Source organism: Streptomyces sp. NPDC058373 (assembly GCF_042723275.1).
Taxonomy (GTDB): Bacteria; Actinomycetota; Actinomycetes; order Streptomycetales; family Streptomycetaceae; genus Streptomyces.
Window position 1 is genome coordinate 111,653 of the sequence record NZ_JBHXJE010000003.1, and the last position, 112,275, is coordinate 223,927.

A 112,275-nucleotide genomic window follows, 5' to 3' on the forward strand; every position below is an offset into this window, starting at 1 on the left:
TCATCGGTGGCGGCCACCGCCTCCAGCTCGACTGGCCGGACCTCGCGACCTTCCCCGACTACGGACTGGTCCGCAAGCGCGACGACTTCGACGAGCAGCTGGCCCGCCAAGCCCAGAAGGCAGGCGCCCGCCTCCACGAGCGGTGCAACGTCGGCGCCCCGATCACCGACCCGCGCACCGGCCGCATCACCGGCGTCGAGGCCAAGCTCGGCGAGGAGAAGACCCCGGTCACCTTCCACGCCCCGCTGGTCGTCGCCGCCGACGGCAACTCCACCCGCCTCTCCCTCGCCATGGGCCTGCACCGGCGCGAGGACCGCCCGATGGGCGTGGCGGTGCGCACGTACTTCACCTCGCCCCGCCACGAGGACGACTACCTGGAGTCCTGGCTGGAGCTGTGGGACAAGCGCGGCCCCGGCCCGGACCGGCTGCTGCCCGGGTACGGCTGGGTCTTCGGCATGGGCGACGGCACCTCCAACGTCGGCCTCGGCGTCCTCAACACCTCCGCCTCCTTCAAGGAGCTGGACTGGCGCGAGGTGCTGAAGGCGTGGACCGCCTCCATGCCCGAGGAGTGGGGCTACACCGAGGAGAACATGACGGGCCCGATCCGCGGCGCCGCCCTCCCGATGGCCTTCAACCGCCAGCCGCACTACACCAAGGGCCTGCTCCTGGTCGGCGACGCGGGCGGCCTCGTCAACCCGTTCAACGGCGAGGGCATCGCCTACGCGATGGAATCCGGGCAGATCGCGGCCGACGTCATCGTGCAGGCGCACGCCCGCTCCACCCCGGCCCAGCGCGAGCGCGCCCTGCTCGGCTACCCGAAGGTCCTCAAGGAGACCTACGGCGGCTACTACTCGATGGGCCGCGCCTTCGTGAAGCTCATCGGCAACCCGAAGGTCATGAAGCTGGCCACCGAACGCGGCCTGACCCACCCGGTGCTGATGCGCTTCACCCTGAAGATGCTCGCCAACCTCACCGACCCGACGGGCGGCGACGCGATGGACCGCGTCATCAACGGCCTGGCGAAGGTGGCCCCGAAGGCCTGACCGGGCCGACGGGCCCCCGACGGCCGGCGTACGACAGGCGGAAGGCCCGCCTCCCCCGAGGGAGGCGGGCCTTCGCGCGTATGGGGACGGGGGTACTGCTCAGCTCACAGGACGCGGACCGCGCCGTCGGCCGGGTAGCCGGAGAGGTCCTGGACGACGACGCCCTTGCCGGGGTTGGCGGCGTCGAGGTACTGGCCGTTCCCGATGTACACACCGGTGTGGAACGCCGAGCCCTGGCCACCCCAGTAGAGGATGTCGCCGACCTGGAGGTTGGAGGTGCCGACCTGGGTGCCGGCGGTCGACTGCTCCTGCGAGGTGCGCGGGAGGTCCACGCCGACCTGCTTGAAGGCGGCCTGCACGAGGCCGGAGCAGTCCCAGGAGTTGGGGCCGGTGCCGCCCATGACGTAGGCGTCGCCGACCTGCGCCTGGAGGAAGCTGACGACCGAGGCGACGGAGCCGCTGGCCGGGGCCGGGACGTCCTGGCTCGGGGCGGCGGACTCGCCGGAGCCGGAGGACGAGGTGGCCGCGGCGGTCTGCACGCCCGACAGGTCGGTGCGCTCGGCGCTGCGGGCGGCGCGCTCGGCGGCGGCGCGCTCGGCGGCCTTCTTCTTGGCGGCGGCCTCGGCCTTCTTCTCGGCCGCCTTCTGCGCCTTCTTGGCGTCCTTGACGGCCTTCTCGGCCGCGGTCTGCTGCTCGGCGCGGTACTGGTACGCGTCGGCGGCCTGCTGGGTCGCCTCGGCGGACTGGGCCACCTTCGAGGTGAGGGTGGCGGTCAGCGTGGGCATTTCGATGGTCTCGGTGACCGGTTCGGCGGCCGTGGCGGCGTTGGCGCTGCCGGCGACCGCGATGGTGCTGAGGACGCCACCGGCGACTCCGGCTCGCAGCGCCATGGTCGACGTGCTGCGGCGGCGGGGCTTCCGGTGGCTGCGTATGGGAGCGGAGTGGGACATGGGACAACCGCTATCAGGGCCGTCCGGTTACCCACAAGAAACGTGGGGTGCGCCACAGCTGTCCGTTTTGCCCGCCGAACGGGCGGCGCACGCCCCCTTATTGACGCCACAACGGGCAAAACGGGCCGCCGTGATCATGCGTGTGATCACGGGTTTTCCGCGTTACGCCCGAATTGCCCACGGCATACCACCGCAGCGGCCGGATGGCCAAGCCCCGGATTCGCACCCTCCGGTGGACGTGGCACAGGTCACGGAACGGTCACTGCGTCAGCTGCGTCCCGTGCGCTCGTGAACGTGTGCACGCACGCTCGTCCGGAGGGCTTCTGGATCCCCTGTGGAGGGGCGGTGGCGAGGAGTCCGCTTTTCGCCGGTCCGTCCCGAGTCGGGGAGGGCGAGGGGGCGGGACGGCCGGAGGGGGTGATTCCGCTTAGGTCGGACGCCGATAGATGGCCTGTCCCTATATCAAGCGTCGCTGTCCATCGCAAAGTTGCTCAGAGAAGACGATCTTGCTAGCGGAACCCCCTCCTACCTGCCCTGATGATCGAAGATGTCACCTCTGGTGATCACTCGGGTGCTTCACGTGTGAAGATCACCGCTCATCCGACTTCATGATCCTTCGTCAGGTGGTGGAGATCACAAAGACGTTGGTGACCCCCGTGTCGCAGATCACAGGACCGCAGGCATAGGATGCGGGGCAGTTGGGCTTGTGAACTGCCTCACATGTTCGCGATCTTCGTGAGCACGTCAGGCGGATCAGGCGGGATCGCCGAGGGGCCCACGTCGCCGAATGCAGTCAGTGCCGACTGAGAGGAGCGAGGAGCGGTGAACGCGTATGCGCCCATCCTCGTACTGGGAGCCCTGGGGGCGGCCTTCGCGGTCTTCTCCGTGGTCATGGCCACCCTGATCGGACCGAAGCGGTACAACCGGGCCAAGCTCGAAGCCTACGAATGCGGTATCGAGCCGACCCCGACTCCGGCCGGCGGTGGGCGATTTCCCATCAAGTACTACCTGACGGCGATGCTCTTCATCGTCTTCGACATCGAGATCGTCTTCCTTTACCCCTGGGCCGTGAGCTTCGACGCCCTGGGGCTTTTCGGGCTCGTCGAGATGCTCCTCTTCGTGCTCACCGTCTTCGTCGCCTACGCCTACGTCTGGCGCCGCGGCGGCCTGGAATGGGACTGAACCGCACGCCCACGAGGGACCACGAGGGATAGAGGGGTCTGAGAGCCACCCATGGGACTCGAAGAGAAACTGCCGAGCGGCTTCCTGCTCACCACCGTCGAACAGGCCGCGGGCTGGGTACGCAAGTCGTCCATGTTCCCCGCCACGTTCGGCCTCGCCTGCTGCGCCATCGAGATGATGACGACCGGCGCCGGCCGCTACGACCTGGCCCGGTTCGGCATGGAGGTCTTCCGCGGCTCGCCCCGCCAGGCGGATCTGATGATCGTCGCCGGGCGGGTCAGCCAGAAGATGGCGCCCGTGCTGCGCCAGGTCTACGACCAGATGCCCAACCCCAAGTGGGTCATCTCCATGGGCGTCTGCGCGTCCTCGGGCGGCATGTTCAACAACTACGCGATCGTCCAGGGCGTCGACCACATCGTCCCCGTCGACATCTACCTGCCGGGCTGCCCGCCGCGCCCCGAGATGCTGGTCGACGCGATCGTCAAGCTCCACCAGAAGGTGCAGGGCTCCAAGCTCGGCGTCAACAAGGAGGAGGCGGCCCGCGAGGCGGAGGAAGCCGCTCTCAAGGCGCTGCCCACCATCGAGATGAAGGGGCTGCTGCGGTGAGCGACAACCACCAGGACCCCGAGGCGCCGCGCGAGGACTCCGCGCTCCCGGCCGCTCGGAGCGAGGGCGAGGCCATCGCCTTCCGCCGGGGCATGTTCGGCGCCCAGGACACCGGCGACACCAGCGGTTACGGCGGCCTCGTCCGCACCGTCTCGCTGCCCGGCCCGGCCACCCGGCCCTACGGCGGCCCGCGTTCGCGCGAGGGGTACGGCGTCTTCGACGAGATCGCCGACGAACTCGAAGGCGCCCTCGACGAGCAGGGGCTGCTCCCGGAGAACGCCATCGACCGCACCGTGGTCGACCGGGGCGAACTCACCTTCCACATCGAGCGCGAGCACCTGCTGCGCGTCGCCCGCACCCTGCGGGACGACCCGGCGCTCCGCTTCGAACTGTGCACCGGGGTGAGCGCCGTGCACTACCCGCAGGACAAGGGACGCGAGCTGCACGCCGTCTACCACCTGCGCTCGATCACCCACAACCGGCTGATCCGGCTGGAGGTCTCGGCCCCCGACGCCGACCCGCACGTCCCCTCGCTGGTCTCCGTCTACCCGACCAACGACTGGCACGAGCGCGAGGCCTACGACTTCTTCGGCCTCATCTTCGACGGCCACCCGGCGCTGACCCGGCTGATGATGCCCGACGACTGGCAGGGCCACCCGCAGCGCAAGGACTACCCACTCGGCGGCATCGCCGTCGAGTACAAGGGCGCCCAGATCCCGGCACCCGACCAGCGGAGGTCGTACAGCTGATGAGCACTTCCCACCCCCGGCAGGAGGCCGGGCACGCAGGCGCCGCCGAGGACGAGGCGGCCGCCTACTCGGCCGGACGAGAGACCACCGAGGGCACCGTCTACACGGTGACCGGCGGCGACTGGGACGAGGTCGCCGAGGCGGCCGCCAAATCCGACGACGAGCGCATCATCGTCAACATGGGTCCCCAGCACCCGTCCACCCACGGCGTGCTGCGGCTGATCCTGGAGATCGACGGCGAGACCGTCACCGAGGCCCGCTGCGGAATCGGTTACCTGCACACCGGCATCGAGAAGAACCTCGAATACCGGAACTGGACGCAGGGCACCACCTTCGTCACCCGCATGGACTACCTGACCCCCTTCTACAACGAGGCCGCCTACTGCCTCGGCGTGGAGAAGCTCCTCGGCATCGAGGACCAGGTACCCGACCGCGCCTCGGTGATCCGCGTCCTGCTGATGGAGCTCAACCGGCTCTCCTCGCACCTGGTGGCCATCGCCACCGGCGGCATGGAGCTGGGCGCCACCACGATCATGATCTACGGCTTCCGCGACCGCGAGGTGGTCCTGGACGTCTTCGAGCTGATCACCGGCCTGCGCATGAACCACGCGTTCATCCGCCCCGGCGGCCTCGCCCAGGACCTCCCGGCCGGCTCCCTCGACCAGGTCCGCGAGGCGGTGAAGACGCTCCGCAAGAACATCGACGAGTACGACAAACTCGCCACCGGCAACCCGCTGTTCCAGGGCCGCATGAAGGGCATCGGTCATCTGGACCTGGCCGGCTGCATGGCCCTCGGCATCACCGGGCCCGTGCTGCGCTCCACCGGGCTCCCGCACGACCTGCGCAAGTCCGACCCGTACTGCGGCTACGAGACGTACGACTTCGAGGTGCCGACCGCCGACACCTGCGACTCCTACGGGCGGTTCCTCATCCGGCTCGCCGAGATGCGCGAGTCGTTGAAGATCGTCGAGCAGTGCGTCGACCGGCTCCGCGAGCCCGGCGAGGTCATGGTCTCCGACAAGAAGATCGCCTGGCCCGCGCAGCTCGCGCTCGGCCCGGACGGCCTCGGCAACTCCCTCGATCACATCAAGAAGATCATGGGCACCTCGATGGAGTCCCTGATCCACCACTTCAAGCTGGTCACCGAGGGGTTCCGGGTCCCGCCCGGCCAGGCGTACGCCGCCGTCGAGTCCCCCAAGGGCGAGCTGGGCGCGCACGTCGTCTCCGACGGCACCACCCGCCCCTACCGGGTCCACTTCCGCGACCCGTCCTTCACCAACCTGCAGGCCGTGGCGGCCATGTGCGAAGGCGGCCAGGTCGCCGACGTCATCGTCGCCGTCGCGTCCATCGACCCCGTGATGGGAGGCGTCGACCGGTGACCGCCACACCGCCCAGCCCCTCGGTGGCCCTGGGTATGCCCCAGCTCCCCGCCCCCGCGTACCCGGCCGAGACCCACGCCCGGCTCAAGGCCGACGCCGAGGCGATCATCGCCCGCTACCCGGACTCCCGCTCCGCGCTGCTGCCGATGCTCCACCTCGTGCAGTCCGAGGAGGGGTACGTCACCCGGACCGGCATGGCCTTCTGCGCCGAACTCCTCGGCCTCACCACCGCCGAGGTCACCGCCGTCGCCACCTTCTACACCATGTACCGGCGCAAGCCCTCGGGCGACTACCAGGTCGGCGTCTGCACCAACACGCTCTGCGCCGTCATGGGCGGCGACGCCATCTTCGACGAGCTGAAGCAGCACCTCGGCGTCGGCAACGACGAGACCACCGAGGACGGCAAGATCACCCTGGAGCACATCGAGTGCAACGCGGCGTGCGACTACGCGCCCGTGGTGATGGTCAACTGGGAGTTCTTCGACAACCAGACGCCCGACTCCGCCAAGCGCCTCGTCGACGACCTCCGCGAGGGCCGCACCGCCGAGCCCACCCGGGGCGCGCCGCTGTGCACGTACAAGGAGACCGCGCGCATCCTCGCGGGCTTCCCCGACGAGCGGCCCGGCGCGGTCGAGGCGACCGGCGGCGCCGGACCCGCCTCCCTGATCGGCCTCAAGCTGGCCAAGGGTGAACTGCCGCAGCGGCGCGTCGTCCACCCGCGCGGCCAGGACGGTGCCGCGGCCCCCGACGCCACCGGCCACACCCCCTCGCCCGCCGAACACCTCAGCTCGCACGACGCGCCGCAGCAGACCGCGCCCGCCGACCCCGAGAACCCGGCCGGTCCGGTCACCGGCGGCGGCGACGGCTCCGAGGAGGGGAAGTGATGACCGTGGCCGCCGAGATGAACCAGACCAGCCCCGACAAGCTGCTCGCGCCCGTCCTGTCGGCCTTCTGGGACCAGCCCGAATCCTGGACCCTGGAGACCTATCGCCGCCACGACGGCTACGAGGGCCTGCGAAAAGCCCTCGCGATGAGCCCCGACGACCTCATCGCCTACGTCAAGGACGCCGGGCTGCGCGGCCGCGGCGGCGCCGGCTTCCCCACCGGGATGAAGTGGCAGTTCATCCCGCAGGGCGACGGCAAGCCGCACTACCTCGTCGTCAACGCCGACGAGTCCGAGCCCGGCACCTGCAAGGACATCCCGCTCCTCTTCGCCAACCCGCACTCCCTCATCGAGGGCATCGTGATCGCCTGCTACGCGATCCGCTCCAGCCACGCCTTCATCTACCTGCGCGGCGAGGTCGTCCCCGTCCTGCGCCGCCTGCACGAGGCGGTGCGCGAGGCGTACGAGGCGGGCTACCTCGGCAAGGACGTCCTCGGCAGCGGCCTCGACCTCGAACTCACGGTGCACGCGGGCGCCGGCGCCTACATCTGCGGCGAGGAGACCGCCCTCCTCGACTCACTCGAAGGGCGCCGCGGACAGCCCCGCCTGCGGCCCCCCTTCCCCGCCGTCGCCGGCCTCTACGCCTGCCCCACGGTGGTGAACAACGTCGAGTCGATCGCCTCGGTTCCCGCCATCCTCCAGCAGGGCAAGGAGTGGTTCCGCTCGATGGGCAGCGAGAAGTCCCCGGGCTTCACGCTCTACTCGCTCAGCGGCCACGTCGCCGGACCCGGCCAGTACGAGGCACCGCTCGGCATCACCCTGCGCCAGCTCCTCGACATGAGCGGCGGCATGCGCCCCGGCCACCGCCTCAAGTTCTGGACGCCCGGCGGCTCCTCCACCCCGATGTTCACCGACGAGCACCTCGACGTCCCCCTCGACTACGAGGGCGTCGGCGCCGCCGGCTCCATGCTCGGCACCAAGGCGCTCCAGTGCTTCGACGAGACCACCTGCGTGGTCCGCGCCGTCACCCGCTGGACCGAGTTCTACGCCCACGAGTCCTGCGGCAAGTGCACCCCCTGCCGCGAGGGCACGTACTGGCTCGTCCAGTTGCTCCGCGACATCGAGGCGGGCAAGGGGCGCATGAGCGACCTCGACAAGCTCAACGACATCGCCGACAACATCAACGGCAAGTCGTTCTGCGCGCTCGGCGACGGCGCGGCGTCCCCCATCTTCTCCTCGCTCAAGTACTTCCGCGACGAGTACGAACAGCACATCACCGGCAAGGGCTGCCCCTTCGACCCCGCGAAGTCGACGCTCTGGGCGGACCAGCACCTGGAGGCCAAGGCATGACCGTGACGTCCGGCGCCGCACCCGGCACCCCGGCCGGGGTGCCGCCCGAGGACCTGGTGACGCTCACCATCGACGGAGTCGAGATCTCCGTGCCCAAGGGCACTCTGGTGATCCGCGCCGCCGAACTCCTCGGCATCGAGATCCCGCGCTTCTGCGACCACCCGCTCCTCGACCCCGCCGGCGCCTGCCGCCAGTGCATCGTCGAGGTGGAGGGCCAGCGCAAGCCCATGGCCTCCTGCACCATCACCTGCACCGAGGGGATGGAGGTCCGCACCCAGCTCACCTCCCCGGTCGCCGAGAAGGCCCAGCGCGGCGTGATGGAGCTGCTCCTCATCAACCACCCGCTGGACTGCCCCGTCTGCGACAAGGGCGGCGAATGCCCGCTCCAGAACCAGGCGATGCAGGTCGGCGACCCCGACTCCCGCTTCGAGGGCAGGAAGCGGACCTACGAGAAGCCCGTCCCGATCTCCACCCAGGTCCTCCTGGACCGGGAGCGGTGCGTGCTCTGCGCCCGCTGCACCCGCTTCTCCCACCAGATCGCGGGCGACCCGATGATCGAGCTGATCGAGCGCGGCGCGCTCCAGCAGGTCGGCACCGGCGACGGCGACCCCTTCGAGTCGTACTTCTCGGGCAACACCATCCAGATCTGCCCGGTCGGCGCCCTCACCTCCGCCGCCTACCGCTTCCGCTCGCGCCCCTTCGACCTGGTCTCCTCGCCCAGCGTCTGCGAGCACTGCGCCGGGGGCTGCGCCACCCGCACAGACCACCGCCGCGGCAAGGTCATGCGGCGGCTCGCCGCCGACGACCCCGAGGTCAACGAGGAGTGGATGTGCGACAAGGGGCGGTTCGGCTTCCGGTACGCCCAGTCGCCCGAGCGCCTCACCCAGCCCCTGGTCCGCTCCGAGGCCGGCGTCCTGGAACCGGCCAGCTGGCCGGAGGCGCTGGAGACGGCCGCGCGGGGGCTCGCCGCCGCCCGCGGCCGCGCCGGAGTCCTCACCGGCGGGCGCCTGACCGTCGAGGACGCCTACGCCTACAGCAAGTTCGCCCGGGTCGCGCTCGACACCAACGACATCGACTTCCGGGCCCGCCCGCACAGCGGTGAGGAGGCCGACTTCCTCGCCTCCCAGATCGCCGGACGCGGCCGCGACCTCGACGGCGGCGGCCTCACCTACGCCGACCTGGAGAAGGCCCCCGCCGTCCTGCTCGCCGGGATCGAGGCCGAGGAGGAGGCGCCCGGCGTCTTCCTGCGGCTCCGCAAGGCGTGGCGGGGCCACGGCCAGCGCACCTTCGCCCTGGCCACCCACACCACCCGCGGCCTCACCAAGGCGGGCGGCACCCTGCTCCCCGCCGCCCCCGGCACCGAGACCGAGTGGCTCAAGGCGCTCGGCACCGGCTTCGGCCTGGAGGGCGTCGGCCAGGAGGCGGGCGAGGCGCTGCGCGCCGAGGGCGCCGTCATCGTCGTCGGCGAACGCCTCGCCGCCGTCGAGGGCGGCCTGACCGCCGCCGTCCGGGCCGCCGCCGCGCTCGGCGCGCGCCTGGTGTGGATCCCGCGCCGCGCCGGTGAGCGCGGCGCCGTCGAGGCCGGGGCGCTCCCCTCGCTGCTGCCCGGCGGCCGCCCGGCCACCGACCCGCGCGCCCGCGACGAGGTCGCCGCCGCCTGGGGCGTGGCCGAACTGCCGCACCGGTACGGCCGCGACACCGGCCAGATCGTCGAGGCCGCCGCCTCCGGCGAGCTGACCGCGCTGCTGGTCGGCGGCGTCGAGGTGGCCGACCTGCCCGACCCGGCCCGGGCCCGGCAGGCCCTGGAGCGGGCTCAGTTCGTGGTCTCCCTCGAACAGCGTCCCTCCGAGGTGACCGAGCGGGCCGACGTGGTGCTTCCGGTCGCCGCGGTCGCCGAGAAGTCCGGCACCTTCCTCAACTGGGAGGGCCGCGCCCGGATGTTCGAGGCGGCGCTCAAGCCCGAGCAGATGACCCGCCGCCTCGCCCCCGGCGACCTGCGCGTCCTGCACATGCTGGCCGACGCGGTCGCCGAGGCCGACAGCGAGGGCCGCGGCGAGCTGGCCCTGCCCGACATCCGCGCCGCCCGCCGCGAACTGGACCGGCTCGGCGGCTGGGACGCCCGCCCGTCCCGCCCCGCCGTCCCGCCGGAGGCCCCGGCCGGGGCCGCGCTGCCGAGGCCCGCCGCCGGTGAGGCCGTCCTCGCCGGGCACCGGATGCTGCTCGACCAAGGCATGCTCCAGCGCGGCGACGAGGCGCTGGCCGGGACACGGCACGCCGCCCCGGCCCGGCTCTCCGCCGCGACCGCCGCCGAGATCGGCGCCGCCGACGGCACCGGCCTCACGGTGACGGGCCCGGCGGGCAGCCTCGAACTGCCGCTGCTCGTCACCGACATGCCCGACCGGGTGGTCTGGCTGCCGCTGAACTCCACCGGTACCGGGGTGGCCTCGGACACCGGGGCCGTCCCCGGCCAGCTGGTGCGCATCGCCCCGGCCGCCGCGGCCCCGGCGGAAGTGGAGGAGTCGTGAGTCCGTCCGTCGTCCCGGCGCGGGAGCTGGAAGCCCGCGACCGGGGGGCGCCCCCCGCCGGAGGCCCGCGCCCCCTGCCGGGGAACCCTGAGCGCACCGGAGGTGCCGCCGTGCCCGCAACCCCCGTCCACCGCGCCCGCCCGGCGCGCGCCGAAGCGGCCCGGGAGGTGGCGGCGTGACCCCGATCCTCCTGGCGGCCGAGGACCTCTCGATGTTCGGCCGCGACCCGTGGTGGCTGGTCGTCGTCAAGGCGGTCTTCTGCTTCGCCTTCCTCCTGCTGACGGTGCTCTTCGCGATCGTCTGGGAGCGCAAGGTCGTCGCCTGGATGCAGCGCCGCGTCGGCCCCAACCGGGCCGGGCCCTGGGGCATGCTCCAGTCGCTGGCCGACGGCGCCAAGCTGATGCTGAAGGAAGACGTCGTCGTCAAGCGCGCCGACAAGGCCGTGTACGTGCTGGCGCCGATCGTCGCCGCGATCCCCGCCTTCATGGCGTTCGCGGTGATCCCCTTCGGCCCCGCCGACAACCAGGTCTCGATCTTCGGCCAGCGCACCACGATGCAGCTGACCGACCTCCCGATCGCGCTCCTCTACATCCTCGCGGTCGCCTCGATCGGCATCTACGGCATCGTGCTGGCCGGCTGGTCCTCCGGCTCGACCTACCCGCTCCTGGGCAGCCTGCGCTCCTGCGCCCAGATGATCTCGTACGAGATCGCCATGGGCGCCGCCTTCGCCTCGGTCTTCCTCTACTCCGGTTCGATGTCGACCTCGACCATCGTGGAGTCGCAGGCGGACCGGTGGTACATCGTGCTGCTGCCGGTCTCCTTCCTCATCTACATCGTGACGATGGTCGGCGAGGTCAACCGCGCCCCCTTCGACATGCCGGAGTCCGAGGGTGACCTGGTCGGCGGCTTCAACACCGAGTACTCGTCGATCAAGTTCGCGATGTTCATGCTCGCCGAGTACATCAACATGGTGACCGTCTCGGCGGTGGCGGTGACGCTCTTCCTCGGCGGCTGGCGGGCCCCCTTCCCGGTGACCGCCTTCTGGGAGGGGGCCAACCAGGGCTGGTGGCCCATGCTCTGGTTCACCCTCAAGCTCCAGTTGCTGCTCTTCCTCTTCATCTGGCTGCGCGGCACCCTGCCCCGGGTCCGCTACGACCAGCTGATGAAGCTCGGCTGGAAGGTGCTCATCCCGGTCTCCGTGGTGTGGCTGATGCTGGTCGCCACCGTGCGGACGCTGCGGAACGAGAACATGCCGTTCGCCGACATCGCCCTGTACGTCTTCGGCGGGCTGATCTTCCTGCTGCTCCTCTCGTTCGTCATCGACTTCTACCGCGACCGCCGCGACAAGGAGCGCGAACAGGAGACCGAGGAGCCCGCGTTCGACCCGATGGCCGGGGGCTACCCGGTGCCGCCGCTGCCCGGCCAGGCCCTGCCACCGGTGCCCAGGCGGCCCGCGCGCGGCGAGCGGGAGCTCGTTGTCAGTGGCGCACCGGACACTGTGAGTGACCGTGGTGACACGGAAGGAAAGGAGGCGTCCGATGACTGAGGGAGCCAATCAGTCGGACCAGGGGTTCCAGAACCCCGTCGCGGGCTTCGGCGTGACCTTCAAGGCCATGTTCAAGAAGCGGCTGACCGAGCAGTATCCGGAGCAGCCCAAGACGACGGCGCCCCGCTTCCACGGCCGCCACCAGCTCAACCGCCACCCGGACGGGCTGGAGAAGTGCGTCGGCTGCGAGCTGTGCGCCTGGGCCTGTCCGGCCGACGCCATCTACGTCGAAGGCGCGGACAACACCGAGGAGGAGCGCTACTCGCCCGGCGAGCGGTACGGCCGCGTCTACCAGATCAACTACGCCCGCTGCATCCTCTGCGGCCTGTGCATCGAAGCCTGCCCGACCCGGGCGCTGACGATGACCAACGAGTTCGAACTGGCCGACTCCACCCGGGAGAGCCTGATCTACACCAAGGACCAGCTCCTCGCCGGGCTGACCGAGGGCATGGTCGACTCCCCGCACTCCATCTTCCCGGGCACCGACGAGCAGGACTACTACCGGGGCCTGGTCACCGAGGCCGCCCCCGGCACCGTCCGCCAGGTGGCCGTCTCCAAGGGCGAGCCGGCGGTGGTCGACAGCGAGCCGGTCGCCCCGGCCGAGGGCGCCCCGCCCGCGCCGGCCCCGGCCGCCTCGCCCGCCGCCTCCGCCGGATCGGCCGCCCAGGCCCCGAAGGAGGGACAGGGATGAGCCTGCTCGCCGCCTCCGTCACCTCCACCGGCGAGGCCGTCCAGTTCTGGATCCTCGGCACGGTCGCCGTGGTCGGCGCCCTGGCGACGGTCCTGATGAAGAAGGCCGTGCACAGCGCGCTCTGCCTGGCCGCCACCATGATCGTGCTGGCCGTCTTCTACCTGGCCAACGGTGCGTACTTCCTCGGCATCGTGCAGATCGTCGTCTACACCGGCGCGATCATGATGCTCTTCCTCTTCGTGGTCATGCTGGTCGGCGTCACCGCCGCCGACTCGCTGAAGGAGACCCTGAAGGGCCAGCGCTGGCTGGCCGCCCTCGCCGCCCTCGGCTTCGGCATCCTGCTGATCTCCGGGATCGGCCAGGTGGGCATCAGCCAGTTCAACGGCCTGGCCGCCGCCAACGCCGGAGGCAACGTCCAGGGCCTCGCCGCCCTGATCTTCACCAAGTACGTCTTCGCCTTCGAGATCACCGGCGCCCTGCTGATCACCGCCACGGTCGGCGCGATGCTCCTCACCCACCGCGAGCGCACCGAGCGCGCCTCCACCCAGCGCGAGCTGGCCGAGAAGCGCGTCCGGGAGAACACTCACGTACCGCCGCTGCCCGCCCCCGGGGTCTACGCCCGGCACAACGCCGTGGACATCCCCGGCCTGCTCCCCGACGGCACCCCGTCCGAGCTGACCGTCAACCAGACGCTGCGCGAGCGCGGCCAGATCCGGGACGTCTCCCAGGAGGCCCTCGACGACCTCAAGGCGCTGGAGCAGCGCTCCACCGAGCGTCTGGGCCGTGACCGGGAGGAGGAGAACGCCCAGTGAACCCCGTCAACTACCTCTATCTCGCGGCGCTGCTGTTCACCATCGGCGCCACCGGCGTCGTCATCCGCAAGAACGCCATCGTCGTCTTCATGTGCGTCGAGCTGATGCTCAACGCCTGCAATCTTTCGCTCGTCGCCTTCTCCCGCATGCACGGCAATCTGGACGGCCAGATCCTCGCCTTCTTCACGATGGTCGTCGCCGCCGCGGAGGTCGTGGTCGGGCTCGCGATCATCGTGTCGCTGTTCCGTACCCGCCATTCGGCCTCGGTCGACGACGCCAGCCTGATGAAGCTGTAAGGGGTCGCTGAATCGTGGAGAACCTGATTGCGCTGCTCGTCGCGGCGCCCCTGCTCGGAGCCGCGGTGCTCCTGCTCGGCGGTCGGCGCCTCGACCGCGCGGGCCACCTGCTCGGCACCCTGATGGCGGCGGCCTCGTTCGCCTTCGCGGTGGTGCTCTTCACCGACATGCTGGGCCGCTCCGGGGACGACCGGGCGCTGCACCAGCACCTGTTCAGCTGGATCCCGGTGGGCGGCTTCCAGGCCGACATCGCCTTCCAGCTCGACCAGTTGTCGATGACGTTCGTCCTGCTCATCACCGGCGTCGGCACCCTGATCCACCTCTACTCCATCGGCTACATGGAGCACGACGAACGCCGTCGCCGCTTCTTCGCCTATCTCAACCTCTTCCTCGCGGCGATGCTCCTGCTGGTCCTCGCCGACAACTACCTCCTGCTGTACGTCGGCTGGGAGGGCGTGGGCGTCGCCTCGTACCTGCTGATCGGCTTCTGGCAGCACAAGCCGAGCGCGGCGACGGCGGCGAAGAAGGCCTTCCTCGTCAACCGCGTCGGCGACGTGGGCCTCTCCATCGCGATCATGCTGATGTTCACCACCTTCGGCACCTTCGCGTTCGGCCCGGTCCTCGCCGCCACCGGCGAGACCAGCGAGGGCAAGCTCACCGCCATCGCGCTGATGCTGCTGCTGGCGGCCTGCGGCAAGTCGGCCCAGGTGCCGCTCCAGTCCTGGCTGGGCGACGCGATGGAGGGCCCGACCCCGGTCTCCGCCCTCATCCACGCGGCGACCATGGTCACCGCCGGCGTCTACCTCATCACCCGCTCCGGCGCGATCTTCAACGCCGCCCCCGACGCCCAGACCGTGGTCGTCGTGGTCGGCGCGGTGACACTCCTCTTCGGTGCGATCGTCGGTTGCGCCAAGGACGACATCAAGAAGGCGCTCGCCGGATCGACCATGTCGCAGATCGGCTACATGATCCTCGCGGCCGGGCTCGGCCCGATCGGGTACGCCTTCGCGATCATGCACCTGGTGACGCACGGCTTCTTCAAGGCCGGGCTGTTCCTCGGCGCCGGTTCGGTCATGCACGGCATGAACGACGAGGTCGACATGAGGAAGTACGGCGGTCTCCGCAAGTACATGCCGGTCACCTTCGTCACCTTCGGCCTCGGGTACCTCGCCATCATCGGCTTCCCCGGCCTCTCCGGCTTCTGGTCCAAGGACAAGATCATCGAGGCGGCCTTCGCCAAGGGCGGCGCCGAGGGCTGGATCCTCGGCGCGGTCACCCTGCTGGGCGCCGCCCTCACCGCGTACTACATGACGCGCGTGATGCTGATGACCTTCTTCGGCGAGAAGCGCTGGCAGCCGGATGCCGAAGGGAACGAGCCGCACCCGCACGAGTCCCCGAAGTCCATGACGATCCCGATGATCGTGCTCGCCTTCGGTTCGGTCTTCGCGGGCGGACTCTTCAGTCTCAACGAATCCTTCGTCAACTGGCTGAAGCCCGTCACCGCCTTCGAGCACGGCCACTCGCCGCTCAGCGCCGCCGTCGTCACCACGGCCACCGTGGTCGTCCTGCTCGTCGGCGTCGGCCTGGCCTGGCTCCAGTACGGCCGCAAGGCGGTGCCGGTGGTGGCCCCGCGCGGCTCGCTGCTCACCCGGGCGGCCCGCCGCGACCTCGGCCAGGACGACTTCAACCACGTCGTGCTGGTCCGCGGCGGCGAGCACCTGACCCGCTCCCTGGTCTACGTCGACCACACCCTGGTCGACGGCGTGGTCAACGGCACGGCCGCCTCGGTCGGCGGCCTCTCCGGCCGGCTGCGCAAACTCCAGACGGGTTACGCCCGTACGTACGCGGTCTCCATGTTCGGGGGTACGGCGGTCCTCATCGCCGCGACCCTGCTGATGAGGGCGGTCTGATACCGATGTCGTTTCCCCTGCTGACAGCGACGGCCGCGCTCCCGGCGATCGGCGCGATCGTGACGGCCGCCGTCCCGGCGGCCCGCAGCCGCCCCGGCGGCGACGGCCCGCGGGGCTCCGGCACGGCCAAGGTCGTGGCGCTGCTCTTCTCCGTGGCCACCTTCGTCCTCGCCATGACGGTCCTGGTCCGCTTCGAGCCGGGCGGCGCCCGCTACCAGCTCACCGAGGCCTACGACTGGATCCCCGCCTTCGGCGTCCGCTACGAACTGGGCGTCGACGGCATCGGGGTGGCGCTGATCGCGCTGACCGCCCTGCTCATCCCGTTCGTCATCCTGGCGGGCTGGCACGACGCGGACAGCCTGGAGAACAGCTCCAAGCGGTGGCGCCCCACCCAGGGCTTCTTCGCGCTGATCCTCATGGTCGAGGCGATGGTGATCCTCTCCTTCGAGGCCACCGACGTCTTCCTCTTCTACCTCTTCTTCGAGGCCATGCTCATCCCGATGTACTTCCTCATCGGCGGCTTCGGGGACCGGGCGAGCGGCACCGACGAGGCACAGGCCGCCACCCAGCGGTCGTACGCGGCCGTCAAGTTCCTCCTCTACAACCTCGCCGGCGGCCTGATCATGCTGGCCGCCGTCATCGGGCTGTACACGGTGGCGGGCAGCTTCTCGCTCAGCGAGATCGCCCAGGCCCGGGCCGACGGCACGCTGGAGATGGCCACCTCCACCGAGCGGTGGCTCTTCCTCGGCTTCTTCTTCGCCTTCGCGATCAAGGCCCCGCTCTGGCCGCTGCACACCTGGCTGCCCAACGCCATGGGTGAGGCCACCGCCCCCGTCGCGGTCCTCATCACGGCCGTCGTCGACAAGGTCGGCACCTTCGCGATGCTCCGCTTCTGCCTCGGCCTCTTCCCCGAGGCCAGCAAGTGGGCGACACCGGTGGTCCTGGTCCTCGCCCTGGTCTCGATCATCTACGGCGCGCTGCTCGCCGTCGGCCAGCGCGACATCAAGCGGCTGGTGGCGTACGCCTCGATCTCGCACTTCGGCTTCATCATCCTCGGCATCTTCGCCATGACCAGCCAGGGCCAGTCCGGCGCCACCCTCTACATGGTCAACCACGGCCTGTCGACGGCGGTGCTGATGCTGGTCGCGGGCTTCCTGATCTCCCGCCGGGGCTCGCGCCTCATCGCCGACTACGGCGGGGTCCAGAAGGTCGCCCCGGTCCTCGCCGGGACCTTCCTGGTCGGCTCGCTGGCGACGCTCTCCCTGCCCGGACTCGCCCCGTTCGTCAGCGAGTTCCTGGTCCTGGTCGGCACCTTCGCCCGCTATCCGGTGATCGGCATCATCGCCACCGTCGGCATCGTGCTCGGCGCGCTCTACACCCTCGTGCTCTACCAGCGCACCATGACCGGCCCGGTCAAGCCGGTCATCTCGAAGATGCCTGACCTCAAGGTGCGGGAACTGGCCGTCATCGCCCCGCTGATCGCGCTCCTGCTCTTCCTCGGCGTCTACCCGAAGCCGCTGACGGAGCTGGTCGACCCGGCGGTGAACCACACCCTCTCCGACGTACAGCAGAAGGACCCGAAGCCCGACGTGGAGGCGGCCAAGTGAACGCAAACGCCGTCCACACCCTGTGGACAAGCGCGGCGGCCGACCCGATCTCCAAGATCCCGTCGCCGACCATCGAGTACGCCCAGCTCGCCCCCGTGATGATCGTCATCGGCGCGGCCGTCATCGGCATCGTCGTGGAGGCGTTCGTCCCGCGCCGTGCCCGCTACCACGTCCAGCTCTGGCTGACCGTGGCGGCGCTCGGCGCGGCCTTCGCCTCCGTCGTCGCCCTCGCGGTCGGCGGGTACGGCACCACCAAGCAGACCAGTATCGCCATGGGCGCCCTCGCCGTGGACGGGCCCGCCCTCTTCCTCCAGGGCGTCATCCTGCTCTCCGGCGTGCTGGCCGCCTTCACCTTCGCCGAGCGCCGCCTGGACCGGGCGCACGGCAAGCGCGTCGACTCCTTCGTGGCGCAGGCCGGTGCCGTCCCCGGCAGCGAGGCCGAACAGGCCGCCGTCAAGGCCGGGTTCGCCACCACCGAGATCTTCCCGCTGATGCTCTTCGCGGTCGGCGGCATGATCGTCTTCCCCGCCGCCAACGACCTGCTGACGCTCTTCATCGCGCTGGAGGTCTTCTCCCTCCCGCTCTACCTGATGTGCGCCCTGGCCCGCCGCAGGCGGCTCATGTCGCAGGAGTCGGCGGTCAAGTACTTCCTGCTCGGCGCCTTCTCCTCCGCCTTCCTCCTCTTCGGCATCGCCCTGCTCTACGGCTACGCGGGCTCCGTCTCGTACGCCGTGATCGCCGACGTGGTCGACGGCACCCTGATCACCTCGGACCCGGTCCTCGCCGAGACGATGGGCAACGACGCGCTGCTCCTCATCGGCATGGCCCTGGTCCTGATGGGCCTGCTCTTCAAGGTCGGCGCTGTCCCCTTCCACATGTGGACGCCCGACGTCTACCAGGGCGCCCCCACCCCGGTCACCGGCTTCATGGCCGCCGCCACCAAGGTCGCCGCCTTCGGCGCCCTGCTGCGGCTGCTCTACGTGGTGCTGCCCGGCATGCGCTGGGACTGGCGGCCGGTGATGTGGGGCGTGGCCATCGCCACCATGGTGGTCGGCGCGATCGTCGCCGTCACCCAGACCGACGTGAAGCGGCTGCTGGCCTACTCCTCGGTGGCGCACGCGGGCTTCATCCTCGCCGGTGTGATCGCCGCCAGCCCGGCCGGGATCTCCTCCGTCCTCTTCTACCTCGCCGCCTACTCCTTCGTGACCATCGGCGCCTTCGCCGTCGTCACCCTGGTGCGGGACGCCGGGGGAGAGGCCACCCACCTCTCCAAGTGGGCGGGGCTCGGACGGCGCTCCCCGCTGGTCGCCGCGGTCTTCGCGGTCTTCCTGCTGGCCTTCGCCGGGATCCCGCTGACCAGTGGCTTCTCCGGCAAGTTCGCGGTCTTCTCGGCGGCCGCCGAGGGTGGGGCCGGGGCGCTGGTCATCATCGGTGTCCTCTCCTCCGCCGTCGCCGCCTTCTTCTACGTCCGGGTGATCGTCCTGATGTTCTTCAGCGAGCCGCGCGCCGACGGGCCGACCGTCACCGTGCCCTCGCCGCTGACCATGAGTGTGATCGGCGTCGGCGTCGTGGTCACGGTGGTGCTGGGGGTGGCTCCGCAGTACTTCCTGGACCTGGCCGGGCAGGCGGGGGTCTTCGTCCGCTGACCCTGGGGGCGGGTGTCCGCGCCCGCCCGGACCGGGCCGCACCGCCCGGCTCCCGCGTCGCCGCCGCCCGAAGCGGCGGAACAGGCCCGCGCGCCCTTGTGGACAACTCCGTCACCCTTCCACCCACCCCGCGTTTCCGCAGTTCACCGACGGTGTGACCGAGGGACCTGTGGACAACTTCGTGGGCTGTCCCTCCGGCCCCCTACGCTGGAGGCAGCCTCAGAGACCACACGTGGTTCAGGGCGCCGCAGGGAGCGGATGGGCACGCGAGCGAGGGGCACGGGGCACGGAGCGATGAACGGAACGAGCGGCATGGCGAGCGGCACGACGGACAGCGGCACACCCGCGGAGACGGCCACCCCGGCCGGGGGCGGCACCCCCGCACACGGCGGGCCCGAGGGCTTCCCGGACGACCTCTTCGAAGGCAGCCCCTTCGAGGAGGACCCGTTCGGCGACGCCCCCTTCCCCGACGAGGAGTTCCCCGAGGACGGCCTCCGCGAGGAGCTCTCCGGCGCCTTCCCCGAGGGCGGTGGCGAGGCCCCGGGCCACGACCGCCGGGACGCGCTCGCCACCCTGCGCTCCGTCTTCGGGTACGACGCGTTCCGCGGTGACCAGGAAGCCGTCATCGACCACCTGGTGGCGGGCGGCGACGCCGTCGTCCTCATGCCCACCGGCGGCGGCAAGTCCCTCTGCTACCAGATCCCGGCCATGGTGCGCCCCGGCACCGGCGTCGTCGTCTCCCCGCTGATCGCCCTCATGCAGGACCAGGTCGACGCCTTGCGCGCGGCCGGGGTCCGGGCCGGGTTCATCAACTCCACCCAGGACTTCGAGGAGCGCCGTCTCACCGAGGCCGAGTTCCTCTCCGGCGAGCTGGACCTGCTCTACCTCGCCCCCGAGCGGCTGCGCGTCGACGCCACCCTCGACCTGCTCTCCCGCGGCAAGGTCTCGCTCTTCGCCATCGACGAGGCGCACTGCGTCGCCCAGTGGGGCCACGACTTCCGCCCGGACTACCTCACGCTCTCCGTCCTCGGCGAGCGCTGGCCGGACGTCCCCCGGGTCGCCCTCACCGCCACCGCCACCGGCGCCACCCACCAGGAGATCACCCGCCGGCTCCACCTGCCGGACGCCAAGCACTTCGTCGCCAGCTTCGACCGGCCCAACATCCAGTACCGGATCGTCCCGAAGAACGACCCGAAGAAGCAGCTCCTCACCTTCCTCAAGGAGGAGCACCCCGGCGACGCGGGCATCGTCTACTGCCTCTCGCGCAACTCCGTGGAGCGCACCGCCGACTTCCTCCGCGACCACGGCGTCCAGGCCGTGCCGTACCACGCGGGGCTCGACGCCCGGACCCGCGCCACCAACCAGTCCCGGTTCCTGCGCGAGGACGGCCTGGTCGTCGTCGCCACCATCGCCTTCGGCATGGGCATCGACAAGCCCGACGTCCGCTTCGTCGCCCACCTCGACCTGCCGAAGTCCGTCGAGGGGTACTACCAGGAGACCGGCCGCGCGGGCCGCGACGGCCGCCCCTCCACGGCCTGGATGGCGTACGGCCTCCAGGACGTGGTGCAGCAGCGCAAGCTCATCCAGAGCGGTGAGGGCGACGAGGCGTTCCGGCGCCGCGCCCAGTCGCACCTGGACGCGATGCTCGCCCTCTGCGAGACCGCCCAGTGCCGCCGCGCCCAGCTCCTGCGCTACTTCGGCCAGGAACCGACCGGCGAGAAGTGCGGCAACTGCGACACCTGCCTGGTCCCGCCGGAGACCTGGGACGGCACGGTCGCCGCGCAGAAGGCCCTCTCCGCCGTGGTCCGCCTCAAGCGCGAGCGGAACCAGAAGTTCGGCACCGGCCAGATCATCGACATCCTGCTGGGCCGCAAGACCGCGAAGGTCATCCAGTTCGACCACGACCAGCTCTCCGTCTTCGGTGTCGGCCAGGAGCTGACCGAGGGCGAGTGGCGCGGGGCCGTGCGCCAGCTGCTGGCGCAGGGGCTGCTCGCGGTCGAGGGTGAGTACGGCACGCTGGCCCTGACCGACGAGGCGGGCGAGGTGCTCGGTGGCCGCCGCGAGGTCCACTTCCGCAAGGAGCCGAAGAAGGCGCCCGCCGCCCGCTCCGGCAAGTCCGGCTCGGCCGCCGGCTCGGGCAAGCGCGGCAAGGCCGTCGTCGACCTCCCCGAAGAATCCCTCCCGGTCTTCGAGGCCCTCCGCGCCTGGCGCGCCGCCCAGGCCAAGGAGCAGGGCGTCCCCGCGTACGTGATCTTCCACGACGCGACCCTCCGCGAGATCACCGCCGCCCGCCCCACCACCCTCGACGCCCTCGGCCAGATCGGCGGCGTGGGCGACAAGAAGCTCCAGAACTACGGCCCCGGAGTCCTGGCCACCCTGGCCGAACAGGGCATCGGGGAAGGCTGAGGGCTCTCCCGGCCCGCCAGGCATCTTGTACGCGCGGCCGGGCTGCGGAAGCTCAGCGCACATCGCAGCCCGGCCGGCGCTTGAGACAAGCGCTCAGACAGAGGGCACGATCGTGCCCCTCACCTCGCCGAGCCCCACCGGAACCCCCTCAGCCCCGGGCGCCCAAGCCCGAAGCACGACCTCGTCCCCGTCCTCCAGGAAAGCCCGCTTCCCCCCGGCCAGCTCCAGCGGCCGCTCCCCGTTCCAGGTCAGCTCCAGCAGCGAGCCCCGCTCGCCCTCCTCGGCCCCGCTGACGGTTCCCGACCCGTAGAGGTCACCGGTCCGCAGCGACGCCCCGTTCACCGTGGTCTGCGCCAGCATCTGCGCGGCGGTCCAGTACATGGTCGTGAACGGCGGCTCGGAGACGACCTCGCCGTTGATCTCCACGCTGATCCGCAGGTCGTACCCGCCGGGCTCGGCTGAGGAGTCGTCCAGGTACGGCAGCAGCGCCTCGTCGCGGGCGGGCGGCACGACCCGCGCCGTCTCCAGGGCCTCCAGCGGCGTCACCCACGCCGACACCGAGGTGGCGAAGGACTTCCCGAGGAAGGGGCCGAGCGGCACGTACTCCCAGGCCTGGATGTCGCGTGCGGACCAGTCGTTGAGCAGGCAGAGCCCGAAGACGTGGTCGCGGTACGACCCCAGCGGCACCGGGCTCCCCTGCGCGGAGGGGACGCCGACGACGAAGCCGACCTCCGCCTCGATGTCCAGCTTCACCGAAGGCCCGAACACCGGCGCCGGGTCGGCGGGCGCCTTGCGCTGCCCGCTCGGGCGCACCACCTCCGTGCCGGAGACGACCACGGTCCCCGAACGGCCGTGGTAACCGATGGGCAGGTGCTTCCAGTTGGGGGTGAGCGGGGTGGGGGAGTCGGGGCGGAAGATGCGGCCGACGTTGGAGGCGTGGTGTTCGCTGGCGTAGAAGTCGACGTAGTCGGCGACCTCGAAGGGCAGGTGCAGGCCGACCTCGGTGAGCGGGTGGGCGTGGCGCTCCACGGCGGGGCGGAGCGCCGGGTCGGTGACCCAGGTGGTGAGTGCCGCGCGCACCGCGGACCAGGTTTCGCGGCCCGCGGCCAGCAAGGGGTTCAGTACCGGCTGGGCCAGCAGCTCCGCGTGGGGGGAGTCCAGCTCCGCGGCCAGCGCGCCCGCGTCCAGGACGTGGTCGCCGAGGCGGACTCCGATGCGTCGCGGGGCCCCGCCGGCCGGGGAGAAGACACCGTACGGAAGGTTGTGCGGTCCGAAGGGGTGGCCTTCGGGGAGGTCGAGCTCGGGCATCTGGGTGCGGCCTCGCTTTCCGTGCGATCGGTGGTGAGCGCACGGGCGCACGTCCCGGGTCGGGCGCTGCGCGCCTGCCGTGCGCTGGGCCACACGTTACGTCCGCGGTCCGGCAGGTGGGGAGGGCCGGGCTCGGCCAAGCCTGCTGGCCCGCCTGGGGCCGGCGAGCCTCAGACGCCGGCCGGGCTGGGTTTGGCTGAGGTCCGGTCTACGTGTGCCGGTTCGTGCTGGCCAAGCGCCGGCCGGGCTGGGTGTGGGCTGGGATCCGGCTGTCCGGTGCCGGTCCACGATGGCCTCAAGTGCCGGCCGACCCTCAGCCCGGCCGACCCCCAGCCTGGCCGACCCCAGTCCGGCACACCCCCAGTCCGGCACATCCCCAGTCCGGCACATCCCCAGTCCGGCACACCCCCAGTCCGGCACACCCTCAGCCCGGCACACCCTCAGCCCGGCCGGCGCTTGAGGCCATCTTTGACCGGCGGCGGGCTGCCGAAGCCCGGCCAAACCTCAGCCCGGCCGGCGCTTGAGGCCACCTGGTACCGGCGGCGGGCTGCCGAAGCCCGGCCAAACCCCAGCCCAGCCGGCGCCTGAGGCACGCCCACTCCCCCCGAACGGGGTGACCCACAACCCAGCCCCGCGCAGCGGCACCCAACCCCCAGCCCCGCCAGGGAAATCCGGGCATGCCGGGGTGGCGCATGCCAGGGGCTTATCTCCGTATCGTGGGGATCATGGCCCTCCCCTCCGCACACCCGTCCCCCGCGCCCGCCCCGGCCCCGACGGCACCTCCCCCTCTCCGCCCCCAGGCGGGGTGCGTCCCCCGCCAGGCGATCCCCCCGGAGCGAGGCCGTCCGGAGGGCGAGCGGCGGACGTACGCCCTGGTCGCCACCGACCTGGACGGGACGCTGCTGCGTGCCGGGGACCAGGTCTCGGCGCGTACGCGCGCCGCGCTGGAGCTGGCGCGGGGCGCCGGGGCCCGGCACATCGTGGTGACGGGCCGGCCCGTGCCGGGGGTGCGGGGGCTGCTGGCCCAGCTCGGGTACGACGGGATCGCGGTGTGCGGCCAGGGCGCCCAGGTCTACGACGCGGCGAGCGGCCGCATGCTCAGTGCCCTGACCCTGGACCGGGAGACCGCCGCCACCGCGCTCGGCAAGATCGAGGCGGAGACGGGCGCCGTCTTCGCCGCCGTGGACCAGGACGGCACCGACGGCCACACGCTGATCGAGCCCGGTTACCGCATGGCCCACCCGACGCTCCCCGCCCGCTCGGTGCCGCACCGCGACGCCCTGTGGGAGCGGCCGATCGCCAAGGTCCTGGTCCGCCACCCGGAGCTGACCGACGACGAACTGGCCGCCGCCGCCCGCTCGGTGGTGGACGGCCTGGCCACGGTCACGATGGCGGGTCCCGGCACGGTCGAGCTCCAGCCGCTCGGCGTCACCAAGGCGACCGGCCTCGCCCGGGCCGCCGCCCAGCTGGGCCTAGGCCCCGCCGACACCCTCGCCTTCGGTGACATGCCGAACGACGTCCCGATGCTCCAGTGGGCCGCCCACGGCGTCGCCATGGCCAACTCCCACACCGAACTCCTCGCCGTCGCCGACGAGATCACCGCCAGCAACGAGGAGGACGGCGTGGCGGAGCTCCTGGAACGCGTCTACGGCTGAGCGTCGGGCCCGGCCGGGACCGGGCTCAGTCCAGCACGCCGCTCTCCGGTACCGCCACCTCGCAGGCGTCGCAGAGGGTGAGCCAGAGGCGGCGGGTGCGGCGGAGCCGGGCAGGGGCCGCGCACCGTTCGCAGAGGCTCTCGCTCCGGGCCGTGGTGGCGTCGAGTATCTCGTGCAGCCGGGCGTGCTCCTCGCTGGTCCAGCTCCGCTCGCCGGGCCGCCAGGGCCGCGGGAAGGCCTGGAAGGAGAGCCGCCCGTACTTCTGCTTCACCACGAGGAGTTCGTACGCGGGGAACTCGGCGGATATCCGGCGGTGGCAGCCGAGTACCAGGCGCCGCCAGCCCGGGCCTATCGCGAACCGCTGGCCCGGCGTGCGCAGTCGGGGCCTGAGCACGTCGAGCGCCGAGGCCGGGGGCGGGGCGGGCGGACCGGTCGCCTCGTCAGGACCGGGCGGCTGGTGTCCCAGTACCGTCATCCCTGCCTCCTCCGGGCATCGCGCCGCCGTCACACCCGGACGGCATGTGCGGGACATCACTCGATGACAGTGTGCACGGTGCTTGACGCGGCCGGAGGACCGGGGCTCGATCCGGACCCCGGACGGCCGGGAACGGGCGGTATGGTCCCCATCCGGGCGGCCTTCGGGCACCCCGGGCCCACGGCGCCGCCGTCCCGGGTCTCGCGCCCCGGCGGGGAAGCCGCCTGTTCACGCCGTACCGGAGCGAGCCGTGCGGCCCCCTCCGCCTGAGAGGAGCCCCGGTGTCCGAGCGAGGGGAATCAGCCGTTCCCAGCGGGAACCGGCCGCCCGGCCCCTGCCCGCCCGCCGTCTGGATCGGCGGCCCGCCCGGCGCGGGCAAGAGCACCCTGGCCCGGGCGCTGGCCCACCGCCGGGGCCTGCGGCTCTACCAGAGCGACACCCTGACCTGGGAACACCGCGACCGCGCCCTCGCCGCGGGCCACCGGGCCGCCACCCGCTGGGAAGCGCTCAGCCCGGGCGAGCGCTGGTCGGGACCGCCCGCCGGACTCCTCGCCATGTCCCTGCACCAAGAACGGGGCGCGATGATCGCCGACGACGTACGGGCACTGGGGCGCGGCCCGCTGACCGTCGTGGAGGGGACGCCGGTCACCCCGGACACCGTGCCGGACCCGGCCCGCGCGGTCTGGTTGATGCCCTCCCCGGAGCTGCAGCGCCGACGGCTCGCCGAGCGGGGGCTGCCCGCGGGCGTCCACGAGCTGTACACGCTGCTCCTCGCCGACCTGGACGCCCGCATCACGGCCCACGGCGTCGCCGACCGCGTCATCACGGTGACGCCCGAGGCCACTCCGGCCGCGACCCTGGCCACCGCCGAAGCCCTCCTCGCCGGACCTCTGGCCGAAGGCCCGGCCGCCCGTACCCCGCTTGAGCGCCAGGCCCGGCGCCGCGCCGCCAACGAGGCCGTGGCCGCCCAGTACCGCGCTTACCTCGCCCGCCCCTGGACCACCGGCGACCCGGCGACCGTGCCCGTCACCTTCACCTGCGAATGCGCCGACCCGGCCTGCACCGCCGGGGTCACGGCCCCCCTCGGCACCTTCCCGCCCGCCGACGGGGCCCCGCTGCGACGCCACTGACCGCGCCCGCCCGGGCCGTCCGGCCGCTACCCGGCCGTACGCGGAATCCGGCGTTCCCAGGTCCGGTGGAAGATGACCTCGCCCCCCTCCGAGCAGGTCAGCTCGTTGGTGGTGAGGAAGTCCCCGGCGTCGCAGGTGATCTCCGACCGGGTGCGGACCTCGGTGTCCCAGGCCAGCTCGGGCCGCCGCAGCCGGACCGTCCAGGAGGAGCGGGTGGCGGCGCTGAGCGGGTCGTTGTCGGTGATCGTGTACTGCTCCAGGGCGTCCTCGTGGAATTCGAGGCCGTCGGGGTAGATCCGGGTGCCGCCGTACCGGGGGTCGACGTCCAGGCGCCAGGTCCCGGCGGCCACGTCGTGGACCACGAGCCGTTCGGGCCGCTGGCCGGCGGGGTCCTCGGGCTCCGGGTAGACCACGGCGAGCGATTCGGCCTGCTCCGGCTCGGCGAAGGCGATGGTGGCGTCCAGCGCCCGGTCCCCGGCGCCGCGCACCGGCAGTTCGAGGCCGCTGCCCGCCGGGTCGAGGGTGAACCCCTCCTCGGAGCCGGGCTGCGGCCAGATCCACGGCCAGTACGCCGAGGAGACGGCGAGCCGGATGCGGTGGCCGGGCGGGAAGGCGTGGCCGATGCCGTTCAGCTCGAAGGTGATGTCCTCGGTGTCGCCGGGCTTCCAGGGGGCGACCTTGTCCCGGCCGTACCGGGAGGAGAGGTTGAGGACGCCCCGGGTGACCAGGGTCGAGGAGCCGTCCGGCGCGACGTCGCAGAGCCGGGCGACGACCTGGCCGCGCGCGGTCGGGCTGGTGAGGCGGAGCCGGACCCGGGGGCGGCCGAGGATTTGGAGCCGCTCGTCGACGGCGAACTCGAAGGCGACCGAGTTGGCGTCCTCCTCGCGCTGGTCGGGCGGCAGGTCGGCGTCGTTGCCGAACGGGAAGAAGCGCCCGGCGGCGAGTCCGGTGTGCTGCGGCGAGCGGACCTGGAGCGGGTCGCCCTGGAAGGCGTACTCGACCGGGGTGACGAACGGGGAGGGCCAGGCGGGGTCGCCGACCCAGTGGCCCTCCAGCTCCGGGTAGACGGTGGCGGGCGGGTGGGACTCGCTGATCCAGGAGCGGAGCTTCGGCTCGTTCATGACGCCGCTGTCCTCGCCCTTGAGGTGCTGGTCCCACCAGCGCAGCGTCTCCTGGAGGAAGCCGATGGCGGGCCCGGGCGGCAGACCCCGGTCCGGGTACTGGTGCGACCAGGGGCCGATGAGGCCGCGTACCTGGTCGTCGGGGAGGTGGCGGACCAGCCGCAGCACGGTGTCCCGGTACGGGTCGTGCCAGCCGCCGACCGCCAGCACCTTCGCCTTGATCGCCGAGTAGTCCTCGCTGACGCTGCCGTGCCGCCAGTAGGCGTCGCGGGTCTGGTGGTCGAGCCAGGTGTGGATGAACGGGTCGACCGCCTCCAGCCGCTTCAGCCACATCTCGCGCCAGTCGGTTCCGACGAACTCGGGGTCCGGCGGGCGGGAGACGAAGGCCAGCATGGTGGAGGCCCAGGCGTGCATGTCGACGGCGAGGACGGAGCCGCCCATGTAGTGCACGTCGTTGTCGTACCGGTCGTCGGCCGAGCAGACGGTGACGATCGCCTTGAGCGGCTCGGGGGCGAGCGCGGCGATCTGGAGCGAGTTGAAGCCGCCCCAGGAGATGCCGAACATGCCGACCTTGCCGTTGCACCAGGGCTGCTCGGCGAGCCAGTGCACGACCGCGACGCCGTCGGCCAGCTCGGTGGCGTCGTACTCGTCGCCGGGCAGCCCCTCGCTGTTGCCGTGGCCGCGCACGTCGACGCGGACGGAGGCGTAGCCGTGGCCCGCGTACCAGGGGTGGCGCTGCTGGTCGCGCGGGGCGGTCCAGTCGCTGAGCCGGTACGGCAGGTACTCCAGGAGCGCGGGGACCGGCTCGTCGGTGACCGGCCGCCAGATCCGGGCGTACAGGTGGGTGACCTCCAAGCCGTCGGCTCCGGGACGGCCGGTCGGCAGCGGGATGCGGACGTCCTCGCGGATCGTCCGGTACGGCTGGCCGGTGGCGATGTGCAGCGACATGGCGGGGGACCTCGCAGTGGGGGTGTTCGCGTGGGGGGCGCGGGTCAGCGGACGGGGTGCATGGTGCGGCGCAGCCACGGGGCGGCGGCGATCACGGCGAGACCGGCGACGACGGCGATGGCGCCGTTGACGCCGAAGTAGGCGGCGTTGGAGACCTGGCCGTAGAGCCGCACCACCTGGGACTGGATGCCGTTGGCGGCGGCCAGCGAGAGGAACCAGAGCGCCATGGTCTGGCTGGAGAAGGCGGCGGGCGCCAGCTTGGTGGTGGCCGACATGCCGGAGGTCTCCAGCAGGATGTCGCCGAGCCCGAGCAGCAGGTACGAGCCGACGATCCACCAGGCGGCCATGCGGTAGGTGTCGTCGGCGTGGCCGGAGGTCGGCACCACCATCAGCAGGAAGGAGAGACCGCCGAGGATCACACCGAAGGCGATCTTGTTGGAGGCGTGCGGCTGGCGCGTCCCCATCCGCGCCCAGACGGCGGCGACCACCGGGGCCAGCAGCACCTCGAAGGCGCCGAGCGCGGAGGCGTACCAGCTCGCCGGGAAGGTGAAGCCGAGGATCTCGGTGCGGGCGTTGGTGGACGCCAGCAGGATCATCGTGGAGTACGCCTGGAAGAGGATGAAGTTGAAGACCACCGAGGCGAGGAAGAGCACGATGTACGGGCGGAGCCGGCCGCGTTCCTCGGCGGTGACCCGGGGGCTCTTGAACATCACCCAGAAGTAGGCGACCGGTGCCACCACGGAGATCAGGGTGAGCGCGTCCACGAACCCGCTGAGGGTGAGCCATCCGGCGAGGCTCAGCAGCGCGGCGACCACGGCGACCGCGACCAGGCCGCCGACGATGTAGCGGACGGCGCGGCGCATCGCGGTCGGGGGCAGCGCGTACTCGGCGGCGTGCTTGCGGCCCGCGAGGCGGTTTCGGCCCAGCACGTACTGGACGAGGCCGAGCGTCATGCCGACGGCGGCCGCCGAGAAGCCCCAGTGCCAGCCCTGGTGCTCGCCGAGCCAGCCGGTGATGAGCGGGCCGAGGAAGGCGCCGATGTTGATGCCCATGTAGTAGAGGGCGAAACCGGCGTCGCGGCGCTCGTCGTCCGTCCGGTAGAGCTTGCCGACCATGGTGGCGACGTTCGGCTTGAGCAGGCCGGTGCCGGCGCTGATCAGGCCGAGTCCGGTCCAGGTCATGGCGTCGGTGGGGACGGCCATGGAGTAGTGGCCGGCCGCGATGAGGATGCCGCCCCAGAGCACGGCCCGGTAGGAGCCCAGCATGCGGTCGGCGAGCCAGCCGCCCGCGACCGAGACGAGGTAGACCATCGTGCCGTAGGCGGCGGAGACCGAGGCGGCGGTGCCCGGGTCCATGCCCATGCCGCCGCCCGCGACCGTGTCGGCGAAGAACAGGACGAGGATCGCCTGCATGCCGAGGAAGGAGAACCGCTCCCAGACCTCCAGCCCGGAGAGGGTCGCGAGCCCCCTCGGCTGGCCGAAGAAGGCCGTGTCGTCCTGCGGCGGCGGCGCCTCCTCGGGTGTCGGCTTGTCGTCGGCCACGGCCGGGGGCCGCTTGTCAGGTTCGTCTGCTGTGTTGCTGCTGGGCACGTCGCCTGCTTCCGCTCGTACGGGCAGCCAGGGCCGGGCGGTGCGGCCTGGGCTGCGTGCCAGGGTGGCAAACGGGGTGAAGGGCGGAGGGAAGGGGGTCGTGGGCGGACCGTGTGGCCGGTGCGGTAGCGCGGGGCCATTTGTGAACATACCGGTCACCGCTCCTCGGCGCCCGGGGGGCGGCGCGGGCGCGTCCCGGCCGGTCCGTGGACGAGGCGTGAGGGGTGATTCGACGGGCAGGCGCTCACGGTGATCGAAAGCGGACCGGATACGCTGACGTGAGCGCCGACGGCGACACATCGACAAACACTGGTGTTCGATCGACAATCGCCAGCGGCGCCGGGAGGACCGGTGCCACCGGCGGACCGGACCGACCGGGCGATCCGGGCACCATCAGCAGACAGGAGACCCCCTCGTGACCGTCGTCGGGCCGTTCGGGCTGAGCGTGCGGGACCAGGCACTCGAAGCCGATGTCCAGGCGGGAATGACGGCTGTCGAGGCCGGTCTCCTGGAGGCCACCAAGAGCGAGGTCCCCTTCATCACGGACGCCGCGCAGCACCTGGTGAAGGCGGGCGGCAAGCGCTTCCGCCCCCTGCTGGTGATGCTCGCCGCGCAGTTCGGGGACCCGGACGCCCCGGGCATCGTCCCCTCCGGCGTGGTGGTGGAGCTGACCCACCTGGCCACCCTGTACCACGACGACGTCATGGACGAGGCCGAGGTGCGCCGCGGGGTGGCCAGCGCCAACGTCCGCTGGGACAACTCGGTGGCCGTCCTCACCGGCGACTTCCTCTTCGCCCGCGCCTCCCACATCCTGGCCGACCTCGGCCCCGAGGCCGTCCGCGTCCAGGCCGAGGCCTTCGAACGGCTCGTCACCGGCCAGATCATGGAGACCGCGGGCCCGCGCGACGGCCGCGACCCGGTCGACCACTACCTCGACGTCATCGGCGGCAAGACCGGCTCGCTGATCGCCGTCGCCGGGCGGTTCGGCGCGATGATGTCCGGCGCCGACGAGCGCGTCGTCGACATCCTCACCCAGTACGGCGAGCGCCTCGGCGTCGCCTTCCAGCTCGCCGACGACGTCCTCGACATCGCCAGCGACAGCCACGAGTCGGGCAAGACCCCCGGCACCGACCTCCGCGAGGGCATCCCCACCCTCCCGGTCCTGCTGCTGCGCGACCGGGCCCGCCGCGAGTCCCGCCCCGAGGACCTCGCCCTGGTCGCCCTCCTCGACTCCGACCTCACCGACGACGCCCGACACGCCGAGGCGCTCGCCGCGATGCGCGCCCACCCGGCGCTGGAGCAGGCCCGCCGCGAGACCGTCCGGTACGCCGAGGAGGCCCGCGCCGCCCTCACCCCGCTCCGCGAGTGCCCGGCCAAGGCGGCCCTGATCGAACTGTGCGACGCGGTGGTGCACCGCGCGGGGTGACGCCCCGTCGGCGCGCGCGCCGTGGGTACGCTCCCGGGCGCACCGCCCGCCCGCCGGGGTGCGCCCCCTACGGGTCGGCCCCCAGGGCCCCCCTCCACCGTCATCCTCCAGCGGTACACCGGGTTGAGCCCCGGGGCTGACGCTTGTCGCGCCCCCTTTTGGTCAGATGGTGGAAGACCGCTCCTTGCCCCGACCGGGTGAGCGCGCCAGGCGCCGCAGGGCGCGAGCGGACCCGAGTACCACCGCGACCACGGAGGAAGCGCCATGGCACCGAACGATTCCGCTACGAGCACCCCGGCACCCGACGCCAAGCGCCGGCCCGGCCGGCTCGCCGCCCGGTACGGCGTCCCGGTCGCCGTCATCGGCGTGGCCGCCGCCACCATCGGCCTGGTCCCCGCCCTCGCCAGCTCCGGTGACCCGGAGCTGCCCGAGGTCACCGCCCAGGAGCTGGTCGAGAAGATCGCCGCCTCGGAGACCGACCAGCTCTCCGGCACCGTCAAGGTCTCCGTCGACCTGGGCCTGCCGTCCTTCGGCGGCCTCGACCTCTCCTCCCTCGCCGACAACCTCGGCGGCGAGGGCAAGGGCGGCTCCACCGCCACCCCCGAGGAGAAGCTGACCTCACTCGCTTCCGGCACCCACACCCTGCGCGTCGCCGCCGACGGCCCCGACCGCCAGAAGCTCACCTTCGTGGACGCCGGCGACGAGTACAGCGTCATCCGCGACGGCGACCAGCTCTGGGCCTACGACGGCTCCACCGGCGAGGCCCTGCACTCGAAGGGCGAGGGCAAGGGCAAGGGCGACCGCCCGGCCGACGACCACGTCTCCGGCATGTCCCCGAAGGAGCTCGCCACCCAGGCACTGGACGCGGCCGACGAGACCACCCGCGTCACCGTCGACGGCACCACCACCGTCGCGGGCCGCGACGCCTACCAGCTCGCCCTCACCCCCAAGGACTCCGGCTCCACCGTCAAGGCCGTCCGCATCGCCGTGGACGCCGAGACCGGCACCCCGCTGAAGTTCACCGTCGCCCCGGCCGACGGCGGCAAGGCCATCGTCGACGCGGGCTTCTCCAAGGTCGACTTCACCCGCCCGGCCACCGGCACCTTCGCCCCGCCGAAGGACGCCAAGATCACCGAGTCCGACGACCTCGCCCCCGGCAAGACCGCCCCCGGCAAGGACGGCGAGCACGGCAAGGCACCCGAGGACGCCGAGGCCGCGCTCAACTCCCTCCCCGGCCCCTTCGCCGACCTCGCCTCCGCCGACGGCACCGAGGTCCACGGCAAGGGCTGGGCCTCGGTCGCCGAACTCACCTTCCCGAAGGGTGAGGGCCTCCCCGGCCAGGGCGCCGACTCCGGCTCCGGCGACACCGGCGGCCTCTCCCTCGACTCCCTCGGCAAGCAGGTCAAGGGCGACTTCGGCACCGGCACCCTCTTCTCGACCCGCGTCGTCAACGCCCTCGTCACGGAGGACGGCCGCGCGTTCGTGGGGGCGGTGACGCCGGAGAGGCTGGTGGAGGTGGCGGGGAAGTAGGGCCTTCTCTCCTGACACCGGGCCCCCGGGTCCGCCCGCGAGAGCGGCGCGGCCCGGGGGCCCTCGCATGTCCCGCCGAGGGATGGGGGAGGGGGCGAACCAGATCCTCTGCGACGTGTCGACCGGTGCGCAGGCGCGGAGGACGGGCCGGAGTGGGATCCGCCGGTCCGAGGAGCTCACCCTTCCGGGGCGGCCGGGGCGGACCTCGCCTCTGCCCGGGCCGACCTCTCCAGCAGGAAGGCCTGTTCGGGGTCGGTTGCCGCCAACGCCATCGCCCCCCCGTTATGCGGCCGCCGCCTCCCCATACCGTCCCAGCCGCTCCAGCAGCTCCCCCCGGGCCGCCGCCCAAGGGTGGTGGCGGCGCAGGGAGGGCTCGTCGGCGAGGGTGTCGAGGAGGGCGAGGCCTGCGGCGGGGCCGTCGCGCAGGGCGACGGCGATGGCGCGGTTGAGGGTGACGGCGATCGGGCGGACGACGACGGCCCCGCCGTACTGCGAGCCGGGGCAGCGCGCGGCCCAGTCCAGGGCGGCGTCGAGGTCGGGTACGTCGATGACGAAGAAGCCGCCGAGCAGCTCGCGGCCCTCCGCGAACGGCCCGTCGGCCACGGTGCGGCGGCCGTCGCGGCCGACCTGGACGGTGGTGGCCGTGACCAGGTCGGTCAGCGATTCGCCGGAGACGTGGACCCCGGCCTCCCGGGCCTCCTTCTCGTACGCCATCCACTCGCTGGGGTGGCACTCCTCGGCGCTGCCGTCCTCGGCGGCCGAGGCGGCGTGGATGAGCATCAGGTACTTCATGGCGGTACTCCTCGAGGCAGGGCTGGTCCGGCGCGGACGGCAGGTGCCGTGCGGCTCCGGGACGGTGCGAGGTGCGCCGTCACCCAGGCGACGAACGGCACGGGCACGGATCGACAGGGGCCGCGGTTCTTTCGGAGGGGCTGGTAGACGTACGTGGCCGGGCCGGAAGCCCTACTGCACGCAGAACTCGTTCCCCTCCGGGTCCCGCATGACCACCCACGTGCCGCCCGGCTCCGCCACCTCCCGCACCACGGTCGCGCCGAGCCCGGTCAGGCGTTCCATCTCGGCGTCGCGGCGGCCCTCGCCCGGATGCAGGTCCAGGTGGAGGCGGTTCTTGCCGGACTTGGGCTCGGGGACGCGCTGGAAGAGGATGCGGCGGCCCGAGCCTATGCCCGTCTGCTCGTCCACCGGGTCGTCGGGGTGGCGTACGGCGATCAGGTCGCGCCAGGCGCGGCGGCCCTGGAACTCCACGGCGGCCTCCTCGGGCGCGGCGCCGAGGTCGAGGACACGTTCGATCAGGGCGTCGTTGTCCTCGATCGCGTAACCGAGCGCCTCGGACCAGAAGAGGGCCTGGGCGTGCGGGTCGTGGGCGTCGATGACGAGTTTCCAGTGCACAGGAGTGGTCGCGGAAGTCATGGGCTCATTCAAGCGTCGGGGGGCGTGGTGGGGCGGGTGAACGCGGCGAACGGGCGGCTTGCCCGGGCGCGGCGCGTGCGCGGGGGTGCGGCCGATCGGTGCGGGTGAGCCCGGGGTACCGGTCCGGCAACCGTCGTGGAGGGTCCGGGCGGAGGTCGGGGGCGACGGTGTCGGTGGCGAGCGCGGGTGCGGGCGGGGCGGCGGGGCAACGCCGGTGGGGGTGGCCGATGACCGTGGTCGCCAACCTCTGCCTGGGCGTGATCGGGATCTTCCCCTTCTTCCTCCTCACGCTGTTCCTCTCCAACCTCGGCCTCACCGGCGGTGAACCGGCCGCCGACGGAGCCCTGCTCCGCTGGGCGCTGGTCGTCACCCCGCTCACCGTCGGCTTCTGCGCCCTCTGGTACGCGGTCAACCGAGGGCTCCGCCATCTCCCCGCCCCGGCGCACACCCGGCGCCACTGGGGGCTCGCGGTGCTGCTGACCAGCGCCCCCGCGCTCTCCCTGCCGGTGGGGGCGCTGGTCAGAGGCTCCTTCTGAGGCCTCAGCCCAGCCCGTTCACCCGGTCACCTGGCCACCCGGCCGCCCGCCAGCTCCAGCCGCTGCCCGGCGAACCGCTCACGGAACCGCCGGTCGTGCGAGACCACGACGACCGCGCCCGCGTACGCCTCCAGCGCCTCCTCCAACTCCTCGACCAGGGTGAGCGAGAGATGGTTGGCCGGTTCGTCCAGGACGAGCAGGTCGGCGGGGCGGGAGACCAGCCGGGCCAGCGAGAGCCGCCGCCGCTGGCCCGCCGAGAGCGAGGGCACCGGCACGGCCAGGTCCTCCTCGCGGAAGAGGCCCAGCGCCAGCAGCTCGGCCGCGTACTCGTCCGGGTGGCCCGGGCGTCCCGCCGCGTACGCCGTGAGCAGCGGCACCGCCGCCGGGCCGACGGCCAGTTCCTGCGCCAGGTGGGCGATGCGGGCGCCCGGGGCGCGGGCGACCGTCCCCGCGTCAGGGGTGAGGACGCCGGACAGCACCCGGAGCAGGGTGGTCTTGCCCGCGCCGTTCGGGCCGGTCACCAGCAGGCGGCCACCCCGGTCGACCTGGAGCGCGTCGACGCGCAGGCGGTCGGCGACGCGTACGCCGCTGAGGGTCAGCAGGGGTGCGGCCGGAGGCCCCGCTGACTCCGGCCGCTCGGCCGTCTCGGTGTGCGCGGTGAGGGTGGCGCGGAAGCGGAGCGGCTCGGGCGGGGGCGGGACCGGGGCGGCCTGGAGCCGGGCGAGGCGTTCGCGGGCGGCCCTGACCTGCCCGGACAGCTTGTTCTCCGAGGAGCGGCGGTGCTTGCCGAACCCCTCGCCCGGGTCGCGGCCGGTGGTGGCGAGGCGGTGGCCGGCCGCGGCGACCAGCTCCTCGGTCCGGGCGACCTCGGCCACGTACTCCTCGTACTCCTGGGCCCGGCGACGACGGGCGGCCGCCTTGGCGCGGCGGTAGCCCGGCCAGCCGTCGCCGTAGCGGGTGACGGCGCGGGTGTCGCGGTCGACCTCCAGGATCGTGGTCGCCACCCGCTCCAGGAAGGCGCGGTCATGGGTGACGGTGACGAGGGTGCCGCGGTGGGCGCGGAGGCGGTCGGCGAGCCAGTCGGTTGCGCGGTCGTCCAGGTGGTTGGTGGGCTCGTCCAGGAGCAGCAGCTCCGGCACGGCCGCCAGCACGCAGGCCAACGCCAGCCGCGACTGCTCACCGCCGGAGAGCGAGCCGAGGACGCGGTCGCGGCCGAGGTGGCCGAGGCCCAGGTGGTGCAGGGCGGCGTCCACGCGGGAGTCGGCCTGGTAGCCGTCGCGGGCCTCGAAGGCGGCGAGCAGTTCGCCGTACTCCTCCAGCTCGCGCTCCCCGGCCTCGCCGAGCCGCTCTCCGGCCTCCTGGAGCCGGGACTCCAGCTCCCGCAGGTCGGCGAGGGCGTCGTCCACGGCGTCCTGGACGGTGAGGTGCGGCGGCAGGTCGAGGGTCTGGCGGAGGTGGCCGGTGCCGCCCGGCGAGACGACGGTGACCTCGCCGGAGTCGGGCCGCTCGGCCCCGGCGATCAGCTTGAGCAGCGTCGACTTGCCCGAGCCGTTCTCCCCGATGACTCCGGCGCGCTCACCGGGGCGGACGGTCAGCGAGACCTGGTCGAGGACGGCCCGCTCGCCGTACGCCTTGGAGACGTCTTTCAGGGCGAGCTGGGCGGTGCGGGCGGGGGCGTGCGGGAAAGGGGTGCGCGAAGGCATGGATATCCCTGGGATGCGTACGGACCGTGGGCGCGGAAGAGCGCGTTCCGGCGTGCCCGGGCAGACCGACGGCCGTCCTCGCCGCACAGGGCGGCGTCGGGCGATCGGCTCAGCTCAAGGGCGCGGAACGCGCTCGCGCTCAGCGGAAGTAGTAGTACGAGTACGTACGCATGCGGTCAGGCTAACCGGACGGGCGCGGCGGCGGCCAGCCGATTACGCGGGAGCGGCGCCCGGCCGGTCAGGAGCGGGGGGCGGGGTCCTCGGGGGCGGTCGCGGCCACGGTCTCGGGGCCGGGGGCGGCCTCGACGGATGCGGCTGCCTCGTCCGGCGCGGGCTTCGGGAGCTGGGCCGCCAGCTCGGCGGCGCGGGCCCGGTTGCGGTGGGCGGTGCGGAAGGCGTCCCAGGTCAGCAGGGCCAGGGCCAGCCACACCAGGCCGAAGCCGGCCCAGCGCTCCGGGGGCATCTCCTCCTTGAAGTAGAGGATGCCCAGGACGAACTGGAAGACCGGTGCCAGGTACTGGAGCAGCCCCAGCGTGGAGAGCGGGACCCGGATCGCCGCCGCGCCGAAGCAGACCAGCGGCACCGCCGTCACCACACCGGTCAGCGCCAGCAGCACCGCGTGCCCGCCGCCCTCGGTGCCGAAGGTCGCCTCGCCGCGCGAACCGAGCCAGAGCAGGAAGCCGAGCGCCGGCAGGAACTGGATCGCGGTCTCGGCCGCAAGCGACTCGACCCCGCCGAGATTCACCTTCTTCTTGACCAGGCCGTACGTCGCGAAGGAGAAGGCCAGCACGAGGGAGATCCAGGGCGGCTGCCCGTAGCCGAAGGCGAGGACCAGCACCGCGGCGAGGCCGGTGCCGACCGCCGCCCACTGGACGGGGCGCAGTCGCTCCTTGAGCAGCAGCACACCCATGGCGATGGTCACCAGCGGATTGATGAAGTAGCCGAGCGACGCCTCGACCACGTGGTTGTTGTTGACGGACCAGATGTACAGGCCCCAGTTGACGGTGATGACCGCCGCGGCGACCGTCACCAGCCCGAGCCGGGCAGGCCGGCGTATCAGCTCCGCCGCCCAGCTCCACCGGCGCAGCACCAGCAGCGCCACCCCGACCACGGCCAGCGACCAGACCATGCGGTGGGCCAGGATCTCGCCCGCCCCGGCGGGCTTCAGCAGCGGCCAGAAGAGCGGCACCAGGCCCCACATGCTGTACGCGGCGATGCCGTTGAGCAGCCCGGCCCGGCCGGAAAGGGCGCCGGTGCCGTCCTCGGGGACGGACGGTGCGGGTGTGGTGGACGACGACGGCTTCACGGGCCCCTCCAGCGGCGACGCGGCCGACTGTCCAGCACGGCCCTGAGCCGAAGATAACGCCGCCCGGCCCGGGCTGTCATGTCCGTATCGCGATACGGTCCTGACACCCTGGGCCGGGGATGCGGGGAGGTGCGGGCGCTACCCGTCAGCTCTTGAGACCGGCCACCGCCCGGGCGACGGTGTCCGCGATCGGGGTGGTCGGGCGGCCGATGAGGCGGGCCAGGTCGCCGGGGGTGGCGGCGAGCAGGCCGCGGCTGATGGCGCGGTCCACGTCGACCAGGATCGCCGCCAGCTCCTCGGGCAGGCCCGCGCCGGTGAGGATCGCCAGGTGGGTCTCGGGCGGGACTTCGCGGTGGACGACCTCGCTCCCGGCGGCCTCCGAGACCAGCGCCGCGTACTCCGGGAAGGTCCAGGCGACGTCACCGCTCAGCTCGTACGCGGTGTTCAGGTGGCCCTCGCCGGTCAGCGCGGCGGCCGCGGCGGCGGCGTAGTCGGCGCGCGGGGCGGAGGCGATCCGGGCGTCGGGCCGGGCGCTGCCGGTGACGGCGCCGTGCTCCAGCACGGTGGGGAGCTGCTCGGTGTACACCTCGGAGTACCAGCCGTTGCGCAGCAGCGTGTACGGCAGGCCGGACTCCAGGATCAGCTTCTCGGTGGCGTGGTGCTCGCGCGCCAGCTCGAAGTCGGCGTCCGGACCGCCGAGCACGCTGGTGTACGCGAGCTGGGCGACTGCGGCGCGGGTCGCGGCCTGGACCACGGCGGTGTGCTGCGGGACGCGGCGGCCGATCTCGCTGCCGGAGATCAGCAGGACCCGGTCCCCGGCGCGGAAGACCGGCTCCAGCGTCTCGGGCCGATCGTAGTCGGCGAGCCGCACCTCGACGCCGAGAGCGGCGAGCGGTGCCGCCTTCCGCTCGTCACGGGCGAGGGCCGCGATCTCCCCGGCCGGTACGCCGGTCCGCAGCAGCTCGTCGACGACGAGGCGGCCCAGCGATCCGGTTGCTCCGGTCACGACGATGCTCATGGTGCTCCTTGGGGGTGAGGTGAGGGGGGCGGTGGGGCTCGCGGCGCGGGGAGACTCCCCCTGCCGCGTTGCCTCCTCACTCACCCTAGGAGGGGTACTTTCGATTTGTAAGTACCCACTTTGGAGTAAGGTGCTGGGGTCGAATAAAGCTCCCCTGCCGAGCGCTGCCGCGAGCGGGGACTTGGAGAAGCCCAACCCCCTGGAGGTGGCGTGGTGCAGCCGGAGCAGCAGGCGGTACGGGGCCGGGCGCCCGCGCCGGGCGGGAGCGCGGCCCTGGCGCGGCCCGACGTGAACAGTCCGATGTGCCCCTCGCGCTCGATCCTGGAGCACGTCACCAGCCGCTGGGGCGTGCTGGTCCTGGCGGCGCTCGCCGAGCGGTCGTACCGCTTCAGTGAGCTGCGGCGCACCGTCGGCGGGGTCAGCGAGAAGATGCTCGCGCAGACCCTCCAGACCTTGGAGCGCGACGGCATCGTCCACCGCGACGCCCACCCCGTCATCCCGCCGCGCGTCGACTACTCCCTCACCCCGCTCGGGCGCGAGGCGGCCGAGCTGGTCCGTTCGCTGGCGCGGTGGACCGAGGGGCGCGTGCCCGAGGTGGAGGCGGCGAGGGTCGATTACGACGGGCGGCGGGTTTCCGGCGGGGGCGGGTGAGCGGGGCCCGGCTTTGGTCCGGGCTGTGGGCCCACCCCGCCGGAAACGCACGTCCAGCCGAGGCGGTTCTGCCTCCGATCAGGTTCGGCTTCGGTCAGCTGCCAGGGTCCGCTTGGGTGCCTGGTTCCGTTCGCGGTCAGGTGCCCGGTTCCGGTTCTGCCTCGGGGCCGGGGCGGGGGCGGCTGTCTTCGTCCGCGTGGTCGAGGATGGCGAGGATCTCGGCCGGGGCGCCGCGCCCGCCGAACCCGTGCGGGATCGTGGTCGAGAACGCGGCCGCCTCCCCCGCGCCCACCAGGATGGTCCGCTCCCCGGCGTCAGCTCCGCCGTGCCCGACAGGACGGTGAACCGGTCCCGCCCCGGATGGGCGCCGAGCCGGTCCGCCGCGCCGGGCGGCGGCGCGGGCCGGGTGAGCCGCATCTTCGCCACCGTCATCCCGCGCGGTCCCGGCTCCCCGCCCAGCATCCAGGCGGTGACGCCCCGGGAGGCGTCGTGCCGGGGCCGGATCACCACGTCGTCGTCCCGACGACCTCACCGTGCGGGCCAACCGCCTGGTCTGGGTGGCACGGAAGGCGTAGGCGCGGAAGGTGCGGGCAGGCCCGCCGCGGCGGACCCGCGTACGACGACGGGCCGGGGCGCGCCGCTCGGCGCACCCCGGCCCGTGTCTCTCCCTCGGCTGCTCAGCCCACGACGGCTGCTCAGCCCGCGACGGTCCAGGTGTCGTTGCCGGTGAGCAGGGTGGACAGGTCGCCCTGGCCCTGGCGCTCGACGGCCTCGTCCAGCTGGTCGGACATGAGGGTGTCGTAGACCGGCCGGTCGGCGCTGCGGAAGACGCCGATGGGCGTGTGGTGCAGGGTGTCGGGGTCGGCCAGGCGGGAGAGGGCGAACGCCGTGGTCGGGGAGGCGTTGTGCGCGTCGTGGACGAGGATGTCCGCCTCGTTCTCCGGGGTGACCTCGACGACCTGGAGGTCACCGGTGGCCGGATCGCGGACGACGCCCTTGGCGTTGTCGACGCCGAAGCGGATCGGCTGGCCGTGCTCCAGGCGGATCACGGCCTCCTCCGCCTGCTGCTTGTCCTTGAGGACCTCGAAGGCGCCGTCGTTGAAGATGTTGCAGTTCTGGTAGATCTCCACCAGCGCGGTGCCCGGGTGGTCGGCGGCGGCGCGCAGGACCTCGGTGAGGTGCTTGCGGTCGGAGTCGACGGTACGGGCGACGAACGACGCCTCGGCGCCGATCGCCAGCGACACCGGGTTGAACGGCGCGTCCAGCGACCCCATCGGCGAGGACTTGGTCAGCTTGCCGACCTCGGAGGTGGGCGAGTACTGGCCCTTGGTCAGCCCGTAGATCCGGTTGTTGAAGAGGAGGATCTTGAGGTTGACGTTGCGGCGCAGGGCGTGGATCAGGTGGTTGCCGCCGATGGAGAGCGCGTCGCCGTCACCGGTGACCACCCACACCGACAGGTCGCGGCGTGAGGTGGCCAGACCGGTGGCGATGGCCGGGGCGCGGCCGTGGATGGAGTGCATCCCGTAGGTGTTCATGTAGTACGGGAAGCGCGAGGAGCAGCCGATGCCGGAGACGAAGACGATGTTCTCCTTCGCCAGACCCAGCTCCGGCATGAAGCCCTGGACGGCGGCGAGGACCGCGTAGTCGCCGCAGCCCGGGCACCAGCGGACCTCCTGGTCGGACTTGAAGTCCTTCATGGACTGCTTGGCCTCGCTCTTGGGCACCAGCGACAAAGACTGGAAGGAGCGAGGGGCGTCCGCGGCTGTGGTGGCGTCAGCCATCGAGGGCCTCCTTGAGCGCGGTGGCGAGCTGCTCGGCCTTGAAGGGCAGGCCGGTCACCTGGGTGAAGGACTGGGCGTCGACGAGGTACTTGGCGCGGATCAGCGAGGCGAGCTGGCCGAGGTTCATCTCGGGGATGACGACCTTGTCGTACCGCCCCAGGATCTCGCCGAGGTTCTTCGGGAACGGGTTGAGGTGGCGCAGGTGGGCCTGGGCGACGTACTCGCCGTCCGTCCGCATGCGGCGCACGGCCGCCGTGATCGGCCCGTACGTCGAACCCCAGCCCAGGACCAGCAGGCGGGCGCCGCCCGACGGGTCGTCGACCTCGATGTCGGGGACATCGATGTTGTCGATCTTGGCCTGCCGGGTGCGGACCATGAACTCGTGGTTGGCCGGGTCGTAGGAGATGTTGCCCGTGCCGTCCTGCTTCTCGATGCCGCCGATGCGGTGCTCGAGACCGGCGGTGCCGGGCACGGCCCACGGACGCGCCAGCGTCTCGGGGTCGCGCTTGTACGGCCAGAAGACCTCGGTGCCGTCGTCCTGCGTGTGGTTCGGTCCGGTCGCGAACGGGGTGCGCAGGTCGGGCAGGGTGTCGGTCTCCGGGACGCGCCACGGCTCGGAGCCGTTGGCCAGGTAGCCGTCGGAGAGCAGGAAGACCGGGGTGCGGTACTCCAGCGCGATCCGGGCCGCCTCGATCGCCGCGTCGAAGCAGTCGGCCGGGGTCTGCGGGGCGACGACCGGGACCGGCGCCTCGCCGTTGCGGCCGTACATCGCCTGGAGCAGGTCGGCCTGCTCGGTCTTGGTGGGCAGGCCCGTGGAGGGGCCGCCGCGCTGGATGTCGACGATGAGCAGCGGCAGCTCCAGGGAGACCGCCAGGCCGATCGTCTCGGACTTCAGCGCCACACCCGGGCCGGAGGTCGTCGTCACCGCGAGCGAACCGCCGAAGGCGGCGCCCAGTGCGGCACCGATGCCGGCGATCTCGTCCTCGGCCTGGAAGGTCCGCACGCCGAAGTTCTTGTGCTTGCTCAGCTCGTGCAGGATGTCGGAGGCCGGCGTGATCGGGTACGAGCCGAGGTACAGCGGCAGCTGGGCCAGCTGCCCGGCGGCGACCAGGCCGTAGGAGAGGGCCAGGTTCCCCGAGATGTTCCGGTAGGTGCCGGTCGGGAAGGCCTGCGAGGCCGGGGCGACCTCGTAGGAGACGGCGAAGTCCTCGGTGGTCTCGCCGAAGTTCCACCCGGCACGGAAGGCCGCGATGTTGGCCGCCATGATGTCGGGCTTCTTCGCGAACTTCGACTTCAGGAACTTCTCGGTGCCCTCGGTCGGCCGGTGGTACATCCACGACAGCAGGCCCAGCGCGAACATGTTCTTCGAGCGGCCTGCGTCCTTGCGGGAGAGGTCGAACTCCTTCAGCGCCTCCACCGTCAGCGTGGTCAGCGGCACAGGGTGCACGCTGTACCCGTCCAGGGAGCCGTCCTCCAGCGGGGACTGGGCGTACCCGACCTTCTGCATGGCGCGCTTGGTGAACTCGTCGGTGTTGACGATGATCTCGGCACCGCGCGGCACGTCGGCGATGTTGGCCTTCAGCGCCGCCGGGTTCATCGCGACCAGGACGTTCGGGGCGTCGCCCGGAGTGAGGATGTCGTGGTCGGCGAAGTGCAGCTGGAACGAGGAGACGCCCGGCAGGGTGCCTGCGGGGGCACGGATCTCGGCCGGGAAGTTGGGCAGCGTGGAGAGGTCGTTGCCGAACGAGGCCGTCTCCGAGGTGAAGCGGTCACCGGTCAGCTGCATGCCGTCGCCGGAGTCACCCGCGAAGCGGATGATCACCCGGTCCAGCTTGCGGACCTCCTTGGCCTCGGTCTTCTCCTGCTGTCCGGCGTCCGCAGCGGGACCGGACGCGCCGTCCTGACCGGCGCCGGGCAGCGGCGGCCGCTGTTCGGCGACAACGGCGCCGTCGGCCTGCTCGGCTGTGCTACTGACCTGGCTGGTCACGGAACTGGTCCTCCCGTCGGGGCAGTGTGGTCTCCCCGCCGCGGGGCAGGGACAGCAAGGGAAGCGCCGGCCCGTCGGCTCTCCCGTGGACCACCCTACGTCGGTAAGGGTGGCCTTCCCCGGGCCGCTCGCATGATGGACGGGCAGGTGAGACGGCTTCCCGAGGCACTTTGTACGGATATGTAAGCATCCGCGCTTCCGTTCGCGCCTGTGCGCTCCGGCACACGACTCCTTCTTTCGTCCCGGCCGGGCTCAGACCCGAGGGCTAGGCCGTCCGGCGGTCCCTCGGACGCCTCCGCCCGACGCGCCCCCCCGGCCGGGACGTCCGGCCTGGAAACGCGGTGCACGCGGCGCGAGCCGCTGTCAGGAGTTCAGGTAGGTCAGCACCGCCAGCACTCTGCGGTGGTCGCCGTCGCTCGGGGAGAGGCCGAGCTTCTGGAAGATGTTGCTCACATGCTTCTCCACGGCGCCGTCGCTCACCACCAGCCTGCGGGCGATGGCGGCGTTGGTCCGGCCCTCCGCCATCAGCTCCAGCACCTCCCGCTCCCTGGGGGTCAGGACCGCCAGCACGTCCTGCTTCCTGCTCCGGCCCAGCAACTGGGCCACGACCTCCGGGTCGAGGGCCGTGCCGCCTCGCGCGACCCGCACCACCGCGTCCACGAACTCCCGGACCTCCGCCACCCGGTCCTTCAGCAGATAGCCGACGCCCCGCGTCTCGCCCGCCAGCAGCTCCACCGCGTACTGCTCCTCCACGTACTGTGAGAGGACCAGGACGCCGACCTGCGGATGGGTCTGGCGCAGCAGCACCGCGGCCCGCACCCCCTCGTCCGTATGGGTGGGCGGCATCCGCACATCGGCGACGACCACGTCCGGCAGGCTCCCCTCCGCGCCCAGTTCGTCGATGGTCTTCAGCAAGGCCTGCGCGTCGCCCACGCCCGCGACGACCTCGTGCCCCCGGTCGGTCAGCAGCCGAGTCAAGCCCTCTCGCAGCAGCACCGAGTCCTCCGCGATGACCACGCGCACCTTGTCCTCCACCGCGCCCACTCCCTGCACACCCACGTTTCCCACGCCCCCCGGTCGTCCCGTGTCCTGCCGGACCGCCGCGGCCTGGTGCCCCGGCGACCCACCCAGCATCCCAGGGAACGCCGTCACGCGTCGGCGAGCGGGCGGGAACGGTGGACCACCGGCCCATTGTGGACAACTTCCTCGCTCGCGCAGGTGAAGAAGAAGCCGATGGCGGCGGTCGGCGAGTGAGCGAGGAATCGCCGGGGGAGGGGCGCCACGAAGAGGGAGAACGGAGCGGGGGAGCGGTCATGGTGCGAGCGGCAGGCGGTCGGTGGCGGGGGCCGGAACAGGGCTGGACTTGGGAGGCGGGCGGCCTTCGGGCGACCGGTGCTCGGAGGCTGGTCGAGCTCTGGCGGGCCAGGTGGGCCAGGTGTGCCCGGGCGGTCGCCAGGGTGCGGCGGGAAAGCGGCGGCCGCGGAGTGGCTGAGGCGCAGGGGCGGACGGCGGGTGGTGGCTGTGGAGCGGCAGGGATCCGCGGCTGGTCGGAAGGGGACGGCCGCGGAGTGGCTGGAGTCCGTGGCCGACGGAAGGGCGGCCCGCCGGGCGGTCGGCCTGTGCGGAGCGGTCGACCCGTGCCGGTCGCGGGGCCGCTCGCACCTTCTTCCCCTCCCCCCGAAAACTCCGCCGGCGCACCGGCATCAGGACCGCCAGGGGATCTCCGCGGTGACCGTCGTCCCGCCACCGGCCGGGGAGTCGACCACCAGGACACCGTCGACCGCGTCCGTCCGCCGCGCCAGAGCGGCCAGCCCCGTCCCGGCCCGGGGATCGGCACCGCCCAGGCCGTCATCCGTGACCTGGAGCATCAGCCGCTCGCCGGAGCGCCAGACATCGACCCGGGCCGACCGCGCCCCGCTGTGCGCGCCGATGTTCTGGAGCAGCTCGGAGACGGCGAAGTACGCGATCCCCTCCACGGCCGGGGCCGGCCGCTCCGGCAGGTCCACCTCGACCCGCACCGGCACGGAGCACCGGGCGGCCAGCGCGGAGAGCGCCGGGTCCAGCCCCCGGTCGGTGAGGATGGCGGGATGGATGCCCCGGGCGAGACCCCGCAGCTCCTGGAGGACCGACTTCGCCTCGCCGTGCGCCGTCTCCACCAGGCGTGCCGCCCCTTCCGGGTCCTCGGCCAGCTTGGCCTTGGCCAGCCCCAGGCCCGCCTCCAGGAGCTCGAGCCGGGCCTGCGCCCCGTCCCGCAGCTCCCGCTCGATCCGCCGCAGATCCTCCGCGGCGGTGTCGGCCACGGCACCCCGGTCCGACTCCAGCTCCACCACGCGGTTCTCCAGCCGCGACGGGCCGAGCAGCCCCACGACCAGCAGCCGGTCCACCGAGGTCAGCGCCCGGATCAGCCACGGCGTGGCCAGCGTCAGCAACAGCCCCCCGACGCAGACCAGTGCGATCTCCGGCGGAGCGTCGAGGTAGACCTGCCGGTCGCCGTCCCCGTAGAGCTGAAGGCCGGGGATGCCCGCGTACCGGGGGAAGACCCACTGCCACAGGGGGTACGTGAGCATCGCCCACCCGTACGCCCAGACGGGGACGGTCAGGCAGAAGGCGAACACCGCCCACGGGAAGTGCAGGACCGTGTAGAGGAACTGGCGCCAGGACTCCCCGCTCTTGATCACCGAGGTCATCCAGCCGAGCACCCCGGGATTGCGGCTCCGCACCGGCCGCGGCTCCGCCACGCGAAGCCCCAGCAGCGCCCGGGCCCGGGCCCGCTCCAGCACGCCGACGCCCCGGCAGCCGGCGAGCCCCAGGGCGAGCACCGGTACGCCGATGAAGGTCACCAGCAACCCGGCGCCGAGCGCCAGCGTCGTCACCGCGTAGACGAAGGTCACGGCGGCGATCGGCAGACTCAGCCAGACGTAGCCGAACTCGCGCCAGGTCCGTGCCGCGAACGGGGCGCCGAGGACCGTCGCCGCCGGCTGCCGCCGTTCTGGCCGGGGCCGCGCCGAACGCTCCCGGGGCCCGTGCTCGTGCCCGTACTCCGTGGCCATCCGTCCGCCCTCTCCTTCTTTCCCGGCCGCCCGGTCGTCCGGCCGCACCGCCTTCCCTGGCGACCTCATCAGCTTCGCCGCGCGCGCCGGCCGGGGCCATGGAGCATGTGGGGGTCTTCGTACGGGGGTTTTCCCTACCGCCGGGGGCGGGCGGACGGGAGCGGCCGACGTCCGGAGACGCGGCGGCCCGCCCGGTGCGAGGCCGGGCGGGCCGGGGAGCGGTCCGATGCGGCGGAGCCTCGTCCGCGTGGCGCCGTACGAGGAGGGCGGCCGGCGCGCCCGGCCGCGCGTGGCCGCCGAAGGGACCGGCTGGGGCGGGCGGGGGTGCCCCGGGTGGCGGAGGGGCGGGGCGTCAGGCGCTCTCGGCCGCGGGCCGGGCGCGCCAGGGCAGCTCCGCCGTGGCCACCGTCGGCCCGCCCGCGGGGGAGGTCACCGTGAAGACGCCGTCCACGGCGTTCAGCCGCTCGGCAAGCCCCGCCAGACCACTGCCGCCGTCCAGCCGCGCGCCGCCGCGCCCGTCGTCCTCCACCCTCAGCAGGAGCCGGTCACCGGTGCGCCACACGTCGACCGAGGCGGTGCGGGCCCCGCTGTGCTTGCTGATGTTCTGCAGGAGCTCGGAGACGGTGAAGTAGGCGATGCCCTCGATGGCCGCGGCCGGGCGCTCGGAGAGTTCGGCCGTGGCCCGCACCGGGACCGTGCACCGGGAGGCGAGGGAGGAGAGGGCGGCGCCGAGGCCCCGGTCGGTCAGCACCGCCGGGTGGATGCCCCGCGCGAGGTCCCGCAGCTCCTGGAGGGCCAGCTTGACCTCGCCGTGCGCCTCGTCGACCATCGCGGCCACCGTCGCGTCGGCCGTCCCCTCGGCCAGCTTCTCCTTCGCCAGCCCCAGGCCCATCGCCAGGTTGACCAGCCGGGCCTGCGCCCCGTCGTGCAGGTCCCGCTCGATCCGCCGCAGGTCCGCCGCGGCCGTGTCGACGACCACACCGCGGTCCGACTCCAGTTCGGCGATCCGCCGCTCCAACTCGTCGGAAGGAGACAGCAGTCCCCGCACCATCGCCCGGTCGGCGTCGGTCAGCAGCCTGGTGAGGAACGGCAGCACCGGCCACAGCACCAGCAGCCCCACCAACGTCAGCGAGAAGGTGAGGACACCCCAGGGCAGCCGCATCAGCGAGAACAGCATCGTCCGCCAGCCGACCGGGTCCCTCAGCGCCTGCCACACCCCGGCCAGCACGCCCCCGCCTCGCCGCCGCGGCAGCGCGCTGGGCTCCTCCACCCGCAAGCCCAGCAGAGCCCGGGCGCGCCCGCGCTCGAACCTGCCGAGTACGCGCGCCCCGCCGAGCGCCAGGGCGAGCAGCGGCAGGCCGATCACGGTGACGGCCAGGCCGCCGCCGAGGGCGAGCATGGTCAGCGCGTAGACGAAACCGAGGAGGGTGCACGGCAGGTTGGTCAGCAGGTAGCCGACCTCCCGCCAGGTGTGGCCCTCGAAGGCGAGGCCCGGACGGCGTGGCGTCGGCTCGCCGGAGGTACCGGTGCCGCTCGCGATGGTCGGTGTGCTCATGTCTGCCAGGGTCCCCCGCGGCCGGGGCGCCCCGCCATGAGGTGCGCCGGTCGCCGTGCCGGGGGTTAACCCCACCCTCCTTCGGCCCGTCGGGCGCCGCGCGGGACTTCGCCGGCACCCCCTGGACCCGCCCGGGACCCGGACGGGCTGCTTACGGCATCTTTAGCAGGCCCTAGACTCCCGTGCGTACAGATCGTCGGACGCGGAGCGTCACGGAACACGCGGGCGCGGGAGAGAGGTCGTCGTATGACGGTGCTCGCCGGGGAGTACTTCCGGTCGTACGCGGTCGTCGGCCTGCTCGCCGTCGTCGGCGTGCTGTTCGTCGCCGTCGCCTTCGGCGCGGGCCGGCTGCTGCGGCCGGTCGTCCCCACACCGGAGAAGCTGCTCACCTACGAATGCGGCGTCGACCCCGTCGGCGAGGGCTGGGCCCACACCCAGGTCCGCTACTACGTCTACGCGTTCCTCTATGTGATCTTCGCCGTCGACTCGATCTTCCTCTTCCCCTGGGCGACGGTCTTCGCAGAGACCGGGTACGGGGCGACGACGCTCGTGGAGATGTTCATCTTCCTGGGCTTTCTGACCATCGGCCTGCTGTACGCATGGAAGAAGGGCGTCCTCGCATGGACGTGACACCCCCCGCAACCGGCCACGGCCCCGCCCCCGAGCCCGGCCCCGTGGCCCTCCCCGAACCCCAGCGGCTCGGCGGGCTCGCCCGCCTGGCGCCCGCTCCGATGAAGGTGGTCCTCAACTGGGGCCGCCGCTACAGCCTGTGGGTCTTCAACTTCGGACTCGCCTGCTGCGCCATCGAGTTCATCGCCGCCTCGATGGCCCGCCACGACTTCATGCGGCTGGGCGTCATCCCCTTCGCCCCCGGGCCGCGCCAGGCCGACCTGATGGTCGTCTCCGGCACCGTCACCGACAAGATGGCCCCGGCCGTCCGGCGGCTCTACGAGCAGATGCCCGAACCGAAGTACGTCATCTCCTTCGGCGCCTGCTCCAACTGCGGCGGCCCTTACTGGGACTCGTACTCGGTCACCAAGGGCGTCGACCAGATCATCCCCGTCGACGTCTACGTGCCCGGCTGCCCGCCCCGGCCCGAGGCGCTGCTCCAGGGCATCATCAAGCTTCAGGAGAAGATCGCCCGCGAATCGCTCGGCGAACGGTACGGCCGCCCCGCCGAGCGTCCCTCGACGACCGCCCTGACCAGTGGACTCGTGACGCCGCCGCCAACTCCGGGCACGGCCGGCGGCGCGGGGGAGGAGGGCCGGTGACCGGCTGGCTCCCGCACCCCGCCGACACCCTCTTCGGCCCCGAGGCGCGGGCCGAGGAGTCGTACGACGTCCTCACCGTGGACGTCCCCGCCGAGACCTGGACCAGCGCGCTGCGTACCGCCCGCTCCGTGCTCGGCTGCACCTTCTTCGACTGGCTGAGCGCGGTCGACGAGCCCGGCACCGGGTTCCTGGTCTCCGCCCATCTGGTCGCCCTCGCGCCGGTGCGCCGCCTGCTGGTCCGCACCACCGTGCCGCACGAGGCGCCGGTACTGGAGAGCGCCGTCGAGGTGTACGCGGGCGCCGCCTGGCACGAGCGGGAGACGCACGAGATGTTCGGCGTCGCCTTCACCGGTCACCCCGGGCTGGAACCCCTGCTGCTGCCCGAGAACTTCGAAGGGCACCCCCTGCGCAAGGACTTCGTCCTCGCCGCTCGCGTCGCCAAGGCGTGGCCCGGAGCCAAGGAGCCCGGCGAGGGCTCCGACCACGGTGGCCCCAAGCGCCGGCAGATGCTCCCGCCCGGTGTCCCCGACCCCAACGAATGGGGCCCGCTCAAGGGCACCCTCCCCGCCGCCCCGGCCCGCCCGGCGCGCCGCACGGCCACCGCCGACGGGGCGCGCCCGGCACGGCGCACCCGCACCGCCACCGAGGGTTCGGCCTCGCAGAGCCCCGACACCCCGACGGCCGAGGCGCCTTCGGCGTCGCCGGCGTCCCCCGAGGCGACCGGCCCCGCCCGCCCGCGCCGGAACCGGTCGGCGTCGCAGGGCTCGGCCTCGCAGCCGGCCGAGCCCCCGCAGACGGCGGCCGACACGCCCGACACTCCCGGGGCGTCCGGCGCGCCCGGGACGGCTGGCGCCCCCTTCGGCGCCGACGAGGCGCCCGGCGCCCCCGAGGCAGCCCCCGCCCCGGCGCCCGCCCGCCCGCGCCGGAGCCGGTCGGCGTCGCAGGGCTCGGCCTCGCAGCAGCCGACCTCGGCCACCCCGTCGACCGGGACTTCCGGGGGACCCGCGCCCAAGGCGGCCGACACCTCCGAGGAGACCCCCGCGTCCGACGCGGCCGAGCCCCCCGAGGTGTCCGGCGCCCCGCCCGCCGCACGCCCCCGCCGCAACCGCTCGGCCTCCGACGGCTCCGCCTCGCAGCAACGCCCGCCCGCCGCAGGCGGCGGCCCCGCCCGCGCGGGCAGCTCCGACGCCCCCTGGCACCACGCCCGCCCGGCCCACGAGGAGATCCCGCCTCCGGAGCAATCCTCTTCGGACCCGGCGGACCCGTCCGCCTCGGCCATCCCGTCCGGCCCGGTGAAGAATGCGGAGAGCACCGCCGCAACGGAAGCCGCGGAGCCCGGCGGCCGGCGCCCCAAGCCTGCCCGCGGCACCAATGCCGACGGCCCGCCCGCCGCGCCTGAGCCGAACCAGCCGACCCCGGACTCGGACACCTCGGACTCCGGAACCTCAAGCTCCGGCAGCCCTGCCTCCGGTCCCCCGGGCTCCGGCACCCCCGGCCCCCAGGCATCCGAGCCCCCCGAAGCACCCGCCCCTGAGCCCGAGACCACGACGCCCGGGGCCCCCACACCGGAGCCCGGCCACCCCACCCCGCCCGGCCCCGACAAGAACTCTCCCGGCCCCACCAAGGACACTCCCGGCGCCGACCCCGACACCCCCACCGGAGGTGACCCCGCATGAACGACGTACTCGATGTCGCCCTGCGTCTGCTCGTGCTCCTCGTCGCCTTCCTGGTGTTGCCGCTCGTCGTCGGGCAGGCCGAGCACAAGACGATGGCGCACATGCAGGGGCGGCTCGGGCCCATGTACGCGGGCGGGTTCCACGGCTGGGCGCAGCTCGTCGCCGACGGCGTCAAGTTCGTGCAGAAGGAGGACATCGTCCCGGCCGAGGCCGACCGGCGGGTCTTCCAACTGGCCCCGGCCGTGGCGCTCCTGCCGTACCTGCTGGTCCTCGCCGTGCTGCCGGTCGGCCCGGGGGAGTCCGGCTCCGGTGTCCACGTCGACGCGGGCGTGTTCTTCGTCCTCGCCGTGATGGGCGTCGGCGTGCTCGGCTCGCTCATGGGCGGCTGGGCCTCCGCCAACAAGTACTCGCTCCTCGGCGGCCTGCGCACCGCCGCCCAGCTCCTCGCGTACGAACTGCCGATGCTGCTGGCGGCCGCCTCGGTGGCCATGGCGGCGGGCACGGTGTCGCTCAGCGGGATCCTCGACGGTTTCCAGTGGTGGTGGCTGCCGTGGCAGATCGTCGGCGCCGTCGTCTTCTTCGTCGCCGGGCTCGCCGAGCTCCAGCGGCCGCCCTTCGACATGCCGGTCGCCGACTCGGAGATCATCTTCGGGGCGTACACCGAGTACACCGGTCTGCGGTTCGCCTTCTTCCTGCTCGCGGAGTACGCGGGCATCGTGATTCTCTGCGGCCTCACCACCGTGCTGTTCCTCGGCGGCTGGCACGGGCCGTGGGGCGCCGACGGGCTCGGCTGGGTGTGGACCCTGCTGAAGACCGCCGTGCTGGCCTTCGTGGTGATCTGGCTGCGGGTCAGCTTCCCCCGGATGCGGGAGGACCAGCTCCAGAAGCTCGCCTGGACCACTCTCGTCCCGCTCGCCCTCGCGCAGATCGCGCTCACCGGCATCGTGAAGGTGGCGATCCAGTAAATGACCGCGCCCCAGCCCCCCTCCGGCCGCCGTATCCCCGGCTCCGGCCTCGCCAAGGGCCTCGCCGTCACCCTGCGGACGATGACGAAGAAGACCGTCACCGCGCAGTACCCGGACGTCCAGCCCGACCTGCCGCCGCGCAGCCGCGGCGTCATCGGCCTGTTCGAGGAGAACTGCACGGTCTGCATGCTCTGCGCCCGGGAATGCCCCGACTGGTGCATCTACATCGACTCCCACAAGGAGACGGTGCCCCCCGCCGCCCCCGGCGGACGCGAGCGCAGCCGCAACGTCCTCGACCGCTTCGCCATCGACTTCTCCCTCTGCATGTACTGCGGTATCTGCGTCGAGGTGTGCCCCTTCGACGCGCTGTTCTGGTCCCCGGAGTTCGAGTACGCCGAGACCGACATCCGCGACCTCACCCACGAGCGCGACAAGCTCCGCGAGTGGATGTGGACGGTGCCCGCCCCGCCCGCCCTGGTCCCCGGCACCGAGGAGCCCAAGGAGTACGCGGCCGCCCGCAAGTCCGCCGACCGCGCGGCCGCCCAGCAGGCCGCCGAAGCCGCGCAAGCCAAGCCCGCCCAGCCCGAGGACGGCGACGCCCGATGACCGCCCTGACCACGGCAGCCCTGACCACGGCGGCCCAGACCCCGGCCGGCGCCACCCTCACCACCTGGCTGGCCGCGCCCGCCGCCGAGGCCGTCCAGCACCGCGGATTCCTCTCGCCGACCGGCGTCGAGGTGGTCTTCGTCCTCGTCGGCCTGGTCACCCTCGGCGCGGCCGTCCTCACCGTCACCACCCGGCAACTCGTCCACGCCGCCCTCTGGCTGGTCGTCGCTCTCGGCGGTATCGCCGTCGAGTACCTGCTGCTGACAGCCGAGTTCATCGCCTGGGTCCAAGTCCTCATCTATGTCGGCTCCGTCGTCGTCCTCCTGCTCTTCGGCCTGATGCTGACCCGCGCGCCCATCGGCCGCTCCCCGGACGCCGACTCCGGCAACCGGCCCGTCGCCCTCGCCGTCGCCCTGGCCACCGCCGCCACCCTGGTCTGGGTGGTCGTCGACGCCTTCCGCACCACCTGGATCGACCTCGACCAGGCCGTGCAGGGCTCCACCCAGGTCACCGGCGAAGCGCTCTTCAGCTCCTGGGTCCTGCCCTTCGAAGCCCTCTCCGTCCTTCTCCTCGCCGCCCTGATCGGCGCGATCGTCCTCTCCCGCCGCTCCGGCCGCGAGGACGACGCCGCCGACTCCCCCGCCGGGGACCCGGCCGGCCCGGACACCCCGCCGAGCACGGGCAGCGCCGGCGCCCCCGCCAACTCGGGCAGCCCCGCCACCGGCCCGGGCGAGGCATCCGCCCCCACGGTCGCCCCCGGCGAAGCCGCGCCGCCCCGGCGAAGCCGAGCCGCCTCCACGCCCGGCGACGGAGACACCCCCGGCCCCGAGGGGACCCGCTGATGCATCTCGCCTATCCCGCCGTCCTCTCGGCCCTCCTCTTCGCGGTCGGCGTCTACGGCCTCCTCGCCCGCCGCAACGCGATCCTCGTCCTGATGTCGGTCGAGCTGATGCTCAACGCCGTCAACCTCAACCTCGTCGCCTTCGACGTCTGGCTGAGCACCACCCTGCGCGACACCCTGCACGGCGGGCAGGCGCTCACCCTGTTCACCATCGCCGTCGCCGCCGCCGAGATCGGCATCGGCCTCGCGATCGTCCTCCTCGTCCACCGCAACCGGGGCACCTCCGACCTCGACCGGCTCCGCGACACCGCCGAGTCCGAGGCCGACGACGACGCCGAGGCCACCGCCGCCGAAGCAGCCCTCGCCGCCGACGAGGCAGCCACCGCCACCCCGTACACCAGCCCGGCGCAGAAGGCGGAGGCCGCCCGGTGACCACCACGACCCTCGCCGTCCTCGTCCCCGTCCTGCCGCTGCTCGGCGCCCTCGCGGGACTCGCCCTCGGCCGCACCGCCCCCGGCTTCGTACGCCCGCTGGCCGTGCTGCCGCCGCTGGCCGCCACGGTCCTCGCCGCCCTGGTCGCCGCCCGGCAGCACGGCGGGCCCGCGCTGAACGCCGCCACCGAGCTGACCCCCACCGGCTCCGTCCCCGTCGAACTCGCCCTGCACCTCGACGGCTTCGCCGTCCTCGTCGCCGTGCTGGTCGCCGCCGTCGCCACCTGCGTGCAGATCTACTCGACCGGCTACCTCCGCGACGACCCGCGCTACCCGTCGTACGCCGCGCTCGTCTCCCTCTTCACCTCCGCCATGCTGCTCGTCGTCTACTCCGGCGACCTGATCGTGCTGCTGGTCGGCTGGGAGGTCATGGGCATCTGCTCGTACTTCCTCGTCGGCCACTACTGGGAGACCCCGGAGGCCCGCGCCGCCTCGCTGAAGGCGTTCCTCGTCACCAAGCTCGGCGACGTCCCCTTCCTCATCGGGCTCTTCGCGCTCGCCGCCGACACCGGCTCCTTCCGCATCACCCGGATCCTCGACGCCGTCGGCGACGGCGGCCTCGACCACCCGACCCTCATCGCCCTGCTGCTCCTCGCCGGAGTCGCGGGCAAGTCGGCCCAGTTCCCCCTCCACATCTGGCTGCCCGACGCGATGGCCGGCCCCACGCCCGTCTCCGCGCTGATCCACGCCGCGACGATGGTCGCCGCCGGCGTCTACTTCGTCGCCCGGCTCCTCCCGGTCTTCGCGGCCTCCGCCGCCGCCCTGGTGGTCCTCGCGGTGATGGCCGTCCTCACCATGGCCGGGTCGGCGCTCGCCGCCCTGGCCCAGGACGACATCAAACGCGTCCTCGCCTACTCGACCATCGGCCAGCTCGGCTACATGACGGCCGCCCTCGCCGTCGCCGACCGCTCCGCCGCCGTCTTCCACCTCCTCACCCACGGCGCGTTCAAGGCACTGCTCTTCCTCGCCGCCGGCGCCCTCATCCACGCCGCCGGAACCAACTCGCTGACCGCCATGTCCCGCACCGGCGCCCTGCGGGCCCGGGCCGCCGACGCGTACTGGACGATGACCGTCGCCCTGCTCGCCCTCGCCGCGCTCCCTCCCTTCAGCGGCTTCTTCTCCAAGGAGGCCGTCCTCGGCGCCGCCGAACGCGCCGCCACCGGCCACACCGAGGCCGCCCCGGTCGTCGCCGGATGGATCGTCCTCGTCGCCGGGCTCGCGACCGCCGTCCTCACCGCCGCCTACGCCACCCGGCTCTGGCTCCGCGCCTTCTACGGCCAGGGCGCCGAACGCCCCGTCCACGGCTCGCAGCCCCTGGTCATGAACGTCGTCCTCTGGCTCCTCGCCGCCCCCTCCCTCGCCCTCGGCCTCGCCTACGGCGTCCTCGGCGACTGGTTCGGCGGAGCCTCGCTCGCGCCCACCCTCACCACCTCCGTCCTCGCCACCGGCCTCGCCCTCGTCGGCGGCCTCGTCACCTACGGCACCTGGCGCCACACCACCGCCATGGCAGCCGCCACCGGCGCCGGACCGCGCGGTCCGCACGAGCCCCAGGCCGAGTCCGAGGCCGAGATGGCGACCGAGGCACTCACCGGCCACGCCCCCGCCGACGGAGACCTCGCCGAACGCCCCGACCCCGCCGACCCGGGCCGCCTCCTCCTCGGCCCGCTCCACCCGCACGCGGCCGCCGGGTTCCACCTCGACGCCGTCGCGCAGGCGCTCTTCGTCCGCCCGACCCTGGCCGCCGCCAGGCTCGCCGCCTTCCTCGACCGCGAGGTCGTCGACACGTACGTCCGCGCCGCCGGGGCCGTCCCGCGGCTGCTCGGCACCACCGTCCGCAAGACGCAGACCGGTAACGCGCAGACCTACCTCACCGTGCTCCTCGCCGGTGCTCTCGTCCTGGCGGTCGCCGCCGTCCTCGTCACCGCCGCCGGAGCGTGAGAGCCGTGCCCGATATCAGCGAACCCGTGCTCCAGCTGCTTCTCGCCGCCACCGTCGCCGGCCCGCTCGTCGGCGCCGTCGCCGCCCTGCTGCCCGCCCCGCCCGGTCTGAAGGGGAAGAACCCCGACCAGGCCGTGCTCCGCCACGGCGTCGTCGTCACCGGTGCCGTCCTGCTGATCACCCTCGCCCTCGCCGCCGGGTTCGACCACAGCAGGCCCTCGGTGATGCAGGCCGACACCGACATCAGCTGGATCCCCGCCCTGGACATCCGCTTCCACCTGGGCGTCGACGGCATCTCGCTCCCCCTGATCGTCCTCACCGCGCTCCTCACCTTCCTCTGCGCGCTCTACAGCTACTTCCGGCCCCCCACCGGGCCCTCCCCGAAGGCGTTCGTCGCACTGCTGCTCCTGCTGGAGACCGGCACGCTCGCCACCTTCGCCGTCCTCGACCTGGTCCTGTTCTTCCTGGCCTTCGAGACCGTCCTCATCCCCATGTACTTCCTCATCGCCCGCTGGGGCGGCGCCGCCCGCGAACAGGCGGCGGGGAAGTTCATCGTCTACACCCTCCTCGGCTCCGTGATCATGCTGCTCGGCCTGCTCCTCATCGGGCTGAAGGCAGGCACGTTCGACATGGTGGCGCTCGCCGCGGACGGCGGTTCGTCACTCTCCGTAACTGTACAGGTCCTCGCCGTCATCGCGGTAGGCCTCGGCCTCGCCGTGAAGGCGCCGATGTGGCCGCTGCACAGCTGGCTCCCCGACGCCCACACCGCCGCCCCCACCGTCGGCTCGGTCCTCCTCGCCGGAGTCCTGCTGAAGATGGGCACGTACGGGTTCGTCCGCATCCTGCTGCCCGCCACCCCCGACGGCCTCCACGCCTTCGCCCCCTACCTGGGCGCCTTCGCCGCCGTCGGCATCGTCTACGGCTCGCTGGTCTGCCTCTCCCTGGTCCGCGAGGGCGGCAAGGGCGACCTCAAGCGCCTCATCGCCTACTCCTCCGTCGGCCACATGGGGTTCGTCCTCCTCGGCATCGCCACCATGACGCCCACCGGCGTCAACGGCGCCCTCTTCGCCAACATCGCCCACGGCCTCATCACCGGCCTGCTCTTCTTCCTCGTCGGCGCCGTCAAGGACCGCACGGGCTCCACCGACATCGACGCCCTCGCCGGAGTCGCCGGAGCCGCCCTCTACGGCCGCGCCCCCCGCCTCGGCGCCCTCCTCGCCTTCGCCGCCGTCGCCTCGCTCGGCCTGCCAGGACTCGCCGGGTTCTGGGGCGAGATGCTCGCCATGTTCGGCGCCTTCGAACCCGCCGCCGGACTCAGCCGCCCCGCCTTCCTCGTCTACCTCGCCCTCGCCGGACTCGGCACCCTGCTCACCGCCGCGTACCTGCTCCTCGTGGTCCGCCGGGTCTGCATGGGCGCCGTCCCCGAAGGCGCCCCGCCGCTCGCCGACATCCGGGGGCACGAAGCCGCCACCTGGACCCCGCTCGTCGCCCTGACCGTCCTCGCCGGAGTCTGGCCCGCAGTCCTGCTCGGCCTCACCGACCCCGCCGTGCAGAAGCTTCTCGCAGGAGGCGCCTCATGACCGCGCCGGCCATGGCCGCCCTCGCCCAGCCCGCGCTCGCCGCCCAGGCGCAGTCCGTGGACTGGCTCGCGATCACCCCGCCCACCCTGACGGCCGTCCTCGCGCTCGCCGTCCTCGTCGCCGACCTGTTCCTGCCCGAGCGCCGCAAACCACTCCTCGGAGTGATCACGCTCGCCGGACTCGCCGCCGCCCTGCTCACCCTGCTGCCCCTGATCGGCGAGGACCGCGCCACCTTCTGCGTCGCCGCCGACGCGGGCGGCGCTTGCAGCTACACCGCCGACGGCTTCACCCTCGTCGTCCAGCTCCTGGTCCTCGGCGGCGCCCTGCTCACCGCCCTGCTCTCGCTGGCCACCGTCCGCGACGACCGGCTCCCCGCGGGCGAGTACTGGTTCCTCCTGCTGGCCTCCGCCGCCGGAGCCGCCCTGCTCCCCGCCTCCCGCGACCTGGCCACCCTCGTCATCGCCCTCGAAGTGGCCTCCCTGCCCGCCTTCGCCCTGGTCGGCCTGCGCCGCGGTGAACGCCGCTCCTCCGAGGCCGCCCTCAAGTTCTTCCTCTCCTCGGTCGCCGCCACCGCCGTCACCCTCCTCGGCGTCAGCTTCGTCTACGCCGTCACCGGCACCCTCCACCTCACCGAGATCGCCGCCCGCCTCCCCGAGGCCGACCCCGCGCTGCACACCCTCGCCCGGGCAGGCATCGCCCTCACCCTCGTCGGCTTCGCCTTCAAGACCGCCGCCGCCCCCTTCCACTTCTGGGTCCCCGACACCTACACCGGCGCCCCCGTCCCCGTCGCCGGGTACCTCTCGGTGGTCGGCAAGACCGCCGGCCTGACCGGCATCGCCCTCGTCACCGTCCTCGCCTTCCCCTCCTACGGCGACCTCTGGGGCCCGCTGCTCGCTGTCCTCGCCGCCGTCACCATGACCGCGGGCAACACCGCCGCCCTGCGCCAGCGCCCCGGCCGCCGCCACAGCGCCGTACGGCTGCTCGCCTGGTCCTCCGTCGGCCAGGCCGGCTACCTCCTCGTCCCGCTCGCCGCCGCCGCGTACACCGGCACCCCCGACGAGGCCGTCGGCGCCACCCTCGCCTACGCCCTGATGTACGCCGCCGTGAACCTCGGCGCCTTCGCCGTCGTCGCCCTCGTCGCCCGCACCCGCCCGGCCGGCCGCCTCACCGACCACCGCGCGCTGTACGCCACCCACCCGGCCCACGCCCTCGCCCTCGCCTTCTTCCTGCTCTGCCTGGCCGGACTGCCGCCGGGCGTCGTCGGCCTCTTCGCCAAGGTCGCGGTCTTCTCGGCCGCCGTCGACGCCGGGCTGGGCTGGCTCGCCGTGGTGATGGCGCTCAACGTGGTCGTCGCCCTCGTCTACTACCTGCGCTGGACGGCCCTGCTCTTCCGGCCCGCCGCCGACGGGGCCGCGCTGCCGCGCGCCGTACCCCGGCCGCTCACCGCCGCCGTGGCCGTCGCCGCCCTCATCGGCGCCGCCCTCTCCGGCGCGCCGCAGCTCATCCTCCGGTTCACCGCCACCGGCCTCTTCTGAGCGGCCCCGGGCACGGGGGCCGCTCGGCCCTTGCCTCGGGACGGCTCGGGAACTGGCACCGCCCGCCTCGCGTTGACCAGGCAGGGAGGGTCCACTGGATGTGGAAAGAACGCACCAGTCCGCAAGGGCTCCCCTGCCGCACCATCCTGGAGGGCGTAGCGTGCACCGCCGGCACAACGGGCTGAAAACCGCCGTACTCCTCGGGGGCCTGTCCGCACTCATCCTCGTCATCGGCAGCCTCTTCGGCCGGACGGGCCTGATCGTCGCGCTCCTCGTCGCACTCGGCACCAACGCCTACGCGTACTGGAACAGCGACAAGCTGGCCCTGCGCGCCATGCGGGCCCGGCCGGTCAGCGAGTTCGAGGCGCCCCAGCTCTACCGCATGGTCCGCGACCTGTCGACGCAGGCCCGCCAGCCCATGCCACGCCTCTACATCTCACCCACCGAGGCGCCCAACGCCTTCGCCACCGGCCGCAACCCGCGCAACGCCGCGGTCTGCTGCACCGACGGCATCCTCCGCCTCCTCGACGAGCGCGAACTGCGCGGCGTCATCGGCCACGAGCTGAGCCACGTCTACAACCGCGACATCCTCATCTCCTCGGTCGCCGGGGCCCTCGCCTCCGTGATCATGTTCCTGGTCAACTTCGCCTGGCTGATCCCCTTCGGCCGCTCCGACAACGACGAAGGCCCCGGCCTCTTCGGCATGCTCCTGATCATGCTGCTGGGCCCGCTGGCCGCCTCCGTCATCCAGCTCGCCATCAGCCGCTCCCGCGAGTACGAGGCCGACGCCTCCGGCGCCCAGCTGACCGGAGACCCCCTGGCACTCGCCTCCGCCCTGCGTAAGCTGGACGCCGGTACGAAACGGCTGCCGCTCCCCCCTGAGCCCCGCATCGAGACGGCCAGCCACATGATGATCGCCAACCCGTTCCGCCCGGGTGAGAGCATGGCGAAGATGTTTTCCACGCACCCGCCGATGGCGGAGCGCATCGCCCGACTCGAACAGATGGCAGGCCGTCGTTGAAGACCCTTCTGAACATCATCTGGCTGGTCCTGAGCGGCTTCTGGCTCTTCCTCGGGTACCTGCTCGCCGGAGTGCTGCTCTGCATCACGGTCATCGGCATCCCGTTCGGCATCGCCGCGTTCCGGATCGGCGTCTACGCCCTCTGGCCCTTCGGCTACTCCGCGGTCGAGCGGCGCGGCGCGGGCGCCCCGTCCTGCGTGGGGAACGTGCTGTGGCTGGTCCTGGCCGGCTGGTGGCTGGCGCTCGGCCACATCGCCACCGGCATCGCCCTGTGCGTCACGATCATCGGCATCCCGCTGGGCATCGCCAACTTCAAGCTGATCCCCGTCTCGCTGATGCCGCTGGGCCGCGAGATCGTCCGCACCGGCGAGCCCTTCGCGGCCCGCTGACGCCTCCCGGCGCCCCGTCCCGGCGCGCCGGGCAACCACCCGCCGCCCGGTCACGTCCTCCTCTGAGGACGGCGTCCGGGCACATGGGAACGACCACCTGCACGGGGGATCGCGGCGCGTGCCGCGGAGGGGCCTGCGGTGAAGACCCACACATGTACCCGCCCGACGCATGAACATGTTCGCGAGAGGCAGGATCACCGCATGGGCATCATCAGTTGGATCATTCTCGGCCTGCTGGCCGGAGCAATCGCGAAGATCATCCTCCCCGGCCGCGACCCGGGCGGCTTCATCGGCACCATCCTCATCGGCGTGGCGGGCGCCTTCATCGGCGGCTGGATATCCAGCCGCTTCCTGGACCGCCCGATCGCCAACGAATTCTTCGACGCCGCCACTTGGGTCTCCGCCATCGGCGGCTCCCTGGTGCTGCTCATCGGCTACCGCCTGCTCTTCGGCCACTCCCGCCGCTGACCGCCGACGGCCGCCCCCGGACAGGGGGCGGCCGTCGTACCGTCGTACGCCGCGGTGGGCGCGGGTCAGCGGTAGTTGACGTACTGCAGCGCGAAGTCGAAGTCCTGGTTCTTCAGCAGGGCCTGCACGGCCTGGAGGTCGTCCCGGCTCTTGGAGCTGACGCGCAGCTCGTCACCCTGCACCTGCGCCTTGACGCCCTTCGGGCCCTCGTCGCGGATGATCTTGGCGACCTTCTTCGCGTTCTCCTGCGAGATGCCCTCCTCGATGGAGGCGAAGATCTTGTAGTCCTTGCCCGAGAGCTGCGGCTCCCCGGCGTCCAGGGCCTTCAGCGAGATCCCCCGCTTGATCAGCTTGGACTGGAACACGTCGAGGATGGCGTTGACCCGCTCCTCGGAGTTGGCCTGCATCAGGATCTTCTCGCCGGACCAGGCGATCGACGCCCCGACGTTCCTGAAGTCGTAACGCTGCGAGATCTCCTTGGCGGCCTGGTTGAGGGCGTTGTCGACCTCCTGCCGCTCGACCTTCGAGACGATGTCGAAACTGGAGTCGGCCATGTCCTGTGGCTCCTTGAATCGGTGTGTGCTGACAACGGTCGGGCAGAAAGGCGGCCGGGGTCCGCCCCGGCCGCACCCGCAAAGACTAGCCACCGCCGCCACCCCGGGCCCGCGAACAACCGAGTGGCGGACCACCCCCGAGCATCAGGTATCGTTTACGTCGTTGCCACGGAGCACCGCCCCGAAGCGGGGCTGCGAGGCGGCATCCCAGGCGGTGTGCCCGAGCGGCCAAAGGGAGCAGACTGTAAATCTGCCGGCTCAGCCTTCCCAGGTTCGAATCCTGGCGCCGCCACACTGGGTGGAGATCCCCTCCGACCTCGCTGAAACAGCAGGTCGGAGGGGATCTTTCGTTTTCGGCGGTGGTGGTGCGGGGCTCTTCGACCTGTCTCACCGAGTTCCTGGTCGGTCCCTGTTGAGAACAGCTTGACCAGGTTCTGTGCGGGGTCGAAGCTGACCCGGTCACGTCAAGGCCCAATGGGGGGGGAAGCAATGCGCATGCAAGGAAGGTCTCGGCCGCGAGTCTCGCGACGGCGGCGATGCTCGGACTCGGTCTGGCCGCGGCCGCTCCGGCGGCCGCCGCCGGTCCGACCGGCTGAACGAGCTGGAGGGACAGCGGGTCGGTGAAGGGGTACGCGGACTGCGCCGGAGGCGCCGGATACGTGCGCGTCCTCGTCACGTGCAGGGACTACCGCGGGACCGACTCGACGCACAGTGGTTCGTGGGTCGCCGCCGATTCGTCCGCCGCCTCGGTGTACAGCTGCGGAGGCCAGACGGCCTGGGTCGTGGCCACCAAGCACGAGACGATGATCAAGATCGGCTGACCGGCCGTTCCGTGCCCGCCCGCCTCGCGGTGCGGGCTCGCCTCCTCCTCCCGCACCCGAGCCGGAGGAGGGGGTTTCGCGTGGTGCCGTGTGCGTCCGCGAAGGCGGGCGGAGCGGATCAGTTGCCCGCCACGTCCTTCACGGCGACCGCCGCCGGGGTCTCGCCGGAGATCAGCTCCAGGGTGAGGCCCGCCGTCGCCGGGGTGTCGATCAGTTCGAGCAGGACGCGGGCGACGTCGTCCCGGGGAACGCTGCCGCGGCCCGTGGAGGCCTTCAGGCGGACCTTGCCGGTGCCCTGGTCGTCCGTGAGGGAGCCGGGGCGCAGGACCGTCCAGTCGAGGCCCTCGTGGGCGCGTACGGCGTCGTCGGCGGCGCCCTTGGCGCGCTGGTAGACGTCGAAGACCTCGTCGCCCCGGTGGTCGGCGTCGGCGCCCATCGAGGAGACGATCAGGAACCGGCGTACCCCGGCGCGTTCGGCGGCCGAGGCGAAGAGTTCGGCGCCGTCGCGGTCCATGGTCTCCTTGCGGGCCGAGCCGCTGCCCGGGCCGGAACCGGCCGCGAAGACCGCCGCGTCGGCGCCCCGCAGCACCTCGGTGACCTCCTCGGGCGTCGCCGACTCCAGGTCGCACAGGACGGCCTGGGCGCCCGCCTCGCGCAGGTCGTCGACCTGCTCGGGGTTGCGGATCAGTCCTGTCACGTCGTCTCCGCGCGCGGCGAGCAGCCGCTCCAGCCGCAGCGCGATCTTTCCGTGTCCACCAGCGATGACAATGCGCATGATCCCGACCGTACGCCGGGCCGCGCCGTCCCGCCCGTCCAGCGCCGAACCGGCGTGCCGCTCAGGCCGGTTCGGTCCCCGTGCGGCCCTGCCGCGGCAGCCCGGCGACGGCCGCGGTGGCCGAGTCGCAGTACTCGCGGACCGCGCTGGTGCGGGCGACGACCCGGCCCCGGTGGACCACGATCCGGCTGTACCCGAGCGACAGCGCCTCGGCCAGCCCCGTGCCGCGCACCGCCAGCAGCTCCGCGGGGAACCCCGCCTCGATCCGCACCGGTGCCAGCCCGAGCGCCTCGCGGGCGGCCCCGGCCACCGCCTCGTACGCCTCGTCGGGGCGCAGCCCGTGCCGGGAGGCGAGCAGGTGGGCGGCCTGGAGGGGGTCGCCGCGCCCGACCGGGTTGGCGACGTCGCGCAGGGCGCCGCTGCCGGCGGTGACGCGGACGCCGGCGGCCCGCAGCAGGTGGACCGGGGTGTCCTGGCCGCGGCGGCGCTCCAGGCCGCCGCAGGGGCCCTGCGGGAGGCAGACGACGGTGATCCCGGCGGCGGCCAGCGCCTCGGCGGTGCGTCCGGCGACGTCGGCGGGGAGGCGGCCCAGCCCGTCGCAGGGGCCGATGGTGACGCCGGGGCGCAGCCCGCCCGCCATGGCGGCGAGGCGGGTCAGCCGCACCGGGTCGGAGCCGTCGGTGTGCAGGTCGACCGGGCAGCCGTGCTGGGCGGCGGCGTCCAGGACGGCCTCGGCGCAGCCGGCCGGGTCCGGGTCGAGGTCGGGGCAGGCGCCGACGACGGAGGCGCCCATCTTGACCGCGTCGTGGAGCATGGCGAGCCCGTCGGCCCCGGCGGCGCCGGTGAGCAGGCGGGGCATGGCGACGGCGGTGAGGTCGGTGAGGCCGTGTACCGCCCGCCGGGCCTGGAGGACCGCCTCCATGGCGCCGAGGCCCTGCACGTCGCCGACGCGCACGTGCGAGCGGAGCGCGGTGGCGCCGTGGCCGAGTTGGAGGAGGGCGGCCTCGGTGGCGCGGCGCTGGACGTCGGCAGGGTCGGGGGAGACGGGTCCGGCGGCGTCGGCGGTGAGGGCCAGGTCGCTGTGGGCGTGGGGTTCGGCGGGGGCCGGGAGCAGCAGGTAGCCGCGCAGGTCGATGCGGAGGCCGAGCGGGGCGAGGCTGCCGGCGGTGCCGACGGCCTGGATGCGGCCGCGGCCGAGGCGGACGTCGACCGTGCGGCCGTCGGTGAGGGTGGCCCCGGTGAGCAGCAGGTCGGCACCGTCCGGGCCGCCGGACGGGCCGGGGGACGGCGAGGGCTGCGGCTGGCTGTCGGACATCGCGCTCCTGGGGGCTCGGGCGGCGGACGGGCGCGTTCTCGCCCGCAGGCCGCACCCGTTCGGCCACCGCGGCACGGGCGCGGTGGGGCGGCGTCACGCTGCGTCGATCAAGATCACACCGTGTGCGGCCGAGCCTAGGCCGCCGTCGGAGCGCCATCGAGGAGGAGCGGATAAGTCGTACCGGCGTGGGTGGCGAGGCAGGGTGGGGCCCGGGATACCGGTCGGGACCTGCGAGGACGGTGGGGCGGGCGGTGTGGCGGGGGCGGGGATGGCCGGTCGCGGGGCGGTCCCGGGCGACGCGGGCGGGGGCACCGAATCGGATTTGGGCGTTCGGCGGGTGGCCGTGTAATGTCTTCCTCGCTCGCCCCAATAGCTCAGTCGGCAGAGCGTCTCCATGGTAAGGAGAAGGTCAACGGTTCGATTCCGTTTTGGGGCTCTGGTGTGAAAGGGGTTCCCGCCTTCGGGCGGGGATCCGGATCACATCGCAGCGGTGTAGCTCAGTCGGTAGAGCAAGCGGCTCATAATCGCTGTGTCACCGGTTCAAGTCCGGTCACCGCTACGAAAAGTAGCCGATTGTGGGGTCGGTCCTTCGATCGGCTACTCTTTTTTGTGCAAGACCTTTCCATCCGTTCGTCATCAGGAGCACTCACGTGGCTGCCACCGACGTCCGCCCGAAGATCACGCTGGCCTGCGTGGAGTGCAAGGAGCGGAACTACATCACCAAGAAGAACCGGCGTAACAACCCGGACCGACTGGAGATGAAGAAGCACTGCCCGCGCTGCAACGCGCACACCGCGCACCGCGAGACGCGCTGATCGAGGGCTGATCAAACAGGCTCGTCCATGAGGCCGTCCCCTTCCGAGGGGGCGGCCTCATGGCGTTTGCGGTACCGGTGCCCGAGCGGCCCGGCCCGGGTGCCAGGATGAGTCGTACGACACAAGTTCCGGCGAACCAGGAGGTATCGAGCCGATGGCGCTCGACCAGTCCTTCGTGGGGCGGACGTATCCGCCCACCGAGCCCTACGAAGTGGGCCGTGAGAAGATCCGTGAGTTCGTCCGGGCCGTGGGCGACGCCAACCCGGCGTACACCGACACCGAGGCGGCCAAGGCCCTCGGCCACCCGGACGTGATCGCCCCGCCGACCTTCGTGTTCTCCCTCACGTTCCAGGCGGCCGGGCAGGTGATCGAGGACCCGCAGCTCGGGCTCGACTACAGCCGCGTCGTCCACGGCGATCAGAAGTTCGCCTACGCCAGGCCCGTGCGGGCCGGGGACCGGCTGACGGTGACCTCGGTCATCGAGGGGATCAAGTCACTGGCGGGGAACGACATCCTCGACATCCGCGGCGAGGTCCACGACGAGGCCGGCGAGCACGTGGTGACCGCCTGGACCAAGCTGGTGGCACGCGCCGCCGAGGAGGGATGACGGCGATGGCCGCGAAGATCTCCCACGCCGACGCGGAGGTCGGCACCGAACTCCCCGCGCAGAGCTTCCCGGTGACCCGCGCCACCCTGGTGCGGTACGCGGGCGCCTCCGGCGACTTCAACCCGATCCACTGGAACGAGCGGTTCGCCAAGGAGGTGGGCCTGCCCGACGTCATCGCGCACGGCATGTTCACCATGGCCGAGGCGATCCGGGTGGTCACCGACTGGACCGGCGACCCGGGCGCGGTCGTCGACTACGGCGTCCGCTTCACCAAGCCCGTCGTCGTCCCCGACGACGACCGCGGCGCGCTGATCGAGGTCTCCGGCAAGGTCGCCGTCAAGAACGACGACGGCACCGTCCGCGTCGACCTCACCGCCACGAGCGACGGCAAGAAGGTCCTCGGCATGGCCCGGGCCACCGTCCGGCTGGCCTGACCCGAGCGGCCGCGGGGCTGTGCCGACCCGCACCCCCGCGGCCGTACGCTGGTGCCGTGCAGGAACTCCATGACGCCCCCCTCGCCCCGCTGACCACCTTCCGCCTGGGCGGGCCCGCGACCAGGCTGCTGACGGCCACCACCGACGACGAGGTGATCGCGGCCGTCCGCGAGGCCGACGCCTCCGGGACCCCGCTGCTGGTCATCGGCGGCGGCTCCAACCTCGTCATCGGCGACAAGGGCTTCGACGGCACCGCCCTGCACATCGCCACCACCGGCTTCCACCTCGACGGCACCGCGCTGGAGCTGGCCGCCGGCGAGGTCTGGACCGACGCCGTCGCCCGGACCGTCGAAGCCGGGCTCGCCGGAATCGAGTGCCTCGCCGGAATCCCCGGCTCCGCAGGCGCCGTACCCGTGCAGAACGTCGGCGCCTACGGCCAGGAGGTCGCCCAGACCATCACCGAGGTGGTCGCCTACGACCGCCGCGCCGAGGAGACCGTCACCCTCCCCGCCGAGGAGTGCGCCTTCTCCTACCGGCACAGCCGCTTCAAGTCCGACCCCGAGCGGTACGTCGTCCTGCGCGTCCGGTTCCGGCTGGAGGACGCCGACGGGCTCTCCGCCCCGCTGCGGTACGCCGAGACCGCCCGCGCGCTCGGCACCGAGCAGGGCGAGCGGGTCGCGCTCGCCGAGGCCCGCGAGACGGTGCTGCGGCTGCGCGCGGGCAAGGGCATGGTGCTCGACCCCGAGGACCACGACACCTGGTCGGCCGGGTCCTTCTTCACCAACCCGATCCTCGACGACGCCACCCTCGCCGCCTTCCTCGGCCGCGTCGCCGACCGCCTCGGCCCCGACGTCCACCCCCCGGCCTTCCCGGCCGGCGAGGGCCGCACCAAGACCTCGGCCGCCTGGCTGATCGACAAGGCCGGTTTCACCAAGGGGTACGGCAGCGGACCCGCCCGCATCTCCACCAAGCACACCCTGGCCCTCACCAACCGGGGCTCCGCCACCACCGAGGACCTGCTGGCGCTGGCCCGCGAGGTCGTCGCCGGGGTCCAGGACGCCTTCGGGGTGACCCTGGTCAACGAGCCGGTGACGGTCGGCGTCGAGCTCTGACCCCCCGGGTCAGTAGGCGACGCCCACGCCCTGGCGGACCGTGCCCGGATCGCCGAGGACGCCCAGCATCGCGTGGGCGGTGTCCGCGCGGGAGAGGGAGCGCCCGGCGCGCGGGTTGCCGCCGGTGACCCGGCGGTAGGCCGCGGTCAGCGGGCCGTCGGTCAGCCGGGGCGGGCGGACCGCCGTCCAGTCGGTGGCGGAGCGTGCCAGCAGCGCCTCCGCGCCGGCGAGGTCCGCGTAGACCTCGCCGAAGATCCCGCGGACGATGCCGAGGGTGATCCGGCCCGTCAGCGGCTCGTCCGGGGGCGGCTGCACCACCGGGGCGGCGCTCACCACGACCAGACGCCGCGCGTCCTCCGTCTCCATCGCGGCCACCACCGCGCCGGTCAACCTCGTCACCAGGCCGTCCGTCCTGCGGCCGCGCGCGCCGAGGCCGGAGAGGACCGCGTCCCGCCCGTTCACCAGCGGGCGGAGCGAGGCGGTGTCGCCGAGGTCGGCGCGGACCACCTCCAGCCGCTCCCCGGCGACCGCGAGCGCCGCCGGGTCGCGGACCACCGCCGTCACCTCGTGGCCCGCCTCCAGCGCCTGCCGGACGACCTCGCCGCCGACACCGCCCGTCGCGCCGAACACCGTGATCCGCATGGGGACTCCTCCTCGGGAAAGGGGCCGGGTCAGGCCGGGCCGCCCAGATCGGCCCGGTCGCGGGCGCCCGCCTCTTCGCGGGCAGTCGGCACGGGCGTCCCGGTCAGCCAGGCGTCGATGTCCGCCAGCAGCCCGCGCCGCACGTCCTCCGGCGCCGCCGAGCCGCGTACCGACTGGCGGGCCAGCTCGGCCAGTTCGGCGTCGCTGAAACCGTGCTCCCGGCGGGCGATCTCGTACTGGGCGGCCAGTCGCGAGCCGAAGAGCAGCGGGTCGTCGGCGCCGAGCGCCAGCGGCACGCCCGCGTCGAAGAGGGCGCGCAGCGGGACGTCGCCCTCCTTGTCGTAGACGCCGAGGGCCACGTTGGAGGCCGGGCAGACCTCGCAGGTGATCTGCCGGTCGGCGAGGCGGCTCAGCAGCCGGGGGTCCTCGGCGGCGCGTACGCCGTGGCCGATGCGGGAGGCGTCCAGGTCGTCCAGGCAGGAGCGGATGGAGGCCGGGCCGCTCAGCTCGCCGCCGTGCGGGGCCGCCAGCAGGCCGCCCTCGCGGGCGATGGCGAAGGCCCGGTCGAAGTCGCGGGCCATGCCGCGCCGCTCGTCGTTGGAGAGGCCGAAGCCGACGATGCCCCGGTCCGCGTACCGCACCGCGAGGCGGGCCAGGGTCCGCGCGTCCAGCGGGTGCTTCATGCGGTTGGCGGCGACCACGACGCGCATCCCGAGCCCGGTCTCCCGGGAGGCCCCGTCGACCGCGTCCAGGATGATCTCCAGCGCCGGGGTGAGCCCGCCGAGCAGCGGGGCGTACGAGGTGGGGTCGACCTGGATCTCCAGCCACCGCGAGCCGTCCCGCACGTCCTCCTCGGCCGCCTCGCGCACCAGCCGCCGGATGTCCTCGGGCTCGCGCAGGCAGGACCGGGCCGTGTCGTAGAGGCGCTGGAAGCGGAACCAGCCGCGCTCGTCGGTGGCGCGGAGCTTCGGCGGGCGCCCCGAGGTGAGCGCCTCCGGGAGCCGCACCCCGTACTTGTCCGCCAGCTCCAGCAGCGTGCCGGGCCGCATCGAGCCGGTGAAGTGGAGATGGAGGTGGGCCTTGGGCAGCAGCCTCACGTCGCGGGCGGGCGGGGTGCGCAGGGGTCCTCCCGAAGAACTCAACATCCCAGGATCTTGCCGTACGCCTGCCCCCGCGCGGCAACGGGATTCCCCGTACGGGCGGTTGCCCGAACACAAGGACTGACGCCGTCCCCTTCTCCCGGGGAGGCGGTTCGGGGGCCCGGGACGGCGGCGGCGCGGGCCCCCGGCATCCGGGGTCCCGCGCCGCCGCGCGTGCGAGGGATCGCTCAGTCGCGGGCCTCGGCCAGCAGCTTCTGCATCCGCGAGACGCCCTCGGCCAGGTCGTCGTCGCCGAGCGCGTACGACAGCCGCAGGTAGCCGGGGGTACCGAAGGCCTCGCCCGGGACCACCGCGACCTCGACCTCTTCGAGGATCAGCGCGGCCAGCTCGACGGAGTTCTGCGGACGCCGGCCGCGGATCTCCTTGCCGAGCAGGCCCTTCACCGACGGGTACGCGTAGAAGGCGCCCTCCGGCTCCGGGCAGACGACGCCGTCGATCTCGCCGAGCATCCGCACGATGGTGCGGCGGCGGCGGTCGAAGGCCTCGCGCATCCTCTCCACCGCCGACAGGTCGCCGGAGACGGCGGCGAGCGCGGCGGCCTGGGCGACGTTGGAGACGTTGGAGGTGGCGTGCGACTGGAGGTTGGTCGCGGCCTTCACGATGTCCTTGGGGCCGATGATCCACCCCACCCGCCAGCCGGTCATGGCGTACGTCTTGGCGACGCCGTTGACCACGACGCACCTGTCGCGCAGCTCGGGGACGATCGCGGGGAGCGAGGTGAACTCGGCGTCGCCGTAGACGAGGTGCTCGTAGATCTCGTCGGTCATCACCCACAGGCCGTGCTCGGCGGCCCAGCGGCCGATCGCCTCGGTCTGCGCGCGGTCGTAGACGGCGCCGGTCGGGTTGGAGGGGGAGACGAAGAGGACGACCTTGGTCCGCTCGGTGCGGGCCGCCTCCAGCTGCTCCACCGAGACCCGGTAGCCGGTGGTCTCGTCGGCGACGACCTCCACCGGGACACCCCCGGCCAGGCGGATCGACTCGGGGTACGTCGTCCAGTACGGCGCCGGGACGATGACCTCGTCACCCGGGTCGAGCATCGCGGCGAACGCCTCGTAGATCGCCTGCTTGCCGCCGTTGGTCACCAGGATCTGGGCCGGGTCGACCTCGTAGCCGGAGTCGCGGAGCGTCTTGGCGGCGATGGCGGCCTTCAGCTCGGGGAGCCCGCCGGCCGGCGTGTAGCGGTGGTTCCGGGGGTTCTTGCACGCCTCGACGGCGGCGTCGACGATGTAGTCGGGGGTCGGGAAGTCCGGTTCACCGGCGCCGAATCCGATGACGGGACGGCCGGCGGCCTTGAGGGCCTTGGCCTTCGCGTCGACGGCGAGAGTGGCGGACTCGGAGATCGCGCCGATGCGCGCGGAGACCCGGCGCTCGGTGGGAGGGGTTGCAGCGCTCATGGCCCCATGGTTCCAGACCGGAAACACGGCGGGCACACGGGTTTCATCCCTCGGTCACCCGCCCCGGCGGGCCCGGCGGAGGATCGTGTTCGACGCCCGGCCCGAGAACACGTACACTCTCACCTCGTTGGCCCTCACCGGGCCGCACCGGTCACCGGCACACAGTGCACGGGAGCGGATGCGGTACGTTGGGGTACATCAAAGGGTCGTAGCTCAATTGGTAGAGCACTGGTCTCCAAAACCAGCGGTTGGGGGTTCAAGTCCCTCCGGCCCTGCTACACACTCCATCGCCAGGATGTGTGCGCATGTACGTATTGCAATGCACCGCCGTGCGGCTCCACCGGGCGCGGCACGGCCACGACCCGGAATTCAGGTGAGGACGCGTGACGGACGCCGTGGGCTCCATCGACATGCCTGATGCCCAGGACGACGATGGCAAGAAGAAGAACCGCAAGGGCGGCAAGCGCGGCAAGAAGGGCCCCTTCGGCCGCCTCGCGCTCTTCTACCGGCAGATCGTCGCCGAGCTCCGCAAGGTCGTCTGGCCGACGCGCAGTCAGCTCACCACCTACACGACGGTGGTCATCATCTTCGTCGTGATCATGATCGGTCTGGTGACCGTGATGGATTACGGCTTCACCAACGCCGCGAAGTACATCTTCGGCTGAGCCCAGAAGCGAAGGGCGCCCTAGGGCGCCCCTTTCGCGCGTTCCACCCTTTGTATCCAGGAAGAAGCAGCCACCGTGTCTGACCCGAACCCGAACGACGTGGTCGAGCCTCAGGGCGCTACCGAGTCCACTGAGGACGAGCTCGGCATTGTCGAGTCGGCGGACGCCGTGCACCCGGACCAGGCCGAAGCTGCCGACGCCGCCGCGGGCGTGCCCGCCGAGGAGGACGCCGTCAGCGTCGAGTCCGGCGAGGCGCTCACCGAGGACACCGCCGGTGAGCCCGAAGCCGTCGCCGACACCTCCGAGGAGACCGCGACCGCCGAGGCCGACGACGAGGCTCCCGCCGAGGAGCCCGAGCCGGTCGACCCCATCGCGGCCCTCCGCGACGAGCTGCGGCTCCTGCCCGGCGAGTGGTACGTCATCCACACCTACGCCGGTTACGAGAACCGCGTGAAGACCAACCTCGAACAGCGCGCCGTCTCGCTCAACGTCGAGGACTACATCTTCCAGGCCGAGGTGCCGCAGGAAGAGGTCGTCCAGATCAAGAACGGCGACCGCAAGACCATCCGTCAGAACAAGCTCCCCGGCTACGTGCTGGTGCGCATGGACCTGACCAACGAGTCGTGGGGCGCCGTCCGCAACACCCCGGGCGTCACCGGCTTCGTCGGCAACGCCTACGACCCGTACCCGCTGACCCTGGACGAGATCGTCAAGATGCTCGCCCCGGAGGCCGAGGAGAAGGCCGCCCGCGAGGCCGCCGAGGCCGAGGGCAAGCCGGCGCCGCAGCGCAAGGTGGAGGTCCAGGTGCTGGACTTCGAGGTCGGCGACTCGGTCACCGTCACCGACGGCCCCTTCGCCACCCTCCAGGCGACCATCAACGAGATCAACGCCGACTCGAAGAAGGTCAAGGGCCTCGTCGAGATCTTCGGCCGCGAGACCCCGGTCGAGCTCAGCTTCGACCAGATCCAGAAGAACTGAGCGCACCGGCCACCCGGCCGGGCCGCGCAGTCGCTGGACCACACGCCTCCGACCAGGTCAGACGGGCTTCACAGCCCGTCTGACCTGTCGGTTTTTGGTCGCACCGCGATACCCGTTATCGTGGTGCGGTATGCCTCCATCCGGATGAACCGGGTGAAGGCGGAAAACTCTCACTAGGACCCGGAGAGAGCAATGCCTCCCAAGAAGAAGAAGGTCACGGGGCTGATCAAGCTCCAGATCCAGGCCGGCGCGGCCAACCCGGCTCCGCCGGTCGGCCCCGCGCTCGGTCAGCACGGCGTCAACATCATGGAGTTCTGCAAGGCGTACAACGCGGCGACCGAGTCGCAGCGTGGCTGGGTCATCCCGGTGGAGATCACGGTCTACGAGGACCGTTCCTTCACCTTCGTGACGAAGACCCCGCCGGCCTCGCGGATGATCCTGAAGGCCGCCGGCGTGGAGAAGGGCTCGGGCGAGCCGCACAAGACCAAGGTCGCGAAGATCACCGACGCGCAGGTCCGCGAGATCGCCACCACCAAGATGCCCGACCTCAACGCGAACGACCTGGACCAGGCGGCCAAGATCATCGCCGGTACCGCTCGTTCCATGGGCATCACGGTCGAGGGCTGACCTCAACCCCGCCTGACCTCTCTGTGGCAGGGCCATGCGCCGGCCCGTACCACGACTCCACCCTGTCCGGCACCGCCGGACGTAACTGCCAGGAGCAGAAGTGAAGCGCAGCAAGACTCTCCGCGCTGCGGACGCCAAGATCGACCGGGACAAGCTCTACGCCCCGCTCGAGGCCGTCCGTCTCGCCAAGGAGACCTCCGCGACCAAGTTCGACGGGACCGTCGAGGTCGCCTTCCGCCTGGGTGTCGACCCGCGCAAGGCCGACCAGATGGTCCGCGGCACCGTGAACCTTCCGCACGGCACCGGCAAGACCGCCCGGGTCCTGGTCTTCGCGACCGGTGACCGTGCCGAGGCCGCGCGTGCCGCGGGCGCCGACATCGTCGGCTCCGACGAACTGATCGACGAGATCTCGAAGGGCAACCGCCTCAACGAGTTCGACGCCGTCGTCGCCACCCCGGACCTCATGGGCAAGGTCGGCCGTCTCGGCCGCGTCCTCGGCCCGCGCGGTCTGATGCCGAACCCGAAGACCGGCACCGTGACCCCGGACGTGGTCAAGGCCGTGAACGAGATCAAGGGCGGCAAGATCGAGTTCCGCGTCGACAAGCACTCCAACCTCCACTTCATCATCGGCAAGGTGTCCTTCGACGACACCCAGCTCGTGGAGAACTACGGCGCGGCCCTGGACGAGATCCTCCGTCTGAAGCCGTCCGCCGCCAAGGGTCGCTACATCAAGAAGGCCGCCGTCGCCACCACCATGGGCCCCGGCATCCAGGTCGACCCGAACCGCACCCGCAACCTCCTCGTCGAGGAGGACCCGGCCGCCGTCTGATCCCCGTGATCACCGGCAGGCCAGGTCGCGCACGCGTCCGAAGGACCGGTCCCCAGCAGCTCTCCGGCTACTGGGGGCCGGTCTTTTTCGCGTACGGGAGTGTCGTACGTGTGCGGTACGGTGCAAAGGAAAAGCAAAGCGTGTCCGGGGGGACCGGTCACCGACAGACCAAGTAGGGGTGGGGACAGTGGGGAAGCAGAACCTGGCGCGCCGTGTGGCGGTGCCCGCGGCGGCCGTGGCGATGGTGCTCGGCCTGGCGGCCTGCGAGGGCGGCGCCAGCGAGGGCAAGGGCGACGGCAAGGCCGCGGAGAGCGCGCCGAAGGCGATGTCGCGGGCGGACGCCGGCAAGGCGCTGAACGCCGCGTACAAGAGCACCAGCGAGGCAAAGTCGGCCAAGGTGAAGATGACCATGTCGATGCCGGAGGGGGCCCCCGGCGGCGGCGACATGGAGATGTCCGGCGTCATGGGCTGGGACCCGACCGTGCTCGACATGACCATGTCCGGCTCGGCCCTCCAGGAGTCCGACCCGACGGCGCCCCGGTCGAGCCGCGTCATCATGGACGGCGAGGTCATGTACGTCGACATGGGGGCCGAGGCCGCCAAGGAGATGGACGGCCGCCGCTGGATGAAGATGGACCTCGGCGAGCTGGCCGAGCAGATGGAGAAGTCCGGCGAGGCCGGCGGGGGCGAGATGGCCAAGGCCATGACGGGCGGCCTGGAGAACATGAACCAGGACCCGGCCCAGCAGATCGCCGTGCTGATGGAGTCGCCCAACCTCAAGCACGTCGGCCCGGCCAAGGTCGGCGGCGAGGACACCCAGCACTACAAGGGCACGCTCTCCGTCAAGGAGATGCTGGACGCCAACACCGCCTTCGACGGCCTCCCCGCCAAGGACCGCGAGGAGATCGTCGCGGCCATGGAGAAGTCCGGCCTGGAGGGCTACCAGACCCAGGTCTGGGTCAACGGCGACGACCTCCCCGTGAAGATGGACGTCACCATGGAGTCGCCCGAGGGCGACATCCGCGTCGTCCAGACCTTCTCCGACTACGGCGCCGCCGCCAAGGTCGACGCCCCGGCCGAGAAGGACACCCTGGACTTCATGGACCTGCTCAAGGAGCTCGAGGAGACGGGCGCCGGAGCCTGATCCGCCGCTCCGGGCGGGGTCCGCGGACCCCGCCCGGAGGCCGTGCTTCCGGGCGATTTGCCTCGTGGCGCCCGGCTCCCGTACTCTTCCCCAGAAGCCAAAGACCGCTGGTCGTTACCGTCTGCTCCTCGGAGAGGGCGGTGGCCGAAGGATCCGCTCACGCGGACGACCTGCGCAGGTGACTGTGGATGTGCTCCTGGACGTATCGCGTTCAGTGGAGCTCACGCCCCGTGCGCCTGCGCCGGGGCGTTTTTCGTCTTACGCAGACTTCTCTGCCCGACGTCCTTCCTCACGTGCCTGATCCAGACGGTCCCAGTGCTGTACGAGGCTGATCGCAAGGTCAGTCGAGGATCATCACCCCGGAAGGAGGCCGAGGCTCATGGCGACGTCCGACAAGGTCGCAGCCGTCGAGGAGATCACGGACAAGCTCCGTAACTCCAACGCCGCTGTCGTGACCGCGTACACCGGACTGTCCGTGGCGCAGCTCAAGCAGCTGCGCCGTTCTCTCGGCGAGAACGCTCAGTACCGAGTGGTGAAGAACACGCTGACCAAGATCGCGGCCAAGGAGGCCGGGGTCGAGCTGGACGAGCACCTCACGGGCTCGACGGCTGTCGCCTTCGTGACCGGTGACCCGGTCGAGGCGGCGAAGGGTCTTCGTGACTTCTCCAAGGAGAACCCCGCTCTCGTCATCAAGGGCGGTGTCCTTGACGGCAAGGCGCTGTCCGCCGACGAGATCAAGAAGCTTGCGGACCTCGAGACCCGCGAGGTTCTGCTCGCCAAGCTGGCGGGCGCTCTGAAGGGCAACCAGGCCAAGGCCGCGGCTGTCTTCCAGGCGCTCCCGCAGAAGTTCGTCCGCACCGCGGACGCGCTGCGTGCCAAGCGCGACGAGCAGGGCGGTGCCGAGTAATTCGGCTCGCGTAATGACCTGGGGCCCTCCCGGCTCCCGGTCGCAGCGGGCCCGCGTACGCCCGCCGACATGTACATCCGGCACCTGCCGAATTAGTGGAAGGACGCCATCATGGCGAAGCTGTCCCAGGACGACCTGCTCGCGCAGTTCGAGGAAATGACCCTCATCGAGCTCTCCGAGTTCGTGAAGGCGTTCGAGGAGAAGTTCGACGTCGAGGCTGCCGCCCCGGTCGCCGTCGCCGCCGCCGGCGCCCCGGGCGCCCCGGCCGAGGCCGCCGAGGAGCAGGACGAGTTCGACGTCGTCCTCACCGGCGCCGGCGACAAGAAGATCCAGGTCATCAAGGTCGTGCGTGAGCTGACCTCGCTGGGTCTGAAGGAGGCCAAGGACCTCGTGGACGGCACCCCGAAGCCGGTCCTGGAGAAGGTCACCAAGGAGGCCGCTGAGAAGGCCGCCGAGTCCCTCAAGGGCGCCGGCGCGTCCGTCGAGGTCAAGTGACTCCTCCGAGTCTCTGACTCGTCCGCCCAGCCCCTCACGGGGGCAGGCGATCTGTTTCCGAAGGCGATCACCCATCCGGGTGGTCGCCTTCGGGCGTGATCGGGCCGGGGTCCTTGCGCCCTGCTCACCTGCGGGTATGGTGATCTTCGTCGTGCCGTCCGGCGACCGGCGGGTGCCCGCGTGAAGGAGCCCCGGCCAGGGGTCGGGAGGCGGCAGGCGAGGCGGTTCCGTACCCGGTTCGGGCGTCGGGGCCTTGACGAACAGCACGCCGCGCGCAATTCTCAGGACGCGTCGTCACACCGATCCGGATACCGAGGCATGGATCGGCGGCGAAGAGGGCAGTGTTGATATGCGTCCATCAGGGCGCGAGGGCATCGTGGAGTTGAGAACAGCGAGGGTCTTTGACCATCCAGGTCACCCGCACTGGACATCAGTGAGCCAATTGGCTACACTGACCCTTTGCGCTGCCTGTTAGCTGCCTCCTGCCCGTCACCAGGGGCATGCCCTTGCTTGAGCACTGTGGACTGAAACCGCCCTGACCTGGGATTTCTTCCGCTGTGTCGGCTCGGGACCGGTACGCGCGTAGTGAGTCCGAGCCCTCGGAAGGACCCCCTCTTGGCCGCCTCGCGCACTGCCTCCGCGAATTCGAACAACGGCGCCAGCACCGCCCCGCTGCGCATTTCCTTTGCAAAGATCAAGGAGCCCCTCGAGGTTCCGAACCTTCTTGCCCTCCAGACCGAGAGCTTCGACTGGCTGCTCGGCAACGACGCATGGAAGCACCGGGTCGAGGCGGCTCTGGACAGCGGACAGGACGTCCCCACCAAGTCCGGTCTGGAGGAGATCTTCGAGGAGATCTCCCCGATCGAGGACTTCTCCGGGTCGATGTCGCTGACCTTCCGCGACCACCGCTTCGAGCCCCCGAAGAACTCCATCGACGAGTGCAAGGAGCGCGACTTCACCTTTGCCGCGCCGCTCTTCGTCACCGCTGAGTTCACCAACAACGAGACCGGCGAGATCAAGTCCCAGACGGTCTTCATGGGCGACTTCCCGCTCATGACCAACAAGGGCACCTTCGTCATCAACGGCACCGAGCGTGTCGTCGTGTCGCAGCTCGTCCGCTCGCCCGGCGTCTACTTCGACTCCTCCATCGACAAGACGTCCGACAAGGACATCTTCTCCGCCAAGATCATCCCCTCCCGGGGTGCCTGGCTGGAGATGGAGATCGACAAGCGCGACATGGTCGGCGTCCGCATCGACCGCAAGCGCAAGCAGTCCGTCACCGTCCTCCTCAAGGCTCTCGGCTGGACGACCGAGCAGATCCTCGAGGAGTTCGGCGAGTACGAGTCGATGCGCGCCACCCTGGAGAAGGACCACACCCAGGGCCAGGACGACGCGCTGCTCGACATCTACCGCAAGCTGCGTCCGGGCGAGCCGCCCACGCGTGAGGCCGCCCAGACGCTGCTGGAGAACCTCTACTTCAACCCCAAGCGCTACGACCTCGCCAAGGTCGGCCGCTACAAGGTGAACAAGAAGCTCGGCGGCGACGCGCCCCTGGACGCCGGCGTGCTCACCACCGACGACGTCATCGCCACCATCAAGTACCTGGTCAAGCTGCACGCCGGCGAGACCGAGACGACCGGCGAGAACGGCACGCAGATCGTCGTCGAGACCGACGACATCGACCACTTCGGCAACCGCCGTCTGCGTAACGTCGGCGAGCTCATCCAGAACCAGGTCCGTACGGGTCTCGCCCGTATGGAGCGCGTCGTGCGTGAGCGCATGACCACGCAGGACGTCGAGGCGATCACGCCGCAGACCCTGATCAACATTCGGCCGGTCGTCGCCTCCATCAAGGAGTTCTTCGGCACCAGCCAGCTGTCGCAGTTCATGGACCAGAACAACCCGCTCTCGGGTCTCACCCACAAGCGCCGCCTCTCGGCGCTCGGCCCGGGTGGCCTCTCGCGTGAGCGGGCCGGCTTCGAGGTCCGTGACGTGCACCCCTCGCACTACGGCCGCATGTGCCCGATCGAGACCCCTGAAGGCCCGAACATCGGCCTGATCGGCTCGCTCGCCTCCTACGGCCGGGTCAACGCCTTCGGCTTCGTCGAGACGCCCTACCGCCGGGTCACCGACGGCATCGTCACCGACGAGGTCGACTACCTGACCGCCGACGAGGAGGACCGCTTCGTCATCGCCCAGGCCAACGCCGGGCTGACGGAGGACCTCCACTTCGCCGAGGACCGCGTCCTGGTCCGCCGCCGTGGCGGCGAGGTCGACTACGTCCCCGGTGACGACGTCGACTACATGGACGTCTCGCCGCGCCAGATGGTGTCGGTCGCGACCGCCATGATCCCGTTCCTGGAGCACGACGACGCCAACCGTGCCCTCATGGGCGCGAACATGATGCGTCAGGCCGTTCCGCTCATCAAGAGCGAGGCCCCGCTCGTCGGCACCGGCATGGAGTACCGCTGTGCCACCGACGCCGGTGACGTGCTGAAGGCGGAGAAGGACGGTGTGGTCCAGGAGGTCTCCGCGGACTACATCACCACCACCAACGACGACGGCACGTACACCACGTACCGCCTCGCCAAGTTCTCCCGCTCCAACCAGGGCACCTCGGTCAACCAGAAGGTCGTCGTCGACGAGGGCGACCGGATCATCGAGGGCCAGGTGCTCGCCGACGGTCCTGCCACCGAGCAGGGCGAGATGGCGCTCGGCAAGAACCTCCTCGTGGCGTTCATGTCGTGGGAGGGCCACAACTACGAGGACGCGATCATCCTGTCGCAGCGCCTCGTCCAGGACGACGTCCTCTCCTCGATCCACATCGAGGAGCACGAGGTCGACGCCCGTGACACCAAGCTCGGCCCCGAGGAGATCACCCGGGACATCCCGAACGTCTCCGAGGAGGTCCTCGCCGACCTCGACGAGCGCGGCATCATCCGCATCGGTGCCGAGGTCGACGCCGGCGACATCCTGGTCGGCAAGGTCACGCCCAAGGGCGAGACCGAGCTGACCCCGGAGGAGCGCCTGCTCCGTGCGATCTTCGGTGAGAAGGCGCGCGAGGTGCGCGACACCTCGCTGAAGGTGCCGCACGGCGAGACCGGCAAGGTCATCGGCGTCCGCGTCTTCGACCGCGAGGAGGGCGACGAGCTTCCCCCGGGCGTGAACCAGCTGGTCCGCGTCTACGTCGCCCAGAAGCGCAAGATCACCGACGGTGACAAGCTCGCCGGCCGTCACGGCAACAAGGGCGTCATCTCGAAGATCCTGCCGATCGAGGACATGCCGTTCCTGGAGGACGGCACCCCGGTCGACATCATCCTCAACCCGCTCGGCGTGCCGTCCCGAATGAACCCGGGACAGGTCATGGAGATCCACCTCGGCTGGCTCGCCAGTCAGGGCTGGGACATCTCCGGTGTCGACACCGAGTGGGCCGAGCGGCTCCAGGCGATCGGCATCGACCGGGTCGAGCCGGGTACCAACGTCGCCACCCCGGTGTTCGACGGCACCCGCGAGGACGAGCTGGCCGGTCTGATCGACCACACCATCCCCAACCGCGACGGTGAGCGGATGGTGCAGTCCTCGGGCAAGGCGCGGCTCTTCGACGGCCGCTCCGGCGAGCCGTTCCCGGACCCGATCTCCGTCGGGTACATGTACATCCTCAAGCTCCACCACCTGGTCGACGACAAGCTGCACGCGCGCTCGACCGGTCCCTACTCGATGATCACCCAGCAGCCGCTGGGTGGTAAGGCCCAGTTCGGTGGTCAGCGCTTCGGTGAGATGGAGGTGTGGGCGCTGGAGGCTTATGGCGCCGCGTACGCCCTCCAGGAGCTGCTGACGATCAAGTCCGACGACGTGACCGGCCGTGTGAAGGTCTACGAGGCCATCGTCAAGGGCGAGAACATCCCCGAGCCCGGCATCCCCGAGTCCTTCAAGGTCCTCATCAAGGAAATGCAGTCGCTCTGCCTCAACGTGGAGGTGCTGTCCTCGGACGGCATGTCCATCGAGATGCGCGACACCGACGAGGACGTCTTCCGCGCGGCGGAGGAGCTCGGTATCGACCTGTCCCGGCGCGAGCCGAGCAGCGTCGAAGAGGTCTGACGGGCCTGGCCGGGCCTCGCTCCACCGCGAGGCCCGGCCGCCCCGGACCCGTACAGACCATGATGTGAGCCCCGTTCCGCCTCCGGGCGGAGGGGCACGAACCCTGAAAGAGGGATTGACGACAAAGTGCTCGACGTCAACTTCTTCGACGAGCTGCGGATCGGCCTGGCGACCGCGGACGACATCCGACAGTGGTCCCACGGCGAGGTCAAGAAGCCGGAGACCATCAACTACCGCACCCTCAAGCCGGAAAAGGACGGGCTCTTCTGCGAGAAGATCTTCGGTCCGACCCGGGACTGGGAGTGCTACTGCGGCAAGTACAAGCGCGTCCGCTTCAAGGGCATCATCTGTGAGCGCTGCGGCGTCGAGGTGACCCGCGCCAAGGTGCGCCGTGAGCGGATGGGCCACATCGAGCTCGCCGCTCCCGTGACCCACATCTGGTACTTCAAGGGCGTCCCCTCGCGCCTGGGCTACCTGCTGGACCTGGCGCCGAAGGACCTCGAGAAGGTCATCTACTTCGCCGCGTACATGATCACGTTCGTGGACGAGGAGCGCCGCACCCGCGACCTGCCGTCGCTGGAGGCGCACGTCTCCGTCGAGCGCCAGCAGATCGAGAACCGGCGCGACGCCGACCTCGAGGCCCGCGCCAAGAAGCTCGAGACCGACCTGGCCGAGCTGGAGGCCGAGGGTGCCAAGGCGGACGTGCGCCGCAAGGTGCGCGAAGGCGCCGAGCGGGAGATGAAGCAGCTGCGCGACCGTGCGCAGCGCGAGATCGACCGTCTCGACGAGGTCTGGAACCGCTTCAAGAACCTCAAGGTCCAGGACCTGGAGGGCGACGAGCTCCTCTACCGCGAGCTGCGTGACCGCTTCGGCACGTACTTCGACGGCTCGATGGGCGCCGCCGCGCTGCAGAAGCGGCTGGAGACCTTCGATCTGGACGAGGAGGCCGAGCGCCTCCGCGAGATCATCCGGACCGGCAAGGGCCAGAAGAAGACCCGTGCGCTCAAGCGCCTCAAGGTCGTCTCCGCCTTCCTCCAGACCAGCAACAGCCCCAAGGGCATGGTCCTGGACTGTGTCCCGGTCATCCCGCCGGACCTGCGTCCGATGGTGCAGCTCGACGGTGGCCGCTTCGCGACCTCCGACCTGAACGACCTGTACCGCCGCGTCATCAACCGCAACAACCGCCTGAAGCGGCTTCTCGACCTCGGCGCGCCCGAGATCATCGTGAACAACGAGAAGCGCATGCTCCAGGAGGCCGTCGACGCGCTCTTCGACAACGGCCGCCGCGGCCGCCCCGTCACGGGCCCCGGCAACCGTCCGCTGAAGTCGCTCTCCGACATGCTCAAGGGCAAGCAGGGCCGCTTCCGCCAGAACCTCCTCGGCAAGCGTGTGGACTACTCCGCGCGTTCCGTGATCGTCGTCGGTCCGCAGCTCAAGCTGCACCAGTGCGGTCTGCCGAAGGCGATGGCGCTGGAGCTCTTCAAGCCGTTCGTGATGAAGCGCCTGGTCGACCTGAACCACGCGCAGAACATCAAGTCGGCCAAGCGCATGGTCGAGCGTGGCCGCACCGTGGTGTACGACGTCCTCGAAGAGGTCATCGCCGAGCACCCGGTGCTGCTGAACCGCGCGCCCACCCTGCACCGCCTCGGCATCCAGGCCTTCGAGCCGCAGCTGGTCGAGGGCAAGGCCATCCAGATCCACCCGCTCGTCTGCACCGCGTTCAACGCGGACTTCGACGGTGACCAGATGGCCGTCCACCTGCCGCTCTCCGCGGAGGCGCAGGCCGAGGCCCGCATCCTGATGCTGTCCTCGAACAACATCCTCAAGCCGGCCGACGGCCGTCCGGTCACCATGCCGACCCAGGACATGGTGCTGGGCCTCTTCTTCCTGACCACCGACGGCGAAGGCCGCGGTGTGAAGGGCGAGGGCCGTGCCTTCGGTTCGACCGCCGAGGCGATCATGGCGTTCGACGCGGGCGAGCTGTCGCTCCAGTCGCGCGTCGACATCCGCTTCCCGGTCGGCACCATCCCGCCGCGCGGCTGGACCCCGCCGGTCGCCGAGGAGGGTGAGCCGGAGTACCAGCCGGGCGACAGCTTCCGGCTGAACACCACGCTGGGCCGCGCGCTCTTCAACGAGCTGCTGCCCGAGGACTACCCGTTCGTCGACTACGAGGTCGGCAAGAAGCAGCTCTCCCAGATCGTCAACGACCTGGCCGAGCGGTACCCGAAGGTCGTCGTCGCGGCGACGCTCGACAACCTGAAGGCCTCCGGCTTCCACTGGGCCACCCGGTCCGGCGTCACCGTGGCCATCTCGGACGTCGTCGTCCCCGAGGCCAAGCGGAACATCGTCACCTCGTACGAGGCCCAGGACGTCAAGGTCCAGAAGCAGTACGAGCGCGGTCTGATCACGAAGGACGAGCGGACCCAGGAGCTCATCGCGATCTGGACCAAGGCGACCAACGAGGTCGCCGAGGCGATGAACGACAACTTCCCGAAGACCAACCCGATCGCCATGATGGTGAACTCGGGCGCGCGCGGAAACATGATGCAGCTGCGTCAGATCGCCGGTATGCGTGGTCTCGTGTCGAACGCCAAGAACGAGACGATCCCTCGTCCCATCAAGGCGTCGTTCCGCGAGGGCCTCTCGGTCCTCGAGTACTTCATCGCCACCCACGGTGCCCGTAAGGGCCTCGCGGACACCGCCCTGCGTACCGCCGACTCGGGTTACCTCACCCGTCGTCTGGTGGACGTCTCGCAGGACGTCATCATCCGCGAGGAGGACTGCGGCACCGAGCGCGGTCTCAAGCTCAAGATCGCCGACCGCGGTGCGGACGGTGTCCTGCGCAAGACCGAGGACGTCGAGACCAGCGTCTACGCCCGCATGCTGGCCGAGGACGTCGTCGTCGACGGCAAGGTCATCGCGCCGGCCAACGTCGACCTCGGTGACGTCCTCATCGACCAGCTGGTCCTGCACGGCGTCGAGGAGGTCAAGACCCGCTCGGTCCTGACCTGCGAGTCGGCCGTCGGCACCTGTGCGTACTGCTACGGCCGTTCGCTCGCCACCGGCAAGCTGGTCGACATCGGTGAGGCGGTCGGCATCATCGCCGCCCAGTCCATCGGTGAGCCCGGTACCCAGCTGACGATGCGTACCTTCCACACCGGTGGTGTGGCCGGTGACGACATCACCCAGGGTCTGCCCCGAGTCGTCGAGCTCTTCGAAGCCCGTACGCCGAAGGGTGTCGCCCCGATCTCCGAGTCCGCCGGACGCGTGCGGATCGAGGAGACCGAGAAGACCAAGAAGCTCGTCGTCACCCCGGACGACGGCAGCGACGAGACGGCCTTCCCGATCTCGAAGCGTGCCCGTCTGCTGGTGGGCGAGGGCGACCACGTCGAGGTGGGCCAGAAGCTCACCGTGGGTGCCACCAACCCGCACGACGTGCTGCGCATCCTCGGCCAGCGCGCGGTGCAGGTGCACCTCGTGGGTGAGGTCCAGAGGGTCTACAACTCGCAGGGCGTGTCGATCCACGACAAGCACATCGAGATCATCATCCGGCAGATGCTCCGCCGGGTGACGATCATCGAGTCGGGCGATGCCGAGCTGCTGCCCGGCGAGCTGGTGGAGCGGTCGAAGTTCGAGACCGAGAACCGCCGTGTGGTCACCGAGGGCGGTCACCCCGCCTCCGGCCGTCCGCAGCTCATGGGTATCACCAAGGCCTCGCTCGCCACCGAGTCGTGGCTGTCGGCGGCGTCCTTCCAGGAGACGACCAGGGTCCTGACCGACGCGGCGATCAACGCCAAGTCGGACTCCCTGATCGGCCTCAAGGAGAACGTCATCATCGGTAAGCTCATCCCGGCCGGTACGGGCCTGTCCCGCTACCGCAACATCCGGGTCGAGCCGACCGAGGAGGCCAAGGCCGCGATGTACTCGGCCGTCGGCTACGACGACATCGACTACTCGCCGTTCGGCACCGGCTCCGGCCAGGCCGTTCCGCTGGAGGACTACGACTACGGTCCGTACAACCAGTGAGCTGGTAGGCCGGTAAGGCTGTGAAGGGCGGTCACCCCCTCGGGGGTGGCCGCCCTTCGGCGTGTCCGGGGCCGGTCAGCGCGGGGGCTGGGGCTGGAGCCAGGGCTGGAGGTGGTGCAGGCGGGTGTGGTGGTCGGGGTGGGTGGCCAGGAGCTTGGCGATGGCCGACTCCTTGGGGAGCTGGGTGCCGGCGGCGCGGGCGGCCAGGGCGGCCTGCTGCCTGGCCGTCTGGTCGGCCTGGTGCATCTGGTGCAGCACGGAGGCGAGCATCGGGGCGAAGCCGAGGGCGGCGGCGTGCTGGTCGGCCCGGAGTTCCGCGCGGCGGCCGACAGCGGCCAGCGCGTAGGGGGCGGCGAGGATCAGCAGGGGCAGCCCGTACAGGGTGGTGAGGGTGGCGAACGCGACAATGCCGAGGAAGAGGGCGATCACCAGGAAGCCCAGGGCCGAGAAGACCGCGGCGACGCGCAGGGTGACGACGGCGAGGAACCGGATCACGCGGTAGGCGAGCCGGGCGGGCAGGGCGTACCAGTGGCCGAGCAGGGAGGCCCAGGCGTGGCCGCCGACGTGGTGGCCGAGTTCGTGGGCGAGGACGGCGGCGAGTTCGCCGTTGGGCAGGCGGTTGAGGGCGAAGGTGGTGACGCCGACGATGTGGCCGGCGGCGGCGACCGCGTTGAGGTCGGTGTCGTTCTCCTCGATCCACAGCTCGTAGTTCTGCGCGTCGACCCCGGCCCGCGCGGTCACCTCCTGCCAGACGGGCGCCAGCCGGTTGAACTCCTCCTGCGTCGGGTGGCGCAGCCCCAGCATGCGGCGGGCGAGGGTCCCCTCGGTCGGGCGGTGGAAGACCAACAGGCCGCTCAGGAGCCAGGCCAGGATGCCAAGGGGGGCCAGCCCGCCCAGGAGGAGCAGCGAGACCAGGCTCACCACGACCAGGCTGGAGAGGAAGTGCGGCAGGTAGATCAGGAGCGACCCGAGCGCGGTGGCGTCCGCGTGCCGCTGGTGCGCCTTGAGGTAGACCCGCCGCTGGTCGGTGCTGATGTGGTGGGCGTGGAGCGGGGCCGGGGCGGTGGGCCGCGGCGGGATAGCGGGCTGGGGTTGGGGCGGTACGGGCGGTACGGCGTGCTGAGCCGGGGGCTGGGGGTACGCCGGGGGCGGGGTCTGCGGGACATGGGCCGGGTACGCCGGGGGCGAGGTCTGAGTCGGGTACGCCGGGGGCGCGGGTGGCGGGGTGGGGCCGGCGGGGTAGGCCGGGGGCTGCTGGGGGTACTGCGGGGGCGTGGGCTCGGCGGCGGGACGCGGGTCGGTGCTGTCCGGCGGGTTGGGTGTGCTGGTCATCGGGTACCTCGCGGTGCGGTGGTGGCGTGAGCGGTGCCGTGCGGAGGCGGGCGGTGCGGCTCAGCCGGTGAGGACGGCCGTGGGGAGCAGGAGGCTGCCGGCGCTGAAGGCGATCAGCCCGGCCCTGATCCAGCGGTGCTTGGCGGCGGCGATCCGGCTGGTCCCGGTCAGGGCGCGGGCCAGTCCGTGCAGCGGGTCGCGGTCGGTGGCGGCCAGGGCCCGGGTCAGCTCGGCCTCGCCCGCCGCCGCTGCCTGGCGGATGTCGGCGAAGTAGGAGAGCGGGTCGCCCGGGGCCCAGGCGTCGGTGCGGTAGCGGGGGAGGACCGCGAGGAGCAGGGCGAGCAGGGAGACGGCGAGGGCGGCGGTCCCGGCCCACCACAGGACGAGCCCGGCGGAGCCGAGCGAGCCCGGGGCCCAGTCCTTGCCCGCCAGCAGGCCGGTGAAGACGCCCGCCGTCATGCCGAGCGCCGCCACCAGCACGGCCGCCTTGCTGTCGGCCCGCCCGATCTCGGTGTGCAGGTCGGCGAGGAGACGGGCGGCGACGGTGGCGCCGGGCGGGGGCGGGGCCGGGGCCGCAGAGGACGGGAGCGGCAGGTGGGCGGGGTGGGGCCGGGTGTGGTCGGTGTCCTGGTCCGGGGGCGGGGCGGGGTCCGGGGTGGTGAGGTCGAGGTCGGTCATGGGGTGCCGTCCTGGGCGGGGGTGGCGTCGTCGGGCCGGGTGCCGTGCTGGGGCTGGCTCTCCGGCTGGGCCTCGGTGGGCTGCGGGCCGGGGTGGGGCGGTGGCGTCGGGGCCGGGGGAGCGGGTGGGGGCTGGGCCGGGCCCGGGGCGGTGGGGACGGTGCCGTAGCCGGGCGGGGCCTGCCAGGGCTGGGGCGGGGGCGCGTACGGGTTGGGCTGGGCGTACGGGCCCGCCGGGGCGCCGGGGGCGTAGGGGCCGGCCGGCGGCGGGAAGGCGTACGGGTTGGCCGGCGGCTCGGGGGTGGGCGGGGCCGGCGGGGCGTACGGGGTGCCGGGTGGCGGGGTCGGCGGGGCGCCGTCGGACGGGGTGCCGTCGGACGGGGTGCCGTCGGACGGGGCGGGGTGCTGGGGGAGCTGCGGGGCTTCCGGGACCGCCTGGCCGGGGACGGTCTGGCCCGGGTAGGGCGGGGTCTGCGGGGGCGGTGGGCCGATGACCGGGGGCTCGTGGGGGACGCCGGGGAGGCGCTGGTTGAAGATCTCCGTCATGGTGCGCAGGGCGAGTTTCTTCGGCTCGTCCAGCTCGTACGCCTCGGCGTGGTCGCCCTTGAGGACCTGCTCGACCAGCTGGAGCTGGGAGTGCATGAGCTGGATCTGGTCCTGGCGCATGTTCTCCATGACCAGCCGCATGTCCTCGGGGTGCTCGGCGAGGCGGAAGGCGAGGGCGTGGATGCCGCCCTGGGCCAGGTGGTGCTGGTAGTAGTCGATCTTCTGGGCGTTGACCCGCTGGAGCTCCATCTGCTGGTAGCTGGCGGCCAGCGCCCGCTCGTGCTGCCACCGCTGCTGCTCCAGGGCGAGCTGGTGCGCCTGTTCGCCGTAGGCCGTGGAGCGGCTGAGCTGGAGCGCGTCCTGCTGGAGGTCGCGCTTGTGGCGGACCAGGTCGGCCTGCATGCCGCCCTGGTCGGCGCGGATCTGCTCGGCCACGTTCTGGTCGATCTCGCGCAGGCGCCGCTGGTGGGCGATGTCGCCCTCGTCGCGGCGGACCCGCAGCGTCCAGGTGACCTGGAGCCCGGCCGTCGCCCCGAGCGGGCCGAGCCCGGCCGTCGCGCGCAGCAGCTCCCGCTCCGCCTCGGCGCTGGCCGAGACCGGGAAACGCCGGGTGACCGGGCGCGCCGCCTGCTGCAACTCGCCGATGAGCAGCGCCGGTACGTCCCGGTGGCCGCCGGCGACGTACCGCACCGGGTCGACCACCTGCCAGGAGAAGTCGACCTCGGCGCCGAACTCGAAGGCGTCGTTGTCGCTGGGCAGCGCGAGCTCCTCGCGCCACGGGTGGATGCCCATGTCCACCTCGTAGACCGAGGTGTAGCGCTTGGCGGCGACCTCGCTGCGGCTGGGCCTGCGCGGCGGCAGGTAGACCTCGTGGCCGCCGCGCGGGGTGGTGAAGACCAGGGCGTGGTCGATGCGGGTGAGGGCCTTGCGGTTGAACTCGAACCGCGAGATCTGCCGCACGGTCAGCACGGGGTCGCGCAGCTCCGTGTGGCGGTCGGCGTTCTGCTGCCACTCCGGCGGGCGGCGGTAGTCGGGCATGGCTCGCGTCTCCTCGGCGTGCGGTGGTGCGGTACGGCGGTTCAGCGGGGCTGGGGTACGGGGTGGCCGGCGGCGGGTACGACGGTCAGCAGGCGGGCGGCGACCGGCGGCGGGGGCGCGCCGTCCTCGCCGGGCATGGTGCGCAGCAGGTGGGCCAGGCGCAGGGCGTCCTCCGGTGCGGCGACCAGCGCCGGGAGCAGCGCGGCCAGCGCCCACTCGACGTCCTGGCGGTGGGCGGCGGCCAGCACCCACAACCGCAGCACCTCAAGCGCGTCCCGGCTGTGCAGGGAGTCGCCGAGGGCCGCCCGCCACAACCGGGTCAGGCCGTGCGCGGCCCAGGCGGTGGCCGGTTCCGCGACGGCCTCGCGGTACCAGTCGAGGACCAGTGGGCGGCCCTGCGGGTACTCCTTGTCCGCGCGCTCCTCCTCGGCCGGGTCCGTGCCGACGCGGGTCTCCGGGTCGGTACGGAGTTCCGCGCCCCGGCCGCAGGCGCGCAGGAATCCCGCGAGGGTGAGGTCGCGGGCGGGCCGGTCCACCTCGTAGGTGGCCAGAAGCTCGGCGAGGACCGTCTCGCGGGCCTCGGAGAGGAGCAGCAGCTCCACCGCCCCGGCCAGCTCCTCGACCATCACCTCGTCCAGCGGCGCCGGCGGGTCCTCGCGCCGGGACTCCTCGTACTCCTTGCGGACCACCGTGCGCAGGACGCGCAGGGTGCGGGCCGGGCGCTCGGGGCCGATCAGGGCGTGGGTGCGGATCGCCACCCAGCGCATCGGGCGGTCCTCGCCCTGGCTCCAGCCGTCCAGGATGCGCGGGACGTTGGGGGCGCCCACGAAGTGGGCCAGGGCCAGGGCACTGGCGGCGACCATGCGGTGGCGGTAGCGCGGGGAGGCCGCCCACTCCTCGATCAGCAGGGCCATCGCCGAGGGCAGGTCCGCGTGGGCGAGGACGGCCGTGGTCGCCGCCGCCCGGGTGCGTACCAGCGGGCGGCCGTCCTCGGCGAGCGCGCACAGCCAGCGGACCAGCGCGGGCCGCGCCGAGGGGTGGCCGGTCCACAGCTCCCGCAGCAGAACCAGGGCCGCCCGGTCGTCGCGGAAGGCGGCCACCCACTGCCGGACCGGGCCCCACTCGGTCGCCTCCTCGGCCTGGCGCCGCTCGGCGCGGGCCAGCTGGAGCCGCTTGCCGATGTGGGTGCCGAAGACCGGCACGTCGGCGGGGGCGTGCGGGCGCTGGGTGCGCAGCAGTTCGGCGTAGAGCCGGTCGCTGAGTTCGGCGGTCAGCGCGTACGGTCCGCCGTCGAAGGCGGCCAGCGAGATGAGGAACGCCTTGTCGCGCAGGGGCAGCGCCGCCTCGTCCTCCTCGAACCACTCCCGCACCTGGCTCTCCAACGCCCCCAGCGAGAAGGCGTCCAGCTCGTCCGCGGGCAGGCCGCCGGCCGCGTGCCGGGCCAGCGCCGGGGCGAAGGCGGCGGCCTCGCGGAGCTGGTGGTCGCGGGCGAGGAAGCCGGTGACGGCGGGGAGGGCGAGGAGGCGGGCCGACTCGCGCCCGGTGTACTCCTCGCGCGTCGCCGGGTCCGGGGCGGTGGCGCGCAGGTGGGCGGTGAGGTGGGCGGTGAGCACCTCGGCGACCGAGGGCGGCTGCCAGCCGACCGGGTCGACCTCCTCCAGGACGGCGGTGGGGCCGACCGTCACCACCAGGTAGCCGTCGTGCGCGGCCAGCCGGTCGCGGACGGCCAGCAGGTGCGGCTCGCGCAGCGGGCGGGTGCGGTCGGCCATCAGGTCGCAGAGCACGTAACCGACCGGTCCCGCGGCGGGCGCGCCCTCGCCCCTGCCCTGCTCGGCGCGCTGCTGCTCGGCGTCGAGCTGCGCGGCCAGTTCGGCGGGCGGGCGGTCACGGAGCAGGGAGCGTACGGAGGTGGCACCGGCCCGGCGGAGCAGCATCAGCGCGGCGGTACGGCGGCCGGTGAAGGCGGCGCCCCGGACGACCAGGACCCGTTCCTCGCGCAGCCGGTCCGCCAGGGCGGCGAACACCTCCTCGTCGGCCACGAACGACTCGGCCAGCCGCTCCAGCGTCGCCGCCGGCACCTCGCCCGAGGCGTGCGGCGCGGGCGGCCCGAGCTGCCAGATCTCGGTCTTGCTCCCCATGATCACGTCACCGGCGACCCGCCCGCCGGAGACACCGTGCTGGTCCCCGGTGACCAGGGCGCCGCCGAACCCGGCGCCGGAGCCGATCCGCAGGGCCGGCGGCGCGTGGTCGGCCAGTTCCCGCCGGGACGACCAGGCGTCCTGCGGGCGGTCCTGCTCCTCGGCCGCCTCGTCCTCTTCCTCGGCCTGGGCCTGGCCCTGCTGCGGCTGGGCGTTCGGGTCGGACGGGGGCGGGGGCGGGCCGTTCGGGGCGGGGTTCGCCGGGGGAGCGGCGGTGTCGGGGGTGCTCATCGCGGGCCTGCCTCGCCGGTGCCGGGGGTCTGCGGGGCGTCGGGGGAGGGGGCAGCGGGGGCGTCCTGCTCCGGGGTGCCTGCGCCGGGGGCGTGACCGCTCGGGGCGTGTCCGCTCGGGGTGCGCCCCGGGCGCGGGGGCCCGCCGACGCTGCCCATCACGACGTCGCCCTCGACCCGGCCACCGGAGACGCCGTGCTGGTTCCCCATGACGAGGCCGCCGCCGAAGACGGGGGCGCCGCCGGTGAAGTGGATGCCCGCCGGGGGCTGGGGCGAAAAAGCCGGCGCGGGCGCCGAGGTGGAGGTGGAGGCCGAGCCGCCCCCCGACGGCCCGGCCTCCGTTCCCCCGGCCGGTCCCGGGCGCTCCCCCGAAGCGTCCGGGACCGGGGTCGGTGCGGGCCCCGCCGCCGCGGCCTGCCCCGAGGCGGGGACCGGGCCGAGGAGCCAGGCGGGCAGGGGCCCGTTCTTGCTGGCGAGGGTGACCTCGTGGAACTCCTCGGTGGGAATGCCGAGATGGTGGTGGCGGACGATCCCGGCGTAGACGCTCTGGGAGACGCAGAGCGCCACGTCGCCGGGACGCTCGCGCAGGGCGGCCCGCAGGAGGTCGGCGTCGAGGAGGCGGCAGGCGTGGTTGAGGTCGCTGCCGACCCAGATGCCGCGCTCGTCCAGCGCGATGAACCCGCTGGCCACCACGGCCCGCAACCGCATCTGGGCGGCGCTGGAGGCCATCCGGTTGACGGCCTTGAGCTGGGCGGGCAGCTCCGAGATGACCGAGCGGAGCACCTGCGGCACGGAGACGTTCGGGTCGATGAACTCCAGGACGCTGTCGCCCTGGTCGGCCCGGAGCCGCAGCGTCTCGTCGATCCCCGCCCGCTCCATGGTCCGGTCCACCACGTCGTACAACATCCGCCGCAGGAAAGCCTGTTCGACGTCGTCGCGGTCGCTGAACTTCTCGATGTCGACCAGCAGCATCGTCCGGTTGACGGGATCGTTCATCGTGCCCTGCCTACCTCTCGGAACGGCCCTCGGGACCGGAGTGCGAACGGCTGTACCCGGCCCGGCGCGGACTCTGCCGGGCGAGTGATCTCAGAGTGGCGCCCGAGCGCCGGCCCGCGTGAGGACGGATGGCTCCCTCGGACTGTGACGGTGTTTACAGAGAGCGGGGCGAGCGACGGCCCGCCCGGCCCGTCAGGGACCGCCCCCGGCGATCCGGCGCAGCACGTCGGGCCGCCGTACGACCAGCGCCCGCCGCCCGGTGACGACGGCGTCCCGGTCCCGCAGCTCCTTCAGCAGCCGCTGCACCATCTCCCGCGACGCCCCGACCGAGCCGGCCAACTCCTGCTTGCTGAGCGGTACTTGCAGCTCGACCCCGTCGGCCGTCCGCTGCCCGAACCCGCGCGCGAGCTCCAGCAGGAGCGAGGCGAACCGCTCCCGCACGGTCATAGAGGCGAACTCCAGCCGGCGCCGGTCCGCCGCCCGGGTGCGGTCCGACACCAGCGCCAGCAGCGTCATCGACACCTGGGGTGCCGAACGCAGGAACTCCGTGAACCGGGCCGGCTCCACCGCGACCGCCCGCACCTCCTCCAGCGCCGTCACGTGCGCCGAGCGGGGCTTGCTGGTCAGGGCCGCGAACTCGCCCACGATGTCGCCGGGTCCGCGCAGCGCGAGCAGCGCCTCGTACCCGTTGGGGGCCGCGGCCGTCACCTTGGTCCACCCGGTCAGCAGGAGCAGGACGTGCGCGGAGGGCTCGTGCTCGCGCAGCAGGGCCTGCCGGGGTGCGTACGTCATCGGTGAGCCGAGGGCGAGGAGCGCCTGCCGCTCGCCGCCCTCCAGCCGGGCCAGGAACGGCACCCGGTCGTCCAGCCCGTCTCCCCCGGCCGTCATCGGCCCCCTCCCCGTGGTTCCCCGTACCGCGTCCGCGCCCGTGCGCCCCGTCCGGCGGTGCGGACGGGGGGGGACGGGTCAACGTACTGACCCCCCGGCCCAGGTGGCCCGCCCTTGACCGGAATGAATCCCCCCGCCCCGTTACTCGGCGAAAAAGCTGCGCTCTGTGGCCGAAAACACACAGAGGGTGCGAGCGGGCGTGGCAGGAGTCACCGATCGATTCCGGCCAGGGCTCCCCTGGCACCACCTCGTGGCCCGGTGTAGCGTCGCCGGCGGGACCAGAAGACGATCATGCAGCGGAGGGTGCCGGTCCGCCCCGGGGTACGGGGCGTCTGACCAGCGCGTCCGCTGCGCGTGCATTTGTTTTGACCGAACTCCGTGCGATAGGTACGCTCAGACCTTGTGCCTGGGGTGTGTCTGGGCTCCCGTGCGTGTCAGGACCGCTCGGTGAGCGATAGGCGTCAGCACCGCAATCTGCGCTTCTCCCGATCTGCTAGCGGGGCTCCGCGGTATTCGACACGCCCGACCGCGTGGGTCGGGAATGTTCCAGGTTAGCTTTACCTGTTCGGCACACAGAAACCGGAGAAGTAGTGCCTACGATCCAGCAGCTGGTCCGTAAGGGCCGGCAGGACAAGGTCGAAAAGAACAAGACGCCCGCACTCGAGGGTTCGCCCCAGCGCCGCGGCGTCTGCACGCGTGTGTTCACGACCACCCCGAAGAAGCCGAACTCGGCCCTCCGTAAGGTCGCGCGTGTGCGTCTGACCTCGGGCATCGAGGTCACGGCCTACATCCCGGGTGAGGGACACAACCTGCAGGAGCACTCCATCGTGCTCGTGCGTGGTGGCCGTGTGAAGGACCTGCCGGGTGTTCGCTACAAGATCATCCGCGGCTCCCTCGACACCCAGGGTGTCAAGAACCGCAAGCAGGCCCGCAGCCGCTACGGCGCCAAGAAGGAGAAGTAAGAATGCCTCGTAAGGGCCCCGCCCCGAAGCGCCCGGTCATCATCGACCCGGTCTACGGTTCTCCTCTGGTGACCTCCCTCATCAACAAGGTGCTGCTGAACGGCAAGCGCTCCACCGCCGAGCGCATCGTGTACGGCGCCATGGAGGGCCTGCGCGAGAAGACCGGCAACGACCCGATCATCACCCTGAAGCGTGCGCTTGAGAACATCAAGCCCACCCTCGAGGTCAAGTCCCGCCGTGTCGGTGGCGCGACCTACCAGGTCCCGATCGAGGTCAAGCCCGGCCGTGCCAACACGCTGGCGCTGCGCTGGCTCGTCGGCTACTCGCGCGCCCGCCGTGAGAAGACGATGACCGAGCGCCTCATGAACGAGCTTCTCGACGCGTCCAACGGCCTCGGTGCCGCTGTGAAGAAGCGCGAGGACACGCACAAGATGGCCGAGTCCAACAAGGCCTTCGCGCACTACCGCTGGTAGTCGCTACCCCCATCGAGACCGAGAGAAGACTGAAGCCTTATGGCTACCACTTCACTTGACCTGGCCAAGGTCCGCAACATCGGGATCATGGCCCACATCGACGCGGGCAAGACGACGACCACCGAGCGGATTCTGTTCTACACCGGTGTCTCGTACAAGATCGGTGAGGTCCACGACGGCGCTGCCACGATGGACTGGATGGAGCAGGAGCAGGAGCGCGGCATCACGATCACGTCCGCCGCGACGACCTGCCACTGGCCGCTCGAGGACGTCGACCACACCGTCAACATCATCGACACCCCGGGCCACGTGGACTTCACGGTCGAGGTGGAGCGTTCGCTCCGCGTCCTCGACGGTGCCGTCACCGTGTTCGACGGCGTCGCCGGTGTGGAGCCGCAGTCCGAGACTGTCTGGCGCCAGGCGGACCGTTACGGCGTCCCGCGCATCTGCTTCGTCAACAAGCTGGACCGCACCGGCGCCGAGTTCCTGCGCTGCGTCGACATGATCACGGACCGCCTCGGCGCGACCCCGATCGTCATGCAGCTGCCGATCGGTGCCGAGGCCGACTTCCAGGGTGTCGTCGACCTGGTGACGATGAAGGCGTACGTCTGGTCGGCGGAAGCCGCCAAGGGCGAGATGTACGACACCATCGAGATCCCGGAGACCCACACCGAGCTGGCCGCCGAGTGGCGCGGCAAGCTGCTGGAGACCGTCGCCGAGAACGACGAGGCGATGATGGAGCTGTACCTGGAGGGCGAGGAGCCCTCCGTGGAGCAGCTGTACGCGGCCATCCGCCGCATCACCATCGCCTCCGGCAAGTCCGCCGACACCACGGTCACCCCGGTGTTCTGCGGTACGGCGTTCAAGAACAAGGGCGTTCAGCCCCTGCTCGACGCGGTCGTGCGCTACCTCCCCTCGCCCCTCGACGTCGAGGCCATCGAAGGCCAGGACGTCAAGGACGCGGAGAAGGTCGTCTCCCGCAAGCCGTCCGACGAGGAGCCGCTGTCGGCGCTGGCGTTCAAGATCATGAGCGACCCGCACCTCGGCAAGCTCACCTTCGTGCGCGTCTACTCGGGCCGTCTCCAGTCCGGCACCTCGGTGCTGAACTCGGTGAAGGGCAAGAAGGAGCGCATCGGCAAGATCTACCGCATGCACGCCAACAAGCGTGAGGAGATCGAGTCGGTGGGCGCCGGTGACATCGTCGCCGTCATGGGTCTCAAGCAGACCACGACCGGTGAGACGCTGTCCGACGAGAAGGCCCCGGTGATCCTGGAGTCCATGGACTTCCCGGCTCCCGTCATCGAGGTCGCGATCGAGCCCAAGTCCAAGGGTGACCAGGAGAAGCTGGGTGTCGCCATCCAGCGTCTCGCGGAGGAGGACCCCTCCTTCCAGGTGCACACCAACGAGGAGACCGGCCAGACCGTCATCGGCGGTATGGGCGAGCTCCACCTCGAGGTCCTGGTCGACCGCATGAAGCGGGAGTTCCGGGTCGAGGCCAACGTTGGTAAGCCGCAGGTCGCCTACCGTGAGACGATCCGCAAGACCGTCGAGCGGATCGACTTCACCCACAAGAAGCAGACCGGTGGTACGGGTCAGTTCGCCAAGGTGCAGATCGCGGTCGAGCCCCTGGTGGACAGCGAAGCGAGCTACGAGTTCGTGAACAAGGTCACCGGTGGCCGCATCCCGAAGGAGTACATCCCTTCGGTGGACGCCGGCTGCCAGGAGGCCATGCAGTTCGGCATCCTCGCCGGTTACGAGATGACCGGTGTGCGCGTGACCCTGCTCGACGGTGCCTACCACGAGGTCGACTCCTCCGAGCTCGCCTTCAAGATCGCCGGTTCGCAGGCGTTCAAGGAGGGTGCCCGCAAGGCCGGCCCCGTGCTCCTCGAGCCGATGATGGCCGTAGAGGTCACCACGCCCGAGGACTACATGGGCGACGTCATCGGTGACATCAACTCCCGCCGTGGCCAGATCCAGGCCATGGAGGAGCGGGCCGGTGCCCGGGTCGTCAAGGGCCTGGTGCCGCTCTCGGAGATGTTCGGCTACGTCGGCGACCTCCGCAGCAAGACCTCGGGTCGCGCAAGCTACTCGATGCAGTTCGACTCCTACGCCGAGGTTCCCCGGAACGTCGCCGAGGAGATCATCGCGAAGGCCAAGGGCGAGTAACTCTTCGGAGCACACGCTTTAGGCTTGTCACCGGAAGCCCGCGGACACCTCGTCCGCACCCCGGAAGGGGTGTCCCGGGCCCCGGCATCCCAGCAAAGATCACCTGGCGCCGATGAGTAAGGCGTACAGAACCACTCCACAGGAGGACCCCAGTGGCGAAGGCGAAGTTCGAGCGGACTAAGCCGCACGTCAACATCGGCACCATCGGTCACATCGACCACGGTAAGACGACCCTCACGGCCGCCATTACCAAGGTGCTGCACGACGCGTACCCGGACCTGAACGAGGCCTCGGCCTTCGACATGATCGACAAGGCGCCCGAGGAGCGCCAGCGCGGTATCACCATCTCCATCGCGCACGTCGAGTACCAGACCGAGACGCGCCACTACGCGCACGTCGACTGCCCTGGTCACGCCGACTACATCAAGAACATGATCACCGGTGCGGCGCAGATGGACGGCGCCATCCTGGTGGTCGCCGCCACCGACGGCCCGATGCCGCAGACCAAGGAGCACGTGCTCCTGGCCCGCCAGGTCGGCGTGCCGTACATCGTCGTCGCGCTGAACAAGGCCGACATGGTGGACGACGAGGAGATCCTGGAGCTCGTCGAGCTCGAGGTCCGTGAGCTCCTCTCCGAGTACGAGTTCCCGGGCGACGACCTGCCGGTCGTCAAGGTCTCGGCCCTGAAGGCCCTTGAGGGCGACAAGGAGTGGGGTGAGTCCGTCCTCAACCTGATGAAGGCTGTCGACGAGTCCATCCCGGAGCCCGAGCGTGACGTCGACAAGCCGTTCCTGATGCCGATCGAGGACGTCTTCACGATCACCGGTCGCGGTACGGTCGTCACCGGCCGTATCGAGCGTGGTGTCCTCAAGGTCAACGAGACCGTCGACATCATCGGCATCAAGACCGAGAAGACCACCACCACGGTCACCGGCATCGAGATGTTCCGCAAGCTGCTCGACGAGGGCCAGGCCGGTGAGAACGTCGGTCTGCTCCTCCGTGGCATCAAGCGCGAGGACGTCGAGCGCGGCCAGGTCATCATCAAGCCCGGTTCGGTCACGCCGCACACCGAGTTCGAGGCCCAGGCCTACATCCTGTCGAAGGACGAGGGTGGCCGTCACACCCCCTTCTTCAACAACTACCGCCCGCAGTTCTACTTCCGCACGACGGACGTGACCGGTGTGGTGAACCTCCCCGAGGGCACCGAGATGGTCATGCCGGGCGACAACACCGAAATGCGCGTCGAGCTGATCCAGCCCGTCGCCATGGAGGAGGGCCTGAAGTTCGCCATCCGTGAGGGTGGCCGGACCGTGGGCGCCGGCCAGGTCACGAAGATCATCAAGTAATTGATGGCCTCGCGCTGATCTGGTAGCTCTCCGAGCTGCTTGAGAAGGGCCCGTACGACCTCGTGTCGTACGGGCCCTTCGGCGTGTGCGGGGTGTCGCTGGGCTGGAGGAGCTCTCCGGCGGCGGGGCGGGGGAGTCACCCGAGGTCCCGGCCCGGAAGGCGGAGGTGCGGGTGCGGGGACATGATGGGGGCACCGACCCGGTGAGAGGCGGTGGTGACGGCATCATGGGTGCGAGTGAGGCGGGTGAGGGTCCGCCCGGCGGTGTTGCGGCGGCGCTGGTCGATCGCCGGGGTGTCGTGAAGGGCTGGTCGCGTGCCGCCGAGGAGTCGCTGGGGCTCCCCGCGGCCGAGGTACTGGGCCGCTCCGTCCGGCGGCTGCTGGCCGAGCCCGATCCCCGGTCCGCGCTGCCGGAGAGCGGCGAGGCCGTGGTGCGGTGCGGCCGTACCGGAACCCTCGCCGTGCGCTACACCACCGAAAGGCTGCGGGGGTCCTCGGTCGCCCTGCTGCTGGCGGTCGCCGCCGACCGGGCCACCAGGGCCGAGCAGGCCGAGGACGTGTTCCGGGGTCTGCTCTCGCAGGACCGCGTCGGGTTCCTCCTGCGGGACACGGATCTCGCCGTCCTGCGGACCAACGTGCTGCCCGGGGAGTTCGGCGGGCCGCCTCAGGCGGTGGGCAGCCGCCTGTCCGACGTGATGCAGCCGGAGGACGCCGCCGAGACGGAGGAGACGCTGCGTGAGGTGCTGGAGACCGGCACCGCCCTGGCCGCGGAGGAGCAGCACGTGCGCTCCTCCCATCCGCCGTACCGCGAGTGGTCGCTCTCCTACTCCGCCGTGCGGACCGAGGACGCGGAGGGGCGTCCCACGGGCGTCGCGATCTGGCTCACCGACGCCACCGAGCACTGGCGCGCCGCCCGCCGGGCCGATCTGCGCCACCGGGCGTCGGCGGGGGTCGGGAACTCGCTCGACATCAACCGGACGGCCCAGGAGATCGTCGACAGCCTGGTCCCGGAGTTCGCCGACGCCTCCTGGGTCGATCTGTCCGACGCCGTCCTCACCGGCGACGAGCCGCCCAGGACGTCCGGCGGGGGAGACCTCTTCCTGCGCCGGGTCGCGGTGCGCTTCGCGGGCGGGAAGCCCTGGCCCTCCCACCTCCTGCCGGTCGGCGCGGCCATCCCGGTCTTCCCCGATATGCAGATGGTGCGCGACGTCCAGGAGGGCCGCACCATCGTGGTCGACCGGCGGGAACTGGAGGAGGCGCTCACCGATCCGGCGCGCATCCGCCTGGCGGTGCCCGAGGGGGGCCACTCCCTGGCCATCGCCCCGCTCTTCGCCCGGGGCCTGCTGCTCGGGACGGTGGGCGTCTGGCGTACCGAGCGGCCCGAGCCCTTCGACGAGGACGACGCGTACCTGCTGACCGAGATCGCCGCACAGGCCGCGCTCGGGGTGGACAACGCCCGCCGGTACACCCGGGAGCACCGCGCGGTGGACAGCCTCCAGCGGCGCCTGCTGCCGCAGGCGTCCACCTCCACCCGGGTCATGGAGACCACCGGGTCGTACGTGCCCGCGGAGGCCGGTGCCGAGATCGGCGGCGACTGGTTCGACGCGCTCGCGCTGCCCTCGCTGCGGACGGCGCTGGTCGTCGGCGACGTGTTCGGCAGCGGGCTGCACGCCACCGCGACCATGGGGCGGCTGCGTACCGCCGTGCAGACCCTGGCCGACCTGGAGCTGGCACCCGACGAGATGCTCACCCAACTCGACGCGCTGGTCGCCCGGCTGGCCGCCGAGGCGGAGCCCGCGCACCGCGACACGGTCGGCGCCACCTGTCTGGTCGCGCTGCACGACCCGGTCACCGGGCGCTGCACGATGGCCTCGGCGGGCCATCCGCCGCCGATCCTGTCCGTCACCGACGAGCCCGCGGACCCGGTCGCCCTCCAGCCGGGGCCGCCTCTCGGGGTGGGCGGCCTGCCGTTCGAGACCGCCACCGTGGAGGTGCCGCCGGGCAGCGTCCTCGCCCTGTACACCGACGGCCTGCTCCGGCGCTACGGGGCCGACCTCGACGCCGGCACCCGCGGCCTCGCGGACCGCCTGGCGCGCCTCCAGCACACCGAGGTGGGCCTGCCCTCGCTGGCCAAGTCGCTGATGGCCGGGGGTGACGGGTCGCCCTTCCGCGACGACGCTGCCCTGTTGCTCGCCCGTCCCTCCGCGCTGGCCCCGGACGACGTCGCGAGCTGGGAGTTCCCGGCGGAGCCCGGCTCGGTGGCCTCCGCACGCAACGCGGCCACCGGCAAGCTCACCGAGTGGGGGCTGGAGGCCAACGCCTTCGTGACCGAGCTGATCGTCAGCGAACTCGTCACCAACGCCGTGCGGCATGCGGGCGGCCCCGTCGGCCTGCGCCTGATCCGCGGCGACGAGGTCCTCTACTGCGAGGTCACCGACCCCAGCAACACCCAGCCGCGCCTGCGCCGCGCCCGCACCACCGACGAAGGGGGCCGCGGCCTCTTTCTGGTCGCCCAGCTCAGCCGCCGATGGGGGAGCCGGTACGGACAGAGCGGGAAGACGATCTGGGCGGAGCAGGAGTTGTCGGCGGAGTTCTCGGTGTGAGCGCCGCCCCCACCCTGACGGCCGGCCGGCCGCCGTAGAGGCCCGGGGAGCGCTACCCTGGGCAGCGATTCTCCACAGCACTGACAGAGAGCCCTTGACCTGGAAGAACGCAGGCAGGGAGCCAAGCTTCGGGAGTACCGCGATGCTGCGCACCATGTTCAAGTCCAAGATCCACCGCGCCACCGTCACCCACGCCGACCTGCACTACGTCGGCTCGGTGACCGTCGACGCCGATCTGATGGACGCCGCCGACCTGCTCCCCGGCGAGCTGGTCCACATCGTCGACATCACCAACGGCGCCCGGCTGGAGACCTACGTCATCGAGGGCGAACGAGGCTCCGGCGTTCTCGGCATCAACGGTGCCGCCGCCCACCTCGTCCACCCCGGTGACCTGGTCATCCTCATCAGCTACGCCCAGGTCGACACCACCGAGGCCAAGACGCTCCGCCCCGCCGTCGTCCACGTCGACGCGGAGAACCGCATCGTCGCCCTGGGGGCGGACCCGGGGGAGCCGGTACCGGGGAGCGAGCAGCTGCGGAGCCCGCGGAGCGTGTAGCTCCGGCGCGTACGGCGAGGGGCCCCGGCACGGTCGTCGTGCCGGGGGAACGGGCGTCCGGGAGGCGTGTCCGGGGTTCTTCGGAGCCCGTCCGGACGCGTGCGCGTTTGACCGCGGGAGGGCCGGGGGTAAGCTTCTCGGCTCGATTGGCTCAATGCGGGGACCGTGTGGCAGACTGTCCGGGTTGCTCGGTTGAGTGCCGATGCCGCGCGCCTCCCGCCGGGAGGACTGGAAGCGAGTCCCACAGTACTCGTCGCCTCAACTGCCCCAGGTTCGCCGAAGGCAGCGCTGTGGCGGACGTACGGGAATCTTCCGGGAAGCGTGTGCGGGGTGCCGACCAGGCGCCCGGTGGTCACCACATCGCAAGGTGTGGCTTCACCGGTCCGCGTGGCCACGGTGTGGAACGCAGCCCCCCAGATGGGATTCCGCGAGGAAATTTCGTACGGGCGGGAAGGCGACACACCCGACCGCGTGGGTCGGAGAGAGAGACCGGACCCCGGGTCCCAGAGCGTTACGAGAGACAGGACTACCAAGTAGCCATGGCGGGACAGAAGATCCGCATCCGGCTCAAGGCCTACGACCACGAGGTCATCGACTCTTCGGCGAAGAAGATCGTCGAGACGGTGACCCGCACTGGTGCGTCGGTCGCAGGCCCGGTGCCGCTGCCCACTGAGAAGAACGTGTACTGCGTCATCAAGTCGCCGCACAAGTACAAGGACTCTCGCGAGCACTTCGAGATGCGCACCCACAAGCGCCTCATCGACATCCTCGACCCGACGCCCAAGACCGTTGACTCTCTGATGCGACTCGACCTTCCGGCCGGCGTCGACATCGAGATCAAGCTCTGAGAGGCGCGCTAGAGATGGCTAAGCAGATTAAGGGCATCCTGGGCGAGAAGCTCGGCATGACCCAGGTCTGGGACGAGAACAACCGGGTTGTCCCGGTGACCGTCGTCAAGGCCGGGCCCAATGTCGTGACCCAGGTCCGCACCAATGACACCGACGGCTACGAGGCCGTGCAGATCGCCTTCGGCGAGATCGACCCGCGCAAGGTGAACAAGCCCCTCAAGGGTCACTTCGCCAAGGCCGACGTCACCCCTCGCCGTCACCTCGTCGAGATCCGTACCGCCGACGCCGGCGAGTACACCCTCGGCCAGGAGCTGAACGCCGACACCTTCGAGGCAGGCCTCAAGGTCGACGTGACCGGCAAGAGCAAGGGCAAGGGCTTCGCCGGTGTCATGAAGCGTCACAACTTCAAGGGCCTCGGCGCCGGACACGGCACCCAGCGCAAGCACCGCTCGCCCGGTTCCATCGGTGGCTGCGCCACCCCGGGTCGTGTGTTCAAGGGCCTCCGCATGGCGGGCCGTATGGGCAACGAGCGGGTCACCACCCAGAACCTGACCGTCCACGCCGTTGACGCGGAGAAGGGACTGCTCCTCATCAAGGGCGCCGTCCCCGGTCCGAACGGCGGCCTCGTCCTGGTCCGTACCGCGGCCAAGGGGGCCTGAGGTAACGATGAGCACCATTGACATCCTTTCGCCGGTAGGCGACAAGGCCGGGACCGTCGAGCTCCCCGCGGAGATTTTCGACGCGAAGACCAGCGTTCCGCTGATCCACCAGGTCGTCGTCGCCCAGCTGGCCGCTGCCCGACAGGGCACGCACAAGACCAAGTCGCGTGGCGAGGTGCGCGGCGGTGGCCGCAAGCCGTACCGCCAGAAGGGCACCGGTCGCGCCCGTCAGGGTTCGACCCGCGCTCCGCAGTTCGCCGGCGGTGGCGTCGTCCACGGTCCCGTACCGCGTGACTACTCCCAGCGGACCCCGAAGAAGATGAAGGCCGCCGCCCTGCGCGGTGCCCTCTCGGACCGGGCCCGCCACGACCGCATCCACGTCGTCACCGGCGTGGTCGAGGGCGAGATCTCGACGAAGGCCGCCAAGGGTCTGCTCGGCAAGATCAGCGAGCGCAAGAACGTGCTCCTGGTCATCGAGCGCTCCGACGAGGCCGCGTTGCTCTCCGCCCGCAACCTGCCCCAGGTGCACATCCTGGAGCCGGGCCAGCTGAACACGTACGACGTGCTCGTCTCGGACGACGTGGTCTTCACCCAGGCCGCCTTCGAGTCCTTCGTGTCCGGCCCCAAGGCCGTTAACGAGACCGAAGGGAGCGACGCCTGATGGCCACGCGTCACCCGAGCATTGCCCCCAAGGCGGCCAAGGCCGCCAAGGCCGCGCGCGTCGCCAAGGCGAAGCGCCACGCCTCGGAGGGCAAGCACACCGTCGAGACCCCGCTGAGCAAGAGCTTCACGGACCCCCGTGACGTTCTCGTCAAGCCGGTCGTCTCGGAAAAGAGCTACGCGCTCCTCGACGAGAACAAGTACACGTTCATCGTCGCGCCCAACGCCAACAAGACCCAGATCAAGGAAGCCGTCCAGGCGGTCTTCGAGGTCAAGGTCACCGGGGTGAACACGATCAACCGCCAGGGGAAGCGCAAGCGGACCCGCACCGGTTTCGGCAAGCGTGCCGACACCAAGCGCGCCATCGTGACCCTCGCCGAGGGCGACCGTATCGACATCTTCGGCCAGGCCTCCTAACGGAGCGCCCTGGTCCGATATCGGACGAGGACTGAGAAATGGGTATCCGCAAGTACAAGCCGACGACTCCGGGCCGTCGTGGGTCCAGCGTCGCCGACTTCGTCGAGGTCACGCGGTCCACGCCGGAGAAGTCGCTGGTCCGCCCGCTGCACAGCAAGGGCGGCCGTAACAACACCGGTCGTGTGACCGTTCGCCACCAGGGTGGCGGACACAAGCGCGCCTACCGCGTGATCGACTTCCGTCGTCACGACAAGGACGGCGTGCCGGCGAAGGTCGCGCACATCGAGTACGACCCCAACCGCACCGCGCGTATCGCGCTGCTGCACTACGCGGACGGCGAGAAGCGCTACATCCTCGCCCCCCGCAACCTGTCGCAGGGCGACCGGATCGAGAACGGTCCCGGCGCGGACATCAAGCCCGGCAACAACCTGGCGCTCCGCAACATCCCGGTCGGTACGACCCTCCACGCCATCGAGCTGCGGCCCGGCGGCGGCGCGAAGTTCGCCCGTTCCGCGGGTGCCTCCGTGCAGCTGCTCGCGAAGGAAGGGGCCATGGCCCACCTTCGTATGCCGTCCGGCGAGATTCGTCTGGTCGACGTCCGCTGCCGCGCCACCATCGGCGAGGTCGGCAACGCCGAGCAGTCGAACATCAACTGGGGCAAGGCCGGCCGCAAGCGCTGGCTGGGCGTCCGCCCGTCCGTTCGCGGTGTGGCGATGAACCCGGTTGACCACCCCCACGGTGGTGGTGAGGGCAAGACCAGCGGTGGTCGCCACCCGGTCTCCCCCTGGGGTCAGAAGGAGGGTCGTACGCGTTCTCCCAAGAAGGCGAGCAACAAGTACATCGTCCGCCGCCGCAAGACGAACAAGAAGCGCTAGGAGCGGGTTTAGATGCCGCGTAGTCTCAAGAAGGGGCCCTTCGTCGACGACCACCTGATCAAGAAGGTGGATGTCCAGAACGAAGCCGGCACCAAGAACGTCATCAAGACCTGGTCCCGTCGCTCGATGATCACTCCGGCCATGCTCGGCCACACGATCGCGGTGCACAACGGCAAGACCCACATCCCGGTGTTCGTCACCGAGTCGATGGTCGGCCACAAGCTCGGCGAGTTCTCGCCGACTCGCACCTTCCGCGGCCACGTCAAGGACGACCGGAAGTCGAAGCGCCGCTAAAGGCGGGGTGGAAACGACTATGACTAACACCGAAGGGACAACCATGGAAGCCAGGGCCCAGGCGCGGTACATCCGCGTCACGCCCATGAAGGCCCGCCGCGTGGTGGACCTCATCCGTGGCATGGATGCCACGGAGGCTCAGGCGGTCCTGCGTTTCGCCCCGCAGGCCGCGAGCGTGCCGGTCGGCAAGGTGCTGGACAGCGCCATCGCCAACGCCGCGCACAACTACGACCACACCGACGCCTCTTCGCTGGTCATCAGCGAGGCGTACGTGGACGAGGGCCCGACCCTGAAGCGGTTCCGGCCGCGCGCCCAGGGCCGTGCCTACCGGATCCGTAAGCGGACCAGCCACATCACCGTGGTCGTCAGCAGCAAGGAAGGAACCCGGTAATGGGCCAGAAGGTAAACCCGCACGGGTTCCGGCTCGGTGTCACGACCGACTTCAAGTCGCGTTGGTACGCCGACAAGCTGTACAAGGACTACGTCAAGGAAGACGTCGCCATTCGTCGCATGATGACGAAGGGCATGGAGCGGGCCGGCATCTCCAAGGTGGAGATCGAGCGCACCCGCGACCGCGTCCGCGTTGACATCCACACCGCTCGTCCGGGCATCGTCATCGGCCGCCGCGGCGCCGAGGCCGACCGCATCCGCGGCGAGCTGGAGAAGCTCACCGGCAAGCAGGTGCAGCTGAACATCCTCGAGGTCAAGAACCCCGAGACCGACGCTCAGCTGGTGGCCCAGGCCGTCGCCGAGCAGCTGTCCTCGCGTGTCTCCTTCCGTCGTGCCATGCGTAAGAGCATGCAGTCGTCGATGAAGGCCGGCGCCAAGGGCATCAAGATCCAGTGTGGCGGTCGTCTCGGCGGCGCCGAGATGTCCCGTTCGGAGTTCTACCGCGAGGGCCGCGTGCCCCTGCACACGCTCCGCGCCAACGTGGACTACGGCTTCTTCGAGGCCAAGACGACCTTCGGCCGCATCGGCGTGAAGGTCTGGATCTACAAGGGCGACGTCAAGAACATCGCCGAGGTTCGCGCCGAGAACGCCGCGGCCCGTGCCGGCAACCGCCCGGCCCGTGGCGGCGGCAACGACCGCCCGGCCCGTGGCCGTGGTGGCGAGCGTCGCGGTCGTAAGCCGCAGCAGCAGTCCGCGCCGGCTGCCGAGGCCCCCAAGGCCGAAGCGCCCGCCGCTGCCGCTCCGGCTGAGAGCACCGGAACGGAGGCCTGAGGGTCATGCTGATCCCCCGTAGGGTCAAGCACCGCAAGCAGCACCACCCGAAGCGGAACGGTATGGCCAAGGGCGGTACCGAGGTCGCGTTCGGCGAGTACGGCATTCAGGCGGTCACCCCCGCCTACGTGACGAACCGCCAGATCGAGGCCGCTCGTATCGCGATGACCCGCCACATCAAGCGTGGCGGCAAGGTCTGGATCAACATCTACCCGGACCGTCCGCTCACGAAGAAGCCCGCCGAGACCCGCATGGGTTCCGGTAAGGGTTCGCCCGAGTGGTGGATCGCGAACGTCAAGCCGGGTCGGGTGATGTTCGAGCTGTCCTACCCGAACGAGAAGATTGCGCGTGAGGCGCTTACCCGCGCTGCTCACAAGCTTCCGATGAAGTGCCGGATTGTTCGGCGCGAGGCAGGTGAGTCGTGATGTCGGCCGGTACCAAGGCGTCCGAGCTGCGCGAGCTGGGCAACGAGGAGCTTCTGGCGAAGCTCCGCGAGGCCAAGGACGAGCTGTTCAAGCTCCGCTTCCAGGCGGCGACGGGTCAGCTTGAGAACCACGGTCGGCTGAAGGCCGTCCGTAAGGACATCGCCCGGATCTACACCCTGATGCGCGAGCGCGAGCTGGGCATCGAGACGGTGGAGAGCGCCTGATGAGCGAGAGCAACGTGACTGAAGAGACCAAGGACGCCCGCGGCTTCCGCAAGACCCGCGAGGGTCTGGTGGTCAGCGACAAGATGGACAAGACCGTCGTCGTCGCCGTCGAGGACCGCGTCAAGCACGCCCTGTACGGCAAGGTCATCCGCCGTACGAACAAGCTCAAGGCCCACGACGAGCAGAACGCTGCCGGCGTCGGCGACCGCGTCCTCCTGATGGAGACCCGGCCGCTGTCCGCCACCAAGCGCTGGCGCATCGTCGAGATCCTCGAGAAGGCCAAGTAATCCCTTCCGGGACTACAGGCAAGAGCATCCCTCCGAGGGGTAACCCTCGGACCAGTTCCGCCAGGCTCGGCAGGGGAGCGGCCCCACGGGGTTCCTCCCCTGCCGGGAACCGGCAGACGATCAGGAGATAGACGTGATCCAGCAGGAGTCGCGACTTCGCGTCGCCGACAACACGGGTGCGAAGGAGATCCTCACCATCCGCGTTCTCGGTGGCTCGGGCCGCCGCTACGCGGGCATCGGTGATGTCATCGTCGCCACCGTCAAGGACGCGATCCCGGGCGGCAATGTGAAGAAGGGTGACGTCGTCAAGGCGGTCATCGTTCGCACCGTCAAGGAGCGCCGTCGCGCGGATGGCTCGTACATCCGCTTCGACGAGAACGCCGCCGTCATTCTGAAGAACGACGGCGACCCCCGCGGCACCCGTATCTTCGGCCCGGTCGGCCGTGAGCTGCGCGAGAAGAAGTTCATGAAGATCATCTCGCTCGCGCCGGAGGTGCTGTAAGCATGAAGATCAAGAAGGGCGACCTGGTCCAGGTCATCACCGGTAAGGACAAGGGCAAGCAGGGCAAGGTCATTGCCGCTTTCCCGCGCGAGGAGCGTGTCCTGGTCGAGGGTGTCAACCGGGTCAAGAAGCACACCAAGGCGAACCAGCCGGGCCGCGCATCGCAGGCCGGCGGGATCGTGACCACCGAAGCCCCGGTCCACGTGAGCAACGTGTCGCTCGTCGTGGAGAAGGACGGCAACAAGGTCGTCACCCGCGTCGGGTACCGCTTCGACGAGGACGGCAACAAGATCCGCGTTGCCAAGCGGACCGGTGAGGACATCTGATGACGACCACCACTGCACCCCGTCTGAAGCTCAAGTACCGCGAGGAGATCGCGGGCAAGCTGCGTGACGAGTTCTCTTACGAGAACGTCATGCAGGTCCCCGGTCTGACCAAGATCGTGGTCAACATGGGTGTGGGCGACGCCGCCCGCGACTCCAAGCTGATCGAGGGCGCCATCCGCGACCTCACCACGATCACCGGCCAGAAGCCGGCCGTCACCAAGGCCCGGAAGTCCATCGCGCAGTTCAAGCTGCGTGAGGGTCAGCCGATCGGCGCCCACGTGACCCTGCGCGGCGACCGCATGTGGGAGTTCCTGGACCGCACCCTGTCGCTGGCGCTCCCGCGCATCCGCGACTTCCGCGGCCTGTCCCCCAAGCAGTTCGACGGCCGTGGCAACTACACCTTCGGTCTCACGGAGCAGGTCATGTTCCACGAGATCGACCAGGACAAGATCGACCGCGTCCGGGGTATGGACATCACCGTGGTCACCACGGCGACCAACGACGCTGAGGGCCGTGCGCTCCTTCGTCACCTCGGCTTCCCGTTCAAGGAGGCGTGAGCCGTGGCGAAGAAGGCTCTCATCGCAAAGGCCGCTCGCAAGCCGAAGTTCGGCGTGCGCGGCTACACCCGCTGCCAGCGGTGCGGCCGTCCGCACTCTGTCTACCGCAAGTTCGGCCTGTGCCGCGTCTGCCTTCGTGAGATGGCTCACCGCGGCGAGCTGCCGGGCGTGACCAAGAGCTCCTGGTAGATCCCGCTTCAGGGATTCACCGGGCCTCTGGTAAGCAACCAGGCGGCGGACGATCTTCCTCCGATGGCTTAGGCTGGAGAGGTTGGCCGTCCGCCGCCCTGGACAGCCCGCGGACGCTCACCACTGAGCAGTCCGCATATGACGCTTACTACGCCGCAGGTCCCCGCGCCGCACCCGTCCCGTCCCGGATCGGGGAGAGGGATGGCGCATACAGGAAACCCCGGCGAGAAAGGCCGAAGGCCGATTCATGACCATGACTGATCCGATCGCAGACATGCTTACGCGTCTGCGTAACGCCAACTCGGCGTACCACGACTCCGTCGTGATGCCGCACAGCAAGATCAAGTCGCACATCGCGGAGATCCTCCAGCAGGAGGGCTTCATCACGGGCTGGAAGACCGAGGACGCCGAGGTCGGCAAGAACCTCGTCCTCGAGCTGAAGTTCGGTCCGAACCGTGAGCGCTCCATCGCGGGTATCAAGCGGATCTCCAAGCCCGGTCTCCGGGTCTACGCGAAGTCCACCAACCTGCCGAAGGTCCTCGGCGGTCTCGGCGTGGCGATCATCTCCACGTCGCACGGCCTCCTGACCGGCCAGCAGGCGCAGAAGAAGGGCGTGGGTGGGGAAGTCCTCGCCTACGTCTGGTAGTCGGGAACGGAGGAAAAGCTCATGTCGCGTATTGGCAAGCTTCCCATCACGGTTCCCGCCGGCGTGGACGTCACCATCGATGGCCGGACGGTCGGCGTGAAGGGCCCCAAGGGCACTCTCGCGCACACCGTCGTCGCGCCGATCGAGATCGCTAAGGGCGAGGACGGCACCCTCTCGGTGACGCGCCCGAACGACGAGCGTCAGAACAGGGCTCTGCACGGCCTGTCCCGCACGCTGGTGGCGAACATGATCACCGGTGTGACCACGGGATACGTCAAGAAGCTCGAAATCAGCGGTGTCGGTTACCGCGTGGTCGCGAAGGGCTCCAACCTGGAGTTCTCTCTCGGCTACTCCCACCCGATCCTGGTCGAGGCCCCTGAGGGCATCTCCTTCAAGGTCGAGTCCCCGACGCGTTTCTCGGTCGAGGGCATCGACAAGCAGAAGGTCGGCGAGGTTGCGGCCAACATCCGCAAGCTGCGCAAGCCCGACCCGTACAAGGCCAAGGGCGTCAAGTACGAGGGCGAAGTCATCCGCCGCAAGGTCGGAAAGGCGGGTAAGTAAGCCATGGCATACGGTGTGAAGATCGCGAAGGGCAACGCCTACAAGGCTGCTGCCATCAAGCGCCGGCACATCCGCGTCCGCAAGAAGGTCTCGGGCACCGAAGTGCGCCCGCGCCTGGTCGTGACGCGTTCCAACCGCCACATGGTCGCCCAGGTGATCGACGACATCAAGGGTCACACCCTGGCGTCGGCGTCCACCCTGGACACGTCCATCCGCGGTGCCGAAGGCGACAAGTCCGCCCACGCCAAGCAGGTCGGCGCACTCGTCGCCGAGCGTGCCAAGGCCGCGGGTGTCGAGGCTGTCGTGTTCGACCGTGGTGGCAACAAGTACGCCGGGCGCATCGCCGCCCTGGCGGACGCCGCCCGCGAAGCCGGGCTCAAGTTCTGAGCCTCCGTCGCGGACAGCGACTCAATGTCGCTGCGTAGCTAGCGGAAACAGAGAGAGGTAAATCCAATGGCTGGACCCCAGCGCCGCGGAAGCGGTGCCGGTGGCGGCGAGCGGCGGGACCGGAAGGGCCGTGACGGCGGCGCAGCTGCCGAGAAGACCGCGTACGTCGAGCGTGTCGTCGCGATCAACCGAGTCGCCAAGGTTGTGAAGGGTGGTCGTCGTTTCAGCTTCACCGCGCTGGTCGTGGTGGGCGATGCGGACGGCACCGTCGGTGTGGGCTACGGCAAGGCCAAGGAGGTGCCGGCCGCCATCGCCAAGGGTGTTGAGGAGGCCAAGAAGCACTTCTTCAAGGTCCCCCGTATCCAGGGCACCATCCCTCACCCCATCACGGGCGAGAAGGCCGCGGGCGTCGTCCTGCTCAAGCCTGCTTCCCCCGGTACCGGTGTGATCGCCGGTGGCCCGGTGCGCGCCGTTCTGGAGTGCGCCGGCGTTCACGACATCCTGTCGAAGTCCCTGGGCTCCGACAACGCGATCAACATCGTGCACGCGACCGTGGCGGCCCTCAAGGGTCTCCAGCGTCCCGAGGAGATCGCGGCCCGCCGCGGTCTGCCCCTCGAGGACGTGGCCCCCGCGGCCCTGCTGCGTGCGCGTGCGGGAGCGGGTGCGTAATGCCGCAGCTCAAGATCACGCAGAAGAAGTCGTTCATCGGCAGCAAGCAGAACCACCGCGACACCCTGCGTTCGCTCGGCCTCAAGAAGGTCAACGACGTGGTTGTCAAGGAGGACCGCCCCGAGTTCCGCGGCATGGTGCAGACCGTCCGCCACCTCGTGACGGTCGAGGAGGTCGACTGACATGGCGGAGCAGAACCCGCTGAAGGTCCACAACCTCCGTCCTGCCCCGGGCGCCAAGACCGCCAAGACCCGTGTGGGTCGTGGTGAGGCGTCCAAGGGTAAGACCGCTGGTCGTGGAACCAAGGGCACGAAGGCCCGTTACCAGGTTCCGGAGCGCTTCGAGGGTGGGCAGATGCCCCTCCACATGCGTCTCCCGAAGCTCAAGGGCTTCAAGAACCCGTTCAAGACCGAGTTCCAGGTCGTGAACCTCGACAAGCTGGCCGAGCTGTACCCCGAGGGTGGCGAGGTCACCGTCGAGGGCCTGGTCGCCAAGGGTGCCGTTCGCAAGAACAGCCTCGTCAAGGTGCTCGGCCAGGGCGAGGTCTCCGTGGCGCTGCAGGTGACGGTCGACGCCGTCTCCGGCTCCGCCAAGGAGAAGATCGCCGCCGCGGGCGGCACCGTCACCGAGCTCGTCTGAGCTCGTTGACCGCTACGTAACCCACCGGGGATGCCTCATAAATGGGGCATCCCCGGTTGGTCGTTCCAAGGGGGGCGCAGTCGCCGGTAAGGTGGCGTCCGCTGTTGCTGTAACGCAGGGGACATCCCGTCCCCGGGGTCGTGTGGTTCGCCGCCCGGCTCACCCGCCGATCCCTATTCGTCGAACCTCAAGACCGTCACCTCTGACGCACGTGCGCGGGGGTCGCAGGAGGCACCGTGCTCACCGCGTTCGCCCGGGCGTTCAAGACGCCCGACCTGCGCAAGAAGCTGCTCTTCACGCTCGGCATCATCGTCCTCTACCGGCTCGGCGCGCACGTACCGATCCCGGGCGTGAGCTACCAGAACGTCCAGATCTGTATGGACCAGGCGAACGCCACCCAGGGCCTCTTCGGCCTGGTGAACATGTTCTCCGGTGGTGCGCTGCTCCAGATCACGATCTTCGCCCTGGGCATCATGCCCTACATCACGGCGAGCATCATTCTCCAGCTGCTGACCGTGGTCATCCCACGTCTGGAGGCCCTCAAGAAGGAGGGTTCCTCCGGCCAGGCGAAGATCACCCAGTACACCCGGTACCTGACGGTGGCGCTCGCCGTCCTGCAGGGCACCGGTCTGGTGGCGACCGCGCGCACCGGCTCGCTCTTCCAGGGCTGCCCGGTCGCCGGGGAGATCGTGCCGGACCAGTCGATCTTCGTGACCACCACCATGATCCTCACGATGACCGCCGGTACCGCCCTCGTCATGTGGCTCGGTGAGCTCATCACCGACCGCGGCATCGGCAACGGCATGTCGATCCTGATGTTCATCTCGATCGCCGCCAGCTTCCCCGCCTCCCTCTGGGCCATCAAGGAGCAGGGCGACCTGGCCGGTGGCTGGATCGAGTTCGGGACCGTGATCCTCGTGGGTCTCGCCATGGTCGGCCTGGTGGTCTTCGTCGAGCAGGCGCAGCGCCGCATCCCCGTCCAGTACGCGAAGCGGATGATCGGCCGCCGTTCCTACGGCGGTACGTCGACCTACATCCCGCTCAAGGTGAACCAGGCCGGTGTGATCCCGGTCATCTTCGCCTCGTCGCTGCTCTACATCCCGGCGTTGATCGTGCAGTTCTCCAACTCCCAGGCGGGTTGGGCGCAATGGATCAACAACAACCTGGCGGACACAGGGGCCACGGCCCACGTGATCCTGTACTTCTTCCTGATCGTGTTCTTCGCGTTCTTCTACGTCGCCATCTCCTTCAACCCCGAAGAAGTAGCCGACAACATGAAGAAGTATGGTGGGTTCATCCCGGGCATCCGGGCTGGCCGACCGACCGCTGAGTATCTGAGTTACGTGCTCAACCGGATCACCTGGCCGGGTTCGCTGTATCTGGGGCTGATCGCACTGGTGCCGACGATGGCGTTGGCCGGCTTCGGGGCCAACCAGAACTTCCCGTTCGGCGGGACGAGCATCCTGATCATCGTGGGTGTGGGTCTGGAGACCGTGAAGCAGATCGAGAGCCAGCTTCAGCAGCGCAATTACGAAGGGTTCCTCCGCTGATGCGAATCGTCCTCGTCGGACCGCCTGGTGCAGGCAAGGGAACGCAGGCCGCGTTCCTCGCCAAGAACCTGTCGATCCCGCACATCTCCACGGGTGACCTGTTCCGCGCCAACATCAGCCAGGGCACGGAACTGGGCAAGCAGGCCAAGTCCTACATGGATGCCGGAAACCTCGTCCCGGACGAGGTGACCATCGGCATGGCGGAGGACCGCATGGCCCAGCCGGACGCCGAGAACGGCTTCCTGCTGGACGGTTTCCCCCGGAATGTGTCGCAGGCGAAGGCTCTGGACGAGTCCCTCAAGGACCAGGGCGTCACGCTCGACGCCGTCCTGGACCTGGAGGTCCCCGAGGACGAGGTGGTCAAGCGCATCG

General features: G+C 71.3%; 106 protein-coding genes and 4 tRNA genes (2 of these 110 only partly in view). 82 read left to right on the forward strand and 28 right to left on the reverse strand.

Annotated elements, in window-relative coordinates; all coding sequences use genetic code 11:
• Positions 1-1,043: the 3' portion of a geranylgeranyl reductase family protein gene (locus tag ACFWMZ_RS03200; RefSeq protein ID WP_383172649.1), read on the forward strand. The gene continues 244 nt to the left of window position 1, outside the view; 1,043 of the gene's 1,287 nt are visible here — the last part of the coding sequence; the start codon falls outside the window, past its left edge; the stop codon is at positions 1,041-1,043.
• A gap of 104 nt (positions 1,044-1,147) precedes the next feature.
• Here ACFWMZ_RS03200 and ACFWMZ_RS03205 read toward each other — a convergent pair whose 3' ends face one another.
• On the reverse strand, positions 1,148-1,933 hold the full coding sequence (locus ACFWMZ_RS03205) for a C40 family peptidase (protein ID WP_383199328.1): 786 nt from the start codon (positions 1,931-1,933) through the stop codon (positions 1,148-1,150).
• Positions 1,934-2,815: 882 nt separating this feature from the next.
• Between ACFWMZ_RS03205 and ACFWMZ_RS03210 the strand changes: the two genes are divergently transcribed.
• The 15 genes from ACFWMZ_RS03210 (at position 2,816) to recQ (ending at position 21,581) form a co-directional block, all read left to right on the forward strand.
• A complete protein-coding gene (locus tag ACFWMZ_RS03210) occupies positions 2,816-3,175 on the forward strand; it encodes an NADH-quinone oxidoreductase subunit A (protein ID WP_003948737.1) in 360 nt (119 codons plus the stop codon).
• Positions 3,176-3,226: 51 nt separating this feature from the next.
• Complete coding sequence (locus tag ACFWMZ_RS03215) at positions 3,227-3,781, forward strand: NuoB/complex I 20 kDa subunit family protein (protein WP_383172645.1); 555 nt, start codon at positions 3,227-3,229, stop codon at positions 3,779-3,781.
• Positions 3,778-4,530, forward strand: a complete 753-nt coding sequence (locus ACFWMZ_RS03220; protein ID WP_383172643.1) for an NADH-quinone oxidoreductase subunit C — start codon at positions 3,778-3,780, stop codon at positions 4,528-4,530. The genes ACFWMZ_RS03215 and ACFWMZ_RS03220 overlap by 4 nt, the downstream gene beginning before the upstream one ends.
• A complete protein-coding gene (locus ACFWMZ_RS03225; protein WP_383172641.1) occupies positions 4,530-5,909 on the forward strand; it encodes an NADH-quinone oxidoreductase subunit D in 1,380 nt (459 codons plus the stop codon). Before ACFWMZ_RS03220 ends, ACFWMZ_RS03225 begins: the two co-directional genes overlap by 1 nt.
• Positions 5,910-5,944: 35 nt before the next feature.
• Positions 5,945-6,793 carry an NADH-quinone oxidoreductase subunit NuoE gene (nuoE, locus tag ACFWMZ_RS03230; protein ID WP_383172754.1) on the forward strand — a complete coding sequence of 283 codons (849 nt, stop codon included), beginning with the start codon at positions 5,945-5,947 and terminating at the stop codon, positions 6,791-6,793.
• A complete protein-coding gene (nuoF, locus tag ACFWMZ_RS03235; RefSeq protein ID WP_383172639.1) occupies positions 6,790-8,142 on the forward strand; it encodes an NADH-quinone oxidoreductase subunit NuoF in 1,353 nt (450 codons plus the stop codon). The genes nuoE and nuoF overlap by 4 nt, the downstream gene beginning before the upstream one ends.
• Positions 8,139-10,667, forward strand: a complete 2,529-nt coding sequence (locus ACFWMZ_RS03240) for an NADH-quinone oxidoreductase subunit G (protein WP_383172637.1) — start codon at positions 8,139-8,141, stop codon at positions 10,665-10,667. The genes nuoF and ACFWMZ_RS03240 overlap by 4 nt, the downstream gene beginning before the upstream one ends.
• A gap of 211 nt (positions 10,668-10,878) precedes the next feature.
• Positions 10,879-12,213, forward strand: coding sequence for an NADH-quinone oxidoreductase subunit NuoH (gene nuoH, locus ACFWMZ_RS03245; protein ID WP_383172751.1), 1,335 nt, complete (start codon positions 10,879-10,881; stop codon positions 12,211-12,213).
• A complete protein-coding gene (gene nuoI / locus ACFWMZ_RS03250) occupies positions 12,206-12,904 on the forward strand; it encodes an NADH-quinone oxidoreductase subunit NuoI (protein ID WP_383199331.1) in 699 nt (232 codons plus the stop codon). The genes nuoH and nuoI overlap by 8 nt, the downstream gene beginning before the upstream one ends.
• Complete coding sequence (locus ACFWMZ_RS03255; RefSeq protein ID WP_383199333.1) at positions 12,901-13,716, forward strand: NADH-quinone oxidoreductase subunit J; 816 nt, start codon at positions 12,901-12,903, stop codon at positions 13,714-13,716. The genes nuoI and ACFWMZ_RS03255 overlap by 4 nt, the downstream gene beginning before the upstream one ends.
• Entirely contained in the window at positions 13,713-14,012 is a 300-nt protein-coding gene (nuoK, locus tag ACFWMZ_RS03260; RefSeq protein ID WP_383172631.1) for an NADH-quinone oxidoreductase subunit NuoK, read from the forward strand. Before ACFWMZ_RS03255 ends, nuoK (ACFWMZ_RS03260) begins: the two co-directional genes overlap by 4 nt.
• 14 nt (positions 14,013-14,026) lie before the next feature.
• Entirely contained in the window at positions 14,027-15,922 is a 1,896-nt protein-coding gene (nuoL, locus tag ACFWMZ_RS03265; RefSeq protein ID WP_383172629.1) for an NADH-quinone oxidoreductase subunit L, read from the forward strand.
• Between the two features lie 5 nt (positions 15,923-15,927).
• Positions 15,928-17,529, forward strand: coding sequence for an NADH-quinone oxidoreductase subunit M (locus tag ACFWMZ_RS03270; RefSeq protein ID WP_383172627.1), 1,602 nt, complete (start codon positions 15,928-15,930; stop codon positions 17,527-17,529).
• Positions 17,526-19,175 carry an NADH-quinone oxidoreductase subunit NuoN gene (gene nuoN / locus ACFWMZ_RS03275; RefSeq protein WP_383172625.1) on the forward strand — a complete coding sequence of 550 codons (1,650 nt, stop codon included), beginning with the start codon at positions 17,526-17,528 and terminating at the stop codon, positions 19,173-19,175. The genes ACFWMZ_RS03270 and nuoN overlap by 4 nt, the downstream gene beginning before the upstream one ends.
• A gap of 294 nt (positions 19,176-19,469) precedes the next feature.
• Positions 19,470-21,581, forward strand: a complete 2,112-nt coding sequence (recQ, locus tag ACFWMZ_RS03280) for a DNA helicase RecQ (protein ID WP_383172623.1) — start codon at positions 19,470-19,472, stop codon at positions 21,579-21,581.
• 93 nt (positions 21,582-21,674) lie between these two features.
• On the opposite strand, the gene fahA is transcribed toward recQ, so the two are convergent.
• Positions 21,675-22,889, reverse strand: a complete 1,215-nt coding sequence (gene fahA, locus ACFWMZ_RS03285; RefSeq protein ID WP_383172621.1) for a fumarylacetoacetase — start codon at positions 22,887-22,889, stop codon at positions 21,675-21,677.
• Positions 22,890-23,614: 725 nt separating this feature from the next.
• Between fahA and ACFWMZ_RS03290 the strand changes: the two genes are divergently transcribed.
• Entirely contained in the window at positions 23,615-24,544 is a 930-nt protein-coding gene (locus ACFWMZ_RS03290; RefSeq protein ID WP_383199335.1) for an HAD family hydrolase, read from the forward strand.
• Positions 24,545-24,569: 25 nt separating this feature from the next.
• Here ACFWMZ_RS03290 and ACFWMZ_RS03295 read toward each other — a convergent pair whose 3' ends face one another.
• The gene (locus ACFWMZ_RS03295) at positions 24,570-25,019 is read right to left on the reverse strand and encodes a hypothetical protein (protein ID WP_383172617.1); all 450 of its coding nucleotides are present in this window, start codon (positions 25,017-25,019) and stop codon (positions 24,570-24,572) included.
• A 281-nt stretch (positions 25,020-25,300) separates the two neighbouring features.
• Here ACFWMZ_RS03295 and ACFWMZ_RS03300 point away from each other — a divergent pair, with 281 nt between their 5' ends.
• Entirely contained in the window at positions 25,301-26,149 is an 849-nt protein-coding gene (locus tag ACFWMZ_RS03300; RefSeq protein ID WP_383199336.1) for a hypothetical protein, read from the forward strand.
• Between the two features lie 26 nt (positions 26,150-26,175).
• Here ACFWMZ_RS03300 and ACFWMZ_RS03305 read toward each other — a convergent pair whose 3' ends face one another.
• Positions 26,176-28,218, reverse strand: a complete 2,043-nt coding sequence (locus tag ACFWMZ_RS03305; RefSeq protein ID WP_383199338.1) for a CocE/NonD family hydrolase — start codon at positions 28,216-28,218, stop codon at positions 26,176-26,178.
• A gap of 44 nt (positions 28,219-28,262) precedes the next feature.
• The gene (locus ACFWMZ_RS03310) at positions 28,263-29,759 is read right to left on the reverse strand and encodes a peptide MFS transporter (RefSeq protein WP_383172747.1); all 1,497 of its coding nucleotides are present in this window, start codon (positions 29,757-29,759) and stop codon (positions 28,263-28,265) included.
• Positions 29,760-30,222: 463 nt separating this feature from the next.
• Between ACFWMZ_RS03310 and ACFWMZ_RS03315 the strand changes: the two genes are divergently transcribed.
• Both ACFWMZ_RS03315 and ACFWMZ_RS03320 read left to right on the forward strand, forming a co-directional pair.
• Positions 30,223-31,233 (forward strand): polyprenyl synthetase family protein, encoded by a 1,011-nt coding sequence (locus ACFWMZ_RS03315; RefSeq protein WP_383172606.1) that lies wholly within the window; start codon positions 30,223-30,225, stop codon positions 31,231-31,233.
• A gap of 264 nt (positions 31,234-31,497) precedes the next feature.
• The gene (locus ACFWMZ_RS03320; RefSeq protein WP_383199340.1) at positions 31,498-32,763 is read left to right on the forward strand and encodes an outer membrane lipoprotein carrier protein LolA; all 1,266 of its coding nucleotides are present in this window, start codon (positions 31,498-31,500) and stop codon (positions 32,761-32,763) included.
• Positions 32,764-33,045: 282 nt separating this feature from the next.
• On the opposite strand, the gene ACFWMZ_RS03325 is transcribed toward ACFWMZ_RS03320, so the two are convergent.
• Positions 33,046-33,555, reverse strand: a complete 510-nt coding sequence (locus ACFWMZ_RS03325; RefSeq protein WP_383199343.1) for a YciI family protein — start codon at positions 33,553-33,555, stop codon at positions 33,046-33,048.
• A 171-nt stretch (positions 33,556-33,726) separates the two neighbouring features.
• Positions 33,727-34,191 carry a VOC family protein gene (locus tag ACFWMZ_RS03330; protein WP_383172597.1) on the reverse strand — a complete coding sequence of 155 codons (465 nt, stop codon included), beginning with the start codon at positions 34,189-34,191 and terminating at the stop codon, positions 33,727-33,729.
• Positions 34,192-34,418: 227 nt separating this feature from the next.
• Between ACFWMZ_RS03330 and ACFWMZ_RS03335 the strand changes: the two genes are divergently transcribed.
• Entirely contained in the window at positions 34,419-34,727 is a 309-nt protein-coding gene (locus ACFWMZ_RS03335) for a hypothetical protein (RefSeq protein ID WP_383199345.1), read from the forward strand.
• Between the two features lie 26 nt (positions 34,728-34,753).
• Here ACFWMZ_RS03335 and abc-f read toward each other — a convergent pair whose 3' ends face one another.
• The 3 genes from abc-f to ACFWMZ_RS03350 all read right to left on the reverse strand — a co-directional run bounded on the left by abc-f (position 34,754) and on the right by ACFWMZ_RS03350 (position 38,754).
• A complete protein-coding gene (abc-f, locus tag ACFWMZ_RS03340) occupies positions 34,754-36,430 on the reverse strand; it encodes a ribosomal protection-like ABC-F family protein (protein WP_383199347.1) in 1,677 nt (558 codons plus the stop codon).
• Positions 36,431-36,668: 238 nt separating this feature from the next.
• Positions 36,669-37,736 carry an EamA family transporter RarD gene (gene rarD / locus ACFWMZ_RS03345; protein ID WP_383199349.1) on the reverse strand — a complete coding sequence of 356 codons (1,068 nt, stop codon included), beginning with the start codon at positions 37,734-37,736 and terminating at the stop codon, positions 36,669-36,671.
• Between the two features lie 145 nt (positions 37,737-37,881).
• On the reverse strand, positions 37,882-38,754 hold the full coding sequence (locus ACFWMZ_RS03350) for an SDR family oxidoreductase (RefSeq protein ID WP_383199351.1): 873 nt from the start codon (positions 38,752-38,754) through the stop codon (positions 37,882-37,884).
• A gap of 300 nt (positions 38,755-39,054) precedes the next feature.
• Between ACFWMZ_RS03350 and ACFWMZ_RS03355 the strand changes: the two genes are divergently transcribed.
• Positions 39,055-39,405 carry a winged helix-turn-helix transcriptional regulator gene (locus tag ACFWMZ_RS03355; protein ID WP_383172744.1) on the forward strand — a complete coding sequence of 117 codons (351 nt, stop codon included), beginning with the start codon at positions 39,055-39,057 and terminating at the stop codon, positions 39,403-39,405.
• 136 nt (positions 39,406-39,541) lie between these two features.
• Here the strand turns inward: ACFWMZ_RS03355 and ACFWMZ_RS03360 are convergent, their stop codons facing one another.
• The 6 genes from ACFWMZ_RS03360 to ACFWMZ_RS03385 all read right to left on the reverse strand — a co-directional run bounded on the left by ACFWMZ_RS03360 (position 39,542) and on the right by ACFWMZ_RS03385 (position 47,778).
• Positions 39,542-39,697, reverse strand: coding sequence for a hypothetical protein (locus ACFWMZ_RS03360; RefSeq protein WP_383199353.1), 156 nt, complete (start codon positions 39,695-39,697; stop codon positions 39,542-39,544).
• A gap of 403 nt (positions 39,698-40,100) precedes the next feature.
• Positions 40,101-41,186, reverse strand: a complete 1,086-nt coding sequence (locus ACFWMZ_RS03365) for a 2-oxoacid:ferredoxin oxidoreductase subunit beta (RefSeq protein ID WP_383172574.1) — start codon at positions 41,184-41,186, stop codon at positions 40,101-40,103.
• The gene (locus ACFWMZ_RS03370; RefSeq protein WP_383199355.1) at positions 41,179-43,173 is read right to left on the reverse strand and encodes a 2-oxoacid:acceptor oxidoreductase subunit alpha; all 1,995 of its coding nucleotides are present in this window, start codon (positions 43,171-43,173) and stop codon (positions 41,179-41,181) included. The genes ACFWMZ_RS03365 and ACFWMZ_RS03370 overlap by 8 nt, the downstream gene beginning before the upstream one ends.
• A gap of 363 nt (positions 43,174-43,536) precedes the next feature.
• Complete coding sequence (locus tag ACFWMZ_RS03375) at positions 43,537-44,196, reverse strand: LuxR C-terminal-related transcriptional regulator (protein ID WP_383199417.1); 660 nt, start codon at positions 44,194-44,196, stop codon at positions 43,537-43,539.
• Positions 44,197-44,876: 680 nt separating this feature from the next.
• Positions 44,877-46,223, reverse strand: a complete 1,347-nt coding sequence (locus ACFWMZ_RS03380) for a sensor histidine kinase (RefSeq protein WP_383172570.1) — start codon at positions 46,221-46,223, stop codon at positions 44,877-44,879.
• 352 nt (positions 46,224-46,575) lie between these two features.
• Complete coding sequence (locus tag ACFWMZ_RS03385; protein WP_383172568.1) at positions 46,576-47,778, reverse strand: sensor histidine kinase; 1,203 nt, start codon at positions 47,776-47,778, stop codon at positions 46,576-46,578.
• Between the two features lie 246 nt (positions 47,779-48,024).
• Here ACFWMZ_RS03385 and ACFWMZ_RS03390 point away from each other — a divergent pair, with 246 nt between their 5' ends.
• The 13 genes from ACFWMZ_RS03390 to ACFWMZ_RS03450 all read left to right on the forward strand — a co-directional run bounded on the left by ACFWMZ_RS03390 (position 48,025) and on the right by ACFWMZ_RS03450 (position 60,559).
• On the forward strand, positions 48,025-48,408 hold the full coding sequence (locus tag ACFWMZ_RS03390) for an NADH-quinone oxidoreductase subunit A (RefSeq protein ID WP_383172566.1): 384 nt from the start codon (positions 48,025-48,027) through the stop codon (positions 48,406-48,408).
• A complete protein-coding gene (locus ACFWMZ_RS03395; RefSeq protein ID WP_383172564.1) occupies positions 48,399-49,049 on the forward strand; it encodes an NADH-quinone oxidoreductase subunit B in 651 nt (216 codons plus the stop codon). The genes ACFWMZ_RS03390 and ACFWMZ_RS03395 overlap by 10 nt, the downstream gene beginning before the upstream one ends.
• Complete coding sequence (locus ACFWMZ_RS03400) at positions 49,046-50,725, forward strand: NADH-quinone oxidoreductase subunit C (RefSeq protein ID WP_383199357.1); 1,680 nt, start codon at positions 49,046-49,048, stop codon at positions 50,723-50,725. The genes ACFWMZ_RS03395 and ACFWMZ_RS03400 overlap by 4 nt, the downstream gene beginning before the upstream one ends.
• Positions 50,722-51,690: an NADH-quinone oxidoreductase subunit H gene (locus tag ACFWMZ_RS03405; RefSeq protein WP_383172559.1), complete on the forward strand. Its 969-nt coding sequence runs from the start codon at positions 50,722-50,724 to the stop codon at positions 51,688-51,690. The genes ACFWMZ_RS03400 and ACFWMZ_RS03405 overlap by 4 nt, the downstream gene beginning before the upstream one ends.
• Positions 51,691-52,296, forward strand: a complete 606-nt coding sequence (locus ACFWMZ_RS03410) for a NuoI/complex I 23 kDa subunit family protein (protein WP_383172556.1) — start codon at positions 51,691-51,693, stop codon at positions 52,294-52,296.
• The gene (locus ACFWMZ_RS03415; protein WP_383199359.1) at positions 52,293-53,138 is read left to right on the forward strand and encodes an NADH-quinone oxidoreductase subunit J; all 846 of its coding nucleotides are present in this window, start codon (positions 52,293-52,295) and stop codon (positions 53,136-53,138) included. The genes ACFWMZ_RS03410 and ACFWMZ_RS03415 overlap by 4 nt, the downstream gene beginning before the upstream one ends.
• Positions 53,138-53,569 (forward strand): NADH-quinone oxidoreductase subunit NuoK, encoded by a 432-nt coding sequence (gene nuoK, locus ACFWMZ_RS03420; RefSeq protein WP_383172548.1) that lies wholly within the window; start codon positions 53,138-53,140, stop codon positions 53,567-53,569. The genes ACFWMZ_RS03415 and nuoK (ACFWMZ_RS03420) overlap by 1 nt, the downstream gene beginning before the upstream one ends.
• On the forward strand, positions 53,566-55,566 hold the full coding sequence (locus ACFWMZ_RS03425; protein ID WP_383172545.1) for an NADH-quinone oxidoreductase subunit L: 2,001 nt from the start codon (positions 53,566-53,568) through the stop codon (positions 55,564-55,566). Before nuoK (ACFWMZ_RS03420) ends, ACFWMZ_RS03425 begins: the two co-directional genes overlap by 4 nt.
• Before the next feature lie 5 nt (positions 55,567-55,571).
• Positions 55,572-57,146 carry a NuoM family protein gene (locus ACFWMZ_RS03430; protein ID WP_383199361.1) on the forward strand — a complete coding sequence of 525 codons (1,575 nt, stop codon included), beginning with the start codon at positions 55,572-55,574 and terminating at the stop codon, positions 57,144-57,146.
• Complete coding sequence (locus ACFWMZ_RS03435; RefSeq protein WP_383199363.1) at positions 57,143-58,681, forward strand: NADH-quinone oxidoreductase subunit N; 1,539 nt, start codon at positions 57,143-57,145, stop codon at positions 58,679-58,681. Before ACFWMZ_RS03430 ends, ACFWMZ_RS03435 begins: the two co-directional genes overlap by 4 nt.
• Positions 58,682-58,841: 160 nt before the next feature.
• A complete protein-coding gene (gene htpX / locus ACFWMZ_RS03440; RefSeq protein ID WP_383172536.1) occupies positions 58,842-59,702 on the forward strand; it encodes a zinc metalloprotease HtpX in 861 nt (286 codons plus the stop codon).
• Positions 59,699-60,091: a YccF domain-containing protein gene (locus ACFWMZ_RS03445; protein WP_383172534.1), complete on the forward strand. Its 393-nt coding sequence runs from the start codon at positions 59,699-59,701 to the stop codon at positions 60,089-60,091. Before htpX ends, ACFWMZ_RS03445 begins: the two co-directional genes overlap by 4 nt.
• A gap of 201 nt (positions 60,092-60,292) precedes the next feature.
• The gene (locus tag ACFWMZ_RS03450) at positions 60,293-60,559 is read left to right on the forward strand and encodes a GlsB/YeaQ/YmgE family stress response membrane protein (RefSeq protein ID WP_383172532.1); all 267 of its coding nucleotides are present in this window, start codon (positions 60,293-60,295) and stop codon (positions 60,557-60,559) included.
• A 65-nt stretch (positions 60,560-60,624) separates the two neighbouring features.
• Here ACFWMZ_RS03450 and ACFWMZ_RS03455 read toward each other — a convergent pair whose 3' ends face one another.
• Positions 60,625-61,113: a YajQ family cyclic di-GMP-binding protein gene (locus ACFWMZ_RS03455; protein WP_383172530.1), complete on the reverse strand. Its 489-nt coding sequence runs from the start codon at positions 61,111-61,113 to the stop codon at positions 60,625-60,627.
• A 210-nt stretch (positions 61,114-61,323) separates the two neighbouring features.
• Between ACFWMZ_RS03455 and ACFWMZ_RS03460 the strand changes: the two genes are divergently transcribed.
• Both ACFWMZ_RS03460 and ACFWMZ_RS03465 read left to right on the forward strand, forming a co-directional pair.
• Positions 61,324-61,405, forward strand: a tRNA-Tyr gene (locus tag ACFWMZ_RS03460).
• A 328-nt stretch (positions 61,406-61,733) separates the two neighbouring features.
• Positions 61,734-61,934 (forward strand): hypothetical protein, encoded by a 201-nt coding sequence (locus tag ACFWMZ_RS03465; RefSeq protein WP_383172529.1) that lies wholly within the window; start codon positions 61,734-61,736, stop codon positions 61,932-61,934.
• Positions 61,935-62,052: 118 nt separating this feature from the next.
• Here the strand turns inward: ACFWMZ_RS03465 and ACFWMZ_RS03470 are convergent, their stop codons facing one another.
• Both ACFWMZ_RS03470 and ACFWMZ_RS03475 read right to left on the reverse strand, forming a co-directional pair.
• Entirely contained in the window at positions 62,053-62,709 is a 657-nt protein-coding gene (locus tag ACFWMZ_RS03470) for an SDR family oxidoreductase (protein WP_383172527.1), read from the reverse strand.
• Positions 62,710-62,770: 61 nt separating this feature from the next.
• Complete coding sequence (locus tag ACFWMZ_RS03475) at positions 62,771-64,024, reverse strand: hydrolase (protein ID WP_383199365.1); 1,254 nt, start codon at positions 64,022-64,024, stop codon at positions 62,771-62,773.
• A 363-nt stretch (positions 64,025-64,387) separates the two neighbouring features.
• On the opposite strand from ACFWMZ_RS03475, the gene ACFWMZ_RS03480 reads away from it, so the two are divergent.
• From ACFWMZ_RS03480 to ACFWMZ_RS03505, 6 genes are all read left to right on the forward strand, one after another.
• A tRNA-Thr gene (locus ACFWMZ_RS03480) sits at positions 64,388-64,460 on the forward strand.
• 50 nt (positions 64,461-64,510) lie between these two features.
• Positions 64,511-64,583: transfer RNA gene (locus tag ACFWMZ_RS03485), tRNA-Met, on the forward strand.
• 91 nt (positions 64,584-64,674) lie between these two features.
• Entirely contained in the window at positions 64,675-64,839 is a 165-nt protein-coding gene (gene rpmG, locus ACFWMZ_RS03490; RefSeq protein ID WP_003948671.1) for a 50S ribosomal protein L33, read from the forward strand.
• A gap of 154 nt (positions 64,840-64,993) precedes the next feature.
• On the forward strand, positions 64,994-65,446 hold the full coding sequence (locus tag ACFWMZ_RS03495) for a MaoC family dehydratase N-terminal domain-containing protein (RefSeq protein WP_383172522.1): 453 nt from the start codon (positions 64,994-64,996) through the stop codon (positions 65,444-65,446).
• 5 nt (positions 65,447-65,451) lie between these two features.
• Positions 65,452-65,880, forward strand: a complete 429-nt coding sequence (locus tag ACFWMZ_RS03500; protein ID WP_383172520.1) for a MaoC family dehydratase — start codon at positions 65,452-65,454, stop codon at positions 65,878-65,880.
• Positions 65,881-65,936: 56 nt separating this feature from the next.
• Entirely contained in the window at positions 65,937-66,992 is a 1,056-nt protein-coding gene (locus ACFWMZ_RS03505; protein ID WP_383172516.1) for a UDP-N-acetylmuramate dehydrogenase, read from the forward strand.
• Positions 66,993-67,001: 9 nt separating this feature from the next.
• On the opposite strand, the gene ACFWMZ_RS03510 is transcribed toward ACFWMZ_RS03505, so the two are convergent.
• From ACFWMZ_RS03510 to ACFWMZ_RS03520, 3 genes are all read right to left on the reverse strand, one after another.
• Entirely contained in the window at positions 67,002-67,634 is a 633-nt protein-coding gene (locus ACFWMZ_RS03510) for an NAD(P)-dependent oxidoreductase (protein ID WP_383172514.1), read from the reverse strand.
• A gap of 29 nt (positions 67,635-67,663) precedes the next feature.
• A complete protein-coding gene (locus tag ACFWMZ_RS03515) occupies positions 67,664-68,779 on the reverse strand; it encodes an adenosine deaminase (protein ID WP_383199367.1) in 1,116 nt (371 codons plus the stop codon).
• Positions 68,780-68,961: 182 nt separating this feature from the next.
• Complete coding sequence (locus ACFWMZ_RS03520; RefSeq protein WP_383172507.1) at positions 68,962-70,188, reverse strand: pyridoxal phosphate-dependent aminotransferase; 1,227 nt, start codon at positions 70,186-70,188, stop codon at positions 68,962-68,964.
• Positions 70,189-70,390: 202 nt separating this feature from the next.
• On the opposite strand from ACFWMZ_RS03520, the gene ACFWMZ_RS03525 reads away from it, so the two are divergent.
• From ACFWMZ_RS03525 to ACFWMZ_RS03570, 10 genes are all read left to right on the forward strand, one after another.
• Positions 70,391-70,463 (forward strand) — tRNA-Trp (locus ACFWMZ_RS03525).
• A 108-nt stretch (positions 70,464-70,571) separates the two neighbouring features.
• Positions 70,572-70,853: a preprotein translocase subunit SecE gene (gene secE / locus ACFWMZ_RS03530; RefSeq protein WP_383172504.1), complete on the forward strand. Its 282-nt coding sequence runs from the start codon at positions 70,572-70,574 to the stop codon at positions 70,851-70,853.
• Between the two features lie 75 nt (positions 70,854-70,928).
• Entirely contained in the window at positions 70,929-71,831 is a 903-nt protein-coding gene (gene nusG / locus ACFWMZ_RS03535; RefSeq protein WP_383172502.1) for a transcription termination/antitermination protein NusG, read from the forward strand.
• 192 nt (positions 71,832-72,023) lie between these two features.
• Positions 72,024-72,458 carry a 50S ribosomal protein L11 gene (rplK, locus tag ACFWMZ_RS03540; protein WP_003948662.1) on the forward strand — a complete coding sequence of 145 codons (435 nt, stop codon included), beginning with the start codon at positions 72,024-72,026 and terminating at the stop codon, positions 72,456-72,458.
• A 100-nt stretch (positions 72,459-72,558) separates the two neighbouring features.
• Positions 72,559-73,287, forward strand: coding sequence for a 50S ribosomal protein L1 (rplA, locus tag ACFWMZ_RS03545; protein WP_383172500.1), 729 nt, complete (start codon positions 72,559-72,561; stop codon positions 73,285-73,287).
• Positions 73,288-73,474: 187 nt separating this feature from the next.
• A complete protein-coding gene (locus tag ACFWMZ_RS03550) occupies positions 73,475-74,431 on the forward strand; it encodes a hypothetical protein (RefSeq protein WP_383199369.1) in 957 nt (318 codons plus the stop codon).
• Between the two features lie 379 nt (positions 74,432-74,810).
• The gene (gene rplJ / locus ACFWMZ_RS03555) at positions 74,811-75,338 is read left to right on the forward strand and encodes a 50S ribosomal protein L10 (RefSeq protein ID WP_383172496.1); all 528 of its coding nucleotides are present in this window, start codon (positions 74,811-74,813) and stop codon (positions 75,336-75,338) included.
• A gap of 111 nt (positions 75,339-75,449) precedes the next feature.
• Positions 75,450-75,833 (forward strand): 50S ribosomal protein L7/L12, encoded by a 384-nt coding sequence (gene rplL, locus ACFWMZ_RS03560; RefSeq protein ID WP_030697570.1) that lies wholly within the window; start codon positions 75,450-75,452, stop codon positions 75,831-75,833.
• A gap of 615 nt (positions 75,834-76,448) precedes the next feature.
• Positions 76,449-79,931, forward strand: a complete 3,483-nt coding sequence (gene rpoB / locus ACFWMZ_RS03565; RefSeq protein ID WP_383172493.1) for a DNA-directed RNA polymerase subunit beta — start codon at positions 76,449-76,451, stop codon at positions 79,929-79,931.
• Between the two features lie 126 nt (positions 79,932-80,057).
• Positions 80,058-83,957 (forward strand): DNA-directed RNA polymerase subunit beta', encoded by a 3,900-nt coding sequence (locus ACFWMZ_RS03570; RefSeq protein ID WP_383172490.1) that lies wholly within the window; start codon positions 80,058-80,060, stop codon positions 83,955-83,957.
• Between the two features lie 75 nt (positions 83,958-84,032).
• Here the strand turns inward: ACFWMZ_RS03570 and ACFWMZ_RS03575 are convergent, their stop codons facing one another.
• From ACFWMZ_RS03575 to ACFWMZ_RS03600, 6 genes are all read right to left on the reverse strand, one after another.
• Positions 84,033-85,289, reverse strand: coding sequence for a M48 family metalloprotease (locus tag ACFWMZ_RS03575; RefSeq protein WP_383172486.1), 1,257 nt, complete (start codon positions 85,287-85,289; stop codon positions 84,033-84,035).
• A gap of 60 nt (positions 85,290-85,349) precedes the next feature.
• Positions 85,350-85,967 carry a Pycsar system effector family protein gene (locus ACFWMZ_RS03580; protein WP_383199371.1) on the reverse strand — a complete coding sequence of 206 codons (618 nt, stop codon included), beginning with the start codon at positions 85,965-85,967 and terminating at the stop codon, positions 85,350-85,352.
• Positions 85,964-87,550, reverse strand: coding sequence for a hypothetical protein (locus ACFWMZ_RS03585; protein ID WP_383199374.1), 1,587 nt, complete (start codon positions 87,548-87,550; stop codon positions 85,964-85,966). Before ACFWMZ_RS03585 ends, ACFWMZ_RS03580 begins: the two co-directional genes overlap by 4 nt.
• 41 nt (positions 87,551-87,591) lie before the next feature.
• Entirely contained in the window at positions 87,592-89,979 is a 2,388-nt protein-coding gene (locus tag ACFWMZ_RS03590) for a hypothetical protein (protein WP_383199376.1), read from the reverse strand.
• The gene (locus tag ACFWMZ_RS03595) at positions 89,976-90,974 is read right to left on the reverse strand and encodes a hypothetical protein (RefSeq protein WP_383199378.1); all 999 of its coding nucleotides are present in this window, start codon (positions 90,972-90,974) and stop codon (positions 89,976-89,978) included. Before ACFWMZ_RS03595 ends, ACFWMZ_RS03590 begins: the two co-directional genes overlap by 4 nt.
• A gap of 192 nt (positions 90,975-91,166) precedes the next feature.
• The gene (locus ACFWMZ_RS03600) at positions 91,167-91,862 is read right to left on the reverse strand and encodes a Crp/Fnr family transcriptional regulator (protein WP_003948653.1); all 696 of its coding nucleotides are present in this window, start codon (positions 91,860-91,862) and stop codon (positions 91,167-91,169) included.
• Positions 91,863-92,452: 590 nt separating this feature from the next.
• Between ACFWMZ_RS03600 and rpsL the strand changes: the two genes are divergently transcribed.
• The 29 genes from rpsL to ACFWMZ_RS03745 form a co-directional block, all read left to right on the forward strand.
• A complete protein-coding gene (rpsL, locus tag ACFWMZ_RS03605) occupies positions 92,453-92,824 on the forward strand; it encodes a 30S ribosomal protein S12 (RefSeq protein WP_003948652.1) in 372 nt (123 codons plus the stop codon).
• Positions 92,825-92,826: 2 nt separating this feature from the next.
• On the forward strand, positions 92,827-93,297 hold the full coding sequence (gene rpsG / locus ACFWMZ_RS03610; RefSeq protein WP_003948651.1) for a 30S ribosomal protein S7: 471 nt from the start codon (positions 92,827-92,829) through the stop codon (positions 93,295-93,297).
• Positions 93,298-93,336: 39 nt separating this feature from the next.
• Positions 93,337-95,463, forward strand: coding sequence for an elongation factor G (gene fusA / locus ACFWMZ_RS03615; protein ID WP_383172469.1), 2,127 nt, complete (start codon positions 93,337-93,339; stop codon positions 95,461-95,463).
• Positions 95,464-95,615: 152 nt separating this feature from the next.
• Positions 95,616-96,809, forward strand: a complete 1,194-nt coding sequence (gene tuf / locus ACFWMZ_RS03620) for an elongation factor Tu (protein WP_023418934.1) — start codon at positions 95,616-95,618, stop codon at positions 96,807-96,809.
• A 226-nt stretch (positions 96,810-97,035) separates the two neighbouring features.
• A complete protein-coding gene (locus ACFWMZ_RS03625) occupies positions 97,036-99,411 on the forward strand; it encodes a SpoIIE family protein phosphatase (RefSeq protein WP_383172461.1) in 2,376 nt (791 codons plus the stop codon).
• A gap of 142 nt (positions 99,412-99,553) precedes the next feature.
• Positions 99,554-99,967 carry an aspartate 1-decarboxylase gene (panD, locus tag ACFWMZ_RS03630; RefSeq protein WP_383172457.1) on the forward strand — a complete coding sequence of 138 codons (414 nt, stop codon included), beginning with the start codon at positions 99,554-99,556 and terminating at the stop codon, positions 99,965-99,967.
• 539 nt (positions 99,968-100,506) lie between these two features.
• Positions 100,507-100,815 carry a 30S ribosomal protein S10 gene (gene rpsJ, locus ACFWMZ_RS03635; RefSeq protein ID WP_003948644.1) on the forward strand — a complete coding sequence of 103 codons (309 nt, stop codon included), beginning with the start codon at positions 100,507-100,509 and terminating at the stop codon, positions 100,813-100,815.
• Positions 100,816-100,829: 14 nt separating this feature from the next.
• Positions 100,830-101,474 carry a 50S ribosomal protein L3 gene (gene rplC / locus ACFWMZ_RS03640; protein WP_383172455.1) on the forward strand — a complete coding sequence of 215 codons (645 nt, stop codon included), beginning with the start codon at positions 100,830-100,832 and terminating at the stop codon, positions 101,472-101,474.
• Positions 101,475-101,481: 7 nt separating this feature from the next.
• Positions 101,482-102,135, forward strand: coding sequence for a 50S ribosomal protein L4 (gene rplD, locus ACFWMZ_RS03645; RefSeq protein WP_383172453.1), 654 nt, complete (start codon positions 101,482-101,484; stop codon positions 102,133-102,135).
• The gene (rplW, locus tag ACFWMZ_RS03650) at positions 102,135-102,551 is read left to right on the forward strand and encodes a 50S ribosomal protein L23 (protein WP_383172451.1); all 417 of its coding nucleotides are present in this window, start codon (positions 102,135-102,137) and stop codon (positions 102,549-102,551) included. The genes rplD and rplW overlap by 1 nt, the downstream gene beginning before the upstream one ends.
• 38 nt (positions 102,552-102,589) lie before the next feature.
• Positions 102,590-103,426: a 50S ribosomal protein L2 gene (gene rplB, locus ACFWMZ_RS03655; protein ID WP_383172449.1), complete on the forward strand. Its 837-nt coding sequence runs from the start codon at positions 102,590-102,592 to the stop codon at positions 103,424-103,426.
• A gap of 12 nt (positions 103,427-103,438) precedes the next feature.
• Positions 103,439-103,720 carry a 30S ribosomal protein S19 gene (gene rpsS, locus ACFWMZ_RS03660; RefSeq protein WP_383172447.1) on the forward strand — a complete coding sequence of 94 codons (282 nt, stop codon included), beginning with the start codon at positions 103,439-103,441 and terminating at the stop codon, positions 103,718-103,720.
• Between the two features lie 43 nt (positions 103,721-103,763).
• The gene (rplV, locus tag ACFWMZ_RS03665) at positions 103,764-104,111 is read left to right on the forward strand and encodes a 50S ribosomal protein L22 (RefSeq protein WP_004571827.1); all 348 of its coding nucleotides are present in this window, start codon (positions 103,764-103,766) and stop codon (positions 104,109-104,111) included.
• Complete coding sequence (gene rpsC / locus ACFWMZ_RS03670) at positions 104,111-104,941, forward strand: 30S ribosomal protein S3 (RefSeq protein WP_003948637.1); 831 nt, start codon at positions 104,111-104,113, stop codon at positions 104,939-104,941. The genes rplV and rpsC overlap by 1 nt, the downstream gene beginning before the upstream one ends.
• 5 nt (positions 104,942-104,946) lie before the next feature.
• Positions 104,947-105,366: a 50S ribosomal protein L16 gene (rplP, locus tag ACFWMZ_RS03675; RefSeq protein ID WP_003948636.1), complete on the forward strand. Its 420-nt coding sequence runs from the start codon at positions 104,947-104,949 to the stop codon at positions 105,364-105,366.
• Complete coding sequence (rpmC, locus tag ACFWMZ_RS03680) at positions 105,366-105,590, forward strand: 50S ribosomal protein L29 (protein WP_003948635.1); 225 nt, start codon at positions 105,366-105,368, stop codon at positions 105,588-105,590. The genes rplP and rpmC overlap by 1 nt, the downstream gene beginning before the upstream one ends.
• Complete coding sequence (rpsQ, locus tag ACFWMZ_RS03685; protein WP_003948634.1) at positions 105,590-105,877, forward strand: 30S ribosomal protein S17; 288 nt, start codon at positions 105,590-105,592, stop codon at positions 105,875-105,877. The genes rpmC and rpsQ overlap by 1 nt, the downstream gene beginning before the upstream one ends.
• A 133-nt stretch (positions 105,878-106,010) precedes the next feature.
• Complete coding sequence (gene rplN / locus ACFWMZ_RS03690; protein WP_003948633.1) at positions 106,011-106,379, forward strand: 50S ribosomal protein L14; 369 nt, start codon at positions 106,011-106,013, stop codon at positions 106,377-106,379.
• A gap of 2 nt (positions 106,380-106,381) precedes the next feature.
• A complete protein-coding gene (gene rplX, locus ACFWMZ_RS03695; protein WP_003948632.1) occupies positions 106,382-106,705 on the forward strand; it encodes a 50S ribosomal protein L24 in 324 nt (107 codons plus the stop codon).
• On the forward strand, positions 106,705-107,262 hold the full coding sequence (gene rplE, locus ACFWMZ_RS03700; protein ID WP_383172443.1) for a 50S ribosomal protein L5: 558 nt from the start codon (positions 106,705-106,707) through the stop codon (positions 107,260-107,262). Before rplX ends, rplE begins: the two co-directional genes overlap by 1 nt.
• Positions 107,263-107,265: 3 nt before the next feature.
• Positions 107,266-107,451: a type Z 30S ribosomal protein S14 gene (locus ACFWMZ_RS03705; protein ID WP_003948630.1), complete on the forward strand. Its 186-nt coding sequence runs from the start codon at positions 107,266-107,268 to the stop codon at positions 107,449-107,451.
• Between the two features lie 247 nt (positions 107,452-107,698).
• Complete coding sequence (rpsH, locus tag ACFWMZ_RS03710) at positions 107,699-108,097, forward strand: 30S ribosomal protein S8 (protein WP_003948629.1); 399 nt, start codon at positions 107,699-107,701, stop codon at positions 108,095-108,097.
• A 21-nt stretch (positions 108,098-108,118) separates the two neighbouring features.
• The gene (gene rplF / locus ACFWMZ_RS03715; RefSeq protein ID WP_383172441.1) at positions 108,119-108,658 is read left to right on the forward strand and encodes a 50S ribosomal protein L6; all 540 of its coding nucleotides are present in this window, start codon (positions 108,119-108,121) and stop codon (positions 108,656-108,658) included.
• Between the two features lie 3 nt (positions 108,659-108,661).
• A complete protein-coding gene (gene rplR / locus ACFWMZ_RS03720; RefSeq protein WP_003948627.1) occupies positions 108,662-109,045 on the forward strand; it encodes a 50S ribosomal protein L18 in 384 nt (127 codons plus the stop codon).
• 66 nt (positions 109,046-109,111) lie between these two features.
• Entirely contained in the window at positions 109,112-109,714 is a 603-nt protein-coding gene (gene rpsE / locus ACFWMZ_RS03725; protein WP_003948626.1) for a 30S ribosomal protein S5, read from the forward strand.
• The gene (rpmD, locus tag ACFWMZ_RS03730) at positions 109,714-109,896 is read left to right on the forward strand and encodes a 50S ribosomal protein L30 (protein WP_383172438.1); all 183 of its coding nucleotides are present in this window, start codon (positions 109,714-109,716) and stop codon (positions 109,894-109,896) included. Before rpsE ends, rpmD begins: the two co-directional genes overlap by 1 nt.
• Before the next feature lies 1 nt (position 109,897).
• Complete coding sequence (gene rplO, locus ACFWMZ_RS03735; RefSeq protein ID WP_353773548.1) at positions 109,898-110,353, forward strand: 50S ribosomal protein L15; 456 nt, start codon at positions 109,898-109,900, stop codon at positions 110,351-110,353.
• Positions 110,354-110,589: 236 nt separating this feature from the next.
• Positions 110,590-111,903, forward strand: coding sequence for a preprotein translocase subunit SecY (gene secY, locus ACFWMZ_RS03740; protein WP_383172436.1), 1,314 nt, complete (start codon positions 110,590-110,592; stop codon positions 111,901-111,903).
• Positions 111,903-112,275, forward strand: the 5' portion of a protein-coding gene (locus ACFWMZ_RS03745; RefSeq protein WP_383172434.1) for an adenylate kinase. It continues 284 nt past the right edge of the window; 373 of the gene's 657 nt are visible here — the first part of the coding sequence; the start codon lies at positions 111,903-111,905; its stop codon lies beyond the right edge, outside the window. Before secY ends, ACFWMZ_RS03745 begins: the two co-directional genes overlap by 1 nt.

What these genes read in the sequence shown, in the direction of transcription:
- ACFWMZ_RS03205 (WP_383199328.1), bottom strand. Translation starts at nt 1,933, where the DNA reads ATGGCGCTGCGAGCCGGAGTCGCCGGTGGCGTCCTCAGCACCATCGCG.
- ACFWMZ_RS03215 (WP_383172645.1), top strand. Translation starts at nt 3,227, where the DNA reads ATGGGACTCGAAGAGAAACTGCCGAGCGGCTTCCTGCTCACCACCGTC.
- ACFWMZ_RS03225 (WP_383172641.1), top strand. Translation starts at nt 4,530, where the DNA reads ATGAGCACTTCCCACCCCCGGCAGGAGGCCGGGCACGCAGGCGCCGCC.
- nuoE (WP_383172754.1), top strand. Translation starts at nt 5,945, where the DNA reads ATGCCCCAGCTCCCCGCCCCCGCGTACCCGGCCGAGACCCACGCCCGG.
- ACFWMZ_RS03240 (WP_383172637.1), top strand. Translation starts at nt 8,139, where the DNA reads ATGACCGTGACGTCCGGCGCCGCACCCGGCACCCCGGCCGGGGTGCCG.
- nuoH (WP_383172751.1), top strand. Translation starts at nt 10,879, where the DNA reads ATGTTCGGCCGCGACCCGTGGTGGCTGGTCGTCGTCAAGGCGGTCTTC.
- nuoI (WP_383199331.1), top strand. Translation starts at nt 12,206, where the DNA reads ATGACTGAGGGAGCCAATCAGTCGGACCAGGGGTTCCAGAACCCCGTC.
- ACFWMZ_RS03255 (WP_383199333.1), top strand. Translation starts at nt 12,901, where the DNA reads ATGAGCCTGCTCGCCGCCTCCGTCACCTCCACCGGCGAGGCCGTCCAG.
- ACFWMZ_RS03270 (WP_383172627.1), top strand. Translation starts at nt 15,928, where the DNA reads ATGTCGTTTCCCCTGCTGACAGCGACGGCCGCGCTCCCGGCGATCGGC.
- recQ (WP_383172623.1), top strand. Translation starts at nt 19,470, where the DNA reads ATGAACGGAACGAGCGGCATGGCGAGCGGCACGACGGACAGCGGCACA.
- fahA (WP_383172621.1), bottom strand. Translation starts at nt 22,889, where the DNA reads ATGCCCGAGCTCGACCTCCCCGAAGGCCACCCCTTCGGACCGCACAAC.
- ACFWMZ_RS03290 (WP_383199335.1), top strand. Translation starts at nt 23,615, where the DNA reads ATGGCCCTCCCCTCCGCACACCCGTCCCCCGCGCCCGCCCCGGCCCCG.
- ACFWMZ_RS03295 (WP_383172617.1), bottom strand. Translation starts at nt 25,019, where the DNA reads ATGACGGTACTGGGACACCAGCCGCCCGGTCCTGACGAGGCGACCGGT.
- ACFWMZ_RS03305 (WP_383199338.1), bottom strand. Translation starts at nt 28,218, where the DNA reads ATGTCGCTGCACATCGCCACCGGCCAGCCGTACCGGACGATCCGCGAG.
- ACFWMZ_RS03320 (WP_383199340.1), top strand. Translation starts at nt 31,498, where the DNA reads ATGGCACCGAACGATTCCGCTACGAGCACCCCGGCACCCGACGCCAAG.
- ACFWMZ_RS03325 (WP_383199343.1), bottom strand. Translation starts at nt 33,555, where the DNA reads ATGAAGTACCTGATGCTCATCCACGCCGCCTCGGCCGCCGAGGACGGC.
- ACFWMZ_RS03330 (WP_383172597.1), bottom strand. Translation starts at nt 34,191, where the DNA reads ATGACTTCCGCGACCACTCCTGTGCACTGGAAACTCGTCATCGACGCC.
- ACFWMZ_RS03335 (WP_383199345.1), top strand. Translation starts at nt 34,419, where the DNA reads ATGACCGTGGTCGCCAACCTCTGCCTGGGCGTGATCGGGATCTTCCCC.
- abc-f (WP_383199347.1), bottom strand. Translation starts at nt 36,430, where the DNA reads ATGCCTTCGCGCACCCCTTTCCCGCACGCCCCCGCCCGCACCGCCCAG.
- ACFWMZ_RS03350 (WP_383199351.1), bottom strand. Translation starts at nt 38,754, where the DNA reads ATGAGCATCGTCGTGACCGGAGCAACCGGATCGCTGGGCCGCCTCGTC.
- ACFWMZ_RS03355 (WP_383172744.1), top strand. Translation starts at nt 39,055, where the DNA reads ATGTGCCCCTCGCGCTCGATCCTGGAGCACGTCACCAGCCGCTGGGGC.
- ACFWMZ_RS03365 (WP_383172574.1), bottom strand. Translation starts at nt 41,186, where the DNA reads ATGGCTGACGCCACCACAGCCGCGGACGCCCCTCGCTCCTTCCAGTCT.
- ACFWMZ_RS03380 (WP_383172570.1), bottom strand. Translation starts at nt 46,223, where the DNA reads ATGGCCACGGAGTACGGGCACGAGCACGGGCCCCGGGAGCGTTCGGCG.
- ACFWMZ_RS03385 (WP_383172568.1), bottom strand. Translation starts at nt 47,778, where the DNA reads ATGAGCACACCGACCATCGCGAGCGGCACCGGTACCTCCGGCGAGCCG.
- ACFWMZ_RS03390 (WP_383172566.1), top strand. Translation starts at nt 48,025, where the DNA reads ATGACGGTGCTCGCCGGGGAGTACTTCCGGTCGTACGCGGTCGTCGGC.
- ACFWMZ_RS03395 (WP_383172564.1), top strand. Translation starts at nt 48,399, where the DNA reads ATGGACGTGACACCCCCCGCAACCGGCCACGGCCCCGCCCCCGAGCCC.
- ACFWMZ_RS03405 (WP_383172559.1), top strand. Translation starts at nt 50,722, where the DNA reads ATGAACGACGTACTCGATGTCGCCCTGCGTCTGCTCGTGCTCCTCGTC.
- ACFWMZ_RS03410 (WP_383172556.1), top strand. Translation starts at nt 51,691, where the DNA reads ATGACCGCGCCCCAGCCCCCCTCCGGCCGCCGTATCCCCGGCTCCGGC.
- ACFWMZ_RS03415 (WP_383199359.1), top strand. Translation starts at nt 52,293, where the DNA reads ATGACCGCCCTGACCACGGCAGCCCTGACCACGGCGGCCCAGACCCCG.
- nuoK (WP_383172548.1), top strand. Translation starts at nt 53,138, where the DNA reads ATGCATCTCGCCTATCCCGCCGTCCTCTCGGCCCTCCTCTTCGCGGTC.
- ACFWMZ_RS03435 (WP_383199363.1), top strand. Translation starts at nt 57,143, where the DNA reads ATGACCGCGCCGGCCATGGCCGCCCTCGCCCAGCCCGCGCTCGCCGCC.
- ACFWMZ_RS03450 (WP_383172532.1), top strand. Translation starts at nt 60,293, where the DNA reads ATGGGCATCATCAGTTGGATCATTCTCGGCCTGCTGGCCGGAGCAATC.
- ACFWMZ_RS03455 (WP_383172530.1), bottom strand. Translation starts at nt 61,113, where the DNA reads ATGGCCGACTCCAGTTTCGACATCGTCTCGAAGGTCGAGCGGCAGGAG.
- ACFWMZ_RS03470 (WP_383172527.1), bottom strand. Translation starts at nt 62,709, where the DNA reads ATGCGCATTGTCATCGCTGGTGGACACGGAAAGATCGCGCTGCGGCTG.
- ACFWMZ_RS03475 (WP_383199365.1), bottom strand. Translation starts at nt 64,024, where the DNA reads ATGTCCGACAGCCAGCCGCAGCCCTCGCCGTCCCCCGGCCCGTCCGGC.
- ACFWMZ_RS03495 (WP_383172522.1), top strand. Translation starts at nt 64,994, where the DNA reads ATGGCGCTCGACCAGTCCTTCGTGGGGCGGACGTATCCGCCCACCGAG.
- ACFWMZ_RS03500 (WP_383172520.1), top strand. Translation starts at nt 65,452, where the DNA reads ATGGCCGCGAAGATCTCCCACGCCGACGCGGAGGTCGGCACCGAACTC.
- ACFWMZ_RS03510 (WP_383172514.1), bottom strand. Translation starts at nt 67,634, where the DNA reads ATGCGGATCACGGTGTTCGGCGCGACGGGCGGTGTCGGCGGCGAGGTC.
- ACFWMZ_RS03515 (WP_383199367.1), bottom strand. Translation starts at nt 68,779, where the DNA reads ATGTTGAGTTCTTCGGGAGGACCCCTGCGCACCCCGCCCGCCCGCGAC.
- ACFWMZ_RS03520 (WP_383172507.1), bottom strand. Translation starts at nt 70,188, where the DNA reads ATGAGCGCTGCAACCCCTCCCACCGAGCGCCGGGTCTCCGCGCGCATC.
- rplK (WP_003948662.1), top strand. Translation starts at nt 72,024, where the DNA reads ATGCCTCCCAAGAAGAAGAAGGTCACGGGGCTGATCAAGCTCCAGATC.
- rplJ (WP_383172496.1), top strand. Translation starts at nt 74,811, where the DNA reads ATGGCGACGTCCGACAAGGTCGCAGCCGTCGAGGAGATCACGGACAAG.
- rplL (WP_030697570.1), top strand. Translation starts at nt 75,450, where the DNA reads ATGGCGAAGCTGTCCCAGGACGACCTGCTCGCGCAGTTCGAGGAAATG.
- ACFWMZ_RS03575 (WP_383172486.1), bottom strand. Translation starts at nt 85,289, where the DNA reads ATGACCAGCACACCCAACCCGCCGGACAGCACCGACCCGCGTCCCGCC.
- ACFWMZ_RS03580 (WP_383199371.1), bottom strand. Translation starts at nt 85,967, where the DNA reads ATGACCGACCTCGACCTCACCACCCCGGACCCCGCCCCGCCCCCGGAC.
- ACFWMZ_RS03585 (WP_383199374.1), bottom strand. Translation starts at nt 87,550, where the DNA reads ATGCCCGACTACCGCCGCCCGCCGGAGTGGCAGCAGAACGCCGACCGC.
- ACFWMZ_RS03590 (WP_383199376.1), bottom strand. Translation starts at nt 89,979, where the DNA reads ATGAGCACCCCCGACACCGCCGCTCCCCCGGCGAACCCCGCCCCGAAC.
- ACFWMZ_RS03595 (WP_383199378.1), bottom strand. Translation starts at nt 90,974, where the DNA reads ATGAACGATCCCGTCAACCGGACGATGCTGCTGGTCGACATCGAGAAG.
- ACFWMZ_RS03600 (WP_003948653.1), bottom strand. Translation starts at nt 91,862, where the DNA reads ATGACGGCCGGGGGAGACGGGCTGGACGACCGGGTGCCGTTCCTGGCC.
- rpsG (WP_003948651.1), top strand. Translation starts at nt 92,827, where the DNA reads ATGCCTCGTAAGGGCCCCGCCCCGAAGCGCCCGGTCATCATCGACCCG.
- fusA (WP_383172469.1), top strand. Translation starts at nt 93,337, where the DNA reads ATGGCTACCACTTCACTTGACCTGGCCAAGGTCCGCAACATCGGGATC.
- ACFWMZ_RS03625 (WP_383172461.1), top strand. Translation starts at nt 97,036, where the DNA reads ATGGGTGCGAGTGAGGCGGGTGAGGGTCCGCCCGGCGGTGTTGCGGCG.
- panD (WP_383172457.1), top strand. Translation starts at nt 99,554, where the DNA reads ATGCTGCGCACCATGTTCAAGTCCAAGATCCACCGCGCCACCGTCACC.
- rpsJ (WP_003948644.1), top strand. Translation starts at nt 100,507, where the DNA reads ATGGCGGGACAGAAGATCCGCATCCGGCTCAAGGCCTACGACCACGAG.
- rplC (WP_383172455.1), top strand. Translation starts at nt 100,830, where the DNA reads ATGGCTAAGCAGATTAAGGGCATCCTGGGCGAGAAGCTCGGCATGACC.
- rplD (WP_383172453.1), top strand. Translation starts at nt 101,482, where the DNA reads ATGAGCACCATTGACATCCTTTCGCCGGTAGGCGACAAGGCCGGGACC.
- rplW (WP_383172451.1), top strand. Translation starts at nt 102,135, where the DNA reads ATGGCCACGCGTCACCCGAGCATTGCCCCCAAGGCGGCCAAGGCCGCC.
- rplB (WP_383172449.1), top strand. Translation starts at nt 102,590, where the DNA reads ATGGGTATCCGCAAGTACAAGCCGACGACTCCGGGCCGTCGTGGGTCC.
- rpsS (WP_383172447.1), top strand. Translation starts at nt 103,439, where the DNA reads ATGCCGCGTAGTCTCAAGAAGGGGCCCTTCGTCGACGACCACCTGATC.
- rplV (WP_004571827.1), top strand. Translation starts at nt 103,764, where the DNA reads ATGGAAGCCAGGGCCCAGGCGCGGTACATCCGCGTCACGCCCATGAAG.
- rpsC (WP_003948637.1), top strand. Translation starts at nt 104,111, where the DNA reads ATGGGCCAGAAGGTAAACCCGCACGGGTTCCGGCTCGGTGTCACGACC.
- rplP (WP_003948636.1), top strand. Translation starts at nt 104,947, where the DNA reads ATGCTGATCCCCCGTAGGGTCAAGCACCGCAAGCAGCACCACCCGAAG.
- rpmC (WP_003948635.1), top strand. Translation starts at nt 105,366, where the DNA reads ATGTCGGCCGGTACCAAGGCGTCCGAGCTGCGCGAGCTGGGCAACGAG.
- rpsQ (WP_003948634.1), top strand. Translation starts at nt 105,590, where the DNA reads ATGAGCGAGAGCAACGTGACTGAAGAGACCAAGGACGCCCGCGGCTTC.
- rplX (WP_003948632.1), top strand. Translation starts at nt 106,382, where the DNA reads ATGAAGATCAAGAAGGGCGACCTGGTCCAGGTCATCACCGGTAAGGAC.
- rplE (WP_383172443.1), top strand. Translation starts at nt 106,705, where the DNA reads ATGACGACCACCACTGCACCCCGTCTGAAGCTCAAGTACCGCGAGGAG.
- rpsH (WP_003948629.1), top strand. Translation starts at nt 107,699, where the DNA reads ATGACCATGACTGATCCGATCGCAGACATGCTTACGCGTCTGCGTAAC.
- rplF (WP_383172441.1), top strand. Translation starts at nt 108,119, where the DNA reads ATGTCGCGTATTGGCAAGCTTCCCATCACGGTTCCCGCCGGCGTGGAC.
- rplR (WP_003948627.1), top strand. Translation starts at nt 108,662, where the DNA reads ATGGCATACGGTGTGAAGATCGCGAAGGGCAACGCCTACAAGGCTGCT.
- rpsE (WP_003948626.1), top strand. Translation starts at nt 109,112, where the DNA reads ATGGCTGGACCCCAGCGCCGCGGAAGCGGTGCCGGTGGCGGCGAGCGG.
- rpmD (WP_383172438.1), top strand. Translation starts at nt 109,714, where the DNA reads ATGCCGCAGCTCAAGATCACGCAGAAGAAGTCGTTCATCGGCAGCAAG.
- rplO (WP_353773548.1), top strand. Translation starts at nt 109,898, where the DNA reads ATGGCGGAGCAGAACCCGCTGAAGGTCCACAACCTCCGTCCTGCCCCG.